We start from the raw sequence: 89637 nt of genomic DNA, 5'->3' as shown, positions 1-89637 counted from the left end.
CCGCCGAGTGCTTCCTTTTTTCAAAGCGTATATTAAAAATAGTTATGATCTACAACACGTTTTGGTCGAACTGTGCATTAAATTATTCGTTCTACTTCATGTCGTTCAAGCAAGTAGACATCATCACCAAAATCTAAATACACTCTTGTTCTGTCCTCCCAAATGACGCTTCCTACTCGGTCACAATATAGATGTTCTTCATCCGTGACTACATAAAGACTGATTGTTTTTCCATGCGTGTTAGTCATTTTCGTCACCTCACCATGTCGCTTTTTGAATCAATTATTCACCAATCTTTTAGCCAATCAATGCATTCTTGCTTACTTTTAAACTCTTCAACCCATGCATCTCCACTTGAGTTATCAATTCCGATATAGAGACCATTGTCAAAAAAGTAATACAACCCACGCGGACTATATTTATCCATGATTTCATTTGCTTCATCTTTAGTAATTTCGTTTATCCCCATTACCATTAACTCCTTATTTACTTTTCCTACGTTCACCAATTTTTCCATAAATATTAGCTATAATTAGCCCTGTTTTTGTTAGTTCAGCATCGTTTGAAATCAGATGATTTTGATTTAAACGTGCGAGCTGACTGCGTGTGATTAATTGTAAGTTTTCTAATGATACGTTTTGTTTATTTCCATCTAGGAACAATAAACAATGACCCTTTGGTATTGGCCCATTTGCTTCTTCCCAAATTACGTTATGCTTTAGTCTCCAGCGTTTGTTCCATGGTCCCTCATCAGATACTTTAATTAGTACGTAGCCATCTCGATCGATGCGCTCTGTTCCAACTGGCTTGTAATTTAAGGGTTTCTGCCCTTTCTTGAATGACGTTCGGTTACCACCAACATTATATAATCCTTTCGTGCCTTTATTCGGAGGGTCCATACCTTCAGACCCTTTTAAACCACTAGATAGTCCATGATTATTTTTCCAGGTCTTCATTTGCTTAACTGTAATGGAAAGGCCATATTTTTGATTTACCAAGTCTGTTAATTTTCGATTCGATAATCCCCTTACATTCTCTTTAATGAAGGCTTTTTGCTCTTTTGTAAAGAGCCCAACATCTTCTATTACCCTTCTTCTTGATACGTTACTTTTAATTCGATGATTGGCTTTAAAGCTTTTAATTTGCCCTTCTGTAACACTGATACCAAACTTAGCATTAAACAGTTCTGCAATTTCTGAGTTGTACCTTCCTGGAGCAAACTCACGAATAAAGTCCTTTTGCTCCTCTGTATAGTAATGCGGCATATTTATCCCTCCAACATTTTAGGTTTGGATGCGTTGGCCGCTATGTTTTCTTCATATGCAGTTTTTGCTTTTAGCACTAAAGATCCATTAGCAATGATTTGAGAAGCAACATCCGTCACAGCTTTTGCCCGATTGATCTCCTCAGCTAATTTGTCACCAGTTAAATCTTCATCACTTAAACGTTCTAATTGCGCAAACAAATGATTATTCAAATCACCTAGTGTGTTTCTCATATTCTTCATTCCTTTCACGTAATTATTTAAGAAACCGAATTCACTCTTTTCTTATAGCCATCATATAAACCTTTGCTTCTTAAATGCAGCCTTTTCCAAGATACTTGTTTTTCAGTCCGGCCTAATTCAATGGCAATCTCCGAGTCTTCCAATCCTTGATTCTCGAGTTCTAACATCAATTGAAGTTCTTTCTTCTTCCACGGCAGCAATATTTTGTCATATGGCAACAGCCTTTGCTCTTTTAATCTGGATATTTTACGTTGAATCCCTTTTTCCGTACGATTTAACAACTGTGCAATTTCTTCTAAACAACGGCCCTGGTTAAATAACTCCATAAGTCGTTGTGTTTCTTTTTCATTCCACGGCTTTCTGTGTTTCTTTGGAATTTCGGCTGTATCTATTTTCCTTTGTACTTCAACCCATTCTGGCTCCGGTGCTAAAATATCAGTTTCAATCCTTGAAAAATTGATTTTTTCTTTATTGGCCTCTGCCCATTTCCAGAAGTCATCAATGGATATCAGATGAAACTTCGCTTCTGCCCTGGTTGCTTTTGTTACAGCTTTAAGGCCATGGCTTTTAATCCAACGTTTAACTGCATGTGAATCAATGCCAAGCGCTATTGCCAATTCATTTGCTGTTATTCTGCCACTCATTATTTTTGTATGTCCGATACCAAGGAATAATATCCGAGACTCAACCGCTGCCAAAGTCCTACCCAACCTTTTGGCAATCGTTTGAAGTCTTAATTTCCCTACATTATCCTCAAGATATAAGTCCTCTTCTTTTGTCCATAACCTTCTGCCAGCCATATTTATCACCTCAATATCGTTTGAAATGCTAGCAAGCTCCAAAGAGCCTGCTAGGTTAGAAATAGATTAGTCTCCAACTGGATTTTTATTTTTTCTTCTGCACGTTCAATGGTTGTTTGTACTGTGCTTTTACTAATACCAAATTTGTCGGCAATTTCTTGAAATGACATATAATCAGCTCTAGCAAGCCTATAAAATACCTTTTCGCGTTCAGTACAAGTACACATGGCTTCTTCAATCCTGCAAAGCTCTTCGTCAGTTACAATTATTGGATTCTGTTCTTCCCGGTCAATCATGTCATATGGATCATTGTCCTGGCTGCTATGCCATTGCTCAATAATCTTCGGCTCCCAGATTGTTCGGTATGGTCGTTCAGCTCCACGTTTAATATTGTCCGGATTACGGCCTGTTTTCATCCACTGGATAGCATATTTCAAGTCACCAATCATTCCGCCTAACAAGTTAAGCTCTCTGATAACCTCAGATCTTCTTGAACTATCAAGTTTGCTAAAGTTTTTAAGCTTTATATCTTCTAGTCTCTTTTTTTCACTTCGTGCTTGTTCTTGGAGGCTTCTTACTATTCGCAAAGAATGCTTATAACCTTTGAGCAGTTGTTCCATTTGCTACCTCCCGTATGTTAAAATAATGAGTAGATTAATTCATTGCCGGGAGGCTTCTCGGCTTTTTTATTTTCTCTTTCTGATCGCTAGTTCAATTTCTGATAAAATAACTGTTAGGCATAAAATTATTGCTGCTATTATAAGCATTCTTGTATTTTCAACGCCAACAACATAGACGTTAGCTTTTCTGTAGATTGAACGTACTTAATTTTTTGTTTTAATTTTTCGTTTATTTCCCCTTGTTGTTCCAACGCTAATTGCAACTTCGCAAGTTCACCTTTTTGCCTTGAGTCCTCTTCCTTCATAGCAAAATTTGAGTTTCCTTTTAACGCTTCGAGTTGATGGGACAATTCAAGTTTTTCTTTCTCGGAATCTTTAAAAGCTGCTTCCACCGTTTTGTACTGTTCTGAAAGTGATACATATTGTGCTTTTTGGAGTTTGTTCTGTTCAATCTCATGATTCAATTCCGTTTCGAGTTTTTGAGCAGCTGCCTTCCAGCTAATAGTCTTTTCAACCTGTTCCTCGAATTTTTCACGAAAATCTTCTGCCCCATTTGAATTAATGTCTGTTAATGTAGATGCCACACTTAACTGCAGCTTCAATTCTTGAATTTCTTTATCTTTTTCTGCAGCCAACCGTTTCCATGAGTTTTTCATAGCTTGATATTTTTCTATGGATACATGTTCGCTCGTAGACTTTATTACTTGTTGTTCATCAGTTTTCGTCACTATTACTTCACCTGCCATCTTTTCTGGATAATACTTTTTCATGTAATTTTGGACATGTTCCTGGATGCTCATATCAGGCTTTGAGTTTTTATAATTTGTTGATTTAAGCGAACTAGATATTTGACTAGCCGCTACTCCGAGAATGTTGGCCATATCCTTTTGCTTCAAAAATGGATAGGTTTCAGCCAGATACTTTAACTTTGCGCAATTACCTATGTTCATTGCCATTCCTAACTTCATCTCCTTTTTTCGATTTGATAAACCAAGCAATTGATTGCCAATACTCTTTAGTTCTTTTCCGACTTCGCAACTGTCAACACAATATCGATTGCTGTTACTAGACTTTTGCTTACATGTAGTACAATGGTCATCCATTATCTCTGATTGCCTTTGCAGTAGTGCCAATCTTTGATTTATCACTGCCTCACCTTCTTTTAGGAGCGTATTTTCGGAATGATGTGGCCGCCAAGGTGTTTACAATCAAACCCCGATCTTGTAGAACATCTTTTGTAAAGCGAGCACTTTATCATGCATGCAAACAAAGCATCCTCTGCCCTCATCCATTCAGGACGAGTATCCTGTATTACTATCTGAGCATTCATCCTTATCCCAACTCCTTTAGGTAATCTAATGGAACCCCTCTTCCCGATTTGACCAAGTTGTAGTTAAGCATGTCTTCATACGGAATCGATTTGCGTCCGCCTTCTTGAGCATTTTGCCAATATTCCGCTAACTTCAGATACGGGATAACATAGACTTCTTTGAATTTCTCCCAGTTAAGTAAGATAAAAGCTTGTCCACCTTTTTCATGAATGCTCTTTAAGTAGTCCATTTGGTGTTGCTTTATGTTATCGAGCGGAAATCTGGTACGTTCATTCGTTGATTTCGCATCAAATGAAATATGTTGGCCGTTATAGACTCCGTAGTAATCTACACGTGCTTTTTCTTCGTATACACCGTCCCTGACGCGCCCTGCGATGACTTTAAGCGCCTTTATAGGTGTTGGCTCCTTATTGATCTCAGCCATACCTTTAATGCGGTAATACTCATTTGCCAAATCAACAATTTTTTCAAAATGTTTGCCGCGATTGGCATAATTTACTCTTCCATATCGTTTCATCAAATCACCTCATGATGTTTTTTAATTGATTGCAGCACGCTAGCTTCTGTTTGGAGTGTATTAAGAGCTGTGATGGCAGTTTTGAAGAGATCCTCTGCAACATCTCTTTCAAACTTTAAATCTGCTAAATTGCCCCGGGCGATGTCATGTATTATGGACACTGGATATTTCTCTTCACGAAGCCTGAGCATTTCTTTTGCAAGTTCCTTCCGGTACTCTCTTTCAGCTGCAGCTTTCTTCTTAGCCAGGCTATATGCCTTTAGAATGCCTTCATCCATGCGTTTATTGATGGCGTACAATTCTTTTGATAGTTCGATTAGCTCAATATTACTCAAATGAACACCATCCTTAGCAGCACTCTCTCCTTATTGCTAATAATTCATTTGTAGAATAGTGCTATAAATTACTACTTTGCTGGACAATCACCCTTCACACTTAATAAATGCCGTAAAGAAATTACCGAACGGATCACGCTCTGGAACCCATTCACCGTCTATTTCTTTTCCAAAAGGAGTAGCTTGTTCAACTTTCAACTGCGTTTGGCAGTCATAGCATTTCACGCTTTCCGTTCCTAATTGGATATAGTGATTGCCTTTAGATCCACATTCGCACCTGTAATAGCACTTATAACGCTTCGTGCCATCATCATTTGTTTTAATGCCAGTGGCCCAAAACTCTGGGGACTCATCTTGTTTCTTTCCTACCGCCGCCGCAAATTTTTCACCTAAATTTTGTGATAATGTAGGCTCTGCTCCAATTAATGGCAATTGTCGTGGTCTTGATACACTTTGTTCTCTTTCTTTTGCCCTTTGCACTATCGCAATAGCTTGTTCTTTCACACTTACACGGTTGGATTCAGATTGTTTTGTTTCAGCCACACTGCTTTTCGGCCTATTAATTACAACTTTGTTTTCAGCATTCTCATTGCAACAACCGCAATCGAAATACTTAAAAGCACGGTCAAAAATGTGTTCTAAATTCATTCCTGGAACTTGTTCAAATTCAAGATGCACTTTTTTCTTATCGTCAATTAAGATAATTTTCATTTTCATTCCTCCGTCTTTACATTTTTAAGAACAATATCAATCAACAAGGGCTTAATTTACTTCACAACTTTTAATTTCTGATCACGATCCACTTCATCAATGGACATTTGATAATCTGCATCTCGAACAGCTGCAGCAAATTTTTCAATTCCTGTTTCCCATAATCCATGACGATTGATGACTTCACTAAACTCCTCGACATCATGGTCACGGATTCCCCAATTTTTAGGGTCGTGAGCATCTTCATAGGTGATAATCCATTCTTTTTTATCGTTGTCGTACTATTTGAAGCTGCTTCTAGTGAAATGGCATAATTCATGGTCAACTAATGCCTTGCGCTGGTCTGGCTTCATCGCATCCCAAGAGTCACTATTGATAAAAACGAATAACAATTTGCCTGTCACGTAACGTTCGAAAGCAGTACATTTTTTTGCTTTACCAGCCCAATCTGCATTGCCGTCTCTGAAAAAATAACCGATTAACTCCTCATCAATCGCATCAAGCAAATGAGGATGGTGCATCTTGATTAATTCTTCTGCGATTACTTGAACTTCGTATGCCTTATCAAACATTTGTTAGTCCCCCTTAATTAACATGTATGCTCATCTCTCTACCGATGCGACATTTTTCGTTGATGTGAATTTGTTCTAATTCTGGTAACGACATTTCAAATAATTGCTTACCATCGGACGTGCATTCCCAATCCATTTTTAAAAGTTGTTCGATCAAAAAATGCTTACGCTGTTCAGCAACTTTTTTATTGTTATTAATGGCAATCCTAAGATTTTCAGCTTGGTCTATCACGCTCTTAACCTCCTACTCTGTAAGTTAATAAAACTCATATTTTGGCATCTATCATTCATAAAGCAATTCTTCTAGTTTAGTATTTTCATAATCAGCTTTACGAACACGAACGCTTTCTTCAGGCATTGGTATTTCAGGTGCCATTTCTTTCACCCTGCTACTCAGGCGACCAGACTTATAATATTGGTCTAAATCATCGATTTTGATATTGGACGAGAAAATAGTAACCAGTTTGGCTTCTAATCGGTCATTTAGAATACTGGTAAAGGTTCTCTCTACCCAATCATTTGCACCATTTTCACCGGCTTCAATGCCAAAATCATCAATGACCAAAACCTTTATTACTCTAAAAATTTTGATCATTTCACTTGTAGATTGCCTAGAATCCTTACCAAACGTACCTTTAATTTCGTTTAGCAAGTCCTCACCGGTAATAAATATCAAGTCAACGGAGTATTGTTTAATTAATGCATTAGCAATACTGGAAATAAGCTTGGTCTTTCCAGATCCCTTTGTGTAACTGTAGAAGTACAAGCCTTTCCCCTTTTCCTGCATCTTTTCAAAATGCTTCACATAGTTGGTCGCTGCCTTTTTGGCTAATGCTGCTATCTCTTTAGATTCAAGCTGTTCATAGGCGTTGATATTAAAACCGTTAATGGTGGATTCTCTGAATGTTTCTGGAATCTTAGCAAATTTCAACTTTCGCCTTAAAACTCTGTCTTTATTGCATTCGCATTCTTCCATCCATTCATCACGTCCGTTAGGATCCTGACGTTTAGACCAATCCTTATACCAAACAAATCCACTGCCATCACATTTGGAAAATGGGCAATCTTTAGTAGGGACAGTCAATGTCTGCACCGGGATTTTTTGCAAGTCGTTTACGTCGCTCAATCGCTTCGCGAAGTTTGGATTCTTCTTCGCTAGTTCTTGCAGGAAATTGCTTAATGGTTCCATGCCTTTTACCTCCCTTCTTGTCATTAAAGAAAGACGATTCGTACCTACGGGCATCTTCAATGGTTTTGACATTAGCTTCAACCCATCTTTTTAAGATGCCTTCTGTATAGTCAAATCCTTTTTTCTCTTTCTTAGCTGATAGTTTCATAGCAGCCAAAACTAATTCAGTATTCAGATCGTCAATCCAGTAATCAATCGATTCGAAAACAAACGGTGATGATGTCACTCCTATTTGTAAATTGTCCATGTAAAAAGCATGTACTTCATCACGTGCGCTACTACTACTAGTTATTTTGTTTCGTTTAGTTTCGTTTAGTTTAATTAATGCGGAAGGATTGTCAGAAACACTGTCGGAAGTGTTGTCGGAAAGATTGTCGGAAACACTGTCGGCATTATTTGCCGACAAAGCATCTTTATAGGAAACATTGTGAGCATTTATTTCCGTCAAATCTTCCAATAAATAGACTGCCGATTTATTACCTTTACGGGATTTAAAATCTATAAAATTCTTTTGTCTTAGTTCATTTCTTACATTTGAAATAGTTCGTTCAGAAAGTCCTGTTTTAACGCATAGCACCGATACAGCCACCGTGAATTCTCTCTGCCATCCAGCCTTATTGTTTATATGCACCAAAGCGTGCCATAAAGCAATTGCTGATGTGCTAAGTGAATTCGTTTCGAGCCGATCATAGAAGGCGTTAATTAACTTGATGTAATTCATTCTAATCACTCCAACTCACTAACTTAGCGAATTGATTTCCCACCAACACCGCCTCTTACCGTTTATGCCTATGCCTCGTTCATTTTTCAAAAGGGCAAATCATCGTCCGATATGTCAATTGGCAAACCATCATCTTTGAACGGATCATGATCGTAATTATTTGTGCTATTATTGTTACTGGTTGGTCGATTCCCGTTATTTTTTTGACCGTAATTGTTATTATTCTGTTGCTGTTGAGAGCTGCTACTCTTCGGTTCTAAGAATTGAACCGATTCAGCTACAATCTCTGTAATATAAATTCTTTTCCCGTCTTGCCCCTCATAATTACGAGTCTGCATACGACCATCTACACCGGTCAAGCTTCCCTTTTTCAGGAAGTTTGCAACATTTTCGGCCGCTTTACGCCAAACGACTATGTTAATGAAATCTGCTTCACGTTCACCTTGCTGATTTGCAAATGTGCGGTTAACAGCCAGTGTAAAATTACAGCAAGCTACCCCATTGGGGGTGAACCTCAGTTCTGGATCCTTTGTGAGGCGGCCTACGAGTACTACTCGGTTTAACATTGTTGTTTCCTCCTTTCCTAATACAAACAACTTTCCCATTTTGAATTCTGATGGGTTTTAATTCCGGATGATTATTTTCTATAAATCCTCTAACGTATTTAATCATTAATCCTCTGTTGTACTCCCTCCCTACCCACAAATAAAACTGTGGGATAGGGATTTCATACTCTAAAGTATTTGTCATAATTCACCTAGACTCCCATTTCACTCAGGAATCTGCTAGGCTCTCGTAATTCTTCATCACCAGAGTAGGTGCGAATCGCTTTAGGTCTGGTCAATATCAATCGTTTTTTTGCACGAGTTGAAGCGACGTACATAAGTCTTCTCTCTTCTTCGATATCACCACGCAAACTCGGGAATACTCCTTCATTCATTCCAATTACAAATACATTTTCAAATTCAAGACCTTTGGATCCATGTACGGTCATCAGACGAATTGCGTCGCTATCATCCAATAACTTTTCTTGAATATCCTTTGTAACCATCCAGCGAAGAAAAGCATCCGGATAAAAAATTTCACCTAATTTTCTTTGGAGTTCTACCCATTTACCAATCCTATCTCGGGCTATTGCTAATGTTTGTATGCGATTATCTAATCCCTGCTCTTGATACATTGGGATAATGCCTAAAAGATGGACAATGGCACGAAAAGCTGTTTGTGCATCCATGCTGTAAATTTGTTCTGTTCGTAATTTATCTAAGACTCCTAAAAAGCTTTCCAATGCCCTATATTTGCTTTTAAAGTGTTCCAAAGCCTCTAAGTATGTTGCATCTTCTTCAATGCAGTACAATTCAATTTCTTCGATTTGCAAAGGAGTTAACCTCGGCTCCGGGAAATTAACTAAGCGTTTCGTTTTCCATGATTCCTTTTGATTTATGACGAGCTCTAAATAACCAATACACATCTGCACAACATTATCTTTTAATGGGTCATAGCGATTAGATAGCAATAATACTGGAAGTCCTACTTCTTGTAGTTTTTTTGACATATAATCTAGCTGCTTATTTGTTCTCGCCAGTACCGCTATATCCGAAAACGATTCAATTTCACCTTTTAAATCTTCAATGACAGATATAATTTGATCAGCTTCAGAATTCTCGTTATCTAGCAAAAACATCTCGACTGCTTGTCCAGCAACCTCTGTTACTAGTTCTTTTTCAGATTGATTGATGTTACATTTGATCAGCTTATTTGATGCATCAATAATCGGTATGGTTGATCGATAATTTCGAGTTAACTTAACTACTTCACATCCTGGATAACGATGCGGAAATTCTAATATGTTACGTACTTCTGCTCCACGCCATCCGTAAATACTTTGGAAATCATCGCCTACGACAAATAAATTGTCTGGATTGATTAATTCAATAATCTTCATTTGAACGTCTGACGTATCTTGGAATTCATCAATATAAACATATTTGTATTCATTTCTGTACTTATCGCATACATCAGAATTTTCTTCTAACAGCTGCCTTGTTTTTGTTAAAAGTCCATCTAAATCAACGGCATTATTTTGTTTAAGTCGGAAGTCTAATTCCTTGAGAACCTTGTATTCTTCCGTATGCTCATTTGACTCACTCATGCCGCTTAGCACTTTATTTAAAGTTGTATCGTAACAGTACTCAGCTATAATCTTTTTAATGATGCTGTCACGGTCTGATTGGTCGTAAATCATAAAGTTTGCATCTAATCCAATGCGATGACCATATTCTTTAAAAACCTTTACACAGAAGGCATGGAAGGTGTTACAGAAGAGCTTCTGCCCTTCTGTTTCGCCAACTAATTTCATTAAACGTTCTTTCATTTCTTTGCCAGCTAGACGGGTGAATGTCAGGGCTAACATGTTTGAAGTACCGACACGATATTCATCGTTTAAATACGCGATTCTATGTGTAAGTACTCTTGTTTTTCCGGTACCCGCCCCCGCAAGACATAATATTCTGGTAGATTGAGAAATTACAGCTGCTAATTGACCTTCGTTCAAACCATTAAGAAGCTGATTCATGCATTTCACCTGCTTCATTAGTTTGCTCTAATTGCCATACCTTCCAGCCGTCGAAACTAATTGGACTAAGAACGCCTGCTAGTATAATGTTGTCTACTTTATGAGAAAGTTGGTCCAAACCTTTCACCACATTGTAAAAATTCTTAGGATCTAAATTTTCAATGTTATCAATTGCAAGCACCTTTAACGGTGGATTTGCCCGTTCCAAAATAGTAATCATAAATCCTATTAAAAAAATGATCTGTTGGCCAGTTGATAACGAATCAAAATTCCTTTGCTCGCCAGTGTTTACCCAACCAAACTGGAAGACTTCTTGCCCTGTGTCAGAGGTTGTCTGGAAGAATACTTCATGTTCAACTCCCATTGCTCGAAGATTTTCTTCAATATCCTTTTTAATTGGATCAAGCTGCTCTTTTACAATTAATCCTTGTACACCTTTTGCACCAAGTTCTTTTTTAATCGAATTAAAGGCATTTACCTTCATTTCAGCTTTTTTGTAATTCAACATCGATTGTTTAAGCGTAGCAAGTTGATTCTTAGCCTTTTCCTGTTCTGTCACTTTTGTCTCAAGCTCTTCAATTTGTTTTGCTAATGCTTCTTGTTGACGCTCGAGTATATCCAGTGGGGCAATCGGCTCATTTGATTCGTTTTGTAATTTTTCAAGTTCACTATTTAAATCTTGAAGTTTACTTGCCTGTTGCTCCTTCTTTTTCTGAATAAGATTTAATTGTTCTTTTAAAAGGCTAATTTTATTCGTGATTTGCTGATTATGATTGACCACTTCACGAAAATTGTTGTTATCTTGTTGCGCCTTTTGCCTCCATTCTTTGACTAGCTTTCCTAGGTTTTCAGCTAATTTTATTTTTTCATTACCAATCTCGATAAACTCTTTTATCGATGCCGCCAGTGAATCAACTTTGGCTTGCGCATGTTCCAGATACTTAGAAAAATCTTTGTTGCATGCAATTTGTGCTTGAATAACACAAACCCCTTTATTTTCGTTGATTGTATTTAATGTTTGCTCTATACTAGCTTTTTTAGCCGCAAGTTCTTGAGTCTTTCCTTTGGCAGTCCACGCTTCATTCATATTCTGCTGTTTTTGATTTTCTAATTCTGTAGCTTTTGCTTCGTAAGATGCCGACTTACTTTCAGGAACTTCCTTCACTTGTTGATTTAATTCTGTAATTTGTTTCTCAATTTGTTCTGTGCCTTCGATTTGATTATTCTTTAATGACTCAATTGACTGCTGAAGTTCGGTAATACGTTCATTTTTCCGATCAAACGCCTTCTTTTTTTCGAAATCACGAGCATATTGTTCTTTAACTGCCATCAACTTGTTACGTAACTGCGTTAATTCTTCTTTATTTTGCTTTAAGCCACGATCTGTATCGTTCAGTTTATTTTTCATTTCAGCAAAGGCACGAACAGCACCCTCAGAGTCGTCTTTTTGCTTTTTGTAATAGGAAAGTTGTCCATCGACCCAATCAATAACAGCCGTTAATCCATCAGAAAAATCATAGTTATTGGGAAAATTATTGATTGCTTCGTTAATAGATTCCGTTAATGTTTCATAGTAATCGGGATTATTCACTTCGATTTCCATCGATAACAAGCTATCATTTAAATGACGATCTAATTTTTCTTTTGTCCAAGTGGATCCAGCTGATGATAAGCCGTAAATAAAATCCCTGCGTTTCGAATCTGATAAGCCCAAAAATTCATTGAAATCTAACATGACTGGGAAACTACCAACTTCTTGTTCAATTCTAGATTTCTTCTGGGTGTTAGTTCGCTCTCCTTTGGATGGACTTAATGAAACCTTCTCAGAATACTTAATGTCTTCTTTTCCAGTTGTCTTATTTCTTGTGACATTCCGTTCGAAATTTCGTTCAAATGTAAAGTCATTAACAGACAATCCAACAGTCATAACATCCTGGTCACTTGAATGCTTGAATGTTTCCCCGGGAGCTTTGCCGTGTCCTGGAACATAACCTAAAAGGGCTGCTCCCAATACTTGAATTCTTGTCGATTTACCAACACCGTTTGGACCTATAATGATGTCTTTACCTGTAAGTTGCTGATTGGTTGTTGTTCCTTTAACGTTTTTCATAATGATTTCTTTAATCATTAGAACACCACCCCACTTTCATTAAAAAAGGTTGGATCCGCTGATTGATTTTGTGCCGGTTGTTGACCTTCATCTTTCACTTGTTGAGCAATTTCATCTTCATCAGTTGATGAGACAATATCTTCTTCCGTTACATCATCATAGTGATCAATAATTTGTGCATCCTCGCCGCGAACTTTAATTGGTTCTCCACGTTCTGCCTGATCAGCCATTTCTAGTAGCTCATCTTTTGAAAGATCATGTGTAAACCCGATGACCGTTACTTGACCAACATGTTTACCATTTAGCATCTGCGGCTCTACATATGTCGTTGAAAGAGAAGGATGTTTTTTGAGAACATTACGTTCACATATCGTTTGGGCTTTTCTTTCAGCAAATAATTTATTATTAATAAACGTATCGAATGCTTTTAAGACATCCTTATGACTTAAATCAACCCAAACCCCAACATTGCCTTCAATTTTGAAGAATGCCCCTCTTTTCATGTCTTCCTCTGATAGAGTTTGCTCCATGCATATTCTGCCGGCATCTTTGTTGTATTGTACTTTTTTGGCCAGATCCTGAATTAAGTACATTTGAATGTCATATAGCAGCGTTGATGAAGTAATGACTAAATTACCGATTGGAGAATAGCCAATTCCGATTTTCTTAACCCAGACTTTTGAGATGGTTCCGGATACTGGATCTACAATCGGGTAAGGGTTAACTACGACTTTTCCATCCGGCAACGTCAACTTTTCAGGCGTAATGATTGAAACACCGGCAATTTTATTTAATTCTCTATAGCCGGCTTCCGTGATCATTACCTTATCCTGAATTTTTGCTAGATGACCTTTGCTTTCAAGCAGATTCACTTTCCCCTTAATTGCTTTTATCGCACCTGCAGCACTGCGGCGAATAAATACTTCTGTTTCGCCCAGAATTGCAGTAGAATTATTCTGCTTTGCTATTTGGTTTTGAGACATTGCAATACCTCCTGTATTTTCGTTTGCCTATTTCTTTACAGATGATGTAAAATAGGCGTAAGTTTATTTTTGTGATATTTGGTCTGTGTTGGCGCACAGACCATTAATCTTCCCCAGCAACTTTCCAAAAAGATATTTTTTCAATAAACCTTTCACAACATTTTGAATCCTGATGAATTAAAAAATTTTCTCCATCGATTTCTAATTCGTAAACATCATGACCTACATAAATCTCATCCTTGCATCCTGCGCACTCACCAACCACCTTAGCTTTGCTTTCATGGTGTTTCCAATGTTTGTCGTTTACCATTTGATTTTCAAGCATTGACTAGGCTCCTTTCTTCATATTTGCGAATGGCTACACTCGCATCGTCACGCCGAGGAATAATAAATAGGGGTGGGAGGAAGGAATCATTTAAAGTTCCCCGGCATGACGACAAGAATCTAACTTGTCGCTCACAATAAATGTGATATAATATTTTTGATAAAATTCATTATTAGTTAAGCGGTTAACGTTGGCGCGTTAGCTGCTTTTTCTTTTACTTCTAAAAACGGACGATTGAATTCAATTACCTGCTTAATGTAATAGTCCATGTCCTGCATTCTGTTGAATTCTTCCAAATTAGATCTTAAATACTCGCAATGTTGTCTAACCTCTTTGGCTTTCAATATACGAGGTGTAGCAGTTATACGAAATCGAATCATCCAATTGACCTCCTAACAATTTCACATAAAATACCACGGGCTTTTAAATCCTTCACAACTTCTTCTAATCGATCGCGTTCCTGTTTCTTCTGGATAAGCTTGTCCAAATCACGTTCACAACGTCTGGCTTCTTCCATCCAGCGAGCTGCTGTTTCACGGTCACCTGTCATCCGATATACGTAAGCATTTCGTAAACAGGCAATGGAGCATTCTTCTAATTGATACGCCAAGTTACGGTCTGCAGGGAGCACTTTGTTATGTATGTTCATGATGCAGCACCAGACTTTCTCGGAATCCACGCTTCGATATAACGTAAAGCTGAATTAATATCCTTTCGTTTAATATCTTTATAAGAAGCAACTCCAAAGCGATCTTTAATTTCACGGTAGATTTCTCGAAAGTATGCACTTCGTTGTTCAGAGTCATCCGATATATCGTAAACACGCTTTGCAACCGTCTTTTGAACTTTTCTTTGCTCACCATGGTCCAAAGTGATTTGTTCTTCCACCAATAAACGAATTTCTTTCATCTCACCCTTCAGTTGCCCTACTTCTTCTTGTGTTTCGATTGTTAGTTTCATCGATGCGATTAACTGCTCACGTTCACTTAATACTTTGACTTGTTCTTTCACCGTGTAGTATGCGTCCACCAGCAATTCAAAAGCATCCCAAGCTTTGTCGGTATTCAGTGATTTTGCGTGTAGCCATGCTCCTTTTTCTGTCCAAAGGTACAGTTTATTTACATTTTGAGCGACTTCGAAATTTTCGAAGTTGCGCTTGAACTCTTTTAATTCATCACCTTGTAACAAAATGAAATGCTTGCCTTCCTTATAACGGTTTTTGTTGTTATTGAAATTTTGCTGAATTTTTACTGGTTCGGTACCGTAAGCTTCTGCTAATTGAGTAGATGCTAGTACTCTAAATCCGTTTTTCTCAATAACTTGTAATTCCACTTTCTTTCTCTCCTCTCCATTGATACCTTCCATTTGTTGTCATAATCACTGATGTATGTTCATATCTTGGTAGGTACGACAACTTTTTCTGCAAAAGTCTAAAAAAATTTGGAGCAACAAAGCTCCTTAAATCACATACTGCTTGTATTCAACTGTCTTGATTGTGTAATCTAACTTTCCGTAATTAATTTGCTTTTCTTTTAAGATGTTGATCAACTGGCGCTTGATCTTCATTAACCTTTTAATAGTAAATTGTTGTTTTTCTGGAGTATCATTGAAATATTTTTCTTCGGTAGATACGTAAATAAAACCAGATTCAACACCGTCAATTTTTTTCTTAAATGACTCGTCATCTTTATAAATTCTTACGGTAGTCCACTTCACATGAGGCCTGAACTCAACCTCAACTATCATTTCTGTGCATAACGTAATCATTGTCCCTAGCTGCTGAATTTCGCCTATTAAACGACTAACTGTTAAATTAAAATCAAGTTGTGTTTTATTCATCTTTTTTCCTCCCTTAATTTGTTGGGTGTTCTTTAATCCACTTAAGCAAAAAGCTTTCTGCCTCTTTCGCCGGAAACAGCCATTTCTTTCCTATACGGAACTTTGGGAAACGCGTATCGTAGAAAAACTGATCCTTTATAAAGTTGTCGCTCATGCAAGTGACTTTACATAGCGTTTTCATGTCCCAAAACACTTGTTGATTTTCAAGTTGATCCAGACGCTTTTTAAGTTCATCGTGAAACCTTTGCTCAATTACTTGTTCATCAACTTGAACTGTTAACATTTCCACTCACTTCCTTTCTGCTTGCAGGATTTCGCACTTTCTTGTAGAAATTTGTTACTTGAAGAACTGAGACTTTGGCGAGTGTACGTTCTTCAATTTTCTAAGAAAGGCGGTGCAAATATGGCATCTTCACCAACAACAAAGTTAGAAGTAGCAAAAGAGATTACTCTTAAAGCATTGGAGAAAATGCAAACTAACTTTGGTTCAGACATCAGCGCTGAAGAATATAACTCTCAATATGCAGCTGAGATAAACAAACTTTTCAAATCCATCTACAAAGCTGTTTATGAGGCTGATAAAGGACTGAACTAAACCTTTATCAGTATTGGGATTTAATTAATTCGGCAGTTGCATTCACAAGCTCTGGCAGTGTTTTATCGATACTGTCGGAGTTTCCCTCCTTTGCCTTATTTTCAATTAGTGCCAACAAAGCACAAATACTGGAATTCAACATTTCACTTTGATTCATCCATCTCACTCCTAACCTATTTGTTTTAAAAACATTGTACAAAAATGAACTTTTTCCATTTTTATTTGCTGAATTAACTAATACAATAGAACGATATAACACAAACACCTTTAACCAATCACAAGACACATAATAGTACGGTTTGAAATTTTAAAACTGGAATTTTTTCAACACTATCGTGTCAAGCATTATTTTTAATAAAAATCATTATCATCAGGAAATAACTGTTCCAGCGGTACATCATAAAGCTCTTGTAGTTTAAGCGCCACTTCTAAACTAGGCCTACTTCGATTTGATTCAAGTGATGAAATAAGCGATATGGAAACCCCTAATTTCTTTGCAACATCACTTTGTGTTAACTTGAGATTTTTTCTCTCATTAACTAAACGTTCTCTTTTCGCACCTTTTAGTGAAAAGTACTTTGAACTTTCATAAATTTTCTTTGCTTTCCTTCTTTTTTTACCAAGCTTCATCCCTCTCACCCCCTTCATGCGGTTTTGTTTTAAGCAGGATTCACACTCTTTTTGTCGAATATTGACAGGGAAGGAGGTGAAACCATGTATAGCAGAATTTTTTTACTAATCATTGACTATATGCCCTCGAATGAGATGTTGAATAAATTACACTCTGTTTTATCGTTCTTATGCTCAACTGCTTTACAACACCAAAAAGGTTATTACGAAGAATATCAGAAACCATTCATCAAATTGACTGAAGATAACGCAATTTGGCTTTTTAGAACGACAGAAAGCTTTTCTTTGATAGAAGAAGAGTTAAACAGGTTGAATTTCTTTGAATACTATTTACTTGAAGTTGGTGACCATGAAGGCGGAAAAATGGAACCACTAATATACGAGTGGCTTCGTTTCCACCATTTCTAAAAGCTGTTGTCTTAAATTGTGATTTGCTACTAGCAATTCTCTATTTCTTGCATAGCTTTCATCAAGCCGACCTTTAAGGTATAGAATCGCTTCTTCTCTGTTCATACGTTCAAGTTTTAAATCAATTGAATTAACATGAATGACTCTTTTTTCTTTACCCATCGCTGAAACGGTGGCTTCTTTTTTAACTTCCTCCATCCCTTTCACCTCCTGTCTATGCCGTTTTTAATTTCCGAAAAAAATCGGATTGTGGTCCAAAAAAAATATTTTCCACGGGCCATCCATACACTTCTTCAATCTTTGCGAAAAAAGATCGAGGCACGTTAGAAGAATCCTTTTCATACTTGGATAAAGTATCTTTATTAACCCCGAATTTATTGGCAGCATCAACTAATTTAAGCCCTGCGTTCACTCTCGCAGCTTTTAAAGTTATTTTCATTTCCAAAGTATTTCACCCCCTTATCGCTCGGTGTAATTATATAATATCCGAATTATTTCGGAAAGTCAACCGACTTTTATCGGAAATTATAAAAATATTTTTAAACGACTTTCGACTATATTCGGAATTATTATGTACATTCCGTATTTTTTCGGATATAATGAAATTACAAAGGAAAGGGGGTGATTTAATGATCGATCGAGACTTACCTTTAAAAAAGCAAATATCAGATAATATAACGCGATTAAGAACCGCTAGGGGATGGACCCAACTGAAACTTAGTGAAAAATCAGGTATTTCAAAAAGCACGCTTTCTGACTATATAAATTGCAGAACATTAATTAGTCCCGGAAACGTAGAGAAACTATCAGAAGCGTTTGGAGTACCAAAATCTGAAATAGACCCTAGCTTCAAACAAACAGATGGAAATCCCAGCAACCTAATCCCTGTCGCACCCATGACCGTACCTGTACCGATTCTGGGCACCATCGCTTGTGGGGATCCCCTGTTGGCAGAACAAAATTTAAAGGGATACCGGTACGAGTCCCCGGATACCTTACCTAGTGGAAATATTTTTTATCTCGAAGCTAAAGGCGATTCCATGGAGCCAACGATACCTGATGGGTCACATGTACTTATACGTGAACAACCGGAAGTGGAATACGGGCAGATTGCGGCTGTGCTTGTTAATGGTGATACAGAAGCAACCTTGAAAAGAATACGCAAACAAGGCGACTATATCATGTTGATGCCAGATAATCCGATACATAGTCCCATCATTGTTGATGAAAACAACCCCGTAAGAATCATCGGAAAAGCGGTACGTGTAACAAGGGACTTATCTTAAGAAAGGAGGAATTGAAAATGAAACAGTGGTCCAAAGAATACCTAGACGACATCCTTGTACGAATGGCGCATCATTCTTCTGCAATAGAAGGCAACACAATTACATTGGCAGAAACGATTTCTATCATTCTGCACAATCAAGTATCAAGTAACCGCAGTCTTGATTTAAGAGAAGTGTATGAGATCAAAAATCATGAACAGGCATTCCACTATGTACTTAAAGCATTAGCACACAATGAGCCGCTCCAACTGCATACAGTTAAAGAAATTCATTCTTTATTAATGGATCGTCTGCAATACGATCGAGGACAATTTAAGTCTGTTGAAAATGCGATTGTGGGTGCTGATTTCATGACAGCAAGCGTACAGGAAACACCTCTACTTATGCAACAATGGGTGGATAATCTCAACTATCGTTTAGACAATGCAACATCTTCGAAAGAAAAATGGAGCATAATTGCGGAAGCTCACATTGCTTTTGAACGGATTCATCCATTCGCAGATGGGAATGGGCGTACAGGACGAATGGTGATGAACTACTCTCTTTTGCAGCATGATTTCGAACCACTCATCATTAACAGCAATGATAAAGCGACTTATTTACGTTTATTATCCGAACAAGATGTAACACAGTTTACCCTATTCATGGAAAAAATGTTGGCAGAAGAACAAGAACGCCATCGTAGATTTCAAAATAAAGAAAATAAACAGATCCCACCAGAAACAATGGAATAAAATGAATTAATTAACTAGCGCTAATTAATTAAAAACAGCAAGAGCAGGCTCATTTGTCTGCTCTTGTTTGCAAATAAAGGAGTGATTTACATGGCTAGTTTTCGAAAACGCGGATGTACATGCGAAAAGAAGAAATGTACATGTGGGGCAAAATGGGAGTACAGAATTAAATATGTAGACCGGCAAACCGGGAAAACAAAAGAGAAATCTAAAGGCGGTTTTACATCTAAGAAAGAAGCACAACTGGCAGCTGCAGAAGAAGAATTAAAGATCAATCAGTTTGGCTTTGCCGAAAATGGAAATGAGGTTGTTCTTAATTACTTTAGCGAATGGCTAGAAGTTTTTAAGAAGCCTAACGTCAAACCGATCACGTACTCCGTTCAGGAACGTAATGTTAGATTGAACATTTTACCGCGATGGGGAAAATATCGACTTAAAGACATAACAAGGACAGAATATCAAAAATGGATAAATGAACTCCGTGACCACTATAGCGAAGGAACCGTGCGCCGGATACACAGCATTTTTAGTTCAGCTATACATGATGCAGTTCATGAGTTTCATATTATTCGAGAAAATCCAATTCAAAAAATTAAGATACCAAAGGATGTTGAAAATACTAACCGTGTTCAGTATTTTTCAAAAGAACAACTTGAAAAATTCTTGAACTCTTTAAAAACACCACAAAAGAATGCAAAATATAAACACTCAATTCAATATTATGTACTATTCTCGTTGATGGCTCGCACCGGTATTCGGATTGGAGAAGCCCTTGCACTAACATGGGATGATTTCAACGAAAAAGAAAAATCAATAAGTATTACCAAAACGCTTGTTTATCCTTTAAATTCAACACCGTACATTTCAACTCCAAAATCATTAAAAAGTGTGCGGATAGTTAAATTAGATGAGCAAACAGTTAAGTTATTGAAAAAACATAAAATTAATCAAAATGAGGTTATTCTCCGCTATAAGAATTATAAAGCTTCAAAAGACAATGTTATGTTTCACCAACATGATGGTCGGTGGTTAAGAACAAACGTTGTAAGAGAGTATTTCAAGGAAGTATGCAAGCGGACAGATCTTCCTGTATTATCCCCTCATGCTCTGAGGCACTCGCATGCCGTTCATTTATTAGAAGCAGGGGCAAATATAAAATACGTATCCGAGCGACTCGGACATGCCAGTACGAAAGTCACCGCAGATACGTATTTACACATTACTGAAAAAATTGAGAATGAAGCATTGGAACTCTACTCTCAATATATTAAGTTTTAATTACCTTGGTGGGCAAATGGTGGGCAACACATTAAAATATCACCACAAAGCCCTTGTCTATCAAGGTTTAGCCAATGCTGCCTTCCATCTCAAACTTGATCAAACGATTCATTTCAACCGCATATTCCATTGGAAGTTCACGTGTAAATGGTTCGATAAAGCCCATTACGATCATTTCTGTAGCTTCTTGTTCTGAAATACCTCTGCTCATTAGGTAGAAGAGCTGTTCTTCTGATACTTTTGAAACTTTCGCTTCGTGTTCAAGCGAAATATTTTCTGTATGAACTTCATTGTATGGAATTGTATCTGATTTTGATTTATTATCCATAATCAATGTGTCACATTCAACGTTTGAACGAGAGCCATCAGCCTTTTTGCCAAAGTGTACGACACCACGATAGGTTACGTTTCCGCCATGCTTAGAGATGGACTTAGAAACAATAGTGGATGAAGTATTCGGTGCTAGGTGAATCATCTTCGCACCAGCATCCTGATGCTGTCCTTTACCAGCAATCGCAATTGAAAGTGTAAGACCACGTGCGCCTTCACCTTTCAAAATACAGGCTGGATATTTCATTGTCAGCTTAGAACCGATGTTGCCATCAACCCATTCCATTGTACCGTAGGCATCAACTGTTGTACGCTTTGTAACAAGGTTGAAAACGTTATTTGCCCAGTTTTGAATTGTTGTATAACGGCAGTATGCATTTTTACCAACGATAATTTCTACAACCGCACTATGAAGGGAGTTTGTTGTATAAACTGGTGCTGTACAGCCTTCAACGTAATGAACCGATGCATCATCATCAACGATAATGAGTGTACGTTCAAATTGTCCCATATTCTCAGAGTTAATACGGAAATACGCTTGCAGCGGTGTATCTACCTTTACACCTTTCGGTACATAGATAAAGGAACCACCAGACCATACAGCTGAATTAAGGGCTGCAAATTTATTATCTGCAGGCGGGACAACTGTCCCGAAATATTTTCTAAAGATATCTTCATTTTCTTTTAATGCAGAATCAGTATCTTTAAAAACAATACCTAGTTTTTCAAGGTCTTCCTTCATATTATGATAAACAACCTCAGATTCATATTGAGCAGAAACCCCTGCTAAATATTTTTGCTCTGCTTCAGGAATACCTAGTTTATCAAACGTATTCTTAATTTCTTCAGGAACCTCATCCCAAGATTTCTCGGACTTCTCTGAAGGCTTAACATAATACGTAATTTCATCGAAGTTTAACTCGCTTAAATCCCCGCCCCATTGTGGCATCGGCATTTTGTAAAATAATTCTAGAGATTTTAAGCGAAAATCTAACATCCATTGTGGTTCTTTTTTCATTTTTGAAATTTCTGTTACGATTTCTTCTGTTAATCCACGCTTCGATCTGAAAATAGAAACGTCTTTATCTTTAAAGCCATATTTATAATCGCCGATCTCCGGCATTTTCTTTGCCATCTTAATATCCCCTCCTAAATTGGGTGTAAGAGAAAAGCTGATTCTTAATGTTCATGATCTTCGTGTTCATGAAGACCTTTCTCCATTGCCTTCCAGCATAATGTCGCACATTTGATACGAGCCGGAAACTTGGCAACTCCCGCCAACGCTTCGATATCACCAAGATCCAAACCAGTATCATCATAATCTTCACCAAGCATCATTTTTGAAAAAACATCAGCCATCCGCAGGGCCTTTTCAATCTTTTGCCCTTTAATAGCCTGACTCATCATGGATGCAGATGACATACTAATGGAACAGCCTTCTCCATCAAATTTAACATCCGTTACGATTCCATCTTCAACCTTCAATTGCAATTGAATTCGGTCACCGCAAGTCGGGTTATTCATATTAATCTTAATATCACTTTCATCCTGCATTACTCCACGATTACGCGGATTCTTGTAATGATCCATAATCACTTTGCGATACAGTGAATCCAAATCAATATTTTTATTAATAGAGGACATTTCCAAAATACTCCTTTGTCTTTATTAATGCCTTAACAAAGACGTCAATTTCTTCTTCAGTATTATATAGATAAAAGCTAGCCCGAGCAGTTGCCGATACTTTTAACCATTTCATCAATGGCTGTGCACAATGATGTCCCGCACGAACGGCGATTCCCTCTGCATCTAATACTGTTGCCACATCATGTGGATGGACATCATCAATATTAAATGTAACAAGACCAGCTCTTTCTTTCGGTCCATAAATCGTTACACCTTCCACTCCACCCACTTTTTCCATCGCATATTGTGCTAGCTTATGCTCATACTCAGCAATATTATCCATTCCGATCTCTTCTAAAAAGTCAATCGCTGCACCTAAACCAATCGCACCTGCGATGATGGGTGTACCACCTTCGAACTTCCACGGGAGCTCTTTCCACGTTGAATCATACAAATCAACAAAATCAATCATTTCTCCACCGAACTCAATCGGCTCCATCTTTTCCAGTAAAGCTTTCTTTCCGTATAATACACCGATTCCAGTTGGTCCACACATTTTATGACCAGATAAAGCATAAAAATCACAATCTAAATCTTGAACGTCAATTTTCATATGTGGCGTGCTTTGTGCACCATCAACAACCATTACAGCTCCGTTTTTATGAGCAATGGCCGCAATTTCCTTCACTGGATTGATTGTCCCGAGCACATTAGAAACGTACATGACTGAAACAATTTTTGTATTTGGCGTCACTGTTTTTTCAACATCTGCTAAGGCAATCGTACCATCCTCTTGAAGTGGAATATACTTTAACGTTGCACCCGAAGTCTTAGCAACCTGCTGCCAAGGAATAATATTACTATGATGCTCCATTGGCGTGATAACGATCTCGTCGCCTTCTTTCAGGTTTGCACGAGCATAACTTGCAACCACAGTATTGATTCCTGTCGTTGTACCACGAACAAACACAATTTCTTGAACTGCTTTTGCATTAATAAATTTTCTAACCTTTTCGCGTGCGCCTTCATATCCGTCTGTTGCTAAAGTTCCTAGTGTATGTACACCGCGATGAACGTTAGAGTTATATTCACGATAATACCGGTCTACCGCCTCTATAACTTGTACCGGCTTTTGCGATGTAGCAGCGCTGTCCAAGTATACTAACGGATGATTATTAACTTGCTGGTGAAGAATCGGGAATTGTTTACGGATTTCTTGAATATTCATTATCGAACTTTCCTTTCAATCACTTCAACTAGCTGATTTTTTACATTTTCAATCGCTAATTCATTAACGACCGGTCTTAAGAATCCATGGATGATTAGGCGTTCTGCTTCCACTTTTTGAATACCACGGCTCATTAAATAGTAAAGTTGAACTGGGTCAACTCGTCCCACTGATGCTGCGTGTCCTGCCATTACATCATCTTCATCAATTAATAAAATTGGATTTGCGTCGCCACGAGCTTTTTCACTTAGCATCAGAATACGCGATGTTTGCTCAGCATTCGATTTTGTTGCACCATGCTCAATTTTACCAATTCCATTGAAAATGGAAGTAGCCTCGTCCTTTACTACACCATGATTTAAAATATTGCCTACTGAGTTTTTACCGAAATGAACAATTTTCGTTGTAATGTTCTGTTTTTGCTCGCCACGGCTAACAGTCACAGTTTTGGAATCTGCATAGGAACCATCGCCTTTTAGATTCGTAATGTTTTCAGAAACTGTATTGCCATCATTCATTTGTCCTAATGCCCATTCAATACGTCCATCACGACCTACAACACCACGACGGTTCACATAGGCTGTCATTCCTGTTGCCAAGTGATCAACAGCACCATAATGAACGTTTGCATTTGTACCAGCAATAACCTCAGCAATAATATTAGCAACATTTTCTGTTTCATTAAATGATAAATAGTTTTCGATATAGGTAACAGCACTATTATCCTCTGCCACTACGATGACATGATTAAAAAGTGCCACGTCTTCATCTTGCAAATAAACAACTTGCAACGGTTCTTTCACTTCAACGTTTTTCGGAACATAAATAAAAGTACCGCCCGTCATTAAAGCAGCATGTAAAGCCGTCAATTTATGTTCATCCACTTTTACTGCTTTTGTCATAAAATATTTCTGTAGCAGTTCACCATGGGTGGAAGCTGCTGTAGCAATATCCGTGAAAATAACACCTTGATTTTTAAGTTCTTCTGATATAACAGTATATGCTAACGAGCCATTACGTTGAATAAGCAAATTTTGTTTTTGTGCTTGATCACTATTAATTAATGCTTTAATTTCTTCTGGTAATTGCTCTAAAGATTGTATTTTTTCATTTTTTAAACCATGCTTGAAGTTTGTGAAATTCCAATTATCAATTTTTGTTTTATCAGCTTTTGGCAGTGGTAATTGGTCTACTTTCTGCAAAGCTTCAAGGCGTATATTTGTTAACCATTCAGGTTCTCCAAGATTTTTTGAAAATTGACTTACATACTCAGCATCGTATGGAAGTTTAGTTTCGACTGTCATCAAAATTCCTCCTCACTGCTATTACGCTTCTGTCTCCACTGTTTCGTCTTCGATTCCTAGTTCCTTTTTGATCCAATCGTATCCTTCTGCTTCCAAACGCTCAGCCAGTTCAGCACCGCCAGTTTTAACAACACGGCCTTGCATCATAACATGAACAACATCAGGTGTAATATAGTTTAATAAGCGTTGATAGTGAGTGATCATTAGACAGCCAAAGTTTTCTCCGCGCATTTCGTTAATTCCTTTTGAAACAACCTTTAACGCATCAATATCTAGACCAGAGTCAATTTCGTCTAAAATAGCAATTTTTGGCTCTAACATCATTAATTGTAAAATTTCATTTCGCTTTTTCTCTCCACCAGAGAAACCTTCATTTAAGTAGCGTTGAGCCATATTAATATCCATATCTAAAAACTGCATTGTTTTGTCCATAGACTTAATAAATTTCATTAATGAAATTTCATTTCCTTCACCACGACGAGCATTTATTGCAGATCTTAAAAAGTCGGAATTTGTAACACCCGTGATTTCACTTGGATATTGCATACCCAAAAACAAGCCCGCACGAGCACGCTCATCTACTGCCATCTCTAGCACATTCTGTCCATCTAATGTTATACTACCTTTAGTTACCGTATATTTAGGATGTCCCATGATTGCCGAGGCAAGGGTTGATTTACCCGTTCCGTTTGGACCCATGATCGCATGAATCTCTCCACCCTTCACTTCAAGGTTCACACCTTTTAAAATTTCTTTTCCCTCAATCTCAACATGTAGATCTTTAATTGATAAAGTAGATGACATTTTAATACCTCCATATTATACTAGTCCCTTTATTTACAACGTTTTTATAAAAGGAGCTTTCATTCTCAATCTATTCTCATTCTAATTCTATACCAAAAGATAATACTTATCAACCATGAGTTATTTTGTTAATGATACTTTTTATACTAAAATGTTTAAAAAGTATATTCCCACTATTTCTTCTAGTTTTTGTAATATTCGATAAAACATGCATCCAGCACAAATAGACATGAGGATAGTTTCAACATCCTCATGTCTATTTTTACTTTTTATTTTGCAGGAATAACTGCACCTTGGTATTTTTCATTAATAAAATCAGCAATTTCTTGTGATTGTAAAACTTCTACTAAAGTTTTGATTTCTTCACGACTTTCATCACCGCTACGAACAGCAATCACGTTAACGTATGGGTTATTTTCTGGTGATTCAACAGCGATTGGGTCTTTAGCAGGGTCTAAGCCAGCATCTAATGCATAGTTAGCATTGATTAACGCTGCATCCCCTTCACCATTGTTATACACTTGTGGCAATAAACCAGGTTCTACATCAGCAACAAACTTTAATTTTTTTGGATTTTCAATAATATCATCTAAAGTTGCTGTTGTTTTTTCAATACCTTCTTTTAACTTAATTAAGCCTTTTTCTTCAAGCATCGATAAAATACGGCCATGGTCAGGGATCGAGTTACTCATAATAATTTTTGCGCCTTCTGGAAGCTCTTCAAGTGACTTATAATTTTTAGAATAAATACCGATTGGTTCGATATGAATACCACCAGCATTGACGAAGTCATAACCAAATTCTTTCTTTTGCGCTTCTAAGTATGGAATATGTTGAAAATAGTTTGCATCAATTTCTTTATCATTTAACGCTTTATTAGGTAAGATATAGTCTTGGAAAGGAACGATTTTTAATTCGATTCCTTTTTCAGCTAAAATAGACTCTGCCTCTTCTAAAATTTCAGCATGTGGAACGTTTGATGCACCCACAACTAATTTAGTTAATTCAGTTTTTTCTGTTTGTTCAGCAGTTCCTTCTTGGTTTCCCCCAGTTGCTTCTTCCTTTTTAGCATTGCCTCCACCACAAGCTGCAAGAGCAAAAACTACAAAAAGTGTTGTAACTAAAAGTAATAGTTTCTTCATCTAATTTGCCTCCTATTATTTTATCTTTTATCTATTTTAGAAGTGACTACGTCACCAATAAACTGAATGATAAATACAATTACTAAAATTAATATCGTTGAAAAAATAGTTACATCATTATGATTGCGTTGGAATCCTTCCAAATAGGCTAGGTTTCCAAGTCCGCCTGCACCTACAACACCAGCCATCGCTGTATATCCGACAAGGGCAATGGCAGTTACTGTAATCCCTGATATAAGAGCCGGCATGGACTCCGGTAATAATACTTTAAAAATGATCGTGCTTGTTTTTGCTCCCATTGCCCGCGCTGCTTCTAAGACCCCTTTATCTATTTCACGTAAGGCGATTTCCACCATCCTTGCATAGAATGGGGCTGCACCAATGATAAGGGCTGGCAAGGCAGCGTTCGCACCAAGCATTGTGCCAATTAAAAACTTTGTAAAAGGAATCAGTAATATAATAAGGATAATAAACGGTATCGATCTAAATATATTGACTAATGCAGCTACGATCGAGTTAATCGTTTTATTCTCCCAAATATTACCCTTCGCAGTTAAAAATAACAGCAAACCGAGGACTATTCCAATAATAAATGTAGCAAATACTGAAATACCTGTCATATATAATGTTTCGACAGTCGCTTCCCACATTTTAGGCCATTTTACATTCGGAAGTAATGTCTCAAGCATGGTCAATCACCTCCACATCAACTTTATGACTTCTTATAAAGGTGATCGCTTCCTTGATTTCATCCGGACTTCCATCAAGATGGATAAATAATGTCCCATATGCACCACTCTGCGTTTGCGAAATTTTCCCTTGAAGAATATTTATATTAATTGTAAATTTACGGATTAATTGATTGATCAGCGGCTGCTCAGCATCATCCCCAACAAATGTTAACTGGATAACTTGACCATCTGGATATTTCTTTAATACATGTTCAATTGTTTCTTTTGTTTCCTCAGGCTCTGTCACTTGATTAACAAAACGTTTTGTAATCGGCTGTTGCGGCTTACGGAATACTTCCAAGACAGACCCTTGCTCAACAATTTTACCGTTTTCCATGACTGACACATTGTGACAAATTTTGCGAATCACATGCATTTCATGAGTAATTAGAACAATGGTTAGCCCTAGTTTTTTATTAATATCCACAAGTAAGTCTAAGATTTGATCTGTTGTTTGTGGGTCTAACGCAGAAGTTGCTTCATCACAAAGTAAAACCTTTGGGCGATTGGCTAAAGCTCTTGCGATCCCGACTCTTTGTTTTTGACCTCCACTTAGCTGCGATGGATAGGCATCTTCCCTGCCTTCTAAACCAACCAACTTAATCAGTTCATCTACTCTCTTCATTCGTTCAGCTTTATCTACACCTGCTATTTCAAGAGGAAATGCAATATTTTCTCTTACAGTTCTTGACCATAATAAATTGAAATGCTGAAAAATCATTCCAATTTCCTGACGAGCTTTTCGTAAATTAGCCCCTCTTATTTTTGTCAAATCCTGCCCAGCCACTTCGACTGAACCGGCTGTTGCTTGTTCTAGTCTATTTAATAACCGAATTAACGTACTTTTTCCGGCACCGCTATATCCGATAATTCCATAGATTTCACCTTGGTTGATTTGTAAATCAACATGATCAACAGCTCTTACTTCACCATTTTTTGTTTTAAAAATCTTTTCGACATTTTTAAGAGTTATCATGCTAAACGTTCACCTTCTTCCAAATGCTATTATACACCTTTCAACACTCATAGTACTAAAATATAACTTAAAGAGAGCTATAATAAAAGAGCCTTTCTGCAGACGGGCAGAAAGGCTTGGTAGATTCCTTTCTCTCATCTGTGTGAATTGGCACCATGTCACTTGACGGTTGCCGGGTTTCATCGGGCACATCCCTCCACCTCTCTTGATAAGAGTTTTAAAGATTTATTATATTAAAATATTAGCATGTTTGAAAGTTTAGCATGGATAACCACTTTATGTCAATGTTAACTGTTTCCATCTATTAATCATATTTTACTATTTTGCAGCGTTAGTTAGGCTTGAAGTAACTCCTGTTGCTTTTTCAATTGCTTGCTCTAAATCTTCTAAAATATCGTCAATATTTTCAATACCAATTGATAGACGGATTAAGTCTTCAGAAACACCTGATTTTTTCAAGTCTTCTTCATTTAATTGTGAATGGGTAGTGCTTGCAGGATGAATAATTAAGCTCTTAGCATCGCCGACATTTGCTACGTGCGACCAAAGCTCTACGTTATTAATTAGGGTTCTTCCTGCCTCGCGTCCACCTTTAATTCCAAATACAACTACTGAACCAGCACCCTTTGGTAAGTATTTTGAAACATAAGCATGTGAAGGGTGATTTTCCAGTTCCGGATATAATACCCACTCAACAGCAGGATGGTTTTGTAAGTATCCCACTACTTTTCTAGTGTTTGCGATATGTTCTTTCATACGGACATGTAATGTCTCTAAACCTAAGCTTAGTTGGAATGCATTGAATGGACTTAATGCCGGACCAATGTCACGCAATAATTGAACCCTAGCTTTAATAATATAAGCAGCTGCACCAATAGCTTCAGCGTAAACTAGACCATGATAGCTTGGGTCCGGCTCGGTAAAGCCTGGGAACTTCGGTGAATTCCAATTAAATTTTCCTCCATCAATAATGACTCCGCCGAGTGTCGTACCATTTCCACCGATCCATTTTGTTGCTGAATGAACAACGATGTCAGCTCCAAATTCGATTGGTCTTAAAAGGTATGGTGTTGCAAAAGTATTATCAACGATTAAAGGAATACCTGCCGCGTGGGCAACATTTGCCACTGCTTCGATGTCTAATACATATAAGCTAGGGTTTCCAATTGTTTCAGCGAAAATGGCTTTTGTTTTATCTGTAATCGCTGCTTTGAAGTTTTCTGGATCAGTTGGGTCAACTAGTTTCACAGTAATTCCGTATTTCGGTAATGTTTGAGCAAACAGATTGTAAGTTCCACCATAAAGATTGGATGCTGCAACAATCTCATCGCCAGCACCAGCAATATTTAGAATTGCTAATGTAATAGCTGAAGAACCACTTGCTACAGAAAGTGCTCCAACTCCGCCTTCTAATAGAGCAATTCTTTCCTCAAAAACAGTGCAAGTAGGGTTATGAATTCTTGTATATATGTAGCCAGGCTCAGATAAATTAAATAAATTAGCAGCATGATCTGCATCTTTAAATAAATATGCATTAGAAGGGTAGATAGCTGTTCCTTGTGCACGAGTCCCTTCATCTAATTGTAATCCACCATGAATTCCTAATGTTTCAATACGATATTTTTTTTGTCCACTCATTACAAACAACCCCTTTTTTATTTTTAATAATGTCTTGTTTAGGTAAATCAGAAAACCCCTCTTCGGATAAGAAGAGGGGTCTATAGTCAAACTCTCTACTTATCTTTCAGAGCAATATACTCTGTTGGAATTGGCACCGTGTTTTATAAAAAATCGGTTGCCGGGCTTCATAGGGCCAGTCCCTCCACCTCTCTGGATAAGAAAACTTATAAAATTTGTAATATTTGATTAACGTAATCCTATCACCGTTTTTAGGCTGTGTCAAATACTTTTTTAATCTTTTTAGGAAGTTTTTGCAAATGAACAACAATAGATTAGCGACTCCAATTTTAAAATGTTGCGGAACTTTCCTTTAACATTTATTTCCCCTCTTTTTTTTAGAACCTGTAGCCTTGTTCTGCCTTCTACAAGTTCTAATAGGCTCGAGACATCACCGCTAATGATTAACGACGGCCTCTCGGAATTTTTATAATCAAGCCAGACATCCTGTTTATTAATGAACATCGTAATCCCATTGTAGTCAGGTGAACAAAACTTTACTGATAAACTTTCATTTTCCAGTAAAGGCACAACATGAGAAGCATACTTTAGGCAACTAATAAAATCAAACAACGCTTTATTAAATTCCTTATCTCCCATTTCTTCACACCCTATTCAACGCATTTTCCCCTCCTTTTACGTATTCTCTATGGACAGGAATTTCCCTTGAATATTAGTTCGACAATCACAAAGTTTTTAACATCAAAAAAAGACAAACTTTACTGTCGATAGTAATGTTTGTCTTTATTTACCGGGAAATATTGTCTAATTTTCCTTTTTGTCGCCATTATATTTATCTTTTTGCTTATCTCTATTATCATTATCTGTTGATTTTTTGTCGTCTTGTTTATCTTCTTTTTTATCTTTGATGGACCTTTGGTAATCTTCGTGTTTTCCAGAGTACTCCTTTTTGTTTTTTGATGAATGGTCATCGCGGGATTCTATTATTTTATTATAATATTTTTCATTTCTAGGAGGACTGTCTTTGTCTTCATCTTCAGCTCTATTTTTATTCGCTTTCTCGTAGCCTCTATTATTTTCCTTTTCCTTTACCTTGCTTTTGCCGGGGGGCTCATTATTGAGATCACTTTCCTTGTTATGATCAGTGTTTTTATCAGCTTTGACAGGGACATTGTCTATGTTTCTATTGTTCTTTTTATCCTCAAATTTCCACTGTTTATTGCCAGCTTTTTGTTCATTTTTAGTTTCTTTATTCATTTTTTCTTGTTTATTATTTTTCTCTTCTTTATTATTTTTCTCTATTTTACTGTTCTTCTTTTCTATATCTTTTTGCTTTTTACCCTTGTCTAGTTTTTCATAGATTTGTGTGACTGATAACTCTTTCGTTTCCTCAATTGTTAAGGTCTCTTTAGATTCCTTGTAAATCACATACTTGCCTGTCGAAACCCCTAAGTCTTTCGCTTCTTTTCGTGTATTTTCGTCACCTTTTAATGTAGTGACGACTACTCCTCTTTGTTCAATTTCCTTTTTTATTACATTCACTTTCTCTTCGATTTCTACTTGGGCGTCCTTATTTATTGTTGTTGTTGTTAGTAGAACATCTTTATTTTCCGTTAAATATCCATCCGCTTTTGCTAGTTCAAGCGTGTCGTCAATGAATTTGGATAGAGGTCTATTGCGGTAGTCGTCAGCGATTTGATCGACGATTATTTTTCCATCATTATTAATTGGAATGACCTCAACAACATTCAACTTTTCATTAACTCCAACTTCGATGCTTGGGTTAATGTCTAATCCTACATAGGCTGCTACTGCTAAATTACTATTCTGTAAAAACGGATATTGAGTGAAGAATAAAACAAGAACGGCTGCTACTGCTACGATCGTTGAAATCCGTTTTGTATTGGAGTTGAAATATATTTTAGATACTGGGATATCAATTTCCGAGCCAATTTCAACATGTTGCCCTTTCTTTAGAGAGACTGTTTCGAAAGCACCTTCTTTTGTTAAAACAATCGCTTTTTTATTTTTTATCTCCATAACAATTCCTTGATTCATTAGTGTGAGTCCCCCCCCTACTCAGGTGCGATATATGATTTTAGTGCATTAAACTCTCCAATATAGATTAAAGCGATAGCAATAATATACTTTCGATTCCGTTCAATCGTTTTTCGGCTGCACGAGACCCGTTCTTCGAGCTCCTTAATCGGCAACCGCTTTTTTTCTACTAATGCACCCCGTAGTCCGACATCATCGGCAATCGTTTTAGCAACAATTTTGGCGTTTTCCCTTGCATCAATATGTTTCGGGCATTCGCTGCTTAGCACCTCAAAGGTGATTCCATAACTAAACAGCAGCTGTTGATAATCTTTTATTTCCTCTACCCTCTTTTTACGTTCTTCTTCCATGACGTATTTTTCTAAAGAGGTTTTTCGTTCTATATAATTTTCCTGAATATTACCTTCCTCGTCCTCTTCATCTGAAAAAAGGATATGATTATGTCTGCTTTCTTTACGAATATGATCGATTATCCTTCTATTAATGACGATACTTGCAAAGGATAGAAATTTACCGCCTTGCTCTTGATTAAACTGGTCAATGGCCTCATTCAGAGCAAGTAAACCGATACTATATTCGTCCATGGATTCGGAAATATATCGTTTGCACGCTTTAGATACGACTTTTTTCACAAATGGCTTGTATTGCTCAAGAAGATTGTGACGTATCCGCTCATCTCCGCTTTGTGCTTTTAAAACCAGATTTTCAATTTCCCCATCTGATTTTGAAAGCTTATTTTTGAACCATGATTTTATACGTAAAGGCCTCATGTTTCCACCTCGATCCCTATATACATTCGAATGCTCTTTTTATTTTTTGGGTATACTCGAATTTTTCCCGCTTCACTCTTTATAACATAAATTAAGGTGCCCTGGGACCAAAACTTTTTTCCACAAACACGAAAAAGCCCTTCACCACTCGTATGAAGGACACAAAATTATAAGTAGCTATTCACAATATCATAGACGTACGTTACGGACTTAAACGCATATATTTTTTCGACAATCTGACTATCCTCCCATATTGTTAAACAAGGGACACTTTCGATTTCGTACTCGGCGGCAATAGCTGGAAAATAGTTCAGGTTGCATTTATTAATTTGTAAAGATGAGATGGTTTCGTTCACGACTTCAAGCATTTTACTTGCTAATTGGCACGTGCCGCACATCGGTGTATAAAAATAAATGAATTGCACTCCATCCATTGTCAAAAATTGTTGCCATTGTTCAGGTTTAACCTCATTCATTTTTACTAAGCCTCATTTAATTAGAAATTTTGGATCTACATTTATGTTTTTGCTAAGCAAAGCTGTTGCCAGCTGGTATTCAGGGGTGGTCGCTACCTCACGATATACTTTATCAATATAGATATGATTTGCATTTGGAAGCTCTCTTTTTAGTTGTTTTCTTAGTTTTTCCCCGGCATAATCAGCATCGGCTAATATATAGACATCTTTATTATCGAGGTCAAATTCGTCAACGAGCTCTTCAATTTTCTGGGCGCTTACCGTTCCATTTGTACAAATAATTTCAACTGAATCACGGATCAATGGCTCGATTTTTTTCTTATCTGATTTTCCTTCAACTATGATTACTTTCTCTGAATCCATTTGTTCCAATGCGCTCTCCACCTTAGTTTGTCGGTAAATATTTCTCCATATTATATTCTATTTTTATTATAAGTTTATTATTTAAAAATGAAAAATAAGCTGACTCCGAAACTAGGGGTCAGCCTATTACTTTAAAATACTTTATTTTTTTAACGGAACTTTATGTCCACCGTAAATCCAGTCACATACTTCATAATCAAATGGAGTTCTAGCTTCAAAGATTGTTTTTCTTAAAAGAATGGCAGTTGGGTCTTCGGCATGGATGATTCCACCCCATGAACGTGCGCTTGTTTGTACTCTGGCAGATCTTGGTTGACGTTCCGCTTGGTATTCTAGGAATGCTTTTTCATACTCATTCGGATACTTGATTAACATATCTGCAAGGTAGGAAGCATCTTCAAGCGCTTGCACTCCTCCTTGGGCTAAGTATTGAAGCATTGGATGGGCTGCATCACCTAATAATGTAATCTTTCCTTTTGTCCAATTTTGGATTGGATTTCTGTCATACATTGGCCACTTAAATTGACGCTCAATAAATCGAAGCATCGTTTGAGCATCTTCATGCGCACCAAGAAAGCGTTTTTCCATTTCCTCAGGTGTTCCCCAATCTTTACCTTCTTGGTAATCGTAAGTCTTAAATACAACTACGATATTGTATAATTTACCGCCGCGAACTGGGTACTGTACCAAGTGCAAGTTAGGTCCAATCCACATGATTACATCGTCGAAGTTGGCTTCACCTCTTACTTCTTCGGCAGGAACTGTACCGCGGTAGGCCACATATTCTGAAGGTACAGTATCATCAACACTCATCAGTTTTCGAATATTGGATTTAATTCCATCCGCTCCGATGACTGCGTCTCCTAAAAACTTATCACCATCTTGATTTGTTATGACGACTCCCATTTCTGTTTGCTCAGCTGTTTGAATTTGTTGGTTTGTTTTAAACTGGATATTGCCATCTTTCTTACAACCTTCTAATAAAATTCTGTGTAAATCTGATCGGTGCATAACGATATATGGATATTGATAACGCTCTTGGAACTTTTCTCCCAAATCAAGGGTAGCCGCTTCAGCACCGGTATGGATGTCTCTTAATACGAGACGTTTTGGAAAAACAGCCACTTTTTTAATTTCATCTAAAACACCAAACCGGTCAAGTACTGCTAAGGCATTGGGACCTAATTGGAGTCCTGCTCCAACTTCACCAAATTCAGGTGCTTGTTCAAACACCGTTGAAGGAATTCCTGCTTCAGATGCTGCAAGAGCTGCAGCAAGGCCTCCAATACCACCACCAACGATCAATAAATTATTTTTTTCCATGGTACACCCCTTTTTTATATTATTAAAATTTTCAATCACACGAATGTACTGTTAACTCAGTAATGCTTTAAATTCACCTGTAACGGTTTGGAAACCATTATTCTTCTCGTACTCTTCCTTGCGTTCCAAATTAAATTTCTCAATGATTGGCAGATCATTGCAAGAGAATAGGTAGCTGTCCTCTGATGCCACATGTTCATGCCATGCATAATTCGGTACAACGAAGAAGTCCCCTTTCTCCCAGTCAAAACGAACGCCATTAATAATCGTATAGCCTGATCCTTCATGAACATGGTAAATCGAAGAATGTGTATGACGATGTGCCTTACCATGGAAATTCGCTGGAAGCTTTTGCATCCATGCGCCAATTGTTGGGTTAGCCGTTGCTCCGTTTGACGGATTAATATATTCAACCGCATATCCATCACATGGGTCTGGCTCAAAACGGCTAAGTCCAGCAAGAGCTGCTTCTGTTGCATTCCACTTATAGGCACCAACGGGAGCAATTTGTGGATAGCGATCGGAAATTGGACGTACCATTCCACCTTCATAGCGCTGTGCTGTATAGTTATCAGGCACACTCGGCTTTTCTAGATGGTCTGGATGGTTCTCAAAAAACGTTCCACCAAGATGGAAGACCGTCGGGATATCAAGGCAGTCCATCCAAATCATTGGCTCATCACCTGGATGACCATGTCCATGCCACAGCCCGCCTGGTGTGATTAAATAATCACCACGTTCCATGAAGACTCGTTGTCCTTGAACGATTGTATAGGCGCCCTCGCCTTCGATAATATATCGAAGCGCATTTTGAACATGTCGATGCGACGGAGCTGTTTCACCAGGTAAAATTAACTGAATCGCTGCATAAAGTGTTTGTGTTGCCGATGCCCAACCCCAAGGCTGTCTGTATGTAAGCCCTGGATTTTGAAAATAAATCGCCCGGCGTTCACCGCCGCGTTCAGGCGTGAAAATTTTAGTTGCCTCTACTAATTTTTTCTTAAGCAGATCATATTTCCAAAGATAAGCCTCAGCCTGTGGCGTTGGTTCCTTTTTCATTAAGTCCGGAATCGCATCCCATAACGGCCCTAAATTATACTGTGCAATATCACGGGTAAAATCACGGACTTCTATACTATTAAAGAAATCATTTTTCTCAGCCATTTCGTTTCCACCTCATTTGTTTATTGTTTTTATACTAAAACCTGGCTTACTTCCTTTACTTTGTTTTCTAAAGCACCAACTCCATCTACTTCAATGCGAACGGTATCACCATCTTTTAGGAATACGGGCGGGTTCATAGCCACCCCTACACCACCAGGAGTTCCTGTTAAGATCACATCACCCGGTTCAAGCGTCATTAAGTTAGATAAAAACTCTACTAAATATTGAACAGAGAATACTAGATTACGAGTATTAGAACGTTGTCGTTCCTCTCCGTTTACGGTGAGAACAATTTCCAATCCAGATGGATTCGTTAACTCGTCAGATGTAATTAAGCAAGGTCCCATTGGTGCTGTTCCATCCACTGATTTCCCCTGCATCCATTGGATTGTCCTCCGTTGAATATCCCTATAAGTTACGTCGTTTACAATCGTATAGCCCGCTACATAATCAAGGGCATCAGCTTGTGAAACATTTCTTGCCCGCTTCCCAATAACGAAAGCAAATTCTGCTTCATAATCCAAATCTTTAGAGATTGGGTAGAATGGGATATCGTCCTCCGGTCCAATAACGGTATTCGCAAATTTTGCGAATACTACCGGGTATTCAGGGATTTCACGCTTCATTTCTAAAATATGTTCACGATAATTATGGCCGACGCAGATCATCTTGCCTGGTGCCGGTACCGGAGCTTCCAATTTTACTTCATTTTTTTCAAAAACAAGCGAAATAGCGCTTTCATTATTTAAAGCAAACTCAATAGCTTGTTTTGCAAACTCCATGCTCTCCTCTCCACCTTGCAGGAAGCCATTCATATCTGTGGCCGGAATATAGGCGTCTGCAATCTGGCTAGCACGAAGCTTTCCTTCTGAACGGAGTTTTGCTACAAAAGCTGTATGTAAATCAATAACCTTTGTACCTTCCAGCGCACCAATTCTTTGTACGCCGTTTTGTGTGAAAGTAATAAGTTTCATTGTAAATCCATCTCTCCCTTACCATTAACTTTTTTATCTTTATAGTTAACAAAGTTCTCTATTTGAGAAAATAGTAAGATATTTCTCGTATATTTGTCAACATAAATATTTAAAATTTATAAAATATATCGAATTTATTGAAATCCATAAAATACAGGGTTGAATAATTTATTTTTAATTACTTTTTCTTTTGTTATAATGACATGAAACTAAAGGATGATTAAAAAGGAGAAATTTATGGAAAGTCAAAAAAACGCGCCTGTTATCCAGTCCCTGCAAACAGGAATTCAGCTATTAGATCTTATAGCCGAACATGGACAATCATTGAAATTTAATGAAATTCAGGAATTATCAGGCATTACCAAGAGTAATCTCTACAAGTACTTAAATACTTTGACACAACTGGGCTTATTGTATCGTGATAAAAAACAAGGTACTTTCACCCTTGGCAGCAAATTAATTGAATATGGTATAGCGGCAACTGGAAGTAAAGATCTTATCGGAAAAGTTGCACCTTATTTACAAGAAATCAGCCGGCAGACCTCGTTAACTGCCCTGTTAGCAGTTTGGACACACGATGGTCCTGTGATCGCCAATATTTGGAGCGCTAATTACGGATTAAATATCGGTGCACAAATCGGCACGCATCTTCCATTGATGTCATCCTCTGGAAAAGTATTTGCAACATTTAAAGAATTAGTCTATATCAAGGAATGGAGACTAAAAGAATTAAGTAAAGTTCCGGAAAATAAGCGAAAAGAATTTGAAGAGGAACAAAAAAGTATTTCCAATACATATTTTTCTTATTCAAATGAACCATTAGTAGAACATGTTTCGTCCTTCAGTGTACCTATTTTTGATTATAAAAAAGAGTTGTTGGGTGCATTAACAATTGTCGGCTTTTCACCACTCGTTCCCCAAATGCATGATGATGAAGTCAGCCAATTTGTTTTAAAATGTGCAAAAGAAATCTCAGAGTCATTTGGTTTTGATCCAAATAAAGCCTCTTATGCTGAATAATATCGATAAAAAATTAACCTAAATAAAAGCGAACGATTGCATAAAGAATGTCTTATGTTCATAATTGGACATTACATTTTTATAGACAACGCTCGCTTTTTTTATTTTTATATAAATTCATTTAATAATTATCTTAACTAAATATGATGAATATTCAAAATATTAATTGACTTTTATTACCTTGCCTTTTATTATAAAAAAAGAATTTAATTCACTATTTCGATAATCTTTAATATAGATAGTCTATTAAGTATCTAAAGTATCTATTTTATAAGTTTTATTGAAAGCGTTTAATTTAAAATTCACATAATTAAAAGGAGGAAATTTCAATGAAACAAAAAAACAGCTTGAAATTATCAATTTTAGCAATTTTGTCAGTCCTGACATTGTTACTAGCAGGCTGCGGAGGAGGAAGTCAACAAGCTAGCGGTGGAAATGAAGCAAGCGGAAAAGAGCAAACGTATACTTTCAAGGCCACACATGTAACTCAAGAAACCCATGTATGGCATCAAACAGCACTGAAATTCGGAGAAGAATTAGACAAGCTATCAAACGGTAAAATGAAACTGGATGTTTATCCGGCATCCCAGCTGGGCCCTGAAAAAGATATGGTTTCACAGCTAGAAACAGGCGCCATTGACTTTGGCTTTTTAACTAATGCTTATATGAGTACTAGACAAGAGTCACTTAATGCATGGTTCATGCCATTTGCATTTAAGAGTTTAAAAGATGCAGTGGCTGTAAGAGAATCTGCACCTGCCAAGGACATGTTAAAGGAGCTCGAGGCTCAAGGATTAGTAGGGCTCGATTTTGGATTTGCAGGAAACCGCCACATTTTAATGAAAGATGGTCATATCGCTTCACCAGCAGATTTAAAAGGCAAAAAAGTCCGTATTATTGGAAGCCCGGCTATTCAAGATTTCTGGACTGCCATTGGGGCTGGTCCAACTGCAATGCCGCTTCCTGAAGTTTATACATCACTGCAAACAGGTGTTATCGATGGTATCGATATTGACTTAGATGCTCTAGTAACAGAAAAATATTATGAGAATGCTGAAAATCTAACATTAACGAATCACTTTACATTCCCAACGGTTATTGTCATGAGCCAAGCTTCATACAACAAGCTTTCTGCTGAAGATCAAGAAATCGTCAAAACGGCTATTAAAAATGCAGTCGATTGGGGCGTTCAAGAGGCAATCAATCGTGAAAGCGCAAACCTTGAAACATTAAAACAAGCTGGTGTAAAGGTAGAAGAATTAACAGATGCAACTTCGTTCGAAAGCATGATTAAACAAGTAGAAGAAACCTATTCACAAAAATCACCAATCATTAAAGCTTTCTTGGAGGAAACAAAAAAATAAATAACGGAGGATCACCATGAACTTTATACATTTGTTAAGCGATTGGCTGCATAAAGTAGAGAAATTACTGGCCATTATTCTTTGTACAGTAATGCTCATTTCCTTATCAGCTGGTGTTTTCTATCGCTATGTATTAAGTGCTCCTCTAACTTGGTCAGACGAGACGGCAATTTTTTCGCTCGTCTGGCTTACCTTTATTGGAGGAAGCATGAGTATCAAACAACAAAATTCTGCTGCTGTTACTATTTTTATGGACCGTTTCAGCGGTAAAGCAAGAATGATTCTTTTAGGGATTAGTTTTCTTGTAGTATTACTGTTTGTCGGCTATATTTTCTATCAATCGGTCATCTGGTTATCTGGGCCTACGATTATGATGCAGTCTTCAAACTCAATGAGAATGCCAATGATTTTTGCCTACTTGAGCGTACCTGTTAGTTTTTTCTTTTTAATCGTACATTCTTTAGATTTAATAGTTAAAAACTTCAAGAAGAAGGAGGAAGTAGTGTAATATGACAGTCGCTTTAATCATTTTTATCATTCTCTTGCTATTGCAAGTACCTATTTCCTTCGTGCTTGGAATAACAACAATTCTGTACATTATCGTTTCAGATAATATGGGGTTATTAGCTACTGCTCCACAAAGGCTTTACTCGAGTTTAGAAAATTACGGTTTACTTGCCATTCCATTATTCATGCTTGCTGGGGAATTGATGAATTCAGGTGGAATTACAAGCAGGCTTATTAGTTTTTCCAAAACACTTGTCGGTCATTTCCGCGGTGGTTTAGCCTATGTAAACGTCATTTCCAATATGCTGTTGGCGTCGATCATCGGTTCGGCTACGGCGCAAATTGCGATGATGAGCAGAATCATGGTTCCATCGATGGAAAAGGAAGGCTATTCACGTGAATTCAGTGCATCAACAACTGCGGCTGCAGGGCTGCTTGGACCGATTATCCCACCAAGTATGTTGTTCATTATTTATGGGGTTTCCTCCGGTGCGTCAATCGGCACGATGTTTCTAGCCGGAATAATGCCTGGAATAATCCTAGGATTATCCTTTATCGTATTAATTGCGTTAACAGGAATGAAACAAAAATGGGCGACACATGAGCGTGCCTCCTTTTTAGAAATTTTCAATTCATTTGTAAAAGTAATCCCCGCACTTCTTGTTCCCGGAGTCATTATTATCGGAATATTGAGCGGTGTTTTTACTCCAACTGAATCGGCTGCGATCGCTTGTATCATTGCATTGATTGTTGGATTTTTCTTTTACCGTGAACTAAAAATCAAAGACTTGCCTACGATCATGATTAATACCGCTATGACGACGGCCACGATAACGTTATTAATTGCTATGGCAAACCTTTTTGGTTGGATGCTGTCATTTGAAAAGATTCCACAGGCCATTGCCAATTGGATGGTATCGTTATCAGAAAATCCATTAGTATTTTTATTAATTGTTAATTTGTTCTTGTTACTTGTAGGAATGTTTATGGATGGAATTGCGGCTTTAATTATTTTGGTACCGATCTTCGCCCCATTGCTTATCAACTATGGAATAGACCCAATTCACTTCGGGGTTATCATATGTATTAACCTCACAATCGGATTGTTAACACCACCTGTTGGAGCCGGGTTATACATTGCATCCTCATTGGCGGATGTGAAACTTGAAACACTTACGAGAGCAATCTGGCCATTCCTAGTTGCATCCTTTGCAGCATTACTTATCATTACGTATTGGCCATCGATGGTAATGTGGATTCCTACCGTTTTACAATGATAACCTATTTTTTAAAAAAGAACATGACCTTTTGCAAAGTAGCCAAAAGTCATGTTCTTTTTTACTAGTCTTCTTTAATCATTTCTTCGTATTGCTCTGCAGTCATTAATTGATCCAATTCTGAAGTGTTAGATGGCTCAATCAAAATCATCCATGCTTTTTCATATGATGATTCATTTACTAATTCAGGACTATCTTCAAGATCACTATTGATTTCCACAACTTTACCGCTGATTGGCGCATAAAGTTCAGAAACTGTTTTTACTGATTCAACACTTCCAAATGGTTCACCAGTGTTTACCTCTGAACCAACCTCAGGAAGCTCAACAAACACGATATCTCCCAATTCTGATTGCGCAAAATCCGTAATGCCTACTCGGACTTTATCTCCTTCTACCTTTGCCCATTCATGCTCTTTTGAATAGCGTAAATCCTTTGGAATACTCAAGATAATCCCTCCATGGTCCATATTGTATACTTATTAAAGCTACCCATTTAAAGGTAGATTATAATAACTATTTAAATATCGTACAAAAATGTTATTGCCATGTTTCATTAAATTGTTCTTCGTTAAAACCAACTGTAACCTTTTCACCGTCCGTTACGATCGGGCGTTTAATCAGCATGCCATCTGATGCTAAAAGATCCAGTAATTCATCTTCGCTTGCCGTCTTTACTTTATCCTTTAGGCCTAGCTCCCGATATTTTTGACCGCTTGTATTAAAAAACTTTTTAAGTTCCAGCCCGCTTTTTTTATAAAAATCCTCTAGTTGTTCTCTTGAAGGTGGATTTTCAACGATATGTATTTCATTAAAATCAATTTTATGACTTTCTAACCATTGCTTTGCTTTTCGGCATGTCCCACATTTGGGATACCAATAAAAAGAAATTCCCATTTGTTCCCTCCTTTTCATTTTTATGATTATTTTATCATATCCTTTCCGGGATTTCATTCTTTTTGGGAAAACAAGGGTGGTGCTGTCAATTGGCATGCAAAAAGCTCCTAATTGATTAGGAGCCAAGTCTTTTAGACAATATATTTTTGGGCTGAGATTACACCGACAGCCGCTTCTCGTTTTTTAGCGATCACGTTGATTGGGATATGGCGAGTGAGTTTGCGAAGGGCCGACATCATAATTCGCTGCATATCACCTGATTCTGCAGCGACAATAGTTTCCTTTGCATGCGCTTCAATTTGATTGAATGCCTCTTGACAATAGATTTCGGTATATAATATCTTTTGCCTATTTTTTTCGATGCCATTTCTGGCGATTGCTTTTTCTGTACGTAAAAGCGCTGATTCCATCGCATAAATATTACCCGCGATGTCAGCGATATTGCTTAGGATTTCCTGTTGTTTTTCGAGGACAAGACCAAACTTTTGAACTGCCAAGCCTGCGGAAAGCAAGGCGATTTTTTTTGCATTTTTAACGAGATATTTTTCCTGCTCAAGTACACCGTCTTCAAGTTCTTTCGGCATCATCATCATGATTTCCTCTTGAAGTGCCTGCGCTTTTTGCAGAAGTGGAAGTTCACCCTTCATCGCCTTTTTGAGCAAGGTACCCGGGACGATTAATCGATTGATTTCATTTGTTCCTTCAAATATTCGATTGATACGTGAGTCACGGTAGATTCTTTCAATCTCGTATTCTGCCATAAAACCATAGCCGCCATGAATTTGGACGCCTTCATCCGCGATATAATCAAGCGTTTCTGTACCGAAAACTTTACCTAAAGAACACTCGATTGCATATTCAGCAATTGATTTAGCGACGGCCTTGCCATCATTTACTTCCGCTGGTGATAAGGCGCCTAAGCGGTCTTCAAATAACCCGACTGTTCTCCAGACAGAGCTTTCCATTGCATATAATTTTGTTGCCATGCTTGCTAATTTTTCTTGAATTAAACCAAATTTGGCAATAGGCGTTTTAAATTGTTGTCTTTCATTCGCATATTTTGCTGAAAGCTCAAAGGCCCGCTTCGAGCCACCAATGGTCCCGACAGCCAGTTTATAACGGCCCACATTTAAAATATTAAAGGCAATCACATGACCCTTTCCAACTTCACCTAATACATTATAGGTCGGCACTGGTACATCCTCCAAAATTAATGTACGGGTGGATGAGCTTTTAATTCCCATTTTCTTTTCTTCCGATCCAGTTAAAACACCCGGGAAGCCGCGCTCAACAATAAAAGCAGTAAAATGCTCCCCATCAATTTTTGCATAAACGATAAAAATATCGGCAAAAGCCGAATTCGTAATCCATTGTTTTTCGCCATTCAAAATATAGTGTGTTCCTTCTTGATTGAGCTTTGCTGTCGTTTTCGCACCAAGGGCATCTGAACCCGAGCCTGGTTCTGTAAGCGCATAGGCAGCCAACTTTTCACCAGTTGCCAGCTGTGGCAAGTATTTTCGTTTTTGTTCCTCGTTGCCAAAAAATACTATCGGTAAGGAGCCTATCCCTACATGTGCACCATGGGAGATCGAAAATCCACCGGCAACAGAAAACTTTTCAGCAATAAGGGCGGAGCTGATTTTATCGAGCCCAACTCCTCCATATTCCTCAGGCACGTCGGCACCCAAGAGGCCTAAGTCACCTGCCTTTTTTAGTAATTGTACAGATTTATCAAATTGGTGATTTTCTAAATCGTCCAGATGGGGCAAAACTTCATTCATTACGAAATCCTCGGTTGTTTTCGCTATCATTTTATGTTCTTCAGTAAAATCCTCTGGGGTATATACGTTTTCATATGAAATATCATCTATTAAAAACTGCGCTCCTTTGATGAACTCGTTTGTCATCTTGATTCCTCCCCGCGGAAATTCGATTGCTTACTTATGTTTGTGGATAGTTACCCGGAAATTTGGTTTACACTAACTCAAACACCCCGGCAGCCCCCATGCCGCCGCCGATGCACATCGTGACGATTCCAAACTGGACATTACGGCGCTTCATTTCGTGAATTAAAGTTAATGTCAGCTTTGTACCTGTACAGCCAAGTGGATGTCCTAAAGCAATGGCACCACCGTTCACATTCACATTATCTTCATCCAACCCAAGTTCACGAATCACTTGGATGGCTTGTGATGCAAATGCTTCATTTAATTCAATTAAACCGATATCTGATAATTCTAGTCCGGCCAGTTTCAATGCTTTTGGAATGGCAACAATCGGTCCCACACCCATAATTTCAGGAGGAACGCCACCTACTGCAAAGGAACGGAATTTTGCCAATGGCTGCAATCCTTCACTTATTGCTTTTTCCCGGTCCATTAATAATACAGTTGCGGCACCATCGCTCATTTGTGAGGAATTGCCGGCAGTTACTGTACCAGTTGCCTGGAAGGCCGGCTTTAACTTACTTAAGATTTCCGGTGTTGTATCTCCCCTGATCCCCTCATCCTGTTGAAACAAAAAGGCATCCTCTTTCACTTTATAGCCAGTACCGACTGCACGACGAATCACTTCAACAGGAACGATTTCTTCAGTAAACTTCCCTGTTGCTAAGGCCTTTGCCGCCTTAGCGTGGCTTCGTGCCGCTAAGGCATCTTGATCCTCCCTACTAATCTTGTATTTATGTGCAACTGCTTCTGCTGTATGACCCATCGCCATATAGTATTCAGGCGCATTTTCAACGAGTTTCAGATTCGGCTTAAGTACATGACCCGTAATCGGAATAAGGCTCATCGACTCGGTTCCACCGGCTATAATCGTGTCAGCTAACCCAAGCATGATCCGCTCGGCACCATAGGCAATCGATTGCAGTCCTGATGAACAGTACCGATTAATCGTAATCGCTGGTGTTTCATAAGACAAACCGGCCAGTGCAGCAACTTGCCTTGCCATATTCATCCCTTGTTCGGCTTCAGGGACGGCACAGCCGATAATGACATCATCAATCGTCCCGTTATAATCACCTGCACGTTTTAATGTTTCCTTAAGAGTTAAGGCTGCCAAATCATCAGGGCGCATATTGGCAAGTGAACCTTTTTTCGCTTTACCAACCGGTGTTCTTGCACCAGCAACAATTACTGCCTCCTTCACAAGCTTCCCCCCTTTTTAATCCAATCAAATTAATTACGCAATGGCTTTCCTTTCAGTAGCATATATTGCATTCTTTCCTGCGTTTTTCTCTCTCCTACTAGGCTTAAAAAGGCTTCCCGTTCTATCTCTAATAAGTATTGTTCATCTACTAATGTACCCTCCGGAAGGCGACCACCAGCAATGACATAGGCGAGTTTTTTAGCAATTTTCATATCATGGTCTGATATATAACCGGAGTTTTTCAAGTTTTGGGCACCAAGGAGCATGGTGGCATAGCCCACTTCCCCAATCACCGGAATTTTTGTGCGTATTGGTGTGCGATACCCACTTGCATCCAGTTCAAGCACCCTTTGTTTCGCATCGAATAATAAATGATCACTATTAAAGCTTATGCCATCAGTAACACATAAATAGCCGTTTTCTTTAGCTTCATGGGCAGATGTTGAAACCTTTGCCATTGCGATGGTTTCAAATGTAGCAAGCGCCGCTTTTTGCAGATCATACCCACCAGAAGCCCCTAGCTTTTCTAATTGCCGTAAATAAAGCTCCTTATTGCCTCCACCACCAGGGATGACACCAACACCTGTTTCAACTAGACCCATATAGGTTTCAATTGAAGCTTGAATAGCGGCTGCCGGTAGACAAATCTCTGCTCCGCCCCCCAAGACAAAAGCAAAAGGTGCGGCCACAACCGGCTTTGCGGAATATTTAATTTTCATCATCGCGGTTTGAAATTGCCGGACTACAAAGTCAATTTCAAAATAGTTATCATCTTGAGCCTCCATCAAGATCAGTGCAAGATTGGCACCAACACAAAAGTTCTTCCCTTGGTGACCGATGACGAGCCCCTTATAGTTCTTTTCCACTTCATCTACGGCATAATTGATCATTTGGATAATGTCTAAACCAATCGCATAATTTGGGGAGTGAAATTCCAACACAGCCACATCGTCGCCCATATCAATTAGACTAGCCCCGCTATTTTTCTTAATCACGCCATGTTGGTCTTTCACACGTTTTAAATGAATGACCTTCGGATTGTACTCTACGATTTTATTTTCATAAAAGGATTTTTTTCCAGAAGCGAAAAGCTCCGTAACCCAAGCAGGTATTCGCTCACCCTCCTGCTCCATTTTTTGAATCGATCGTTCAAGGCCAATCGCGTCCCATGTTTCAAAAGGTCCCAACTCCCAGCCAAAGCCCCATTTCATCGCTTGGTCAATCGCTACGAAATCATCCGCAATTTCCTGGGCGTGCTCTGCTGAATACAGAAGTGTGGGCTTAATTATATTCCAAAGAAGCTGGCCAGCGCGGTCTTCTGCATAGACTAACATCTTTAATTTTTCGGCTAAGCCTTTCGCTTGCTTACTCATTTCAATAGAAGCGGTTTTTAGCGTTTTCCGTTGTTCGTATTGCATCGTTTCGATATTGAGTTCAAGGATTTCCTTTCCTTTTTTTAAATAAAAGCCTTGGCCTACCTTGCTTCCGTACCAGCCATTATCAAGCATTTTCTTCATAAATGGCGGCAATACAAAAACCTCTTGTTCATCACCGGAAACATTTTCATGTACATTATCTGCCACATGCGCAAATGTATCGAGGCCAACGACATCTAGAGTTCGGAAGGTTGCACTTTTGGGGCGTCCAATTATTGGACCTGTGACTGAATCCACTTCGCCGACACTGTAGCCTCCATTTATCATTTCTCTAACGGTTACGAGCAAGCCGTACGTACCGATCCGGTTCGCAATGAAGTTTGGGGTATCCTTTGCTTCGACAACTCCTTTACCAAGTACATCTTCACCAAAAGTTTTCATGAATGTTAGAACAGCTTGATCTGTGTATTTTGTAGGAATAATTTCAAGTAGTTTTAAGTAACGTGGTGGGTTAAAAAAGTGGGTGCCAAGAAAATGCTTTTTAAAATCATCGGATCGTCCTTCAGCCATCGCCTCAATCGATATCCCGGATGTATTGGAGCTGACAATTGTTCCTTTTTTTCTTACTTTATCAATTGTAGCTAATACTTTTTTCTTGATATCTAATCGTTCTACGACAACTTCAATGATCCAATCAACCTCATTCAGCCGATCAAGATCGTCTTCCAAATTTCCTGGTTCAATTAAATGGAGATGTTCTTTTGATGTTAGGGGGGCTGGTTTCTGCTTTAATAATTTCTGCTTGGCCGCTACTGCTAAGCGGTCCCGAACATTCCTATCCTTTAGGGAAAGGCCTTTTGCAATCTCTTCAGCAGTTAATTCCGCAGGAACGATATCGAGCAATAATGTTGGAATACCAACATTAGCTAAGTGGGCCGCAATTCCTAACCCCATGATACCTGAACCAAGAACAGCTGCCTTTTTTATAGTTCGACCCATACTCCAACCTCCTATAAAATTTATTCTATTGTACCGTTTACTATAAGTTATTTTCAAAGTCATTTAAATATTACGAACTACAAAAAGCTGACCAGTTCGGCTTCTACTGGTCAGCTTTTATATCGTTACTTTTTAAGATTTTCAATTGGTTCATTTAAGAAACGAAGCAAGTCGCGTTGAATCACTTTATCCGATAAAGCAAGCTCATATTCAACCATTTCTTTTTGTGGTTCACAGAAAAGTTGATCTGCCGGTAACCCTGTTCCTTTTGTATAACATGTACCTTTAGTATAAATAAAGTTTTTAGTTACAAAGCTTCCATCACGGAATGCAATAAAATCTTTTCTTGTTTTGCTAAATAAGCTATCACCAAATTCAATATCCTTACCTGGGTCAATACCGAGCAAATCCAGAATTGTTGGTTTAACATCAATTTGGCCGCCTATTGTATGAAGCGTTTTGCCTTCCACACCTGGAATATGAACGATGAACGGCACCTTCTGTAATTCAACATGAACGTCCGGTGTTATTTCCTTGCCAATCACTTGGGCCATTGCTTTATTATGATTTTCCGAAATTCCATAATGGTCGCCATACATGACCACAATCGTGTTATCATATAGACCACTTGTTTTTAATTGTTCAAAGAAAACTTTCAGTGATTCATCTAAATATCTAGCGGTTTGCACATAACGGTCCACTGAGCCATCTCCCGTTTGCAATCGTGGAATCATCACGTCCGCATCATCAAGAATATACGGGAAGTGGTTTGTTAATGTAATCATCTTAGCATGGAACGGCTGCGGCAAACTTTGCAATAATGGTATTGATTGTTCAAAGAATGGAATATCCTTTAAGCCATAGTTTATTGAATTTTCTTCCGTTACATTGTAATATGTCTCATCGAAAAAGTGATCATAACCTAAAGCTTTATACATTAAATCACGATTCCAGAAACTTTTATTGTTACCATGTAATGATGCTGTTGTGTAACCATTATTTTTTAAAATTTCCGGAAGAGCGTAAAACTTGTTTTGAGCGTTTTGAGTAAATACAGCTCCACTTGGTAATGGATATAAAGAGTTATCATTTAAAAACTCAGCATCCGATGTTTTACCTTGACCTGTTTGGTGATAGAAATTATCAAAGTATAGGCTATCCTTAACCAATTCATTCAAGAAAGGTGTAACCGGTTGTCCGTCTACTTCATAATTAATAAGCCAGTTTTGGAAAGACTCCAATGAAATTAAAATGACGTTTTTGCCTTTCGCTATACCAGACATTTCATTCTTTTTTTCTACACCATCATTCACATAGTTTTCTACTTCAATGATATCACTGCCTTCGGCAAACGCTCGTTGAGCTGATGCCTTTGAATGCATGAATAAATCATACATATGATAATTGTAAACCCCAAGATATTTCACCAACATCTCACGGTCAAATGTTCTAGTTAAAAGCTGTGGTCTTTGTGTTTCTGCTAATAATACGTTGAATATTAGTAAACCAACAGACAAAAGCATTAGCACACGCTGTGCGGGCTTTTGAAAGGTAACAATCTTAATTTCTTTCTTTCTAGCAATAAAAGCTAGCACAATAATATCAACAAAAAGCAAAATGTCAGTCGGCTTCATTAATTCAAAAGCACTGCCGCCTATATCTCCAAAGTTTTTCACCTGGAATAATACCGGAATTGTGATAAAGTCGTTAAAAAAGCGGTAGTACACTAAATTAGCATAGGTTATAAATGTGAAAATGAAGCTGCCTATTAGAATTCCCCTGCGGCTTAATTTTCTTCTGAATGCAAAAGCAAACAGGAATAATAATAAAATCGGACCTAATGGGTTTATGAAGAGAATAAATTCCTCAACAGCATTTTCTAATGATAAGTCGAAAATAAAACGACTAATTAAATAAGATTTTAGCCACAATAAAACTACTGTAGCAATTAAAAACTTTTCCTCAGAGCTTGGTCGAAAGTTTTTTACTTTGGAAAGTAACCCTTTCATGATTAAAAAATCCCCCTTATCTAATTCCCTTATAACCTTTTCTATCTTTATATATATTTGATTTTTATTTATAAAAATCCGAATAAAAAAAGGAATCAATGAAAAGTATCTTACTACTTTCTAATTTAAGTTGCAACTAATAATTATTGTATTTTTGTTATAAATTTGAAAAAATATACATATTTTACCTTATAACCCTCCGATATATTTATTTAAACATATGTAATAGACGAATACAAACCACAAAAAGTTTCATTTTAACTTAATTTTGTATTATTTATAAGTTAGTTGTTGACAAAATTACAAATATTCACTTATGATAGATATAACAATAAAATATTCCTTTTCAAAGGGGAGTAGCGTCAGGTTTTTAACCTGAAACAAAGTCGTCATTTCATGGAGTGCTATCCATCGGCTTTGTTGACATGATACATGTTTAGCAAGACCTTTGCCTAAGTTAACACTAGGCAAAGGTCTTTTTTATTTTAAAAAATGAAAAATGGAGGTTAAAAAAGTATGGAATTTCTTACGGCACTTTTAGCAATTGTTATGATCGATTTAGTTTTAGCAGGAGATAATGCAATTGTAATAGGACTTGCGGCTCGAAATTTACCAAAGGAAAAACAAAAAACAGTTATATTGTGGGGAACAGTGGGTGCTGTTTTTATCCGGGTTCTCGCGACGATTGCTGTAGTGTGGCTGTTAAAAGTTCCAGGATTATTGTTAGTCGGCGGCGTCCTTCTTATCTGGATTGCGTACAAGCTATTAGTTGAAGAAAAAGGACATGATGTAAAAGCAGGCGAAAATACTTGGGCGGCAATCCGCACTATTATTATTGCTGATGCAGCAATGGGCTTAGATAATGTCTTAGCTGTTGCCGGTGCAGCTCACGGAAGCATTTTGCTTGTTATTTTAGGCTTAGCAATTTCAGTACCGATCGTTGTTTGGGGAAGTACAATTATTATTAAGTGGATGGAGCGTTATCCGATTATCATTACAATTGGTGCAGGTATCTTGGCTTGGACTGCTTCAAAAATGATTGTAGGCGAGCCATTCATGAAACCATTCTTTGGAAATGACATTTTGAAGTACTGCTTTGAACTTCTTGTTGTTGCAGCTGTTGTTGGAGCTGGTGTGCTAAAAAAAAGAAAAAGCATCAAAAAAGAAGAATTGGCGATGGAATAGAAAAACTGAAGCTAGACATAGATTACGAGGCTGACCCCATAGAGTCAGCCTCTTCTACTATCTTCTTCTTGGTTTCCTTGTTTTTATATAGATAAAAATAAACAATACCAACAGAATAGCAAGTACAACATAAACAATATTGGAGTAAATATCCATATACCCAACAATGGAATCCCATGAATCTCCTACAGAAGCACCAAGATTGATGAGAACAATATTCCAGATGAATGTTCCAATTGTTGTTAATATGAGAAATAGGAAGAAATTCATATTCGACATCCCGGCGGGAATCGAAATTAAACTTCTTATTAATGGTACAAATCGACAGAAAAAGACAGTCCAAGGACCATATTTATCAAACCAGGCGTCTGCTTTATAAAGGTCATCCCTCGTTAAGCGCAGGATATGTCCCCAACGATCAACGATTTTCTCCAAATTCTCAACGTCCAAAAGTAAACCAATTCCGTAAAGCACAACCGCACCCAGGACCGAACCAATGGTCGAGGCAATGACGACACCCATTATCGTTAAATCAGTAGTAGTCGTCATAAAGCCGCCAAATGTCAAAATAACCTCAGAAGGTATCGGCGGAAAAATATTTTCAAGTGCGATCAATAACAAAATCCCTATGTACCCATATTCATTCATTATACTAATTAACCAATTTTCCATAAAACACCTTACCTATTTCCTTTATCATTTAGTTAAACTATTCTAACTTTAACAGTCGTCCCTTTTTGAATCAAGAAAAAAAGGAGTTAAGATAACCCCAAACTCCTAACCATCTTATTCAATTCCAGCAATAATATGCGTTGGCTCTGTTAACAATTCTTTACTGCTTAGCTTTTTTTCTTCCATATATTTTTTTACTAAGTAATAACCAATACAGTAGCCGAGCATTTTGGGATAGGTTCGCCGCAAACCGTACAATAGCTCCATATGTTTTCGATCTGTTTTCTTAATATTTTTATTTGGGCGAAGCAATACCATCCACATCTTTTCCAATTCCTCATCTGTGTAGTAGGACGTCCAATTGGCCAGATAGCTGGTGCCAAGTCGTTCCCGAACAGCATTTTCAGCTAACCCTTCTAATATAATTGTGTCTAACAATACATATTGGTCTTCACTTTTGCGAAACTTAGCCAAGCGGCAAACATGGTTATATTCATGTGTCAGCACAGCTCTTATTTCTTTTTCCGTATTTTGGTCTGTTAAAAATAAAAACAATTTATCCTTAAACGCTAACCCTGATTTGCCGTTAAAATCCCGCTGAATTTTTCGATTTGTAACATCAGATGGAAAAATAAAGATGGGGATATCGGGCCCACCCCATGATTTCTGCAGGGCAAGATAATCCTTTTGCACTATTTCCCATACTTTGTTTTTTTGCAATGCCCGGACCCGCTCCACTCCTTGCCTAAGTGGTCGATACATTCCGTGTATTTTCAAATATTCATAAATCTCAGCTGCCGGCACTTTTGGAAAATAACTTTTTAGATTTTCACAAATATCGATTGGATTATGATAGGAATCCAATAGCCACTGATCCGTTCCAATAACGCTCATCCCAACACCTCAAATCGCATAATATCCTATAGGGTAAGATATGCAATAATATTGGGAGTGTTATGGGCCTGGGCAGCTTTCATGCTTGCTATTCTTCTACTGTAATTGGGAGTGTTACTTCAACTGTTGTTCCTATGTTTTATTACACTTCTTCTTGCCCACTAAAAAAATTCGACACAGATCCATTATATAAAATAAAGTCAGTGCTTCGTTTCACTTCGCCTTTTATTTGACTTAGTAATAGAATCAGATATTCCAATAGTTCTCACATCGAAGTTAAGATAAGTGCGGTTTCTCCTTTTAAAGCTTTTTTAAAATTACGAAGAACAATTTTTACATAATCATCGTCTACATAACGAAAAAAATCTTGTTGCAGCTCTTCTAGACTATACCCCAAAATTTTACTTTTATAGGCAACTATCTTTATTTCCAATTTAAATAGGTATTATTTCCCACCTTACAACAAAAAAAAGTAAGGATCCGCCTGTAGGTCGTGGATGCTTACTTTAATTAAGGATTTCTCGTATATATAGTTATGCGGTTGATATGATAGAGGTCAAAAAATTAAACCAGAAGGGATAGTGACGGAATTATAAATATTGGATTATCGTTTCAATTTCTTTAATCTTCAATTTTGATATATGGGCATGATCAGGGATACCTTCAAAATGAGCTAAATAAGTTTCATTACTTGCAGATATATTCAATATTTTCTTAAGGTTAATAATGTAAGACCGATGTGACAAATAGAAGGTGTCATTTAATTTTTGATACAAAACTTTAATACTCTCATTCGTTTCATACAATTTATTCTTCCCATGAATTATGCACTTTTTCCCTTGCTTCTCAATAAAATAAATATCTTCCATTGGAATGTAATAATTTGAACCACTACTTTTTATTTTTAATTTTGATCTGAAACTTTTCGATTTTAATTGCTGTTTATGTTGGATTATTTCTATTGCCTTTTCTAAAGCAGCAAAAAATCTGTCCATATTAAAAGGTTTAACAATATAGTCAATAGCAGCAACGTTAAAGGCTTCAACAGCAAAGTCGTCAAAGCCGGTTACAAATATAAAATTAACATTGGAATCAAATTTCCTGCACTTCTTAATAACTTCTATTCCATTAAGCTTGGGCATTTTAATATCTGTAATGACTAAATCAGGCCTACATTTAATGACTTGGTTTATTAATTCCTCTCCATCAGTACACGTTGCCACAATTCTGAATTTTTGGTGTCGTTTTAATATTGTCTCAATTATTTCTAAAGAATCTCGATTATCATCTGCAAGTACCGTTTTAATAAGAGGCAAAGTATACACCCCTTTCAAAAAATAAATGTAGTTTACAAAAGTTGATTTAGATAATTTCCATAGCATTCACTTTGCTATTCTCATTTCTGTATTGATTACATATAGTCCAAAAAAGGTATTCTTACCTCAATAGTAGTACCTTTATTTTCTTCGCTCTCAACAAAAATAGACCCGTTATATTGCCAAATAATCCGATAACAGACCATTAAGCCTATCCCTGTCCCCTTTTCTTTAAGATTGAAAAAAGGCTCTCCTAATTTAGCAAGACGCTCTTTGCTCATCCCAATACCAGTATCGGTAATTTTTATTAATAAATTCGTATCTTCTTTTCTAACAAAAATAGAAACGATCCCCTCGTTTAAAGTTGCTTCAATACTATTAGTGATCAAATTTTTAAAGACTATACTCATTTGCGTCTCATCACATAGAATATTGGGTAATTCTAATTCAAAATCGGTATTGATATGAACGCGATTAGAATTGATCTTATGCTTTACTTGTTCAAGTATATCTTCTACTAATAGTGTCATATTAACTAGTTTTTGTTCATTAGGTTGTGGCCTTGCAATGATTAATAGAGCTTTAAGATACTCTTCAATGTCATTAAATGATGAATAAATAAGGTTAAAATAATCCTTATTATGAACTCCTTGCTCTAGTAGTTGCACAAACCCGAAAATTGAAGTTAGTGGATTCCTAATTTCATGAACAATGCCAGCAGCTAATTCGCCTACGATTTCAAGCTTTTCTAACTTTTTCACATCTTTTAAAGGCCTATTATGAAGCGATGCTCGATTACTCATATTTCCCACTCCTTTAAATTGGTTTGTAAACGCATTATATTTATAGTAAAACATTTATTGCTCTATGTGAAACTATTAAAAATAATAATATATTTTTTTATACATATTTATCAAATTAGTTTAGTTTCTTAAAATAAGTATAAACTTCATATGATGTTAAGTTCAAATCATATCAGAACCAAAATAGTACATTTCATAACCTTTTTTGTTTTTTGTAAAATTACTACAATAATTTATTGATAGGGTACCGACATGATCGTATTTTTGTCCGATATACCATTAAATGAGCACCAAATGGAGGTTATTAACCCTACTTGGAGAAAAGACGAATTGAAAAAATAACCAATTAGTTATATCATTAATGTAAGTATTTTCTAAATATTTGGAATTCCGACATTCTACTCCAATATTCTTCCTTCAAGCTTCTGTTCAGCTTCAGTTTATTAAAAGTAACTACGAGGTGATCTAATGAATGAAATACTGCAAGTTTTGGACAAATTAACTTTGTCACAAACTCCCTTTGAAGATTGCTTCCAGTGCCTAGATAGTAAAGTAATTAAAAAAAAATACTCTCGTGGGGAGGTCATAATTTCAGAATTTGAAGAAGGCCGTGGAGTTTTCTTCATTCATTCAGGATTAGTTAAGCTTACTAAGTTGGATAAAAACGGAAAGGAGTTAATTGTTAGTCTTAAAACAAGAGGAGATATCATTACCGAATCAGGTTTATTTAATAAACGTGAATACCTCTACACAAATACCGCCACGATGATCCACGAAGGTGAAATATTATATATAAACACAAGTCTTTTTGAAGCGGAATTAAAAGCTTGTCCTCTTCTAATCGAAAAAGTCATTCAGAATATGGGCGAACAGATTGAAGAGTTTTCAACTAGATTATTCGAGAGGGCTTATTTGGATATTTATTCAAATCTTCTTATTACAATAGAAAAATTATCAAAAAAATTTGGAAGAAGATTAAATAATAAAATATACATTGACCTACCTATCTCAGTCTATGATCTATCATTATTAGTCGGTGCCACTAGAGAAAGTACAAGCAGAGCCTTATCAAAGTTAAAAAGTACCCATCTTATTGAACTAAAGGAAAAAAGGATTATTATTTTAGATTGGAACAAATTCAGCTCACTTCTTTAAAATAGGAATACCGCGCTTGTCTCCTTTTGTACAAGCGCGGTGTTGGATAATAAACACTCTTATAAAATTGTACTATGCTTCAAAAATAACTACCAACAAACTTCCCTATCACACAGATTACTAGAATCAATGCTAAATGGAGATAAGCCATTATGAACAGTCCTTCGAATTCTTCCTTTTCCACTAATACTACTCCCCCTAAAGCTTCTTCACTTTAGTATATTGGGACAAGTGTTATATTATGATAGAAAATTTCAGTCATGTTGCATTACGCGCCTCATAAATAGTACTTGTACTAGATTCCATAAAAATAAAATTGATTCACGCATACGTCTCCGTTCGAAATACTATACATACTGAAAATTCAATAAGATGGAGACTATTTTGGATTACCTTTTAGCAATAGTTGTTCGTTTTATTACGGTCACATTAATCTTACTATCTGTTCCTTTTTTGAAAACGATGTATTTTAAGCTTTCCTTACAAAAGAAAATGACTGTCGCTGTTATTCTTTCATTCCTATTTGGAAGGTTGAAAAAATGAAAATGATAAGTCAATTAGCCGCAAGCATTTCCGATGAAGTACGAAATCCTTTAACTACTTCTAGAGGGCTGCTTCAACTTATGAATGAAACGGAATTTAAAAATCATGAAGGAACCTGCTTTGCAATCACATTTCCTTTAATTAAACAAAATGTATAAAATATTATAAATTTTATATATATATTCAAACCTTTATGGTATATTTTCCCTATATAATCACTTCATTCAATCCTTTTTAAAAATGGAAAGTGGGAATTATTATGGAAACAAATGTGCCAACATATAATGGATATGAAAAATTAGCTCAATTTCTCAAAAACAATGAAAGTACAGTATTAGATTTATGGGAAAAAAGCATAGTGGTAAGTACTGATGAAGATGATAAGGAACTGATAAGAAAAAATGGCTTTTTAATATACCAATTAATCATTGATTCTATTTTAGATGATTATTCAGATGACGATATTAAATCCTTAGCACACAAAGTTGCACAAGAACGGGCTGATGCTAACATAAATATAGGGGACTTCGTTTACAATGTGAATCTTGGAAGGAGTCTCATAGTAAAGCATATAATCAAATCTGGAATCTTATTAGATGAGTTACAGCCCATCATTGACTTAGTAAATAGACAGTTTGATAGATTCTGCTACTACGCTGTATCAAAGTACACTGAACTAAAAGATATGAAATTAAAAGAGATAAACCTGTTTATTTCGCAGAGCCATAAGGATAGATTATCTATCCTCGGACAAATGTCTTCTAGTTTCGTCCATGAGTTTCGCAATCCACTTACCTCTGTCATGGGATTTGTCAAACTACTAAAGGCTGAACATCCGAGCATGCCTTATTTAGATATTATTAGCAAGGAACTTGAACAACTGAAGTTTAGAATTACACAGTTTCTTCACACGTCAAAGATGAACACCGTCATCGAAAGTAGGATTGAAACAATTACTATTAACGATATACTAGAAGATGTTGTTCATTTCTTGTACCCAAGTATTGTTGATAGTAATATCGAGGTAACCACTAATATGAATTTAGATGTAACGGTCAATGGCGATCGAAATGAATTGAAGCAGGTTTTTCTAAATCTATTAATAAATGCAGTTGATGCTTTAAGCGAAGAAAAAGAGAAGAAGAGAAAAATTAACATCATAGCAGCAGCAGATCTTGATAATATTTCTGTTAGTATTTCAAACAACGGTGCACCTTTAAGTGCAGATGAAATTAAGTTAATTTTCGAGCCATTTTATAGCACAAAGAATTTAGGCACAGGAATAGGATTATATGTTTGTAAAAAAATAATCGAAAGCCATCATGGTACAATAAATTGCATCTCAACAGATGATTTGACTACGTTTCAAGTTATGCTGCCCATAAATTTCGCATCATAATAGTGGTTTCATGTAAAATAACCCCTAGTTCAAGTGCTAAGGGTTATTTTTTGTGTATAAAAAGTCTAGTCATCGTAATGATCGTCATCATCGAGATCGTCATAGTCATCTTCAATTTCAGCATTTAAGGCAGTAAAGCCTGAATCTAATGTAATACTAACTGGCATGCCGATCACGCTTCCACGATATCCATCTTTATCAAGATGGAAGAACTTTCCTTTCGGAAATTCCTTTTTAACATTATCAACCGTTACCGTTATTTTCTTGTTATCAAGGCTTGAAAGCGTCCCATATGTTTCAATCGTTCTTTCAGTTTCAATTCTATAAACCTCCGAATCAAAAATTTTCACTTCCGCCAAAACACTTTTTTTCAATTTTATATATCGGTCTGAAATGATTGCATCGGAAGCGATGCTAAAAGTTTTTTCACCGTGAATTGGATGGAGAATCGTAATATTTTTTCCATCATAGGCTCTTACTTTCCCCTCCATTTCAACATAATGTCTTGGTGACTGTGCGAATAAGCGTTGCTCGATATCATTGGCACTTTCTGAAACGAATGAGGTTTGGGCAGCCTCTACTTGATCTCCTTCTAAGCCATTTATAGTTGTTACTCCTGCACATCCTAATCCAAATGCAACAACGGAATATGTGATAATTTTTCTCCATTCTTTCTTCATTCTTAATCCCTCCATTCCTCCAAGTAAGTCACTTATACTTGTACTATAACTATTATTTTTAAGGATACATTCTGAAAAGATTAAGAATTTCATAAGAATTTGATAAAAGTTTTAGGATTGTGCCTTAAACGCTAAAGTGATAATCGTTCCTTTTTCAGGTTCACTTTGAATGGATATCTGCCCTTCCATTTTTTCAACAAGTGTATGTGCAATAGATAGTCCAATTCCCACCCCACCGGCACTCCGTTGTCTTGCTTTGTCAACCCGGTAAAATCGATCAAATACATGGGGAAGGTCTTCTTTTGGAATTCCAACACCATAGTCAATGACTTGAAGTGTGGTTTTGTTGTTGTCCTTATCGATTTTAATTTCCACCTTGTCTTCGCTGTACTTGAAAGCATTATCAGCCAATATCGTCAGCACTTGAATTAGTGCTTGTTCATTTGCAAAAACAGGAATAGAATCTTCTTTGACCAAAAGATGGATCGGTCGGTTCGTAAAACCTTTCAATCGGTTAATCGTCTTTTTACCAATATCTACTGCATTTAGATCAGATAAAGGCAGTGTCATTTGTTCTTCGTACCTTGCCAGTTCTAATAGCTGCTTAATCATTGCTTTTAAACCAAGTGCTTCTTGATGAATGGCATCAATACTTTCTTTTAACACTTCCTCATTCTCACGTCCCCATCTTTTCAAAAGAGAAGCGTAACTTTCAATGATGGTTAATGGCGTTCGTAATTCATGAGAAGCATTCGAGACAAATTGTTCCTGTTTTTCGAACTGCTCCTCTAGTTGTTCAATCATCGCATTAAAAGTTTGAGCAACTTGGTTCATTTCTTTTGAATTTTTATCATTAATAGAAATCCTTTTGAAGTTCCTGCTTATTCGAATATCCTCCATCGTTTTGATAAACTGTGCAAGTGGACGTAAAAACAGAGAGGATGCCAGGAAACTCAATAAGATCGAAATAACAAGAAGGATCCCTGAAACCGTAAGAAGTACATACAATAGATCTTGAATATCCTCCCGCTCGTCTTCAAAATCTGAAATGACTTGGATGGACGCAGTAACATCCCCTGCGGCTAAGATTGGCCTAACAAATACGATAACATCATCTCCATCATAACTATCATAGGTATACTCCGCTTGCGGTGAAAAAGAAGCCGGTATTTTGCTATAATCACTTTCATTTGTATACTCAAATTTGATCTCATTCGTAGGTGCAATGATACGAACAAGGCTGTCCTCCGGGAGCAATTTTTGAATAACTGCTTCATCAGCGTCTGATTTAGGAATACCCTGATTTTCAATCGTACTTGCAATATACTCTAAGCTGTTTTCCTTTTTATCTTTAATCATTTCAACAAATAACAGATACACAGCTAGATTACCGACAAGTAGAATAATAATAGTCCAAGTAAAAATAAGAATATGGAGTTTTGCTTTTAATGTCATCGGTTATTCTCCTTGATCGTAAAACCGACCCCGCGGATTGTATGAATTAATGGCTCATGAAAAGGTGCATCAATTTTTTTCCGCAAATAGCCAATATATACATCGACAACATTCGTATCTCCTAGATAATCAAAGCCCCAAACCTTTTCTAAAATTTGCTCGCGACTCAAAACATGGTGATGATTCTCTAATAAAAAAGTCAGCAAATCAAATTCCTTTTTTGTCAGCTCCACTTTTTCACCACCACGGATAACCTCCCGAGTAAGGAGATTAACTTTTAAATCAGCTAAAACGAACTCATCCTCATTTTTCTGTTTGTGTTGAAGCTGCTGTTTTGTTCGGATCATTACTCGAATGCGTGCTAACAGCTCTTCCATATCAAAAGGCTTTGTCATGTAATCATTTGCTCCATGATCGAGTCCATTTATTTTATCCATTACAGAATCACGAGCAGATAGTAAAATAATGGAGGTTAGCTGGTCAGACTTTCGAATCCGTCGCAATACTTCAATCCCGTTTAATTCCGGTATCATAATATCAAGGATAATTACATCCCATGACTCTTTCAGAGCATACTCTAATCCTGCACGTCCATTAGCCGCAATTGTCGTCTCACATCCTTCATGCTTAAGTTCAAGCTCCAGTATTCTTGCAATTTTATCTTCATCTTCGATAATTAATATTTTATGTTTCATTCTTTTCCCTGTTATGTTCTATTATTCAGCAAAGCCGAACGCATTCTTACCCTTAATTTTTATTTTGTACATAGCCGTGTCCGCTTTATTTATGAGTGCCGCAGGCTCCTCTCCATCTTTTGGGTACGTGCTAATTCCTATACTTACTGAAAGTTTTATTGGTTTTTCATCTATTATGAATGGATCTTGAAATACCTTTATAAACTTACTAGCTACTATCGAAGCATCTTTTTCATCTTTTAATTGAATTAATACAGCCGTAAATTCATCTCCGCCCAGTCGTGCAAGCGTGTCGATACTCCGGATGCATCCCCGTAAACGCCGGGCTGCTTCCCTTAGTACCATATCGCCTACTTTATGGCCATATGTATCATTGATCTCCTTGAATCCATCAAGGTCCAGAAACATAATCCCCAGTTTATCACGGTTTCTGTGGGCATAATTGATTGCCCATGCAAGCCGATCATTGAAATAAAGGCGATTGGGTAAACCCGTAAGAGAATCATGCATAGCACGATGTCTACTAATCTTTTCAGTAGTCTGAATTTCTTTTAGCTCAACTTCCATTTCCTTTATTAAATTTTTCAACTTATAAACTCGGTTATAAGTTGTCGTCATATCACTGATTTGTATAAGGGCATACGTAAGATCTTCCTTATACAGTGGTTCTATGTGCAGGTTCTGCTTAATAGTGTTCTCATCAGTCACATCTTGTGGAAGAAAAAATGCTTTATGCAATGTACTTGAACAAAATCTACTTTGGCCATGAAAAAGTACATTTTGTAGTATCTCTGAATATACTTTCATTCGGAATCGCGGACAAATCTCTGTTAAACTTTTCCCAATCACCTCTTCAGCCTTGAAGTCAGTTAACCGCTCTACCCATTGATTCCAAAGGAGAATATTTAAATTCTTGTCTATGATGACCATTCCAACATTTACTTTATCTAAGGATTGGAAAACTAGACTATCCATGGATTTCCTCCAGTAATTCATCTATTTTTTTCAGCAAGCTAGATATTGAATCCATACTTAATGCAATCACGATTGCGCCTTTTATATTCGTCTCGGCAAGTGAAAAAGAAGTTTGTAAAATAAGGACGTGAACCTCATTTTGAAGGAATGTTGTTTTATCCCCCTTGGCTATTGAAACAAGCTCAATATCCGGCAACGCATACTCAAGTCTCAATCCTAGGAAATTACCAAACTCGCCAATTATCGCATTAAGAATCACATTGCTGATCTCTTTTAATACATCTAAATCAGTATCCATCAAGCTTTTAGCATCCGTATCTAAATCTGAAGTTATCTCCCCGAGGCATGTATTTACTAAGATTTTAGCTTGGTCTATCGGGAACATCAAGATTGCTTTTCCACGAAATTCATGACCGAACTTTAATGAGGATGTGATCAGGTGCCCTTCACTCATAAAGATATTAAATCTATGGTCTTCAGGATTAACTTCAGTTGTAGAGACCAATTCAACTTTTGGAATCGCTAGATCAATTTTTTGTTGAACCATTTCTGATAACATACTTGCTGCCTGCCCAACATATACATTCACAAGTTCAGTTAATAAATCCCGCTGAAGTTCATTCAACATTAAGTTAGACCCCCTTGATAAGATTGATGAGCAAATCTGCTTTTTCACCTGTTACAGGTTTATTTATGAATCCTAAAATTCCAAGCTCCTCAATTTCATCTCTAGTTGCTTTTTGAACATCTGCGGAAATAACAATAATTTTGGTTTCATTATCAATTTCTCTAATCTTCTTCAACATTTCCTGACCGCTCAAAATAGGCATTAATAGATCTGAAGTAATCAAATCCGGCTTATGTTCCATATACAGCTTGTAACCACTTTCCCCATCATTAGCTGTCAGTACTTCACAATTTGGTATATTTTCAAGAATGACTTTCCGTATAACGTTTTGTACAAACTTTGAATCTTCAACTATTAATATTTTCATAGATTCTATTCCCCCAATTTATTTTCGAATACACAAAAAAACCGACTTGATTTCAAGCCGGTTGCACTACTTGCTCTGAATCACCCAAGTGCCCAAATATAGGAGATTCTTCATAGCATCTTTTCATATTATTTAATAAAATTTACCTAAATTTTACCTTTGCAGATGCTAAATTTCAATAGTTTTTATAATGGTGTTATAAAATTTTGATTTGAAAGATTATTGTAATTTTGATAAATTGCGCTGAATTTGACCAAAGTGTTTGCTCGCATGTTCCACAATTAAATGGTCCACTATAAAGGAAATCGGCTTTGTGCCGAAGTTTGGATTGCGGCTTGGTGATTCAACTGCTAATGTTGCTTCGTCAAGCTCAGCTAGTTTTTCAGATACAAATGGCTTGATTTCTTTTAATTTTGCTAGTACATCAGAAACAGTACGAGTTTCAGCTGCATCTACGGCAGCAAGACGTCCTCCATGGGTGAAGTGTCTTCCCCATTCAGTTCCAGGTGCTGCTTTAATATTGTCAATTTCCGCAAGCCAATATGGAAGGGCTTCTTCAACATGACAAATGATTTGCATAATAGACCATTCTTCTGGTACCGGATTTTTGCGGATGATTTCTTCTGATAAACCTTCTACAGTTTCAATGATTTGATCAAGAGACTTCTCTACAGATTGAATGGATTCTTGGATTGTCATTAGTTTTTCACCTCAATAGCTGCTTTTTGAACTTTATTTTCAAGCACACCGACTCCATCAATACTAATACTTACAACGTCCCCATCCTTTAAGAATGACGGTGGATCCATCGCCACGCCGACACCACCTGGAGTACCAGTCAAGATCACATCTCCTGGTTCAAGTGTCATTAGATTAGATAAAAACTCTACTAAATATTGCACAGAGAATACTAGATTAGCAGTGTTTGTATGCTGTCTTTCTTCTCCATTTACAGTTAAAACTACTTCTAAACCAGATGGATTTGTTAATTCATCCGTTGTAACAAGCCATGGTCCCATTGGTGCCGCTCCATCAACTGATTTACCTTGCAACCATTGGATTGTCCGGCGTTGAATATCCCTATAAGTAACATCATTAACAATTGTATATCCTGCTACATAATCAAGTGCTTCCTCTTGAGAAACGTTTCTTGCTCTTTTTCCAATAACAAAAGCAAATTCTGCCTCATAGTCCAATTGTTCAGAGATTGGGAAGAATGGAATATCGTCTTCTGGACCAATGACAGTGTTAGAAAACTTTGCAAACACAACTGGGAATTCAGGAATTTGACGTCCCATTTCTAAAATATGCTCACGATAGTTATGACCAACACAGATCATTTTGCCCGGCTCTGGAACCGGAGCGCCAACTTTGACATCCTTTTTTGCAAATACAAGTGTACGTCCTTTATATTCCTTGTTTTCTAGTGCAAAATGAATGGCCTCGTTTGCATATTGCATGCTTTCTTTGCCGCCTTGTAAAAATCCAGTCATATCATTTGGAACATAAGCTTCTGCAATTTGTTTAGCGCGAATTTTTCCTTGCGAATCTTGTAATGCTTCATAAGCTGCGTTTAAATCTACAACGTTTTCATTTGTTACAGCTCCAATTCTAGTAGATCCTGCAACTGTAAATGTAATTAATTTCATATCAATTTCCTCCCTTTTTAATTCGGCTAATATTTCACTATAGATAACAATGTTCACTATATTGATAATTTATACTACCTCTAAGATAAGTTAATTCACGGATTATTGTCAATAATTATATTTATCTATATATTAAGTTTTAAAAGTTTTCAATTTATATATGTGTACACGAAAAAAAGAACAAAAAAAAGAAGCTATCACTGCTCCTTTTTCATGACTACAGCACTTCCTTCAAGTACCAGTTCGTCCCGATCATTATAGACATTTGTTTCTATAGTTAATATTTTTTTATCTTGGCGCTTATCTATTACCTTTCCCACTACCCTAATTGTGTCCCCAATACGTACTGGCGCTGTAAACCTGCAATTTTGAGATAAATAAATCACGTTTTTACCAGGTAAAATTGTGCCAAGTAACGTAGAAATAAAGCCTACTGTTAAGACCCCATGAGCAATTCTTCCTTTGAACATTGTCTTCGATGCATAGTCCTCATCAAGATGAATCGGATTTACATCTCCAGTTAATGCTGCAAAGTCAAAGAGATCCTCATTGGTTACTCTTCGCGTGAAAGAAGCGGCATCTCCAATCTCTATTTCTGCGAATAGGCGCTCTTTCACATTTTTTGATTTTTCAATTAATTCTAGTTCTTTTTTTTAGCCTGACTCTTCTCTGCTGTCTTTGTTGTTTGTTCTTCAATCGCACTAACGAATTTATTTTGAGATTCTTTAATTTGTGCCATGAATTTTTCAATTTTCTCAGTTGTTTCCATATGCAGTTTATTTTGATTTTCTAGAGTCTGTTTTACAGCTTCATACATTCTCTCATGAGATTGTTCAGTCAATGTTAACAATGCTTTAGACGGAGTTGATGTTAATTGTTGAATTTGATTAACGATGCCCATCATTTTCTCATTCCAAGTATCAAATAGCTGAACAAATTCATCATTTTTGCCATATACATTGTTTTCTTTAAATAACTTTACTGCTTCATTTAATGAATTTTTAATTTCTTCTTCTACTTGTTTTTGGTTTGTAGCGATTGAAGATAGCATATCTTGTTGTTGTTTCAGGGCATCTAAAGAGAACTCTCCAATTTTTTCTTGAGTTCGATAGACTTGTTGAACTCCATTTTCCCAATTCACCCACATTGTATCAATAATCTTTTTCGTTTGATCCACCGTTGTAAACATTAAAACATCTCCTTTAAAATAAATTAATTTTTTTATGTGGCTGCAAAACTGCAGTATCACTTTTCATCAGGGTCTTCTTTTTTCCCCTTTGGAACGAGAGGCATGAACATATTGGAATACATCGTAAAAAAACTATCCAACATCGTTTGATATTGCCCCAAAGATTCGGCCCATAAATCTAGATATTCAAGGCCAACATCGGTTATCGAATAGATTCGTTTAGCAGGTCCACTGCTTGTTGTATCCCACTCGGATTTCACTAAATTATCCTTCTCTAACTGTCTTAGTAATCGATAGACATTCCCTTGATCAATAGAAGAAAAGCCCAGCTGGGTTAACTGTTGAATCAGTTTGTATCCATGTAGGCCAAATCCCCCCCGCAAACTTAACAATAAAAACGGCACCATTAAATTTTTGGGTGAGCCCCCTATCCCTTTTTCCATGCTATTTTTTTGATTTGTGTTATCTGCCATATTCATCACCTGTTTTTGACTATATGTGTAATTTACACCTATATGTTCCAATTGTCAACTTTTACTATTTGCGGTTTTACCTTCCTTCTACCCTACTTTTGCGGTTTTTGTCTTTTTTTGATAACGTTTTCCTTTCCTTGACACATCAGCGTTTTAGGGAAGAACGAATTTCCCGTTCGACATTACTATGCAAATTTTCTGCGGAGAATGTAGAAATTTTTGGAATTATTTAAATTGTTTCAGACAAAAATCATGTTTAAACTACATGTGGGAGTTAAATAAGGAAGGGAGTGTAAAACATGTCTAACCAAAAAACATATGATCCATTTGCAATGTGGCAGGATTATTATAAAAACGTCCAAAATTATTGGGGACCCGCCATTAATGAAAAGGTTGGAACTGAAGAGTTTTCTGAATGGATGGGTAAGGTTTTAGAAGGAAACTTGCTGTTTAGAAATATGACTGATAAAAACACAAAGCAATTCCTAGAACAAATGAACCTGCCTACTCGTGAGGATTTATCCAGTCTTTCTTCTCTTATAATCAATTTAGATAAAAAAATAGATGATATGGAAGAGCAATTGGAAGAAAATCTTGAAAAACAGATCACACCAGATGATTTAAAAAAGGACATGGTTACATTAAAGAAAGAAGTAAAAGAAATCGGCAGCAAATTGGATGAGGTTCTAAATTTTCTTAAAGAGGATCTAAAAAGTAACGAGGAACCGAAAACTAAAGAAGATCCAAAAGCTGTAAAAGTAAACGCAAAATAATGGTGAATTAAAAACTTACATAAATTGGGGGAGGACTTAACTATGATTAATTTAAATGGTAAAGTTGCAATCGTTACTGGGGGCGCTGTTGGAATTGGAGCTGCTATTTCAAAAGAATTAGCAAGCAATGGGGTAAAAGTAGTATTAAATTATAATAGCAGCAGCAAGGCAGCTGAAGATCTTGTAGCACAAATTCAAGCAAACGGCGGGGAAGCTTATGCTGTTCAAGCGGATGTTTCTGTTTCTGAAGAAGCTACTAAACTAGTAAATGCCGCAGTTGAAAAATATGGACGTCTAGATATCTTGGTTAATAATGCAGGTATCACTAGAGACAGTTCATTTAAAAAGCTTTCAGAAGAAAATTGGAGAAAAGTGATTGATGTTAACTTAAATAGTTCATATAACACTATTTCGCCTGCATTGCCACATCTGTCTGAATCTGACGCTGGTAGAATCATCAATATTTCCTCTGTAATTGGCCAAACAGGTGCTTTTGGTCAAACAAACTATTCAGCAGCTAAGGCTGGTTTGATTGGATTTACAAAATCTCTTGCACTTGAATTAGCTAAAACAAATGTAACTGTAAATGCGATTTGCCCTGGATTTATTGAAACAAGTATGGTTCTAGAAATTCCTGAGGAAATTCGCGGACAAATCGTGGCTAAAATTCCTCAAAAGCGTTTTGGTCATCCGGAAGAAATTGCAAGAGGCGTATTATTCCTATGTAAAGATGGAGCATATATCACCGGTCAACAGTTGAATATTAACGGCGGACTTGCAATGTAATAAGAAAAGCGGAAGCGCCTTGCTCATCGCCGTACAAACTGGAGGGGCTTCGACTGAGATAAAGGAAACTTGAATTGCGCTAGCAATTCTTAGTTGACTTATCGTAGGGAGGAGTCCTGAAGTTTGCTAGGCGATAGGCGCTGGAGCTAGACAGTGAAATGATCTTCCAAGAAGGGTGTGTACAGATTGATCTTAGAAAAACAATTAGAAGAAATGATAGATGTAATGCCTGATGAGGCAAAACAATCCTATCGCCGGTTTAAAAGAACGATGGAAGTATTAACGAAAGATCCAGAACCGGAAGTAGGTTTAACACCAAAAGAAGTCATTTGGACAAGAAACAAAACAAAATTATATCGCTATATTTCAGATAAACCTAAAAAACATAGTACTCCTCTTCTAATGGTTTATGCACTAATCAATAAGCCTTATATCCTTGATATCACAAAAGGGTCCAGTCTTGTTGAGTACCTTCTTGACCAAGGTTTTGATGTGTATATGCTTGATTGGGGTACGCCCGGCTACGAAGATCGTAATATGAAGCTTGATGACTTTATATTAGATTATATTCCTAGAGCCGTTAAGAAGGTTTTACGTACTTCAAAAGCAAATTCTGTTTCTATGCTAGGATATTGTATGGGCGGAACAATGACATCGATCTTTGCTTCCCTTCATCCTGAATTACCTATTAAGAATCTAGTATTTATGACAAGTCCATTTGATTTCGAAGACACAGGTTTATATGGTAGTTTCCTAGATGACCGTTTCTTTGATGTTGATAAAGTAGTAGAAACATTAGGAAATGTTCCCCCTGAAATGATTGATTTTGGCAATAAAATGCTAGATCCACTTTCGAATTTCATTGGTCCATATGTTACATTATATGACCGCTCAGAAAATCCGAAATTCGTAGAAAGCTGGAGATTAATGCAAAAATGGTTGCAGGATGGAATTCCATTCCCTGGTGAGGCTTATCGTCAGTGGATTCGTGAATTTTATCAGCAAAATAAATTAATTAAAGATGAACTTGTTATCCGTGGACGTAAAGTTAACTTAAGTGCAATTAAGGCAAACGTACTTAATATTTCTGGTGAGCGCGATCTTATTGCTATGCCACATCAAGTCGAAGCTTTAATGAATAAAATTTCAAGTAAAGACAAGAAATACGTATGTGTGCCAACAGGCCATGTATCTGTAACATTTGGTCCAAAAGCAGTTTCACTAACTTTCCCTACGATTGGCGACTGGTTAGCTGAGCGTTCGAATTAAATTTAAGTAGTTAGTAAAAAACTGTCTGCGATGTGCAGGCAGTTTTTTGTTTGGTTTAGATGGGACAGAGGGTCGGGAACTCCGACCCAGTGAAAAGTTTATAGTTCTGACTCTAATCTATTTAACAAATCAATAACATTGTTAGAAGCCCTTTCTAATTGTACAAAGGCTTGCTCGACACCAACCCCATATCACCTTTTCCATAATAATCCACTGCAACTTTGGCATAATGGTGGACTTCCTTATGAGGCTCCTCCAATCGTTTAAATGTGTCCCTAGATTTCACTTGTGTAGGCAAATCCCCATAATACCACTTTCCTAACCTACAATGTTCGTGGGACTGTACGTTTATATTCTCCTGTGTTTCTAATCCTAACATCATATTATAAACTTTCCATTTCCAAAGTAGATGATCTGTTTTTGCAACTCTTACAATATCCTTTAAAAAAGTCGGTTGCACTACTCGCTCAAAAATACCCAAGTGCCCAAATATAGGTAGTTTTTCATAGCATCTTTGTCATTAGTTTATTTAGTATTTCAAAATTCCTGATTCTAAATTCCTATTCTATTATTATCGCGAAATTCTATTTAAAATCAATAGATTCTACAAAATATGTAATAATAATACTTTCAAAAAGAGAAAAAGAGGTTTCCCTCCGTTATCTTATTGAACAAGCGGCTCTCTTTATTTATTCGAAATGGATCAAATCTTAAATCTTGCAACCAATTCTTGTAATTCTTGTGCTAGTTTGCTTAATGATTCACTTGAGTTACTAATTTCCTCCATTGAGGCTAATTGCTCTTCGGAGGCAGCCGCAACGCCTTGTGATTGTTCAGATGCATCTTTCGCAATTTGGGCTAATTGCTCTACAGAAGCTGTCACTTGTTCTGTGTTGGCTGAAATTTGTTCTGATGCAGCAGATACCTCTTGGATTTGAGTATTAACTTGCTGAACAGCATTCAACACTTGTTGGAAAGCTGTACCTGTCTCTTGGATAACATTCTTTCCTATATCTACCTCATTAATGTTTTGCATCATCTCGTTATTAGCTATTTCAGTATCTTTTTGAATTTCCTGTATTAACTGTACAATCTGGGAAGCTGAATCACGTGATTGGTCTGCTAATTTCCGCACTTCATCGGCTACCACTGTGAAGCCTCTACCATGTTCTCCAGCCCTTGCTGCTTCAATGGCAGCATTTAAAGCTAATAAATTTGTTTGCTCAGAAATATCCGTAATTACACCAATAATATTTCCAATTTCCTTTGAACGCTCTGTTAAATTTTTAATAGCAGCTGTCGTGTTTTGTGTTCCCTCTTCAATTGATTCCATTTGATGGATTGCAGCTTGCAGGGATTGATATCCTTGTTCTGATAAAACTGTTGCTTCCTGTGCAGAACCCCTAACTGTTGTAGAGGACTCAGCAATTCTTTGGATTCCCAGTGATACTTCTTCCATTGCAATGGCACTTTGTTTTGAACTTGATACTTGGGTTTCTGATCCACCGGCCACTTCCTGGATTGCGGATGCAATTTGTTCTGTAGCTTCTGTTGCTTGTTCACTTGTTGCTTGTAGTTCTTCAGATGAGGCTGCCACTTGTTCAGAACTACTATTAATCTGTTGTATTACTTGCCTAAGATTAAAAGTCATATTGTTAAAAGCATGGGCCAACTCGCCAATTTCATCTTTATTTTTAATTTGAATTTCCTCTTGCGTTAAGTCGCCATCTGCTATTTTATCTGCAGCAATCGCAATCTTTCTTACCGGATTTGAAATGATTCGACTAATATAAAAAGCAATTCCGGCACCAAGAAGAAGAGCAATAATGCTTAATATAACTAGGACAAATTGTATCCCTTTCACTATTTCCAACGTTTGATTTCTAGCATTATTTAGTTCATTTGTTTCATTAATAATCATTTCTTCAGCCTTATTACTAATACTTTGCATGATAAGTGGGGCTTCTTTTGAAATATCATCCATGTATTTAAGATTGTTAGCCTTTTTTAAAAAAATTGTTTTTTGAGCTAATTCAATGTATTGCATTGAGTACTGATCAATTTCATCTAGCAGCTTCTTTCCTTTTTCTGTATTTAATAATGATTTTAATTGTGTACTTAACTTATTATATCGAGCCAAAGATTCCTCATAAGCAGCTAATGATTCGTCATTCCCAATGATTAAGTACGCTAGATTAGCAATTTCAATATCCTTTGTTACTTCTAACATCCCACGGACAAGGTTAATTTTTTCAACACGGTCGTTTAACACGTTTTCATATGTATTTTTTGTTTCTGCAATTTGGTAATAAGAAAACCCCGCCATTACTAGTAAAAGAACTAAAACAGCACTAAAGCCTAGATACATTTTTCTTGCGACTGTTAATTTCATTTTTAATGTCCATCTCCTAATATTACTTTTTTCAATTTTTTTTGGTTATATGTCGGTAAAATAACGCCAACAGTTGTTCCTTGGTTTTAAAGACTATTTATTTCCTTTTGAAGATCTGAATCCAGGACTTCATCTGTATGCCTCATTTTCCACCCACCTAAATTGAAATCTATATTCAAAACAAAAAACCATATCCCAAAAATAAAGGGGACATGGTTTCGCCTTAAATAAATTTGGTAACTGGCTGACATTCCTTAATGGATAAGTCCCTATAGCTTTGCGTCACTACATTTCTGTAGTTTTGCCTTTATCATATTAATATTAAATACGACTTGCTAAATAATAATAACTTTTTTAAACATTATATACTAATTAAATACTATAATCCATACCTATATAGTATAAAATGTATAGGTCTTTATAACTATTAATTTTTAGAATATTATTTTAATATAAATTTAAAAAGTCTTGGTCTTTTATGCCGCCCCTTCATTTTTTTACCACTTAAATGGCCGTATCTCATATATTAGTATTGATTTTATTAGGTTTGAAGAGTGTGATATTATTGAAAGGATGTTTCAATTGAAAGGGATACTTATTGTTGACGATTCTCTTTTCGTGAGAAGGCTTTTAAAAGATATTTTAATGGAAGCAAATTATACAGTGTTCATAGAGGCGAAAAATGGTATTGAGGCTATCGAAAAGTACAAAATCTTCTCACCTGAACTTAATGGAATTGATGCTTTAAAAGGAAATAATAAACATAGCCCCCGATGCAAAGGTCATTATGTGTACAGCTTTAGGCGGACAGAAGGCGATCATTAATGAATCCATTAAAAGCGGTGCAATAGATTTTATTGTTAAACCTTACTTCCACAATTTAGTTCCAATTGTTAGTAAGCATTATAATGCAAAAATATAAAGGGCACCTATTTTGGATACCCTTTAGCACTCTTTTTTTTATTACACATTCAAACTTGTGAATTCCTCTTTTTCATTATTCAACATAAAACCTTGAACTTTAACGTAAAAGGGAACCAATGGATGATGACGAATGATATCAACGCTTTTCCGGATACTTTCAGTAATATTTTCTTTTCCTTCTAGCCACTCGCTTATCTTACCCCCTGAAAATTCAGGCGTACAATTTTGAAAAAGATAATCCATCATTTTTACATGATCCTTCAAATCTTTATTTTTCAATAGACCCCTTTGATTTTTCCATCTAAAATCCCCTTCTAAACCAAAAAACGATATATTCCTAAAACTAGTCCTCTCCTCCTGACTAGTCAAGTAATATACCGATTTATCTTATTCTTTACTTCTTTATGTTTAAAGAATTACTTCTTCACACTACCAAATTGTACATTTAATAGTATGCTAAAGCTCTTTTATGTAAAAGAAGTTGAATAATTTCTCTCGAATATTTAATTTACTAAAGATTTTATACCTAAAAGTTTAAATTGTCAATAGATGTCATTATTAACTGATCTCTTCCTTTGTCCTTAGCCGTATACAAATTTTTATCCGCTTCCTTTATTAAATCCTTTAGGGCTGGCTCGTTTTTCATTTTTGCTAAGCCTATCGAGACGGAGATCGGAACGGTGAAATCATTATCAATTTCAAATGATGTCGCACGTATTTCGTTTTGAATTTCTTTTACAATCATAGCCCCCTGTTCCGGGCTATTCGTTCCTAAATATATGATAAATTCTTCTCCACCATATCTTGAAGCTATGACATGATCACTTTCATATTTCTTGAAAATAGAGGCTACCTTTATCAAAATAGTGTCACCGGCAATATGACCATAATTATCATTCAATTTCTTAAAATGATCTATATCAATCATGGCTATATAATGATTTAAATGTGATTCAGTTATCTTTTCTTCAACTACCTTTATAAATTCATTTCTATTTAGCAGTTTTGTTAAAGGATCGTGCATAGCAAGAAAAGTTAATTGTTTTTTTAAAGCCTCTCTTTTATATTCAAGTAGAATAAATGAATAATAGATGAAAGTTGCTCCAAGAAATGATGCATACCTTAATAAGAAGATATCCTTAAATATCTCTATTCCATCTGGGACAATGATTAGGATTGGAAAATCGGAAATCAACCAACAAACAGTAATGATCAAAACCATTTCAATAACGTTGCTTTTCTTTGTTTTGAACTTGTAATACGCTAAAGTAAATAAGGTTGGTAAAATCATGCCAAATATAGTACCAGGAACAGCACCATCTCCACCCATCAAATAGCGCCAGGTTGAAACAACGAAAAGAACGGGAAGTGTAATCCTCCAACCTCTAAATACCGCCAACAACAAAAGTGGAATTAATCTTAAATCTAATCGATATCCTCCAAATTGAATCGGCAAATAGAACATCGTAATGATTACCCCAGAAAAGAGTATAACAATACACATGTATAGCAATTTTTCCGGAAAACGTTCACGGTAGTTCATTAATGTGCTCATTAATAAATGACCCAATAATATGATTGCCAAATTTGACAAAATTGATTGAAACATAATTAGCCGCTCCTTGTCCCCAATAAAAAAGACCCTTTTATTTAAGGGTTGTTGTACATATTGTAAAAAATGATTCATCATTGTTTCCATAATTTCCTATATTATTACTATATTAAACTTTATTATAGTCATAAGTGTATAAATATCAACTAATTGTAGGTAGATTATACTATTTTTAATCAAATCGAAGTTTTTGTCACATTATGACATATTTGGTAGAATCTATTGATTTTAACTAAAAATTCGCGATAATGATAGAAAATAAGAATTTAGAATCAGGAATTTAGAATTAGAAACTGAGCCAAACTAATAATATCTAGTTAAATTGAGGTGTATATTTATTGTCCCAAGTTTCGACAAACATAGAACGTAAAGCTATTTCATTTGCTTTAATAGGTTTTATCTTTTATTTGCTAGTTTTATTTATTGAGTTTCCAAGTTTTTTAGATGCGAATACACATCTATTCATTCATACCCTTATGGAATTAACTAGTATTATTATTTCAGCTGTCATCTTTTTATATGGATGGCTCACTTGGTCTTATACGAAGTCACGGATCCTCATTTTTATCTCTGCTTCTTTTTTATCAGTTGGGATTTTAGATATCTTTCATACTTTATTGTTTGATGGATTTCCGTTCTCGACTACTCCAGAGCCTTCCACATGGTTTTGGATTATCGGCAGCCTTACTGAAATCGTTGGAATTTCGATTGTTTTTTTCTTAGTTAAGACTAGTAGCAATCTATATTCAAAATCAAATCGAGAGAGATGTATCTTAACAGCCAGCTCTCTTCTATATTCATTAGGTATTACTTCTATTATTATACTATTTTCAGGCTCACTCCCTCCCCTTATTAGCGAAATGGGTGGTACCACTTCTTTAAAAAATAATATTGAGTATTCGATTTCGCTATTTCATTTGGCGGGGGTTATTTATACTTCTTTTCTATATTATCATAAGAAAAATGAATTTTATTTGTACTTACTACTCTCTTTTTATTTTTTAATGCTATGTAGCTTAACGGTTACAATTTATACTAATGTTCATGATATCATTCATATTTTGGGTCATTTCTATAAAATTTTTGGGTATTATTTTATTCTTCGTGCCTTTTATTTGACGAATATTAGAGTTCCATTCGAGGAGAAGAAGATTACAGAAGAAGAATTGCAAGATACGAAAGAGGAATTTAAAAACATAATATTACAAAACCAAGGTATTATTATTAAACTTGTTAAAAGAGATGATGAGTTTATCCATACTCTTTGTGATGGCAAACTTCTAAGTGATTTGAAACTTACTCAAGATCAGATTGTCGGTCATTCTGTTCACCATTTTCTTCGAAAAGAGGTCGCTGACCAATTACACAGAGAATTCGAACGTGTATGGTATAAAGGAGATGATCTTGGAATTGAATTTGAAATTTATGAAGATGTTTTCCTATTAATGACATTAACTAGAGTCACCCCATTGGGAAAGCCACCGGAACTTATTGGCAATATAGTCGATATTTCAGAATTAAAACAAGCTGAGGCGCTTTTACGAAAGACGGAAAAACTATCGATTGTTGGTGAACTTGCAGCCGGATTCGCTCATGAAATTCGCAATCCATTAACGACAATTAAAGGTTTCCTTCAGCTTATGAGTAAAAACGAAGACCCAACAAATAAAAAATATACATCGATTATGTTAGAGGAAATTGATCGGCTTGAGATGATTACGAGTGAATTTATGGTCGTTGCAAAACCGGAAGCGACCAAATATCAAACAATCGAGCTTATAAAGATTCTCGAAGATGTTATTGCATTTCTAACACCACAGGCATTACTAAAAAATGTACAAATCCAATTTGACACAGTAATAAACCATGTAAATGTATACGGGGATGAACATCATTTAAAGCAAGTTCTTATTAATGTATATAAAAATGCAATGGAAGCCATGCCAACCGGTGGTAATATTAGTACCAATCTAACGATTGAGGATAACTATATAGCTATTGAAATTATCGATGAGGGCTGTGGAATTCCCGAAGAACTTATGCCCCGCCTGGGAGAGCCATTTTATACGTTAAAAGAAAAAGGAACTGGGCTCGGCTTAATGGTAAGCTATAAAATAATTGAAGCTCACAAAGGGAAATTAGAAATTTCTAGTGAGCTTAATGTTGGTACAACAGTAAAAATGAAGCTTCCGATTTAGTTTGGTTCTAACAGCGCATATAAATGGCTGGCTATTCCAACACTAATCTACTCAACTTTTGACCAGATCGCTATTGTGCCGCAACTATTCGCAATCTGTATGCTATAATTTAGGGGGTAAAATGAAGATAGAGGTGACCATTCTTGGGCTTACATGTTGTACTATATCAACCAGAAATTCCGGCTAATACTATGAATATTGCACGTACCTGTGCCGCAACAGACACAGCCTTGCATTTAATCCGACCGCTTGGCTTTTCAACGGACGAAGAAATGATAAAACGAGCAGGTTTAGATTTCTGGCATTCTGTAAACATAGCGTATTATGACTCATTGGATGACTTTTTTTCAAAAAATCAAGGTGAGTTTTACTATATTGAGACGTTTGGTGAAAAAACACATTCATCTTTTGATTTCAGTGATGTATCGATGGAACATTATTTTATGTTCGGAAAAGAAACAACGGGTTTACCAAAAGATTTACTAAAAAGAAATAAAGACCACTTTCTAAGAATACCAATGAGTGATCATGTCCGTTCACTCAATCTTTCGAATACAGCTGCGCTATTGGTGTATGAGGCTTTGCGCCAGCAGGGTTATCCGAATTTAAAATAAAAAATCTTCCGTTCAGGAGGATTTTTTATTTGTCAGGATCAGTGACGCTTTCACTCTTTCTTTCTATATGATAAATATTCTAAAAATCTCTTCGACGCAAGGGAAAGCGATTTTTGCTCTCTCATAGCAATACATATATTTCTATAAGCGGGAACTTCAAGTTCTTTCGCGATAATTTGATAAGGAATACGCTGTAGAATCAATTCCGGTAATATACTGATTCCAAGCCCATTTTCTACCATAGACATAATGGCATAGTCATCCCATGTTGTAAAATGGGCTTTCGGTGAAATATGATGCTTCTCAAAAATTTCAGAGACTTCTGCGTTCGCACCCTTTTCCAGTAGCATTAACGGATTGTTCATTATCTCGTTAATCGGAAACTTATCACAATGTGCAAGCGGATGATCTTGAGGGATCACTACCAGCAAACGGTCTTTCTCCAAAAAGATCGTTTCAAGTTCTGCTTTTACCGGCAGCCGTAAAAATCCAAAGTCAACACGTCCTTCTATAATCCAGTTTTCAATTTCGGTATAATCGCCTAACAGCAGTTCAAAATCAATCTCCGGATAGTCCTTCCTAAAGATCTTAATCATATTGGGGAGCCAATGGGTTGCCACGCTGGAAAATGTTCCAATACGAATTATCCCGGATTGCATATCGTGTAACTCCTCAATTTGCCTTATTAAGATTTCATGCTCATTACAAATTCGCTTTAACTGGGGCAATAATTTTAGTCCATCTGAGGTTAAGCTGATACCGGCACGTCCCCTTTCAAAAAGAAGAACTCCCCATTCCGATTCCAAATCGCTGATCATGCGGCTGATGCCAGACTGTGTATAGTTCAAGCTTTGAGCTGCTTTTGTAAAACTCCCATACTCTACTGCTTTGACAAATGCCAAATATTTATGGATATTCATATCTCTTTTCCTTTCACATCCGATTTTGTCATGATCATCATGAGAAACATTCAATTTTGTAATATTCGGAATCATGATATGCTATTTTTATTCAAAATTCAAGTTTGGAATGTGGAAGGATGGTATTAAAATGAAAAGTGCCTATTTCAAATATATAGCCGCATTGCTCCTGTTTGGTACAAACGGAATTGTTGCCAGTTACATTATATTGAATAGCTATGAAATTGTTTATTTGCGGACTATGATTGGCAGTCTTTTTCTCATTGCAGTATTTGCACTAACAAAGCAAAAAGTCCAGTTTTGGAAAAACAAAGCACACTTTCTGTATTTAGTGATTTCCGGCGTGGCAATGGGCGCAAGCTGGATATTTTTATATGAGGCATATGCACAAATCGGTGTAAGCATTGCAACCCTTGCCTATTATTGCGGTCCCGTGATTGTCATGATCGTTTCTCCCTTTTTATTCAGGGAAAAGCTGACCACCGCTAAACTACTTGGATTTCTTGCTGTTATAATTGGAATGCTTGGTGTAAACGGGCAAGCATTGTCACAGGGAGGATCTTCCTGGGGATTGATTTGCGGAATATTAGGAGCAACCATGTATGCCTTTATGGTCATTTTTAATAAAAAGGCAAAAAGCATAACGGGACTTGAAAATTCCATGTGCCAGTTAATCACGAGCTTTATAACGGTTGCTACATTTATGAGTTTAAAGCAAGGATTTTCAATCGACATTACGCAGGGAAATCTAATCCCTATATTGCTATTAGGCGTTGTAAATACTGGTATCGGTTGTTATTTTTATTTTTCTTCTATTGGTAGTCTACCCGTGCAGACAGTGTCAATCCTTGGATATTTGGAGCCGCTATCGGCATTGGTTTTTTCAGCTGCCCTTTTAGGAGAAAAATTAAGTCTTGTGCAAATAGCCGGGGCTGTCTTGATTTTAGGTGGGGCGGCATTTGGTGAATTGTTTCGGGTGAATAAAAATGAGGTAAGGGGAGAAAAGGGAAACATGGTTTTGTGATGGATAAGCATGGAGATTCTTCTGAAGACCACCCCTTGTTGATTTTTTTACCCCTTTCCTTTACAGAAAGAAGAGCGACAACCAACCACTCTTTCAATATTCAGTTGCACCATTATTTTAACATACCCTATTAATCAATCATCCTAACATTCCCCGACAAATTTCGAGGAGCCACTGTGGCGAAGCTATTACTTTCTTAAAATAATAAAAGTTAATATACCGCAGAACAACAGAACCCAATAGCGCAGTAAACAGAGAATGAAGATCGAAACTCGGCTTTTCGACATTGCGGACAGGGGTGGGTCTCTCCCTTGGCATCGCCGTATTTTTCATTTTGAGGTCACGGATTGTGGGCTCCTCCCTTAGCATGGCCGCATTTTTCGTTTTTGAGGACAGGGAGTGTGGGTTCTGCCCTTAGCGTGGCTGCATTTTTTAGGAACTTAGAAGAAATGGTCTTCATATATGTTCTATGATTCCCGTTTTCCTGATCTTCCTCAACTTTCGCGAATCATACACCCTCTTTGATTTCCATTTTCCCAATAATGATGAAAATTTCTCAAGTTGATGTTAATAAATTACTTGCTGCAGCGGAGAAAGTTGTCCAATTAGCGGGGAAGAACTACAGGTAGCTGAGAAAAACGCTACATTTTCAAGTAAGGTAATCGACGCAATTAAAGAAGGACAGTTAAATAAATTAATGCTTCCTAAAAAATACGGTGGTCCACAAGTGGATCTAAGAACTTTTATTAAAATTATTCGGACTGTTGCGAAACACAATGCTTCCGCAGCCTGGCTAACCTATTTTTATGGACTGCATAATGTCGTACCAGCATTTTTACCGGAAAAAGGTATGGATGAAGTAGTAAATCAAGGTGGAATGATTTGTGATGTCTTCCCTCCTGTTGGGAAAGTTGTAAAAGACGGAGATGGCTATCGTCTAACTGGAACATGGGATTTTGCTAGTGGAATCCTTTATTGCGATTGGCTCGGTCTTGGCCGAATTAACAACAGAACCGCAATCCGCCGAAGAATTAATGGAACGTTATATGAATTTGCTTGAAGATGAAAATGGCAATGACCATCGGGAGGAGTTCTTTGCCCTTAGAGCAAAAATAGGTAAAATGGTTGCTGATATTACTGTAAAAGTCTTATTAACACTTGCCACCCATAAAACCATGCTATATGAGGACTCCATCGATTATTTTGGACAGAAGTTGTTTTTATCTGAATCAACCCTTAAATTGGGCTAAAATGCTAGTTTATTAGAATCACAACTTTTTTTAAAATAGGAGTGATAAAATGTACATTCCGGAAATTGCAAAGCTTGGACATGTCTCATTGGTTACCCCAAACTTACAAAAATCATTATGGTTTTTTCATGAAGTACTTGGATTAGAAATTACAGAACGGTCAAAAGACACCGTGTATTTAAGAGTAAATAATGAATTTGAACACCACAGTCTTGTATTTCTGGCTGGTGACAGAGCCTATATGGATCACGTTGGTTGGCGTGTTAAAAGGCCGGAAGACGTGGAATGAAGATGAATTGCCAATTGGGCTTACATTCTGGGGTTCAACCGATTACGTACCACATCGCGGGGAACATCCAATGAATTTTACTACAGAAGCATAGAATTCTTTAGTAATCATCTTGACAGCGTGGTAATTCGAATTACCACGCTACCTAATGGGGAATCCTAGTAAAACCACCAAGAAATGGTGCATACCTAATTATGGACCTTTTCTAAAGCTAATTTAATTCCAAATCCAATCAGTATTGTCCCTGTGATTCCTTCAATAATATTTTGTGCTTTAGGTTTTTTCATAAAAGCACTAATCTGATTTATTAAATAGATGTAAAGCAAAAACCATAGTGAAGTTTAATAACAAAAATACTTTCTAAAAGCTTGAAACCGAAAATTTCATCCTGTGCCATATCCTAATTTTATTCATCGAAATATTTGCTCATCAGGCTATTGAATAAGGTTTGGCTTTCATTTAATGATTGCTTTACTATTGATTTTTGTTGTTCGATTACAATATCAACAAAAAAAATTAAATATACCTAACGTGACTCAGGTCACTATACCTATATATTAATAGTGGTAATATTGAAAAAAATGCGTCTTTGGGCTAAATATAAAGGAAAAGAGGATCTTACATCATGAAGACTACTAAGATTTTTAGTAAATTCAACACTATAAAAACAAAACTTACTTTAGCATTTGCTTTTATACTGATGATTCCTGCTTTTAGTGTAGGCTCATTGGCTTATGTTACCGCAAAGGATGCCGTTGAGAAGGAAATTATGGCAGGGATAAGTGAAAATATTAATTTATTAAATGTCACGATTGATAACGCAATTAAGCCAAAAATACATGATATTGATACTTTTTACGAAACTATTAAACCTGAGATGTACCAGAATGAAAACAACCTAGAATTACATAGAATATTTACTCAATATGCACTCCTCCATCCAGAAGCGGAGGCTATCTATATAGGTACGAGCGATGGGCAATTTGTTATTGAACCAAAGGTCACTCTTCCCCCTGACTTTGATCCGAGGACAAGAGGTTGGTATCAAGAAGCAATGGCGAAAAAAGGAGAAACTGTCATTTCCCCTCCGTATCTTTCCACTACTGGCAATGTAGTTATAGCGATTTCAAGGGCAACAAAAGATGGTTCAGCTGTACTAGCTCTAGATATAGAAATAGGGGCGATTCAAGATATAGTGAATCAAATAAAGATCGGTAAAGAAGGATATGCCATACTCCTAGATAAAAATAAAATGTTCATTGCCCACCCAACAATAGAAAAGGGGACAGAAGCCAAAGAAGAATTTTATGATGAAATGTATAAACAAGACCAAGGTACATTACGTTATGTCTTAGATGGTGAAGAAAAACTGATGGGATTTGCAACCAATGAGTTAACCCATTGGAAAATAGGTGGAAATATGTATATGTCAGAAGTTGAAGATGCTGCTGCACCCATTTTTCAAAAAACGATGCTAATCATTGGCATCGCGTTCTTAATCGGCGGAGGAATTATTTATTTCATTATAAAATCAATTATTAAACCGATTAGGGAGTTAAAAGATAAAGCGCTAACCTTCCGTAGGGGTGACTTGAGGGAAAGTATTGAAATCACTACTAAAGATGAAATAGGGGATTTGGCCCGTGCATTTAATGATATGTCCCAAAACCTAAGAACAGTTGTCAAACAGATTAATACAAGTGCAGAACAAGTAGCTTCTTCGTCTGAAGAACTTCATGCAACAAGTGAACAAGCTACACGGGCCACCGAACAAATAGCCGCTGCTATCCAAGAGGTTGCCAGTGGAGCTGAAACCCAGGTTTCAAGCTCTGAGCAAAGTGCTGTTGCAATCGAAGAAGTATCGCTTGGAATTCAGAGAATTGCTGAGTCTTCAACAACTGTCAGGGATTCAGCTCAGGAAGCAACATCTTTATCAGAGCAGGGATATCAATTCCTTCAAGAAGCGATTAATCAAATGAAATCCATTGAAAAAGGTACACAAAATACAACAGACGCTATTAAAAAGTTAAATGAAAGTTCAAAAGAGATTAGTAAAATCATAGGTGTTATAACTGATATTGCTGATCAAACAAATTTGCTTTCATTAAATGCAGCTATAGAAGCAGCAAGGGCTGGCGAACACGGAAAAGGCTTTTCTGTTGTCGCCGATGAAGTAAGAAAACTCGCTGAAGAATCCCGAAATTCGGCCAATCAAATTGTTACATTAATTCAAGAGATTCAAAAAGATACAGAAACAGCTACTAACGAGATGGTTCAAAATATTAAAGAGGTAGACACAGGTAAGGCTGTGATCCAAAAAACCGGTGAAGCATTTCAACATGTGTTGAACGCTATACACCATGTAAATACTCAAATTCAAGAGGTATCAGCAACATCGGAACAAATATCAGCAAATTCGGAGGAAGTAACAGCCTCTGTCGAGCAGTTAGCGCAAATCGCCAAAGATGCATCCGACCAATCTCAAAGTGTTGCCGCTTCATCAGAAGAACAATTGGCATCTATGGAGGAAATCAGCGCTTCCAGCGAAGCATTAAGCAAATTAGCTCAAGAATTACAAGAATTAATTGCCAGATTTAAAATTTAAAGCTATCCAAAACGTAAGTGATAATATTGTGAAATGTTACACCTCAGCTTTTTCTGGGTCATGACGCTAGTGTCATGACCCTTTTATTTATTACATAAAATTAATATATCGAAATATCAATCAAAATTATTTTTCGCAATTAGCCACTTCTCTAAATCTCTATCCATAATAAAAACTTCTATTCTTTCTCCAGTTTTGGTACTGATATCGCTATGTGAGGAAAGAACTTTACACCCTGCATGTTCTTCAACAATACGTTCAGTATCCTTGCTATACATTTCTCGAAGAAGTTCCCGCATTTCTTTCACGAGTTTTTTTCCAGTATCGCAACTCACTAAATGCTTTTCTTCTATAGTCAATACTCCTTTGTACCGTGCAATTAACATATCATTAACTATATAAGTTTTTGCTTCCTGTGGCCCCTTACCTATTAACTCACGCTGGAACTTAATTAGTGCTTCACTTATTTCAGCCTCTAGTTTCTTTTTGGGATTTATCATAAAGCCTCCGATGACAAGTTTGGAATATGGAGTTATTCTAATTTCCTTTTTTGGTTAATGTCAATGAAAATAAAAATAAATTTATGAAAACTTAAAATATCTAAAAAAAAGGAGTAACATCGAGAAAAAATAATATTATTTAATGAAATTAGTTAAAAATGAATGGAACAGGTTATTTTTAAACATATTTTAAACCTTACAGTGATTTACAAAGATGCAATTCTTGGATTACAATATTCTCCATGATTCAATAACTTGATAACAGCCTAATCTCATTCGTTGAGAACGGAGGAACCATTATTTTGGGGTTAATTCTGCTTGCAGAAGGGATGATTACTCTTTCGCCATCCTACCCGTCAGCTAACTTCGTCGGCTAATGCGAAGGAGGTCACAAGACCGCCTTAATTCAGGGGGCTTTTTTGTTTTATAGAGCAAAATAGCAGCCTGTGCAGTACGGTCTTTTTATTATGCAAAAAAACGAAAAGGCTATTTGGAAGACAGAATGCAAAGAGGGCTAGATGCTTGCTGGGCATTAAGTAGACCATAAGTTCTTTTCTCCACTTCGTAATGTTTGAATTATGCAAGGTTTTAATAGTGAAATCCTAGATTGATTTGCTATTAGAATCTTAAATGATCCTGCAGTTGTCGTATGGAGAAGAGTAGCTAATGGTCTATTTCTTTTTCAGCAAGAGATAACAACATAGTAATTATATAAAAAAAAATGAAGAAATTAATATTGAAGGTAAATTAAATTCATTATTTAAACAAGGAGAAAACAATGAGAAAAATAAAAGATAATCTAGATCCTCCTAAAATTCTTGTTTTAGGCTTTGCAATTATCATTCTAATCGGCGCAACTTTATTGACTCTTCCCATTGCCACTGAAGACGGGCAAGGTCTTTCGTTTTTAAATGCTTTATTCACTGCAACATCTGCCACATGTGTGACGGGTCTTATTGTAGTTGATACAGGAGATACATTTTCAATGTTTGGCGAGTTGGTTATTTTATCACTCATACAGGTAGGCGGATTAGGCTTTATGACATTTGCAACACTTTTATTTATACTTTTAGGTAAAAAAATCTCTTTCAAAGAAAGGCTGCTGCTGAAGGAGGCTTTCAATAACATTACTTTTGCTGGAATGGTAAGATTGGTCAAAAGAATACTGATTTTCACCGCAATCATTGAATTTGTAGGGGGCAGCATTTTAGCAATCCGCTTTTCGTTTGATATGCCGGCAGCAAAAGCAATTTATTATGGATTTTTTCATGCAATATCCAACTTCAATAATGCAGGTTTTGATTTAATGGGGGAATTTCGTAGTCTAACCCATTATGTAGATGATCCGACTGTAGTTTTAACGGTGTGTTCTCTCATTACTTTAGGTGGATTGGGATTTGTTGTCATGAATGAACTTTTTGAATATCGGCAAACCCGACAATTATCTGTACACACTAAGGCTGTATTAACGACTACTCTTATTTTAACGATTGGAGCAACTGTCTTAATTTTTCTTTTTGAATATGGAAATAACAAAACACTTGGTCCTTTATCTGTTGCTGGTAAAAGTCTTGGAGCGTTGTTTCATGCTGTTACCCCTAGAACAGCTGGTGCCAATACATTGCCAATGGCAGATTTAACCCATTCTACATTATTTTTGACAATCATTTTGATGTACATTGGTGCCGGGTCTGGGTCAACAGCTGGTGGTATTAAAATTACTACCTTTGCTGTTTTAATGGCAACCGTGTGGTCTCAGTTTAAAGGAAAAGAAGACGTTGTTTTATTTAAACGCCGAATTGTTATGGAAACAATTTTAAAAGCCTTTACCGTTGCTACGAGTGGGGCCTTAATTGTAATGATTGTAACAATTTTGCTGAGCATTACCGAAAAGGGGCATGTTTTTCTTATGTATCTATTTGAAGCAGCATCTGCCTTTGGTACAGTAGGTTTATCGATGGGGTTAACGCCGGAATTATCTCCAATCGGGCGTTTGCTCATTATTCTTACAATGTTCACGGGAAGATTAGGCCCTTTGACACTTGCTTATGCGATTACGAAAAGACAAAAACAGGAAGCTTATCATCATCCAAAAGGGAATATCATGATTGGTTAATTAATTATAAGAAGGATGTGAGTTAAAAATGATTAAAAAACAATATGCTGTTATCGGTTTAGGGAGGTTTGGTACAAGTGTAGCTCGAAGACTTCGTGAGGCAGGACATGAGGTACTTGGTATTGATGTAAGTGAAGAAAGAGTGGAAGACGCAGAAAAATACGTTACACATGCAGTTGTCGCAGACACTACAGAAGAAAAAGCACTTACTTCTATTGGAATTCGAAATTTTGATGTTGTAATTGTAGCAATAGGGAATGATATACAGTCGAGTATATTAACCTGCATGTTACTAAAAGATTTGAATGTTGATAAAATAATTGCTAAGGCTCAAGGAAAGCGTCATGGCCATGTATTAGATAAAATCGGTGTTGATTGGCTTGTGTTTCCTGAAAGAGATATGGGAGAGCGTGTTGCCAATCAACTTCTTTCCCCAAATATGTTAAATTATATAGAACTGTCAAAAGAATATAATATAGAAGAAATTATGATCCCTTCAAAAATGGCTGAAAAAAGCCTGCGGCAACTTGAAATTCGAGCAAAATATAATGTAAGTGTCATTGCTATTATTAGTGACGGCGATATCATTGTATCACCTTCGCCAGATCATATAATTCATGAACGTGATTTGTTGGTGGTTATTGGGAATAGACAGGATTTATCTAAATTTTCAAGTATAGAATAAAAAGAGAAGTGCGCTAACACTTCTCTTGCACCCACTTCCGTCAGGGTGGCTGTTGTAAAATGAAAATACAAACCCAGGAAGTAGTTCATATAAATAGAAATGAATCACAGCGGCTGATTGATCATACGATGACTGTAAGACCTCCTATAATCATTCCAGCAAGGGCACCATTTCTTGCGGTTCCTTTCCAAAAGAGAGTTAATAAAATAACCGGACCAAATACCGCTCCGAAGCCTGCCCATGCATAACCTACTAAAGATATAAATTTTATATTGAGTTTTAGGTGGTATGTGTCATTCTTTGATACATTATAGAGGGTGTTGTGCTTTGTTCTCTGTAATTCAAATAAAATTTTACGACAGATATTCTGACATGTTGATATATCAACGTTAGTGATAAAAATAAAATTTTGAAATATTAAACATTAATACTAATATTTATGTTGTAAGATTAAAAGATTAAAAATTTTGGAGGGAAAATCGGATGAAAAAAATCTAGATAAAAATTCACCACCTGTCCCTATCGAACTAGAAAGTTATTACATAAAATGAACTACTGAAAATAAAAGGTGGTGAATTCTTTTGAATATGCAGGATGTTATTTCAATTGGAGCAAATTGTGTCCTACAAATCAGGAATCGCTTTTTTCTTGTGGTTGAAATTGAAGTGGAAGCTGGTAACGTTGCATTTGAGGAGTACGTGTTTATTCGTATTTCACGCGGGGAAGCTATGACGTTGTTAGATGCAGGAGTAGAACGTTGTGAAATTTCAAATCGTGTTCCAATGATGGATAATCTAGAGGTAGAATTTATTTGTGTTTTGATTGTCGGTAGAGACGCGTTTGCCGTGTTTGATGTAGAAGACGACACAGACCATGCCGTTTTTGTCAAAATCTCATTAGTGGAGGCCAACCGTTTAATCCGCAGAGGCGCAAGACGATGCACAGTCATTGATAGATCCCGTGGATAATAAAGAATTTAGTAAGATTTGATTACGTTAGAGGACCATTTACATAAATGGTCCTTATTTACTTATTTAAAAAACTGCTCCATTTAGCACAAAAAAAAGAAAAGCAATACTTCGTTATTGAAGCATCGCTATCTTATTTAATTTTCTATTTAGTACCTGGAGCTGGCTGATCAACTCCTTTAATATGATGTCGATGTCCATCGTCTTCACTTGTATAAAAATCATAATAATGGACGTGCATTCCATTTCCAACCGGGATGGCGGGTCCTGAATAAGCTTTATAATAGTGGGTATGTCCGTTTTCGAAGACAACATATCCCTCAGTATAATGAATGTGGCTACCATCCTGAGTTTGAATTGCAGGAGATGTAACATCTAAACACTGATGAACATGCCCTGCTTCCACCGAAGTATAATCCACTGAACCATGATTATGGTGCGGAACTAAGCCATTAACAAAATCATCTTTTCCTATCTTTGCCATATCCCCACCCCTTCTGCAGATACTTTAAATATCCATTGGTATGGATATTTAAAATTGTTAATCATGTTTTATACTAAAGCTCTCCCTCCCTTACCATCTTTAATACAAATGATATTTATTAAATTATCAAAATATGTCCTTTAAGCAAGTGATTCAATTACGTTTTTACAATGAGCAAAAGTCTATTCCAAATAGACCTCCACGAATAAACTGTTCCTTATTCGGAAAAAACAATCAACACCGCGATGTCCAACTTGTTGGCATACCTACTGAGGAAGCATTAATTATTGCCATTATATTTTTACAGCCTAGAAGTCGTGGATCAATCAAAGTTCAAAATAATGATCCCTTAAATAGACATAAAGTAAAAACCATATAGCAGTCAATACAGTGTAAGTGATACCCAGAAATCAGTAACGATTTCAAAGATTTTAAGGTAGGAGCAAATTTACAGAACCAATAATAAAAGCACAGAATAGCTGCGGCTATGATGTGCTTTAATTCGTGTATAAATATGATTGCCAAACTGCTCTTTGTCCTCAATAATTTACTATTGGTTTTACTCGAAATTATCACATGGCAAATACCAATACATATAAGTTTAATCTTTGGATATATTAACTAATCAAGGTAGTAGGTTTCTGCGAAAGGAGTATATTTTATACCAATTAAAATTCAAAAATTAACAAATATTGCTATGGTCAACACCGCCTTTTTTGGGTTTACAAAATATAAAAAGATTTTTACCTACCTCACTTCTAATAGGTGTTATAGAAGGTGCAAATGCAATAATCGAAAAAAAAAACAAAAATGGTGGATATTCTATAATAAGCCAAACTCATACTTATTTGGAGAATTTCCTTTGAATATCGGTCCTTTTTTTGATTGGCTCAATATGGATTTTAAAATGGACATACGGAAATTTCATACGATTTACTTTACTTAACGCAATTGTAAATGCCTTCTTCGCCTTCCCCTTCTCGGTATTTGCAAAAAAGGTAAGGTACTATTCCTTGGTTCGAATAAATGGTCTTCAATTTTTTCTTTACTTTTTCTCTAAGGCATTCCTATTCTATTGGATACAATTTATTTTGGAAAAGAAAGCCTCTAAATATTGGTTTTCTCGTTTTCTATAAAGCGTAAATTAAAAACAATGATTTATTTTAAAGTTTGATTTGAGGGTTGTTATGAATTACATTTTAGAATCAATAGCAATTTTATTAGCAGGTTTTTGTTTAGTCCGCATTGCGGGTAAAAAAACAGTAGCCGAAATGTCGGGAATAGAAATTATAACACTTTTAGCAATTGCATCGACAATAAGCCATGCTATTTCAGAGAAGGGCTTAATAAAAACAATCGTTGTCTTATGTACTTTTGTAGCATTTCTCATACTTATCCAATTTTTAACAGTAAAATTTACAATTATGAAAAAAATATTTATTGGGAAGGAAACACCAGTTATTCAAAATGGAAAAATCATTTCCAATAATCTTAAAAAATTACGTCTAACAGTTGATCAGTTAGAAGCAAGATTGCGTGAAAACGGAATTACTTCTATCAGCGATGTTAAAGATGCTTC

101 protein-coding genes, 4 pseudogenes and 7 riboswitches (1 of these 112 cut by a window edge) are annotated in these 89637 nt (G+C 36.6%); of the genes and pseudogenes, 29 read left to right on the top strand and 76 right to left on the bottom strand.

Translation table 11 applies throughout. The annotated features are described in order from the left end of the window. Positions 1 to 77: 77 nt before the first annotated feature. From BAZO_RS22340 to BAZO_RS08005, 25 genes and pseudogenes are all read right to left on the bottom strand, one after another. The gene (locus BAZO_RS22340; RefSeq protein WP_157382094.1) at positions 78 to 248 is read right to left on the bottom strand and encodes a hypothetical protein; all 171 of its coding nucleotides are present in this window, start codon (positions 246 to 248) and stop codon (positions 78 to 80) included. Positions 249 to 286: 38 nt separating this feature from the next. Beyond that, positions 287 to 469: a hypothetical protein gene (locus tag BAZO_RS08115; protein WP_003330917.1), complete on the bottom strand. Its 183-nt coding sequence runs from the start codon at positions 467 to 469 to the stop codon at positions 287 to 289. Between the two features lie 13 nt (positions 470 to 482). Beyond that, positions 483 to 1265, bottom strand: a complete 783-nt coding sequence (locus tag BAZO_RS08110; protein ID WP_003330916.1) for an HNH endonuclease signature motif containing protein — start codon at positions 1263 to 1265, stop codon at positions 483 to 485. A 2-nt stretch (positions 1266 to 1267) separates the two neighbouring features. After that, positions 1268 to 1498, bottom strand: coding sequence for a hypothetical protein (locus BAZO_RS08105; protein WP_003330914.1), 231 nt, complete (start codon positions 1496 to 1498; stop codon positions 1268 to 1270). A 26-nt stretch (positions 1499 to 1524) separates the two neighbouring features. Next, entirely contained in the window at positions 1525 to 2307 is a 783-nt protein-coding gene (locus BAZO_RS08100; RefSeq protein WP_003330913.1) for a hypothetical protein, read from the bottom strand. A 50-nt stretch (positions 2308 to 2357) separates the two neighbouring features. Further along, on the bottom strand, positions 2358 to 2927 hold the full coding sequence (locus BAZO_RS08095) for a sigma factor-like helix-turn-helix DNA-binding protein (RefSeq protein WP_003330912.1): 570 nt from the start codon (positions 2925 to 2927) through the stop codon (positions 2358 to 2360). A 137-nt stretch (positions 2928 to 3064) separates the two neighbouring features. Beyond that, positions 3065 to 4075, bottom strand: a complete 1011-nt coding sequence (locus BAZO_RS08090; RefSeq protein WP_003330911.1) for a zinc-finger domain-containing protein — start codon at positions 4073 to 4075, stop codon at positions 3065 to 3067. A gap of 184 nt (positions 4076 to 4259) precedes the next feature. Further along, on the bottom strand, positions 4260 to 4775 hold the full coding sequence (locus BAZO_RS08085) for a Holliday junction resolvase RecU (protein ID WP_003330909.1): 516 nt from the start codon (positions 4773 to 4775) through the stop codon (positions 4260 to 4262). After that, positions 4775 to 5110, bottom strand: a complete 336-nt coding sequence (locus BAZO_RS08080) for a hypothetical protein (protein ID WP_003330908.1) — start codon at positions 5108 to 5110, stop codon at positions 4775 to 4777. Before BAZO_RS08080 ends, BAZO_RS08085 begins: the two co-directional genes overlap by 1 nt. 87 nt (positions 5111 to 5197) lie before the next feature. Next, positions 5198 to 5821, bottom strand: a complete 624-nt coding sequence (locus BAZO_RS21150; protein ID WP_003330907.1) for a hypothetical protein — start codon at positions 5819 to 5821, stop codon at positions 5198 to 5200. Positions 5822 to 5891: 70 nt separating this feature from the next. Continuing rightward, positions 5892 to 6026 carry a hypothetical protein gene (locus tag BAZO_RS23500; protein ID WP_326153766.1) on the bottom strand — a complete coding sequence of 45 codons (135 nt, stop codon included), beginning with the start codon at positions 6024 to 6026 and terminating at the stop codon, positions 5892 to 5894. Between the two features lies 1 nt (position 6027). Beyond that, a pseudogene (locus tag BAZO_RS22335) lies at positions 6028 to 6342 on the bottom strand (putative metallopeptidase); the annotation flags it as partial. Between the two features lie 64 nt (positions 6343 to 6406). Next, positions 6407 to 6625, bottom strand: a complete 219-nt coding sequence (gene fbpA, locus BAZO_RS22330) for a Fur-regulated basic protein FbpA (RefSeq protein ID WP_003330905.1) — start codon at positions 6623 to 6625, stop codon at positions 6407 to 6409. 51 nt (positions 6626 to 6676) lie between these two features. Continuing rightward, complete coding sequence (locus BAZO_RS22975; RefSeq protein WP_235786717.1) at positions 6677 to 7180, bottom strand: DnaA ATPase domain-containing protein; 504 nt, start codon at positions 7178 to 7180, stop codon at positions 6677 to 6679. Between the two features lie 280 nt (positions 7181 to 7460). Beyond that, on the bottom strand, positions 7461 to 8303 hold the full coding sequence (locus BAZO_RS21140; protein ID WP_003330902.1) for a DnaD domain protein: 843 nt from the start codon (positions 8301 to 8303) through the stop codon (positions 7461 to 7463). A gap of 86 nt (positions 8304 to 8389) precedes the next feature. After that, positions 8390 to 8869 carry a single-stranded DNA-binding protein gene (gene ssb, locus BAZO_RS08050; protein WP_003330901.1) on the bottom strand — a complete coding sequence of 160 codons (480 nt, stop codon included), beginning with the start codon at positions 8867 to 8869 and terminating at the stop codon, positions 8390 to 8392. Between the two features lie 191 nt (positions 8870 to 9060). Further along, on the bottom strand, positions 9061 to 10878 hold the full coding sequence (locus tag BAZO_RS08045) for an ATP-dependent helicase (RefSeq protein WP_003330900.1): 1818 nt from the start codon (positions 10876 to 10878) through the stop codon (positions 9061 to 9063). Further along, the gene (locus BAZO_RS08040; protein ID WP_003330899.1) at positions 10862 to 13006 is read right to left on the bottom strand and encodes an ATP-binding protein; all 2145 of its coding nucleotides are present in this window, start codon (positions 13004 to 13006) and stop codon (positions 10862 to 10864) included. Before BAZO_RS08040 ends, BAZO_RS08045 begins: the two co-directional genes overlap by 17 nt. Beyond that, a complete protein-coding gene (locus BAZO_RS08035; RefSeq protein WP_003330898.1) occupies positions 13006 to 13971 on the bottom strand; it encodes a hypothetical protein in 966 nt (321 codons plus the stop codon). Before BAZO_RS08035 ends, BAZO_RS08040 begins: the two co-directional genes overlap by 1 nt. 103 nt (positions 13972 to 14074) lie before the next feature. Further along, positions 14075 to 14296, bottom strand: coding sequence for a hypothetical protein (locus tag BAZO_RS08030; protein WP_003330897.1), 222 nt, complete (start codon positions 14294 to 14296; stop codon positions 14075 to 14077). A 176-nt stretch (positions 14297 to 14472) separates the two neighbouring features. Further along, entirely contained in the window at positions 14473 to 14676 is a 204-nt protein-coding gene (locus BAZO_RS08025; RefSeq protein WP_003330895.1) for a hypothetical protein, read from the bottom strand. Next, the gene (locus tag BAZO_RS08020) at positions 14673 to 14945 is read right to left on the bottom strand and encodes a hypothetical protein (RefSeq protein ID WP_003330894.1); all 273 of its coding nucleotides are present in this window, start codon (positions 14943 to 14945) and stop codon (positions 14673 to 14675) included. The genes BAZO_RS08025 and BAZO_RS08020 overlap by 4 nt, the downstream gene beginning before the upstream one ends. After that, positions 14942 to 15628: an ORF6N domain-containing protein gene (locus BAZO_RS08015; RefSeq protein ID WP_003330892.1), complete on the bottom strand. Its 687-nt coding sequence runs from the start codon at positions 15626 to 15628 to the stop codon at positions 14942 to 14944. The genes BAZO_RS08020 and BAZO_RS08015 overlap by 4 nt, the downstream gene beginning before the upstream one ends. A gap of 126 nt (positions 15629 to 15754) precedes the next feature. Next, positions 15755 to 16135: a hypothetical protein gene (locus tag BAZO_RS08010; RefSeq protein WP_003330891.1), complete on the bottom strand. Its 381-nt coding sequence runs from the start codon at positions 16133 to 16135 to the stop codon at positions 15755 to 15757. A 13-nt stretch (positions 16136 to 16148) separates the two neighbouring features. Then, a complete protein-coding gene (locus tag BAZO_RS08005) occupies positions 16149 to 16418 on the bottom strand; it encodes a hypothetical protein (protein ID WP_003330890.1) in 270 nt (89 codons plus the stop codon). A gap of 120 nt (positions 16419 to 16538) precedes the next feature. Between BAZO_RS08005 and BAZO_RS08000 the strand changes: the two genes are divergently transcribed. Continuing rightward, positions 16539 to 16730: a hypothetical protein gene (locus BAZO_RS08000; protein WP_003330889.1), complete on the top strand. Its 192-nt coding sequence runs from the start codon at positions 16539 to 16541 to the stop codon at positions 16728 to 16730. A gap of 7 nt (positions 16731 to 16737) precedes the next feature. Here the strand turns inward: BAZO_RS08000 and BAZO_RS22325 are convergent, their stop codons facing one another. After that, positions 16738 to 16887, bottom strand: a complete 150-nt coding sequence (locus BAZO_RS22325; RefSeq protein ID WP_157382091.1) for a hypothetical protein — start codon at positions 16885 to 16887, stop codon at positions 16738 to 16740. Between the two features lie 194 nt (positions 16888 to 17081). Next, the gene (locus tag BAZO_RS07995; RefSeq protein ID WP_003330888.1) at positions 17082 to 17360 is read right to left on the bottom strand and encodes a helix-turn-helix transcriptional regulator; all 279 of its coding nucleotides are present in this window, start codon (positions 17358 to 17360) and stop codon (positions 17082 to 17084) included. Positions 17361 to 17444: 84 nt separating this feature from the next. Between BAZO_RS07995 and BAZO_RS07990 the strand changes: the two genes are divergently transcribed. Continuing rightward, positions 17445 to 17768 carry a hypothetical protein gene (locus BAZO_RS07990; RefSeq protein ID WP_003330887.1) on the top strand — a complete coding sequence of 108 codons (324 nt, stop codon included), beginning with the start codon at positions 17445 to 17447 and terminating at the stop codon, positions 17766 to 17768. Here BAZO_RS07990 and BAZO_RS07985 read toward each other — a convergent pair. Both BAZO_RS07985 and BAZO_RS07980 read right to left on the bottom strand, forming a co-directional pair. Continuing rightward, positions 17733 to 17966 carry a hypothetical protein gene (locus tag BAZO_RS07985; RefSeq protein WP_003330886.1) on the bottom strand — a complete coding sequence of 78 codons (234 nt, stop codon included), beginning with the start codon at positions 17964 to 17966 and terminating at the stop codon, positions 17733 to 17735. The genes BAZO_RS07990 and BAZO_RS07985 overlap by 36 nt on opposite strands. A 16-nt stretch (positions 17967 to 17982) precedes the next feature. After that, a complete protein-coding gene (locus tag BAZO_RS07980; protein ID WP_039957219.1) occupies positions 17983 to 18207 on the bottom strand; it encodes a helix-turn-helix transcriptional regulator in 225 nt (74 codons plus the stop codon). A 190-nt stretch (positions 18208 to 18397) separates the two neighbouring features. Between BAZO_RS07980 and BAZO_RS07975 the strand changes: the two genes are divergently transcribed. The 3 genes from BAZO_RS07975 to BAZO_RS07965 all read left to right on the top strand — a co-directional run bounded on the left by BAZO_RS07975 (position 18398) and on the right by BAZO_RS07965 (position 21066). Then, on the top strand, positions 18398 to 19054 hold the full coding sequence (locus tag BAZO_RS07975) for a LexA family protein (RefSeq protein WP_003330884.1): 657 nt from the start codon (positions 18398 to 18400) through the stop codon (positions 19052 to 19054). Between the two features lie 17 nt (positions 19055 to 19071). Then, positions 19072 to 19788 carry a Fic family protein gene (locus tag BAZO_RS07970; RefSeq protein ID WP_003330883.1) on the top strand — a complete coding sequence of 239 codons (717 nt, stop codon included), beginning with the start codon at positions 19072 to 19074 and terminating at the stop codon, positions 19786 to 19788. Positions 19789 to 19878: 90 nt separating this feature from the next. Further along, positions 19879 to 21066, top strand: coding sequence for a site-specific integrase (locus tag BAZO_RS07965; protein WP_003330882.1), 1188 nt, complete (start codon positions 19879 to 19881; stop codon positions 21064 to 21066). A gap of 67 nt (positions 21067 to 21133) precedes the next feature. On the opposite strand, the gene sufB is transcribed toward BAZO_RS07965, so the two are convergent. The 17 genes from sufB to BAZO_RS07880 all read right to left on the bottom strand — a co-directional run bounded on the left by sufB (position 21134) and on the right by BAZO_RS07880 (position 37973). Then, entirely contained in the window at positions 21134 to 22531 is a 1398-nt protein-coding gene (gene sufB, locus BAZO_RS07960; RefSeq protein ID WP_003330881.1) for a Fe-S cluster assembly protein SufB, read from the bottom strand. Positions 22532 to 22575: 44 nt separating this feature from the next. After that, a complete protein-coding gene (sufU, locus tag BAZO_RS07955) occupies positions 22576 to 23040 on the bottom strand; it encodes a Fe-S cluster assembly sulfur transfer protein SufU (RefSeq protein WP_003330880.1) in 465 nt (154 codons plus the stop codon). After that, positions 23027 to 24250, bottom strand: a complete 1224-nt coding sequence (locus BAZO_RS07950) for a cysteine desulfurase (protein WP_003330878.1) — start codon at positions 24248 to 24250, stop codon at positions 23027 to 23029. The genes sufU and BAZO_RS07950 overlap by 14 nt, the downstream gene beginning before the upstream one ends. Beyond that, on the bottom strand, positions 24250 to 25554 hold the full coding sequence (gene sufD / locus BAZO_RS07945) for a Fe-S cluster assembly protein SufD (protein ID WP_003330877.1): 1305 nt from the start codon (positions 25552 to 25554) through the stop codon (positions 24250 to 24252). The genes BAZO_RS07950 and sufD overlap by 1 nt, the downstream gene beginning before the upstream one ends. Positions 25555 to 25575: 21 nt before the next feature. Beyond that, positions 25576 to 26358, bottom strand: coding sequence for a Fe-S cluster assembly ATPase SufC (gene sufC / locus BAZO_RS07940; RefSeq protein WP_003330876.1), 783 nt, complete (start codon positions 26356 to 26358; stop codon positions 25576 to 25578). A gap of 269 nt (positions 26359 to 26627) precedes the next feature. Then, positions 26628 to 27500 (bottom strand): MetQ/NlpA family ABC transporter substrate-binding protein, encoded by an 873-nt coding sequence (locus BAZO_RS07935; protein ID WP_003330875.1) that lies wholly within the window; start codon positions 27498 to 27500, stop codon positions 26628 to 26630. A 20-nt stretch (positions 27501 to 27520) separates the two neighbouring features. Continuing rightward, positions 27521 to 28189, bottom strand: coding sequence for a methionine ABC transporter permease (locus BAZO_RS07930; RefSeq protein WP_003330874.1), 669 nt, complete (start codon positions 28187 to 28189; stop codon positions 27521 to 27523). Continuing rightward, complete coding sequence (locus BAZO_RS07925) at positions 28182 to 29207, bottom strand: methionine ABC transporter ATP-binding protein (RefSeq protein ID WP_003330873.1); 1026 nt, start codon at positions 29205 to 29207, stop codon at positions 28182 to 28184. Before BAZO_RS07925 ends, BAZO_RS07930 begins: the two co-directional genes overlap by 8 nt. Before the next feature lie 131 nt (positions 29208 to 29338). Next, a riboswitch (SAM riboswitch) is annotated at positions 29339 to 29422 on the bottom strand. A 103-nt stretch (positions 29423 to 29525) separates the two neighbouring features. After that, positions 29526 to 30845: an O-acetylhomoserine aminocarboxypropyltransferase/cysteine synthase family protein gene (locus BAZO_RS07920; protein WP_003330872.1), complete on the bottom strand. Its 1320-nt coding sequence runs from the start codon at positions 30843 to 30845 to the stop codon at positions 29526 to 29528. Between the two features lie 96 nt (positions 30846 to 30941). Further along, positions 30942 to 31048, bottom strand: a riboswitch (SAM riboswitch). A 79-nt stretch (positions 31049 to 31127) separates the two neighbouring features. Further along, a complete protein-coding gene (locus tag BAZO_RS07915; RefSeq protein ID WP_003330871.1) occupies positions 31128 to 31484 on the bottom strand; it encodes a hypothetical protein in 357 nt (118 codons plus the stop codon). A 165-nt stretch (positions 31485 to 31649) separates the two neighbouring features. Continuing rightward, positions 31650 to 32903, bottom strand: a complete 1254-nt coding sequence (locus tag BAZO_RS07910; protein WP_003330870.1) for an anti-sigma-I factor RsgI family protein — start codon at positions 32901 to 32903, stop codon at positions 31650 to 31652. A 17-nt stretch (positions 32904 to 32920) separates the two neighbouring features. Further along, the gene (sigI, locus tag BAZO_RS07905) at positions 32921 to 33673 is read right to left on the bottom strand and encodes an RNA polymerase sigma-I factor (protein ID WP_003330869.1); all 753 of its coding nucleotides are present in this window, start codon (positions 33671 to 33673) and stop codon (positions 32921 to 32923) included. Between the two features lie 167 nt (positions 33674 to 33840). Continuing rightward, a complete protein-coding gene (locus BAZO_RS07900; RefSeq protein WP_003330868.1) occupies positions 33841 to 34149 on the bottom strand; it encodes a thioredoxin family protein in 309 nt (102 codons plus the stop codon). A 12-nt stretch (positions 34150 to 34161) separates the two neighbouring features. Beyond that, positions 34162 to 34512: a toprim domain-containing protein gene (locus BAZO_RS07895; protein ID WP_035193130.1), complete on the bottom strand. Its 351-nt coding sequence runs from the start codon at positions 34510 to 34512 to the stop codon at positions 34162 to 34164. 141 nt (positions 34513 to 34653) lie between these two features. Beyond that, the gene (locus BAZO_RS07890) at positions 34654 to 35835 is read right to left on the bottom strand and encodes an FAD-dependent monooxygenase (protein WP_003330866.1); all 1182 of its coding nucleotides are present in this window, start codon (positions 35833 to 35835) and stop codon (positions 34654 to 34656) included. Between the two features lie 51 nt (positions 35836 to 35886). Then, on the bottom strand, positions 35887 to 36999 hold the full coding sequence (locus BAZO_RS07885) for a cupin domain-containing protein (RefSeq protein WP_003330865.1): 1113 nt from the start codon (positions 36997 to 36999) through the stop codon (positions 35887 to 35889). Between the two features lie 29 nt (positions 37000 to 37028). After that, positions 37029 to 37973 (bottom strand): fumarylacetoacetate hydrolase family protein, encoded by a 945-nt coding sequence (locus tag BAZO_RS07880; protein WP_003330863.1) that lies wholly within the window; start codon positions 37971 to 37973, stop codon positions 37029 to 37031. A 237-nt stretch (positions 37974 to 38210) separates the two neighbouring features. On the opposite strand from BAZO_RS07880, the gene BAZO_RS07875 reads away from it, so the two are divergent. The 4 genes from BAZO_RS07875 (at position 38211) to BAZO_RS07860 (ending at position 42141) form a co-directional block, all read left to right on the top strand. Further along, positions 38211 to 38993 (top strand): IclR family transcriptional regulator, encoded by a 783-nt coding sequence (locus BAZO_RS07875; protein ID WP_003330862.1) that lies wholly within the window; start codon positions 38211 to 38213, stop codon positions 38991 to 38993. 329 nt (positions 38994 to 39322) lie between these two features. Further along, the gene (locus tag BAZO_RS07870; protein WP_003330861.1) at positions 39323 to 40357 is read left to right on the top strand and encodes a TRAP transporter substrate-binding protein; all 1035 of its coding nucleotides are present in this window, start codon (positions 39323 to 39325) and stop codon (positions 40355 to 40357) included. 16 nt (positions 40358 to 40373) lie between these two features. Further along, a complete protein-coding gene (locus tag BAZO_RS07865; RefSeq protein ID WP_003330860.1) occupies positions 40374 to 40865 on the top strand; it encodes a TRAP transporter small permease in 492 nt (163 codons plus the stop codon). Position 40866: 1 nt separating this feature from the next. After that, positions 40867 to 42141: a TRAP transporter large permease gene (locus tag BAZO_RS07860; RefSeq protein WP_003330859.1), complete on the top strand. Its 1275-nt coding sequence runs from the start codon at positions 40867 to 40869 to the stop codon at positions 42139 to 42141. A 64-nt stretch (positions 42142 to 42205) separates the two neighbouring features. Here BAZO_RS07860 and gcvH read toward each other — a convergent pair whose 3' ends face one another. The 6 genes from gcvH to BAZO_RS07830 all read right to left on the bottom strand — a co-directional run bounded on the left by gcvH (position 42206) and on the right by BAZO_RS07830 (position 50571). After that, on the bottom strand, positions 42206 to 42589 hold the full coding sequence (gcvH, locus tag BAZO_RS07855) for a glycine cleavage system protein GcvH (RefSeq protein ID WP_003330858.1): 384 nt from the start codon (positions 42587 to 42589) through the stop codon (positions 42206 to 42208). Positions 42590 to 42680: 91 nt separating this feature from the next. Next, entirely contained in the window at positions 42681 to 43037 is a 357-nt protein-coding gene (locus BAZO_RS07850) for an arsenate reductase family protein (RefSeq protein ID WP_003330857.1), read from the bottom strand. A 131-nt stretch (positions 43038 to 43168) separates the two neighbouring features. Beyond that, a complete protein-coding gene (locus BAZO_RS07845) occupies positions 43169 to 44944 on the bottom strand; it encodes an acyl-CoA dehydrogenase family protein (RefSeq protein WP_003330856.1) in 1776 nt (591 codons plus the stop codon). Positions 44945 to 45011: 67 nt separating this feature from the next. Further along, positions 45012 to 46187, bottom strand: coding sequence for an acetyl-CoA C-acetyltransferase (locus tag BAZO_RS07840; RefSeq protein WP_003330854.1), 1176 nt, complete (start codon positions 46185 to 46187; stop codon positions 45012 to 45014). 29 nt (positions 46188 to 46216) lie between these two features. Beyond that, positions 46217 to 48562: a 3-hydroxyacyl-CoA dehydrogenase/enoyl-CoA hydratase family protein gene (locus BAZO_RS07835; RefSeq protein WP_003330853.1), complete on the bottom strand. Its 2346-nt coding sequence runs from the start codon at positions 48560 to 48562 to the stop codon at positions 46217 to 46219. A gap of 125 nt (positions 48563 to 48687) precedes the next feature. Then, the gene (locus BAZO_RS07830) at positions 48688 to 50571 is read right to left on the bottom strand and encodes an LTA synthase family protein (RefSeq protein ID WP_003330852.1); all 1884 of its coding nucleotides are present in this window, start codon (positions 50569 to 50571) and stop codon (positions 48688 to 48690) included. A 339-nt stretch (positions 50572 to 50910) separates the two neighbouring features. Further along, positions 50911 to 51009, top strand: a riboswitch (yybP-ykoY riboswitch). 78 nt (positions 51010 to 51087) lie between these two features. Between BAZO_RS07830 and BAZO_RS07825 the strand changes: the two genes are divergently transcribed. Then, a complete protein-coding gene (locus tag BAZO_RS07825; RefSeq protein ID WP_003330851.1) occupies positions 51088 to 51756 on the top strand; it encodes a TerC family protein in 669 nt (222 codons plus the stop codon). A 57-nt stretch (positions 51757 to 51813) separates the two neighbouring features. Here the strand turns inward: BAZO_RS07825 and BAZO_RS07820 are convergent, their stop codons facing one another. The 4 genes from BAZO_RS07820 to BAZO_RS07805 all read right to left on the bottom strand — a co-directional run bounded on the left by BAZO_RS07820 (position 51814) and on the right by BAZO_RS07805 (position 55441). After that, entirely contained in the window at positions 51814 to 52428 is a 615-nt protein-coding gene (locus tag BAZO_RS07820) for a DedA family protein (protein ID WP_003330850.1), read from the bottom strand. Between the two features lie 114 nt (positions 52429 to 52542). Next, positions 52543 to 53322, bottom strand: a complete 780-nt coding sequence (locus tag BAZO_RS07815; RefSeq protein ID WP_003330849.1) for a DUF2268 domain-containing putative Zn-dependent protease — start codon at positions 53320 to 53322, stop codon at positions 52543 to 52545. 590 nt (positions 53323 to 53912) lie between these two features. Beyond that, positions 53913 to 54647 (bottom strand): LytR/AlgR family response regulator transcription factor, encoded by a 735-nt coding sequence (locus BAZO_RS07810; protein ID WP_412766168.1) that lies wholly within the window; start codon positions 54645 to 54647, stop codon positions 53913 to 53915. Between the two features lie 86 nt (positions 54648 to 54733). Beyond that, the gene (locus BAZO_RS07805; protein ID WP_003330847.1) at positions 54734 to 55441 is read right to left on the bottom strand and encodes an ATP-binding protein; all 708 of its coding nucleotides are present in this window, start codon (positions 55439 to 55441) and stop codon (positions 54734 to 54736) included. A gap of 468 nt (positions 55442 to 55909) precedes the next feature. Here BAZO_RS07805 and BAZO_RS07800 point away from each other — a divergent pair, with 468 nt between their 5' ends. From BAZO_RS07800 to BAZO_RS07795, 4 genes are all read left to right on the top strand, one after another. Beyond that, positions 55910 to 56596, top strand: a complete 687-nt coding sequence (locus tag BAZO_RS07800; protein ID WP_003330846.1) for a Crp/Fnr family transcriptional regulator — start codon at positions 55910 to 55912, stop codon at positions 56594 to 56596. A 384-nt stretch (positions 56597 to 56980) separates the two neighbouring features. Then, a complete protein-coding gene (locus BAZO_RS22320; protein WP_157382089.1) occupies positions 56981 to 57139 on the top strand; it encodes a hypothetical protein in 159 nt (52 codons plus the stop codon). After that, a complete protein-coding gene (locus BAZO_RS22315) occupies positions 57136 to 57297 on the top strand; it encodes a histidine kinase dimerization/phospho-acceptor domain-containing protein (RefSeq protein WP_003330845.1) in 162 nt (53 codons plus the stop codon). The genes BAZO_RS22320 and BAZO_RS22315 overlap by 4 nt, the downstream gene beginning before the upstream one ends. Positions 57298 to 57398: 101 nt before the next feature. After that, on the top strand, positions 57399 to 58538 hold the full coding sequence (locus BAZO_RS07795; RefSeq protein ID WP_003330844.1) for a histidine kinase N-terminal domain-containing protein: 1140 nt from the start codon (positions 57399 to 57401) through the stop codon (positions 58536 to 58538). A gap of 65 nt (positions 58539 to 58603) precedes the next feature. Here the strand turns inward: BAZO_RS07795 and BAZO_RS07790 are convergent, their stop codons facing one another. From BAZO_RS07790 to phaQ, 11 genes are all read right to left on the bottom strand, one after another. Further along, positions 58604 to 59218, bottom strand: a complete 615-nt coding sequence (locus BAZO_RS07790) for a hypothetical protein (RefSeq protein ID WP_003330843.1) — start codon at positions 59216 to 59218, stop codon at positions 58604 to 58606. Between the two features lie 111 nt (positions 59219 to 59329). After that, the gene (locus BAZO_RS07785; RefSeq protein ID WP_003330842.1) at positions 59330 to 60673 is read right to left on the bottom strand and encodes a sensor histidine kinase; all 1344 of its coding nucleotides are present in this window, start codon (positions 60671 to 60673) and stop codon (positions 59330 to 59332) included. After that, entirely contained in the window at positions 60670 to 61368 is a 699-nt protein-coding gene (locus BAZO_RS07780; protein ID WP_003330841.1) for a response regulator transcription factor, read from the bottom strand. Before BAZO_RS07780 ends, BAZO_RS07785 begins: the two co-directional genes overlap by 4 nt. A 21-nt stretch (positions 61369 to 61389) precedes the next feature. Continuing rightward, positions 61390 to 62343 carry a GGDEF domain-containing protein gene (locus tag BAZO_RS07775; RefSeq protein ID WP_003330840.1) on the bottom strand — a complete coding sequence of 318 codons (954 nt, stop codon included), beginning with the start codon at positions 62341 to 62343 and terminating at the stop codon, positions 61390 to 61392. Next, entirely contained in the window at positions 62336 to 62971 is a 636-nt protein-coding gene (locus BAZO_RS07770) for a chemotaxis protein CheC (RefSeq protein WP_003330839.1), read from the bottom strand. Before BAZO_RS07770 ends, BAZO_RS07775 begins: the two co-directional genes overlap by 8 nt. Positions 62972 to 62975: 4 nt before the next feature. Next, positions 62976 to 63338 (bottom strand): response regulator transcription factor, encoded by a 363-nt coding sequence (locus BAZO_RS07765; RefSeq protein ID WP_003330838.1) that lies wholly within the window; start codon positions 63336 to 63338, stop codon positions 62976 to 62978. A gap of 48 nt (positions 63339 to 63386) precedes the next feature. After that, positions 63387 to 63468, bottom strand: a riboswitch (cyclic di-GMP riboswitch). 89 nt (positions 63469 to 63557) lie between these two features. After that, on the bottom strand, positions 63558 to 64037 hold the full coding sequence (locus BAZO_RS07760) for a DinB family protein (protein WP_003330837.1): 480 nt from the start codon (positions 64035 to 64037) through the stop codon (positions 63558 to 63560). Further along, positions 64037 to 64987 (bottom strand): fumarylacetoacetate hydrolase family protein, encoded by a 951-nt coding sequence (locus BAZO_RS07755; RefSeq protein WP_003330836.1) that lies wholly within the window; start codon positions 64985 to 64987, stop codon positions 64037 to 64039. Before BAZO_RS07755 ends, BAZO_RS07760 begins: the two co-directional genes overlap by 1 nt. A gap of 197 nt (positions 64988 to 65184) precedes the next feature. After that, positions 65185 to 65622: a MaoC family dehydratase gene (locus BAZO_RS07750; RefSeq protein ID WP_039957174.1), complete on the bottom strand. Its 438-nt coding sequence runs from the start codon at positions 65620 to 65622 to the stop codon at positions 65185 to 65187. 5 nt (positions 65623 to 65627) lie between these two features. After that, positions 65628 to 66176, bottom strand: coding sequence for a polyhydroxyalkanoic acid inclusion protein PhaP (locus tag BAZO_RS07745; RefSeq protein WP_003330834.1), 549 nt, complete (start codon positions 66174 to 66176; stop codon positions 65628 to 65630). Positions 66177 to 66232: 56 nt separating this feature from the next. Continuing rightward, positions 66233 to 66649 (bottom strand): poly-beta-hydroxybutyrate-responsive repressor, encoded by a 417-nt coding sequence (phaQ, locus tag BAZO_RS07740; protein ID WP_003330832.1) that lies wholly within the window; start codon positions 66647 to 66649, stop codon positions 66233 to 66235. Between the two features lie 299 nt (positions 66650 to 66948). Here phaQ and BAZO_RS07735 point away from each other — a divergent pair, with 299 nt between their 5' ends. The 3 genes from BAZO_RS07735 to phaC all read left to right on the top strand — a co-directional run bounded on the left by BAZO_RS07735 (position 66949) and on the right by phaC (position 69477). Next, positions 66949 to 67422, top strand: coding sequence for a DUF4349 domain-containing protein (locus tag BAZO_RS07735; protein WP_003330831.1), 474 nt, complete (start codon positions 66949 to 66951; stop codon positions 67420 to 67422). Between the two features lie 42 nt (positions 67423 to 67464). After that, positions 67465 to 68208: a 3-oxoacyl-ACP reductase gene (locus BAZO_RS07730; RefSeq protein WP_003330830.1), complete on the top strand. Its 744-nt coding sequence runs from the start codon at positions 67465 to 67467 to the stop codon at positions 68206 to 68208. A gap of 213 nt (positions 68209 to 68421) precedes the next feature. Further along, entirely contained in the window at positions 68422 to 69477 is a 1056-nt protein-coding gene (phaC, locus tag BAZO_RS07725; protein ID WP_039957212.1) for a class III poly(R)-hydroxyalkanoic acid synthase subunit PhaC, read from the top strand. Positions 69478 to 69631: 154 nt separating this feature from the next. On the opposite strand, the gene BAZO_RS07720 is transcribed toward phaC, so the two are convergent. Both BAZO_RS07720 and BAZO_RS07715 read right to left on the bottom strand, forming a co-directional pair. Beyond that, a complete protein-coding gene (locus BAZO_RS07720) occupies positions 69632 to 69856 on the bottom strand; it encodes a CZB domain-containing protein (RefSeq protein ID WP_235786716.1) in 225 nt (74 codons plus the stop codon). 60 nt (positions 69857 to 69916) lie between these two features. Beyond that, positions 69917 to 70000, bottom strand: a riboswitch (cyclic di-GMP riboswitch). Between the two features lie 180 nt (positions 70001 to 70180). Continuing rightward, positions 70181 to 71869 carry a methyl-accepting chemotaxis protein gene (locus BAZO_RS07715; protein ID WP_003330827.1) on the bottom strand — a complete coding sequence of 563 codons (1689 nt, stop codon included), beginning with the start codon at positions 71867 to 71869 and terminating at the stop codon, positions 70181 to 70183. Positions 71870 to 72101: 232 nt separating this feature from the next. After that, positions 72102 to 72185: riboswitch (cyclic di-GMP riboswitch) on the bottom strand. Positions 72186 to 72442: 257 nt separating this feature from the next. Here BAZO_RS07715 and BAZO_RS07710 point away from each other — a divergent pair. Next, positions 72443 to 72791 (top strand): annotated as a pseudogene (locus BAZO_RS07710) (response regulator). Between the two features lie 41 nt (positions 72792 to 72832). On the opposite strand, the gene BAZO_RS07705 reads toward BAZO_RS07710, so the two are convergent. Together BAZO_RS07705 and BAZO_RS07700 are read right to left on the bottom strand one after the other, a co-directional pair. After that, positions 72833 to 73072, bottom strand: a complete 240-nt coding sequence (locus BAZO_RS07705; protein WP_003330824.1) for a carbonic anhydrase — start codon at positions 73070 to 73072, stop codon at positions 72833 to 72835. 247 nt (positions 73073 to 73319) lie between these two features. Next, entirely contained in the window at positions 73320 to 74402 is a 1083-nt protein-coding gene (locus tag BAZO_RS07700) for a GGDEF domain-containing protein (protein WP_162137834.1), read from the bottom strand. Positions 74403 to 74743: 341 nt separating this feature from the next. Here BAZO_RS07700 and BAZO_RS21135 point away from each other — a divergent pair, with 341 nt between their 5' ends. Together BAZO_RS21135 and trmL are read left to right on the top strand one after the other, a co-directional pair. Then, positions 74744 to 76603 (top strand): MASE3 domain-containing protein, encoded by a 1860-nt coding sequence (locus BAZO_RS21135; protein WP_003330821.1) that lies wholly within the window; start codon positions 74744 to 74746, stop codon positions 76601 to 76603. Between the two features lie 143 nt (positions 76604 to 76746). Beyond that, positions 76747 to 77217 carry a tRNA (uridine(34)/cytosine(34)/5-carboxymethylaminomethyluridine(34)-2'-O)-methyltransferase TrmL gene (gene trmL, locus BAZO_RS07690; RefSeq protein WP_003330820.1) on the top strand — a complete coding sequence of 157 codons (471 nt, stop codon included), beginning with the start codon at positions 76747 to 76749 and terminating at the stop codon, positions 77215 to 77217. Between the two features lie 50 nt (positions 77218 to 77267). Here trmL and BAZO_RS07685 read toward each other — a convergent pair whose 3' ends face one another. Then, complete coding sequence (locus BAZO_RS07685) at positions 77268 to 78137, bottom strand: LysR family transcriptional regulator (protein ID WP_039957171.1); 870 nt, start codon at positions 78135 to 78137, stop codon at positions 77268 to 77270. A gap of 130 nt (positions 78138 to 78267) precedes the next feature. On the opposite strand from BAZO_RS07685, the gene BAZO_RS07680 reads away from it, so the two are divergent. The 4 genes from BAZO_RS07680 to BAZO_RS07660 all read left to right on the top strand — a co-directional run bounded on the left by BAZO_RS07680 (position 78268) and on the right by BAZO_RS07660 (position 80700). Next, positions 78268 to 79161, top strand: a complete 894-nt coding sequence (locus BAZO_RS07680) for a DMT family transporter (protein WP_003330818.1) — start codon at positions 78268 to 78270, stop codon at positions 79159 to 79161. A 727-nt stretch (positions 79162 to 79888) separates the two neighbouring features. Beyond that, entirely contained in the window at positions 79889 to 80221 is a 333-nt protein-coding gene (locus tag BAZO_RS22970; RefSeq protein ID WP_039957167.1) for an acyl-CoA dehydrogenase family protein, read from the top strand. After that, entirely contained in the window at positions 80208 to 80411 is a 204-nt protein-coding gene (locus BAZO_RS22965) for a hypothetical protein (RefSeq protein ID WP_003330815.1), read from the top strand. Before BAZO_RS22970 ends, BAZO_RS22965 begins: the two co-directional genes overlap by 14 nt. A 49-nt stretch (positions 80412 to 80460) precedes the next feature. Beyond that, entirely contained in the window at positions 80461 to 80700 is a 240-nt protein-coding gene (locus BAZO_RS07660) for a VOC family protein (RefSeq protein ID WP_003330814.1), read from the top strand. A 188-nt stretch (positions 80701 to 80888) separates the two neighbouring features. Here BAZO_RS07660 and BAZO_RS21635 read toward each other — a convergent pair. After that, positions 80889 to 81041 (bottom strand): annotated as a pseudogene (locus BAZO_RS21635) (LysE family transporter); the annotation flags it as partial. Between the two features lie 284 nt (positions 81042 to 81325). Between BAZO_RS21635 and BAZO_RS07655 the strand changes: the two are divergent. Beyond that, on the top strand, positions 81326 to 83305 hold the full coding sequence (locus BAZO_RS07655) for a methyl-accepting chemotaxis protein (protein WP_003330811.1): 1980 nt from the start codon (positions 81326 to 81328) through the stop codon (positions 83303 to 83305). Positions 83306 to 83421: 116 nt separating this feature from the next. Here BAZO_RS07655 and BAZO_RS07650 read toward each other — a convergent pair whose 3' ends face one another. Then, a complete protein-coding gene (locus tag BAZO_RS07650) occupies positions 83422 to 83805 on the bottom strand; it encodes a Na-translocating system protein MpsC family protein (RefSeq protein ID WP_003330810.1) in 384 nt (127 codons plus the stop codon). Between the two features lie 253 nt (positions 83806 to 84058). Continuing rightward, a riboswitch (cyclic di-AMP (ydaO/yuaA leader) is annotated at positions 84059 to 84195 on the top strand. A gap of 388 nt (positions 84196 to 84583) precedes the next feature. Here BAZO_RS07650 and BAZO_RS07645 point away from each other — a divergent pair. Both BAZO_RS07645 and BAZO_RS07640 read left to right on the top strand, forming a co-directional pair. Continuing rightward, positions 84584 to 85921 (top strand): TrkH family potassium uptake protein, encoded by a 1338-nt coding sequence (locus BAZO_RS07645; protein ID WP_003330809.1) that lies wholly within the window; start codon positions 84584 to 84586, stop codon positions 85919 to 85921. Positions 85922 to 85949: 28 nt separating this feature from the next. Continuing rightward, positions 85950 to 86606, top strand: a complete 657-nt coding sequence (locus tag BAZO_RS07640) for a potassium channel family protein (protein ID WP_003330808.1) — start codon at positions 85950 to 85952, stop codon at positions 86604 to 86606. A 124-nt stretch (positions 86607 to 86730) separates the two neighbouring features. Here the strand turns inward: BAZO_RS07640 and BAZO_RS23390 are convergent. Beyond that, positions 86731 to 86868 (bottom strand): annotated as a pseudogene (locus tag BAZO_RS23390) (sodium:solute symporter family transporter); the annotation flags it as partial. A 325-nt stretch (positions 86869 to 87193) separates the two neighbouring features. Here BAZO_RS23390 and BAZO_RS07630 point away from each other — a divergent pair. Further along, positions 87194 to 87574 (top strand): hypothetical protein, encoded by a 381-nt coding sequence (locus BAZO_RS07630; RefSeq protein WP_157382097.1) that lies wholly within the window; start codon positions 87194 to 87196, stop codon positions 87572 to 87574. A 145-nt stretch (positions 87575 to 87719) separates the two neighbouring features. Here BAZO_RS07630 and BAZO_RS07625 read toward each other — a convergent pair whose 3' ends face one another. Further along, the gene (locus BAZO_RS07625; protein WP_003330805.1) at positions 87720 to 88058 is read right to left on the bottom strand and encodes a YmaF family protein; all 339 of its coding nucleotides are present in this window, start codon (positions 88056 to 88058) and stop codon (positions 87720 to 87722) included. 1187 nt (positions 88059 to 89245) lie between these two features. Between BAZO_RS07625 and BAZO_RS07620 the strand changes: the two genes are divergently transcribed. After that, positions 89246 to 89637 carry the 5' portion of a DUF421 domain-containing protein gene (locus BAZO_RS07620; protein ID WP_003330804.1) on the top strand. Its footprint extends 148 nt past the window's final position, so 392 of the gene's 540 nt are visible here — the first part of the coding sequence; its start codon is at positions 89246 to 89248; its stop codon lies off the right edge, out of view.

This window comes from Schinkia azotoformans LMG 9581 (genome assembly GCF_000307855.1).
Lineage (GTDB): Bacteria > Bacillota > Bacilli > Bacillales > Bacillaceae_J > Schinkia > Schinkia azotoformans.
The sequence above is the reverse complement of the archived record's forward strand: the minus strand, read 5'-3'. Positions and strand labels throughout refer to the sequence as shown.

Bases quoted from the DNA above. Each gene is read 5' to 3' on its own strand.
- BAZO_RS22340 (WP_157382094.1), bottom strand. From the start codon at position 248: ATGACTAACACGCATGGAAAAACAATCAGTCTTTATGTAGTCACGGAT.
- BAZO_RS08115 (WP_003330917.1), bottom strand. From the start codon at position 469: ATGGGGATAAACGAAATTACTAAAGATGAAGCAAATGAAATCATGGAT.
- BAZO_RS08110 (WP_003330916.1), bottom strand. From the start codon at position 1,265: ATGCCGCATTACTATACAGAGGAGCAAAAGGACTTTATTCGTGAGTTT.
- BAZO_RS08105 (WP_003330914.1), bottom strand. From the start codon at position 1,498: ATGAGAAACACACTAGGTGATTTGAATAATCATTTGTTTGCGCAATTA.
- BAZO_RS08100 (WP_003330913.1), bottom strand. From the start codon at position 2,307: ATGGCTGGCAGAAGGTTATGGACAAAAGAAGAGGACTTATATCTTGAG.
- BAZO_RS08095 (WP_003330912.1), bottom strand. From the start codon at position 2,927: ATGGAACAACTGCTCAAAGGTTATAAGCATTCTTTGCGAATAGTAAGA.
- BAZO_RS08085 (WP_003330909.1), bottom strand. From the start codon at position 4,775: ATGAAACGATATGGAAGAGTAAATTATGCCAATCGCGGCAAACATTTT.
- BAZO_RS21150 (WP_003330907.1), bottom strand. From the start codon at position 5,821: ATGAAAATTATCTTAATTGACGATAAGAAAAAAGTGCATCTTGAATTT.
- BAZO_RS23500 (WP_326153766.1), bottom strand. From the start codon at position 6,026: ATGATGTCGAGGAGTTTAGTGAAGTCATCAATCGTCATGGATTATGGG.
- BAZO_RS22975 (WP_235786717.1), bottom strand. From the start codon at position 7,180: ATGCAGGAAAAGGGGAAAGGCTTGTACTTCTACAGTTACACAAAGGGA.
- BAZO_RS21140 (WP_003330902.1), bottom strand. From the start codon at position 8,303: ATGAATTACATCAAGTTAATTAACGCCTTCTATGATCGGCTCGAAACG.
- ssb (WP_003330901.1), bottom strand. From the start codon at position 8,869: ATGTTAAACCGAGTAGTACTCGTAGGCCGCCTCACAAAGGATCCAGAA.
- BAZO_RS08045 (WP_003330900.1), bottom strand. From the start codon at position 10,878: ATGAATCAGCTTCTTAATGGTTTGAACGAAGGTCAATTAGCAGCTGTA.
- BAZO_RS08040 (WP_003330899.1), bottom strand. From the start codon at position 13,006: ATGATTAAAGAAATCATTATGAAAAACGTTAAAGGAACAACAACCAAT.
- BAZO_RS08035 (WP_003330898.1), bottom strand. From the start codon at position 13,971: ATGTCTCAAAACCAAATAGCAAAGCAGAATAATTCTACTGCAATTCTG.
- BAZO_RS08030 (WP_003330897.1), bottom strand. From the start codon at position 14,296: ATGCTTGAAAATCAAATGGTAAACGACAAACATTGGAAACACCATGAA.
- BAZO_RS08025 (WP_003330895.1), bottom strand. From the start codon at position 14,676: ATGATTCGATTTCGTATAACTGCTACACCTCGTATATTGAAAGCCAAA.
- BAZO_RS08020 (WP_003330894.1), bottom strand. From the start codon at position 14,945: ATGAACATACATAACAAAGTGCTCCCTGCAGACCGTAACTTGGCGTAT.
- BAZO_RS08010 (WP_003330891.1), bottom strand. From the start codon at position 16,135: ATGAATAAAACACAACTTGATTTTAATTTAACAGTTAGTCGTTTAATA.
- BAZO_RS08005 (WP_003330890.1), bottom strand. From the start codon at position 16,418: ATGTTAACAGTTCAAGTTGATGAACAAGTAATTGAGCAAAGGTTTCAC.
- BAZO_RS08000 (WP_003330889.1), top strand. From the start codon at position 16,539: ATGGCATCTTCACCAACAACAAAGTTAGAAGTAGCAAAAGAGATTACT.
- BAZO_RS22325 (WP_157382091.1), bottom strand. From the start codon at position 16,887: ATGAATCAAAGTGAAATGTTGAATTCCAGTATTTGTGCTTTGTTGGCA.
- BAZO_RS07995 (WP_003330888.1), bottom strand. From the start codon at position 17,360: ATGAAGCTTGGTAAAAAAAGAAGGAAAGCAAAGAAAATTTATGAAAGT.
- BAZO_RS07990 (WP_003330887.1), top strand. From the start codon at position 17,445: ATGTATAGCAGAATTTTTTTACTAATCATTGACTATATGCCCTCGAAT.
- BAZO_RS07985 (WP_003330886.1), bottom strand. From the start codon at position 17,966: ATGGAGGAAGTTAAAAAAGAAGCCACCGTTTCAGCGATGGGTAAAGAA.
- BAZO_RS07980 (WP_039957219.1), bottom strand. From the start codon at position 18,207: ATGAAAATAACTTTAAAAGCTGCGAGAGTGAACGCAGGGCTTAAATTA.
- BAZO_RS07975 (WP_003330884.1), top strand. From the start codon at position 18,398: ATGATCGATCGAGACTTACCTTTAAAAAAGCAAATATCAGATAATATA.
- BAZO_RS07970 (WP_003330883.1), top strand. From the start codon at position 19,072: ATGAAACAGTGGTCCAAAGAATACCTAGACGACATCCTTGTACGAATG.
- BAZO_RS07965 (WP_003330882.1), top strand. From the start codon at position 19,879: ATGGCTAGTTTTCGAAAACGCGGATGTACATGCGAAAAGAAGAAATGT.
- sufB (WP_003330881.1), bottom strand. From the start codon at position 22,531: ATGGCAAAGAAAATGCCGGAGATCGGCGATTATAAATATGGCTTTAAA.
- sufU (WP_003330880.1), bottom strand. From the start codon at position 23,040: ATGTCCTCTATTAATAAAAATATTGATTTGGATTCACTGTATCGCAAA.
- BAZO_RS07950 (WP_003330878.1), bottom strand. From the start codon at position 24,250: ATGAATATTCAAGAAATCCGTAAACAATTCCCGATTCTTCACCAGCAA.
- sufD (WP_003330877.1), bottom strand. From the start codon at position 25,554: ATGACAGTCGAAACTAAACTTCCATACGATGCTGAGTATGTAAGTCAA.
- sufC (WP_003330876.1), bottom strand. From the start codon at position 26,358: ATGTCATCTACTTTATCAATTAAAGATCTACATGTTGAGATTGAGGGA.
- BAZO_RS07935 (WP_003330875.1), bottom strand. From the start codon at position 27,500: ATGAAGAAACTATTACTTTTAGTTACAACACTTTTTGTAGTTTTTGCT.
- BAZO_RS07930 (WP_003330874.1), bottom strand. From the start codon at position 28,189: ATGCTTGAGACATTACTTCCGAATGTAAAATGGCCTAAAATGTGGGAA.
- BAZO_RS07925 (WP_003330873.1), bottom strand. From the start codon at position 29,207: ATGATAACTCTTAAAAATGTCGAAAAGATTTTTAAAACAAAAAATGGT.
- BAZO_RS07920 (WP_003330872.1), bottom strand. From the start codon at position 30,845: ATGAGTGGACAAAAAAAATATCGTATTGAAACATTAGGAATTCATGGT.
- BAZO_RS07915 (WP_003330871.1), bottom strand. From the start codon at position 31,484: ATGGGAGATAAGGAATTTAATAAAGCGTTGTTTGATTTTATTAGTTGC.
- BAZO_RS07910 (WP_003330870.1), bottom strand. From the start codon at position 32,903: ATGAATCAAGGAATTGTTATGGAGATAAAAAATAAAAAAGCGATTGTT.
- sigI (WP_003330869.1), bottom strand. From the start codon at position 33,673: ATGAGGCCTTTACGTATAAAATCATGGTTCAAAAATAAGCTTTCAAAA.
- BAZO_RS07900 (WP_003330868.1), bottom strand. From the start codon at position 34,149: ATGAATGAGGTTAAACCTGAACAATGGCAACAATTTTTGACAATGGAT.
- BAZO_RS07895 (WP_035193130.1), bottom strand. From the start codon at position 34,512: ATGGATTCAGAGAAAGTAATCATAGTTGAAGGAAAATCAGATAAGAAA.
- BAZO_RS07890 (WP_003330866.1), bottom strand. From the start codon at position 35,835: ATGGAAAAAAATAATTTATTGATCGTTGGTGGTGGTATTGGAGGCCTT.
- BAZO_RS07885 (WP_003330865.1), bottom strand. From the start codon at position 36,999: ATGGCTGAGAAAAATGATTTCTTTAATAGTATAGAAGTCCGTGATTTT.
- BAZO_RS07880 (WP_003330863.1), bottom strand. From the start codon at position 37,973: ATGAAACTTATTACTTTCACACAAAACGGCGTACAAAGAATTGGTGCG.
- BAZO_RS07875 (WP_003330862.1), top strand. From the start codon at position 38,211: ATGGAAAGTCAAAAAAACGCGCCTGTTATCCAGTCCCTGCAAACAGGA.
- BAZO_RS07870 (WP_003330861.1), top strand. From the start codon at position 39,323: ATGAAACAAAAAAACAGCTTGAAATTATCAATTTTAGCAATTTTGTCA.
- BAZO_RS07865 (WP_003330860.1), top strand. From the start codon at position 40,374: ATGAACTTTATACATTTGTTAAGCGATTGGCTGCATAAAGTAGAGAAA.
- BAZO_RS07860 (WP_003330859.1), top strand. From the start codon at position 40,867: ATGACAGTCGCTTTAATCATTTTTATCATTCTCTTGCTATTGCAAGTA.
- BAZO_RS07850 (WP_003330857.1), bottom strand. From the start codon at position 43,037: ATGGGAATTTCTTTTTATTGGTATCCCAAATGTGGGACATGCCGAAAA.
- BAZO_RS07845 (WP_003330856.1), bottom strand. From the start codon at position 44,944: ATGACAAACGAGTTCATCAAAGGAGCGCAGTTTTTAATAGATGATATT.
- BAZO_RS07835 (WP_003330853.1), bottom strand. From the start codon at position 48,562: ATGGGTCGAACTATAAAAAAGGCAGCTGTTCTTGGTTCAGGTATCATG.
- BAZO_RS07830 (WP_003330852.1), bottom strand. From the start codon at position 50,571: ATGAAAGGGTTACTTTCCAAAGTAAAAAACTTTCGACCAAGCTCTGAG.
- BAZO_RS07825 (WP_003330851.1), top strand. From the start codon at position 51,088: ATGGAATTTCTTACGGCACTTTTAGCAATTGTTATGATCGATTTAGTT.
- BAZO_RS07820 (WP_003330850.1), bottom strand. From the start codon at position 52,428: ATGGAAAATTGGTTAATTAGTATAATGAATGAATATGGGTACATAGGG.
- BAZO_RS07815 (WP_003330849.1), bottom strand. From the start codon at position 53,322: ATGAGCGTTATTGGAACGGATCAGTGGCTATTGGATTCCTATCATAAT.
- BAZO_RS07805 (WP_003330847.1), bottom strand. From the start codon at position 55,441: ATGAGTAATCGAGCATCGCTTCATAATAGGCCTTTAAAAGATGTGAAA.
- BAZO_RS07800 (WP_003330846.1), top strand. From the start codon at position 55,910: ATGAATGAAATACTGCAAGTTTTGGACAAATTAACTTTGTCACAAACT.
- BAZO_RS22315 (WP_003330845.1), top strand. From the start codon at position 57,136: ATGAAAATGATAAGTCAATTAGCCGCAAGCATTTCCGATGAAGTACGA.
- BAZO_RS07795 (WP_003330844.1), top strand. From the start codon at position 57,399: ATGGAAACAAATGTGCCAACATATAATGGATATGAAAAATTAGCTCAA.
- BAZO_RS07790 (WP_003330843.1), bottom strand. From the start codon at position 59,218: ATGAAGAAAGAATGGAGAAAAATTATCACATATTCCGTTGTTGCATTT.
- BAZO_RS07785 (WP_003330842.1), bottom strand. From the start codon at position 60,673: ATGACATTAAAAGCAAAACTCCATATTCTTATTTTTACTTGGACTATT.
- BAZO_RS07780 (WP_003330841.1), bottom strand. From the start codon at position 61,368: ATGAAACATAAAATATTAATTATCGAAGATGAAGATAAAATTGCAAGA.
- BAZO_RS07775 (WP_003330840.1), bottom strand. From the start codon at position 62,343: ATGGATAGTCTAGTTTTCCAATCCTTAGATAAAGTAAATGTTGGAATG.
- BAZO_RS07770 (WP_003330839.1), bottom strand. From the start codon at position 62,971: ATGTTGAATGAACTTCAGCGGGATTTATTAACTGAACTTGTGAATGTA.
- BAZO_RS07765 (WP_003330838.1), bottom strand. From the start codon at position 63,338: ATGAAAATATTAATAGTTGAAGATTCAAAGTTTGTACAAAACGTTATA.
- BAZO_RS07760 (WP_003330837.1), bottom strand. From the start codon at position 64,037: ATGACAATCCAAGAATCCATTCAATCTGTAGAGAAGTCTCTTGATCAA.
- BAZO_RS07755 (WP_003330836.1), bottom strand. From the start codon at position 64,987: ATGAAATTAATTACATTTACAGTTGCAGGATCTACTAGAATTGGAGCT.
- BAZO_RS07745 (WP_003330834.1), bottom strand. From the start codon at position 66,176: ATGTTTACAACGGTGGATCAAACGAAAAAGATTATTGATACAATGTGG.
- phaQ (WP_003330832.1), bottom strand. From the start codon at position 66,649: ATGGCAGATAACACAAATCAAAAAAATAGCATGGAAAAAGGGATAGGG.
- BAZO_RS07735 (WP_003330831.1), top strand. From the start codon at position 66,949: ATGTCTAACCAAAAAACATATGATCCATTTGCAATGTGGCAGGATTAT.
- BAZO_RS07730 (WP_003330830.1), top strand. From the start codon at position 67,465: ATGATTAATTTAAATGGTAAAGTTGCAATCGTTACTGGGGGCGCTGTT.
- phaC (WP_039957212.1), top strand. From the start codon at position 68,422: ATGATAGATGTAATGCCTGATGAGGCAAAACAATCCTATCGCCGGTTT.
- BAZO_RS07720 (WP_235786716.1), bottom strand. From the start codon at position 69,856: ATGTTAGGATTAGAAACACAGGAGAATATAAACGTACAGTCCCACGAA.
- BAZO_RS07715 (WP_003330827.1), bottom strand. From the start codon at position 71,869: ATGAAATTAACAGTCGCAAGAAAAATGTATCTAGGCTTTAGTGCTGTT.
- BAZO_RS07700 (WP_162137834.1), bottom strand. From the start codon at position 74,402: ATGTTTCAATCAATTTTGTCAAATTTGGCAATCATATTATTGGGTCAT.
- BAZO_RS07685 (WP_039957171.1), bottom strand. From the start codon at position 78,137: ATGAATATCCATAAATATTTGGCATTTGTCAAAGCAGTAGAGTATGGG.
- BAZO_RS07680 (WP_003330818.1), top strand. From the start codon at position 78,268: ATGAAAAGTGCCTATTTCAAATATATAGCCGCATTGCTCCTGTTTGGT.
- BAZO_RS22965 (WP_003330815.1), top strand. From the start codon at position 80,208: ATGAATTTGCTTGAAGATGAAAATGGCAATGACCATCGGGAGGAGTTC.
- BAZO_RS07660 (WP_003330814.1), top strand. From the start codon at position 80,461: ATGTACATTCCGGAAATTGCAAAGCTTGGACATGTCTCATTGGTTACC.
- BAZO_RS07655 (WP_003330811.1), top strand. From the start codon at position 81,326: ATGAAGACTACTAAGATTTTTAGTAAATTCAACACTATAAAAACAAAA.
- BAZO_RS07650 (WP_003330810.1), bottom strand. From the start codon at position 83,805: ATGATAAATCCCAAAAAGAAACTAGAGGCTGAAATAAGTGAAGCACTA.
- BAZO_RS07645 (WP_003330809.1), top strand. From the start codon at position 84,584: ATGAGAAAAATAAAAGATAATCTAGATCCTCCTAAAATTCTTGTTTTA.
- BAZO_RS07640 (WP_003330808.1), top strand. From the start codon at position 85,950: ATGATTAAAAAACAATATGCTGTTATCGGTTTAGGGAGGTTTGGTACA.
- BAZO_RS07630 (WP_157382097.1), top strand. From the start codon at position 87,194: ATGCAGGATGTTATTTCAATTGGAGCAAATTGTGTCCTACAAATCAGG.
- BAZO_RS07625 (WP_003330805.1), bottom strand. From the start codon at position 88,058: ATGGCAAAGATAGGAAAAGATGATTTTGTTAATGGCTTAGTTCCGCAC.